The organism is Peristeroidobacter soli (genome assembly GCF_004138485.1).
In the GTDB taxonomy this organism is placed as follows: domain Bacteria; phylum Pseudomonadota; class Gammaproteobacteria; order Steroidobacterales; family Steroidobacteraceae; genus Steroidobacter; species Steroidobacter soli.
The window spans coordinates 115,344-230,393 of record NZ_RYEV01000005.1 but is presented as its reverse complement, the minus strand read 5'-3'; the positions used below and the strand labels follow the sequence as shown (position 1 = coordinate 230,393).

At 63.3% G+C, this 115,050-nt stretch carries 111 protein-coding genes and 2 pseudogenes (2 of these 113 running past the window's edge); 26 read left to right on the top strand and 87 right to left on the bottom strand.

The genetic code is table 11. From position 1 onward, the window contains the following. Positions 1–571, bottom strand: partial view of a lipoprotein-releasing ABC transporter permease subunit gene (locus EKO19_RS22565; RefSeq protein WP_129778788.1) — the 5' end (the start) only. It extends 677 nt beyond the left edge of the window; 571 of the gene's 1,248 nt are visible here — the first part of the coding sequence; the start codon lies at positions 569–571; the stop codon falls past the left edge of the window. After that, a complete protein-coding gene (locus EKO19_RS22560; protein WP_129778786.1) occupies positions 564–1,826 on the bottom strand; it encodes a lipoprotein-releasing ABC transporter permease subunit in 1,263 nt (420 codons plus the stop codon). The genes EKO19_RS22565 and EKO19_RS22560 overlap by 8 nt, the downstream gene beginning before the upstream one ends. Positions 1,827–1,999: 173 nt before the next feature. On the opposite strand from EKO19_RS22560, the gene EKO19_RS22555 reads away from it, so the two are divergent. The 3 genes from EKO19_RS22555 (at position 2,000) to EKO19_RS22545 (ending at position 6,991) form a co-directional block, all read left to right on the top strand. Next, positions 2,000–2,299, top strand: coding sequence for a hypothetical protein (locus EKO19_RS22555; protein ID WP_129778784.1), 300 nt, complete (start codon positions 2,000–2,002; stop codon positions 2,297–2,299). A gap of 120 nt (positions 2,300–2,419) precedes the next feature. After that, entirely contained in the window at positions 2,420–6,031 is a 3,612-nt protein-coding gene (mfd, locus tag EKO19_RS22550) for a transcription-repair coupling factor (protein WP_129778782.1), read from the top strand. Between the two features lie 297 nt (positions 6,032–6,328). Beyond that, positions 6,329–6,991 (top strand): CsiV family protein, encoded by a 663-nt coding sequence (locus tag EKO19_RS22545; RefSeq protein ID WP_129778780.1) that lies wholly within the window; start codon positions 6,329–6,331, stop codon positions 6,989–6,991. A 4-nt stretch (positions 6,992–6,995) separates the two neighbouring features. On the opposite strand, the gene EKO19_RS22540 is transcribed toward EKO19_RS22545, so the two are convergent. The 23 genes from EKO19_RS22540 to EKO19_RS39985 form a co-directional block, all read right to left on the bottom strand. Next, positions 6,996–7,940, bottom strand: a complete 945-nt coding sequence (locus EKO19_RS22540) for a GGDEF domain-containing protein (protein ID WP_129778778.1) — start codon at positions 7,938–7,940, stop codon at positions 6,996–6,998. A gap of 4 nt (positions 7,941–7,944) precedes the next feature. Then, on the bottom strand, positions 7,945–8,988 hold the full coding sequence (gene nagZ, locus EKO19_RS22535; RefSeq protein ID WP_129778776.1) for a beta-N-acetylhexosaminidase: 1,044 nt from the start codon (positions 8,986–8,988) through the stop codon (positions 7,945–7,947). An 88-nt stretch (positions 8,989–9,076) separates the two neighbouring features. Next, the gene (rlmD, locus tag EKO19_RS22530; protein WP_129778774.1) at positions 9,077–10,435 is read right to left on the bottom strand and encodes a 23S rRNA (uracil(1939)-C(5))-methyltransferase RlmD; all 1,359 of its coding nucleotides are present in this window, start codon (positions 10,433–10,435) and stop codon (positions 9,077–9,079) included. After that, complete coding sequence (locus EKO19_RS22525) at positions 10,432–11,235, bottom strand: 3'-5' exonuclease (protein WP_129778772.1); 804 nt, start codon at positions 11,233–11,235, stop codon at positions 10,432–10,434. Before EKO19_RS22525 ends, rlmD begins: the two co-directional genes overlap by 4 nt. Positions 11,236–11,265: 30 nt before the next feature. After that, positions 11,266–11,649, bottom strand: a complete 384-nt coding sequence (gene acpS, locus EKO19_RS22520) for a holo-ACP synthase (protein ID WP_129778770.1) — start codon at positions 11,647–11,649, stop codon at positions 11,266–11,268. Beyond that, positions 11,646–12,374 (bottom strand): pyridoxine 5'-phosphate synthase, encoded by a 729-nt coding sequence (gene pdxJ / locus EKO19_RS22515; protein WP_129778768.1) that lies wholly within the window; start codon positions 12,372–12,374, stop codon positions 11,646–11,648. The genes acpS and pdxJ overlap by 4 nt, the downstream gene beginning before the upstream one ends. A gap of 12 nt (positions 12,375–12,386) precedes the next feature. Beyond that, on the bottom strand, positions 12,387–13,118 hold the full coding sequence (gene recO / locus EKO19_RS22510) for a DNA repair protein RecO (RefSeq protein WP_129778767.1): 732 nt from the start codon (positions 13,116–13,118) through the stop codon (positions 12,387–12,389). Positions 13,119–13,124: 6 nt separating this feature from the next. Continuing rightward, the gene (era, locus tag EKO19_RS22505; RefSeq protein ID WP_129778765.1) at positions 13,125–14,093 is read right to left on the bottom strand and encodes a GTPase Era; all 969 of its coding nucleotides are present in this window, start codon (positions 14,091–14,093) and stop codon (positions 13,125–13,127) included. Positions 14,094–14,135: 42 nt separating this feature from the next. Then, complete coding sequence (gene rnc, locus EKO19_RS22500) at positions 14,136–14,828, bottom strand: ribonuclease III (RefSeq protein ID WP_129778763.1); 693 nt, start codon at positions 14,826–14,828, stop codon at positions 14,136–14,138. 6 nt (positions 14,829–14,834) lie between these two features. Then, the gene (locus EKO19_RS22495) at positions 14,835–15,215 is read right to left on the bottom strand and encodes a DUF4845 domain-containing protein (RefSeq protein ID WP_129778761.1); all 381 of its coding nucleotides are present in this window, start codon (positions 15,213–15,215) and stop codon (positions 14,835–14,837) included. A gap of 59 nt (positions 15,216–15,274) precedes the next feature. Then, the gene (lepB, locus tag EKO19_RS22490; RefSeq protein WP_129778760.1) at positions 15,275–16,075 is read right to left on the bottom strand and encodes a signal peptidase I; all 801 of its coding nucleotides are present in this window, start codon (positions 16,073–16,075) and stop codon (positions 15,275–15,277) included. Between the two features lie 11 nt (positions 16,076–16,086). Further along, positions 16,087–17,889, bottom strand: coding sequence for a translation elongation factor 4 (lepA, locus tag EKO19_RS22485; RefSeq protein WP_129778758.1), 1,803 nt, complete (start codon positions 17,887–17,889; stop codon positions 16,087–16,089). Positions 17,890–17,982: 93 nt separating this feature from the next. Then, positions 17,983–18,204, bottom strand: a complete 222-nt coding sequence (locus tag EKO19_RS22480; protein ID WP_217705526.1) for a glutaredoxin family protein — start codon at positions 18,202–18,204, stop codon at positions 17,983–17,985. Between the two features lie 11 nt (positions 18,205–18,215). Further along, the gene (locus EKO19_RS22475) at positions 18,216–19,277 is read right to left on the bottom strand and encodes a MucB/RseB C-terminal domain-containing protein (RefSeq protein WP_129778754.1); all 1,062 of its coding nucleotides are present in this window, start codon (positions 19,275–19,277) and stop codon (positions 18,216–18,218) included. Further along, on the bottom strand, positions 19,277–19,975 hold the full coding sequence (locus tag EKO19_RS22470) for a sigma-E factor negative regulatory protein (protein ID WP_129778752.1): 699 nt from the start codon (positions 19,973–19,975) through the stop codon (positions 19,277–19,279). The genes EKO19_RS22475 and EKO19_RS22470 overlap by 1 nt, the downstream gene beginning before the upstream one ends. A gap of 37 nt (positions 19,976–20,012) precedes the next feature. Further along, entirely contained in the window at positions 20,013–20,618 is a 606-nt protein-coding gene (rpoE, locus tag EKO19_RS22465; protein ID WP_129778750.1) for an RNA polymerase sigma factor RpoE, read from the bottom strand. 145 nt (positions 20,619–20,763) lie between these two features. Continuing rightward, positions 20,764–21,138: a hypothetical protein gene (locus tag EKO19_RS22460; protein WP_157995396.1), complete on the bottom strand. Its 375-nt coding sequence runs from the start codon at positions 21,136–21,138 to the stop codon at positions 20,764–20,766. 34 nt (positions 21,139–21,172) lie between these two features. Beyond that, on the bottom strand, positions 21,173–21,430 hold the full coding sequence (locus EKO19_RS22455; protein ID WP_129778747.1) for an FAD assembly factor SdhE: 258 nt from the start codon (positions 21,428–21,430) through the stop codon (positions 21,173–21,175). Further along, the gene (locus tag EKO19_RS22450) at positions 21,430–22,212 is read right to left on the bottom strand and encodes a succinate dehydrogenase iron-sulfur subunit (RefSeq protein WP_129778745.1); all 783 of its coding nucleotides are present in this window, start codon (positions 22,210–22,212) and stop codon (positions 21,430–21,432) included. The genes EKO19_RS22455 and EKO19_RS22450 overlap by 1 nt, the downstream gene beginning before the upstream one ends. Positions 22,213–22,214: 2 nt before the next feature. After that, entirely contained in the window at positions 22,215–23,999 is a 1,785-nt protein-coding gene (sdhA, locus tag EKO19_RS22445) for a succinate dehydrogenase flavoprotein subunit (RefSeq protein WP_129778743.1), read from the bottom strand. Further along, the gene (gene sdhD / locus EKO19_RS22440) at positions 23,996–24,382 is read right to left on the bottom strand and encodes a succinate dehydrogenase, hydrophobic membrane anchor protein (RefSeq protein ID WP_129778741.1); all 387 of its coding nucleotides are present in this window, start codon (positions 24,380–24,382) and stop codon (positions 23,996–23,998) included. Before sdhD ends, sdhA begins: the two co-directional genes overlap by 4 nt. After that, a complete protein-coding gene (sdhC, locus tag EKO19_RS22435; RefSeq protein ID WP_129778740.1) occupies positions 24,379–24,774 on the bottom strand; it encodes a succinate dehydrogenase, cytochrome b556 subunit in 396 nt (131 codons plus the stop codon). The genes sdhD and sdhC overlap by 4 nt, the downstream gene beginning before the upstream one ends. 36 nt (positions 24,775–24,810) lie before the next feature. Next, entirely contained in the window at positions 24,811–25,008 is a 198-nt protein-coding gene (locus EKO19_RS39985; RefSeq protein ID WP_129780214.1) for a DUF1674 domain-containing protein, read from the bottom strand. Positions 25,009–25,124: 116 nt separating this feature from the next. Here EKO19_RS39985 and ygfZ point away from each other — a divergent pair, with 116 nt between their 5' ends. Next, positions 25,125–26,024 (top strand): CAF17-like 4Fe-4S cluster assembly/insertion protein YgfZ, encoded by a 900-nt coding sequence (ygfZ, locus tag EKO19_RS22425; protein WP_129778738.1) that lies wholly within the window; start codon positions 25,125–25,127, stop codon positions 26,022–26,024. Between the two features lie 88 nt (positions 26,025–26,112). Here ygfZ and lysS read toward each other — a convergent pair whose 3' ends face one another. The 4 genes from lysS to EKO19_RS22405 form a co-directional block, all read right to left on the bottom strand. Further along, the gene (lysS, locus tag EKO19_RS22420; RefSeq protein WP_129778736.1) at positions 26,113–27,636 is read right to left on the bottom strand and encodes a lysine--tRNA ligase; all 1,524 of its coding nucleotides are present in this window, start codon (positions 27,634–27,636) and stop codon (positions 26,113–26,115) included. 3 nt (positions 27,637–27,639) lie between these two features. Then, positions 27,640–28,735 (bottom strand): peptide chain release factor 2 gene (prfB, locus tag EKO19_RS22415; RefSeq protein ID WP_129778734.1). Its coding sequence is split into 2 segments (ribosomal slippage): positions 27,640–28,671 and positions 28,673–28,735, totalling 1,095 coding nucleotides; the frame shifts between segments, so codons are not numbered across the junction. Between the two features lie 67 nt (positions 28,736–28,802). Continuing rightward, on the bottom strand, positions 28,803–30,545 hold the full coding sequence (recJ, locus tag EKO19_RS22410; RefSeq protein WP_129778732.1) for a single-stranded-DNA-specific exonuclease RecJ: 1,743 nt from the start codon (positions 30,543–30,545) through the stop codon (positions 28,803–28,805). Beyond that, on the bottom strand, positions 30,539–31,540 hold the full coding sequence (locus EKO19_RS22405) for a hypothetical protein (protein ID WP_129778730.1): 1,002 nt from the start codon (positions 31,538–31,540) through the stop codon (positions 30,539–30,541). The genes recJ and EKO19_RS22405 overlap by 7 nt, the downstream gene beginning before the upstream one ends. A 39-nt stretch (positions 31,541–31,579) precedes the next feature. Between EKO19_RS22405 and EKO19_RS22400 the strand changes: the two genes are divergently transcribed. Beyond that, positions 31,580–31,957, top strand: coding sequence for an Mth938-like domain-containing protein (locus EKO19_RS22400; protein WP_129778728.1), 378 nt, complete (start codon positions 31,580–31,582; stop codon positions 31,955–31,957). Positions 31,958–32,335: 378 nt separating this feature from the next. On the opposite strand, the gene EKO19_RS22395 is transcribed toward EKO19_RS22400, so the two are convergent. Genes EKO19_RS22395 through surE form a run of 3 tightly spaced genes read right to left on the bottom strand, consistent with a single transcriptional unit; the run spans position 32,336 to position 34,487 of the window. Continuing rightward, a complete protein-coding gene (locus EKO19_RS22395) occupies positions 32,336–33,001 on the bottom strand; it encodes a peptidoglycan DD-metalloendopeptidase family protein (RefSeq protein WP_217705523.1) in 666 nt (221 codons plus the stop codon). A 20-nt stretch (positions 33,002–33,021) separates the two neighbouring features. After that, the gene (locus EKO19_RS22390; protein ID WP_129778724.1) at positions 33,022–33,723 is read right to left on the bottom strand and encodes a protein-L-isoaspartate(D-aspartate) O-methyltransferase; all 702 of its coding nucleotides are present in this window, start codon (positions 33,721–33,723) and stop codon (positions 33,022–33,024) included. After that, positions 33,720–34,487, bottom strand: a complete 768-nt coding sequence (gene surE / locus EKO19_RS22385; protein WP_129778722.1) for a 5'/3'-nucleotidase SurE — start codon at positions 34,485–34,487, stop codon at positions 33,720–33,722. Before surE ends, EKO19_RS22390 begins: the two co-directional genes overlap by 4 nt. A gap of 86 nt (positions 34,488–34,573) precedes the next feature. Here surE and EKO19_RS22380 point away from each other — a divergent pair, with 86 nt between their 5' ends. Beyond that, positions 34,574–35,110, top strand: a complete 537-nt coding sequence (locus tag EKO19_RS22380) for a Smr/MutS family protein (RefSeq protein WP_217705522.1) — start codon at positions 34,574–34,576, stop codon at positions 35,108–35,110. Between the two features lie 16 nt (positions 35,111–35,126). On the opposite strand, the gene truD is transcribed toward EKO19_RS22380, so the two are convergent. The 9 genes from truD to EKO19_RS22335 form a co-directional block, all read right to left on the bottom strand. After that, complete coding sequence (gene truD, locus EKO19_RS22375) at positions 35,127–36,179, bottom strand: tRNA pseudouridine(13) synthase TruD (RefSeq protein WP_217705521.1); 1,053 nt, start codon at positions 36,177–36,179, stop codon at positions 35,127–35,129. Next, on the bottom strand, positions 36,176–36,667 hold the full coding sequence (ispF, locus tag EKO19_RS22370) for a 2-C-methyl-D-erythritol 2,4-cyclodiphosphate synthase (RefSeq protein WP_129778720.1): 492 nt from the start codon (positions 36,665–36,667) through the stop codon (positions 36,176–36,178). Before ispF ends, truD begins: the two co-directional genes overlap by 4 nt. Continuing rightward, complete coding sequence (ispD, locus tag EKO19_RS22365) at positions 36,664–37,365, bottom strand: 2-C-methyl-D-erythritol 4-phosphate cytidylyltransferase (RefSeq protein ID WP_129778719.1); 702 nt, start codon at positions 37,363–37,365, stop codon at positions 36,664–36,666. The genes ispF and ispD overlap by 4 nt, the downstream gene beginning before the upstream one ends. A gap of 110 nt (positions 37,366–37,475) precedes the next feature. Further along, positions 37,476–37,868 (bottom strand): cell division protein FtsB, encoded by a 393-nt coding sequence (ftsB, locus tag EKO19_RS22360; protein ID WP_129778718.1) that lies wholly within the window; start codon positions 37,866–37,868, stop codon positions 37,476–37,478. Positions 37,869–37,878: 10 nt separating this feature from the next. Beyond that, positions 37,879–39,171 carry a phosphopyruvate hydratase gene (gene eno / locus EKO19_RS22355; RefSeq protein WP_129778717.1) on the bottom strand — a complete coding sequence of 431 codons (1,293 nt, stop codon included), beginning with the start codon at positions 39,169–39,171 and terminating at the stop codon, positions 37,879–37,881. Then, complete coding sequence (gene kdsA / locus EKO19_RS22350) at positions 39,168–40,001, bottom strand: 3-deoxy-8-phosphooctulonate synthase (RefSeq protein ID WP_129778716.1); 834 nt, start codon at positions 39,999–40,001, stop codon at positions 39,168–39,170. The genes eno and kdsA overlap by 4 nt, the downstream gene beginning before the upstream one ends. Before the next feature lie 32 nt (positions 40,002–40,033). Then, positions 40,034–41,695, bottom strand: coding sequence for a CTP synthase (locus EKO19_RS22345; RefSeq protein WP_129778715.1), 1,662 nt, complete (start codon positions 41,693–41,695; stop codon positions 40,034–40,036). Positions 41,696–41,853: 158 nt separating this feature from the next. After that, positions 41,854–43,209, bottom strand: a complete 1,356-nt coding sequence (tilS, locus tag EKO19_RS22340; protein ID WP_129778714.1) for a tRNA lysidine(34) synthetase TilS — start codon at positions 43,207–43,209, stop codon at positions 41,854–41,856. A 17-nt stretch (positions 43,210–43,226) separates the two neighbouring features. After that, positions 43,227–44,189, bottom strand: coding sequence for an acetyl-CoA carboxylase carboxyltransferase subunit alpha (locus EKO19_RS22335; protein WP_129778713.1), 963 nt, complete (start codon positions 44,187–44,189; stop codon positions 43,227–43,229). Positions 44,190–44,361: 172 nt separating this feature from the next. Between EKO19_RS22335 and EKO19_RS22330 the strand changes: the two genes are divergently transcribed. Next, the gene (locus tag EKO19_RS22330; protein ID WP_129778712.1) at positions 44,362–45,147 is read left to right on the top strand and encodes a hypothetical protein; all 786 of its coding nucleotides are present in this window, start codon (positions 44,362–44,364) and stop codon (positions 45,145–45,147) included. Here EKO19_RS22330 and EKO19_RS22325 read toward each other — a convergent pair. Beyond that, entirely contained in the window at positions 45,144–46,136 is a 993-nt protein-coding gene (locus EKO19_RS22325; RefSeq protein WP_129778711.1) for a ParB N-terminal domain-containing protein, read from the bottom strand. The genes EKO19_RS22330 and EKO19_RS22325 overlap by 4 nt on opposite strands. 143 nt (positions 46,137–46,279) lie before the next feature. Between EKO19_RS22325 and EKO19_RS22320 the strand changes: the two genes are divergently transcribed. After that, on the top strand, positions 46,280–46,588 hold the full coding sequence (locus EKO19_RS22320; protein WP_129778710.1) for an ElaB/YgaM/YqjD family protein: 309 nt from the start codon (positions 46,280–46,282) through the stop codon (positions 46,586–46,588). Between the two features lie 8 nt (positions 46,589–46,596). Continuing rightward, positions 46,597–46,854: a hypothetical protein gene (locus tag EKO19_RS22315; protein ID WP_129778709.1), complete on the top strand. Its 258-nt coding sequence runs from the start codon at positions 46,597–46,599 to the stop codon at positions 46,852–46,854. A gap of 21 nt (positions 46,855–46,875) precedes the next feature. Here EKO19_RS22315 and EKO19_RS22310 read toward each other — a convergent pair whose 3' ends face one another. From EKO19_RS22310 to EKO19_RS22300, 3 genes are read right to left on the bottom strand one after another with little or no spacing between them, the layout of a single operon-like run. Then, the gene (locus tag EKO19_RS22310) at positions 46,876–47,775 is read right to left on the bottom strand and encodes a spermidine synthase (protein WP_129778708.1); all 900 of its coding nucleotides are present in this window, start codon (positions 47,773–47,775) and stop codon (positions 46,876–46,878) included. Further along, positions 47,765–48,364 carry a fused MFS/spermidine synthase gene (locus tag EKO19_RS22305; protein WP_129778707.1) on the bottom strand — a complete coding sequence of 200 codons (600 nt, stop codon included), beginning with the start codon at positions 48,362–48,364 and terminating at the stop codon, positions 47,765–47,767. Before EKO19_RS22305 ends, EKO19_RS22310 begins: the two co-directional genes overlap by 11 nt. A 22-nt stretch (positions 48,365–48,386) precedes the next feature. Next, positions 48,387–48,956 (bottom strand): hypothetical protein, encoded by a 570-nt coding sequence (locus EKO19_RS22300; RefSeq protein WP_129778706.1) that lies wholly within the window; start codon positions 48,954–48,956, stop codon positions 48,387–48,389. 78 nt (positions 48,957–49,034) lie between these two features. Between EKO19_RS22300 and EKO19_RS22295 the strand changes: the two genes are divergently transcribed. From EKO19_RS22295 to EKO19_RS22280, 4 genes are all read left to right on the top strand, one after another. Continuing rightward, entirely contained in the window at positions 49,035–49,316 is a 282-nt protein-coding gene (locus EKO19_RS22295) for a hypothetical protein (protein WP_129778705.1), read from the top strand. A 185-nt stretch (positions 49,317–49,501) separates the two neighbouring features. Next, positions 49,502–50,788 carry an MFS transporter gene (locus EKO19_RS22290; protein ID WP_129778704.1) on the top strand — a complete coding sequence of 429 codons (1,287 nt, stop codon included), beginning with the start codon at positions 49,502–49,504 and terminating at the stop codon, positions 50,786–50,788. A gap of 13 nt (positions 50,789–50,801) precedes the next feature. Beyond that, the gene (locus EKO19_RS22285; RefSeq protein ID WP_129778703.1) at positions 50,802–52,013 is read left to right on the top strand and encodes a serine hydrolase domain-containing protein; all 1,212 of its coding nucleotides are present in this window, start codon (positions 50,802–50,804) and stop codon (positions 52,011–52,013) included. Positions 52,014–52,055: 42 nt separating this feature from the next. After that, complete coding sequence (locus tag EKO19_RS22280; protein ID WP_129778702.1) at positions 52,056–53,666, top strand: amidohydrolase family protein; 1,611 nt, start codon at positions 52,056–52,058, stop codon at positions 53,664–53,666. Positions 53,667–53,672: 6 nt separating this feature from the next. Here EKO19_RS22280 and EKO19_RS22275 read toward each other — a convergent pair whose 3' ends face one another. Together EKO19_RS22275 and EKO19_RS22270 are read right to left on the bottom strand one after the other, a co-directional pair. Beyond that, positions 53,673–54,785 (bottom strand): hypothetical protein, encoded by a 1,113-nt coding sequence (locus EKO19_RS22275; RefSeq protein ID WP_129778701.1) that lies wholly within the window; start codon positions 54,783–54,785, stop codon positions 53,673–53,675. 127 nt (positions 54,786–54,912) lie between these two features. After that, positions 54,913–55,212, bottom strand: coding sequence for a putative quinol monooxygenase (locus EKO19_RS22270; protein ID WP_129778700.1), 300 nt, complete (start codon positions 55,210–55,212; stop codon positions 54,913–54,915). Between the two features lie 126 nt (positions 55,213–55,338). Here EKO19_RS22270 and EKO19_RS22265 point away from each other — a divergent pair, with 126 nt between their 5' ends. After that, positions 55,339–55,692, top strand: coding sequence for a translation initiation factor Sui1 (locus EKO19_RS22265; protein WP_129778699.1), 354 nt, complete (start codon positions 55,339–55,341; stop codon positions 55,690–55,692). Positions 55,693–55,740: 48 nt separating this feature from the next. Beyond that, entirely contained in the window at positions 55,741–56,328 is a 588-nt protein-coding gene (locus EKO19_RS22260) for a YceI family protein (protein ID WP_129778698.1), read from the top strand. Between the two features lie 54 nt (positions 56,329–56,382). Here the strand turns inward: EKO19_RS22260 and EKO19_RS22255 are convergent, their stop codons facing one another. From EKO19_RS22255 to rpsB, 20 genes and pseudogenes are all read right to left on the bottom strand, one after another. Beyond that, positions 56,383–56,946, bottom strand: coding sequence for a 2OG-Fe(II) oxygenase (locus EKO19_RS22255; RefSeq protein WP_129778697.1), 564 nt, complete (start codon positions 56,944–56,946; stop codon positions 56,383–56,385). 42 nt (positions 56,947–56,988) lie between these two features. Continuing rightward, complete coding sequence (locus EKO19_RS22250) at positions 56,989–57,474, bottom strand: hypothetical protein (RefSeq protein WP_129778696.1); 486 nt, start codon at positions 57,472–57,474, stop codon at positions 56,989–56,991. Between the two features lie 170 nt (positions 57,475–57,644). Further along, positions 57,645–57,848: pseudogene (locus EKO19_RS39980) on the bottom strand (lipocalin-like domain-containing protein); the annotation flags it as partial. Positions 57,849–58,013: 165 nt separating this feature from the next. Continuing rightward, a complete protein-coding gene (locus EKO19_RS22240; RefSeq protein ID WP_129778695.1) occupies positions 58,014–59,171 on the bottom strand; it encodes an MFS transporter in 1,158 nt (385 codons plus the stop codon). 66 nt (positions 59,172–59,237) lie between these two features. Then, positions 59,238–62,795, bottom strand: a complete 3,558-nt coding sequence (gene dnaE / locus EKO19_RS22235; RefSeq protein WP_129778694.1) for a DNA polymerase III subunit alpha — start codon at positions 62,793–62,795, stop codon at positions 59,238–59,240. Positions 62,796–62,798: 3 nt separating this feature from the next. Continuing rightward, positions 62,799–63,470: a ribonuclease HII gene (gene rnhB / locus EKO19_RS22230; protein WP_217705520.1), complete on the bottom strand. Its 672-nt coding sequence runs from the start codon at positions 63,468–63,470 to the stop codon at positions 62,799–62,801. Between the two features lie 45 nt (positions 63,471–63,515). Continuing rightward, positions 63,516–64,700 carry a lipid-A-disaccharide synthase gene (lpxB, locus tag EKO19_RS22225; protein ID WP_129778692.1) on the bottom strand — a complete coding sequence of 395 codons (1,185 nt, stop codon included), beginning with the start codon at positions 64,698–64,700 and terminating at the stop codon, positions 63,516–63,518. 158 nt (positions 64,701–64,858) lie between these two features. Next, entirely contained in the window at positions 64,859–65,647 is a 789-nt protein-coding gene (gene lpxA, locus EKO19_RS22220; RefSeq protein WP_129778691.1) for an acyl-ACP--UDP-N-acetylglucosamine O-acyltransferase, read from the bottom strand. 14 nt (positions 65,648–65,661) lie between these two features. Then, positions 65,662–66,141, bottom strand: a complete 480-nt coding sequence (gene fabZ / locus EKO19_RS22215) for a 3-hydroxyacyl-ACP dehydratase FabZ (protein ID WP_407676661.1) — start codon at positions 66,139–66,141, stop codon at positions 65,662–65,664. A gap of 11 nt (positions 66,142–66,152) precedes the next feature. Beyond that, positions 66,153–67,208 (bottom strand): UDP-3-O-(3-hydroxymyristoyl)glucosamine N-acyltransferase, encoded by a 1,056-nt coding sequence (gene lpxD / locus EKO19_RS22210; RefSeq protein ID WP_129778690.1) that lies wholly within the window; start codon positions 67,206–67,208, stop codon positions 66,153–66,155. Positions 67,209–67,261: 53 nt separating this feature from the next. Then, positions 67,262–67,852 (bottom strand): OmpH/Skp family outer membrane protein, encoded by a 591-nt coding sequence (locus EKO19_RS22205; protein ID WP_157995395.1) that lies wholly within the window; start codon positions 67,850–67,852, stop codon positions 67,262–67,264. A 61-nt stretch (positions 67,853–67,913) separates the two neighbouring features. After that, complete coding sequence (gene bamA / locus EKO19_RS22200) at positions 67,914–70,316, bottom strand: outer membrane protein assembly factor BamA (RefSeq protein WP_157995394.1); 2,403 nt, start codon at positions 70,314–70,316, stop codon at positions 67,914–67,916. Between the two features lie 156 nt (positions 70,317–70,472). Further along, a complete protein-coding gene (gene rseP, locus EKO19_RS22195; RefSeq protein WP_129778687.1) occupies positions 70,473–71,876 on the bottom strand; it encodes an RIP metalloprotease RseP in 1,404 nt (467 codons plus the stop codon). Beyond that, on the bottom strand, positions 71,873–73,081 hold the full coding sequence (gene ispC, locus EKO19_RS22190; RefSeq protein WP_129778686.1) for a 1-deoxy-D-xylulose-5-phosphate reductoisomerase: 1,209 nt from the start codon (positions 73,079–73,081) through the stop codon (positions 71,873–71,875). Before ispC ends, rseP begins: the two co-directional genes overlap by 4 nt. Beyond that, complete coding sequence (locus EKO19_RS22185) at positions 73,078–73,872, bottom strand: phosphatidate cytidylyltransferase (protein ID WP_129778685.1); 795 nt, start codon at positions 73,870–73,872, stop codon at positions 73,078–73,080. The genes ispC and EKO19_RS22185 overlap by 4 nt, the downstream gene beginning before the upstream one ends. Next, positions 73,872–74,609: a polyprenyl diphosphate synthase gene (gene uppS / locus EKO19_RS22180; protein WP_281281094.1), complete on the bottom strand. Its 738-nt coding sequence runs from the start codon at positions 74,607–74,609 to the stop codon at positions 73,872–73,874. Before uppS ends, EKO19_RS22185 begins: the two co-directional genes overlap by 1 nt. 18 nt (positions 74,610–74,627) lie before the next feature. Continuing rightward, the gene (frr, locus tag EKO19_RS22175; RefSeq protein ID WP_129778683.1) at positions 74,628–75,185 is read right to left on the bottom strand and encodes a ribosome recycling factor; all 558 of its coding nucleotides are present in this window, start codon (positions 75,183–75,185) and stop codon (positions 74,628–74,630) included. A 25-nt stretch (positions 75,186–75,210) separates the two neighbouring features. Then, positions 75,211–75,951 carry a UMP kinase gene (gene pyrH / locus EKO19_RS22170; protein ID WP_129778682.1) on the bottom strand — a complete coding sequence of 247 codons (741 nt, stop codon included), beginning with the start codon at positions 75,949–75,951 and terminating at the stop codon, positions 75,211–75,213. A 116-nt stretch (positions 75,952–76,067) separates the two neighbouring features. Continuing rightward, the gene (gene tsf, locus EKO19_RS22165; protein ID WP_129778681.1) at positions 76,068–76,967 is read right to left on the bottom strand and encodes a translation elongation factor Ts; all 900 of its coding nucleotides are present in this window, start codon (positions 76,965–76,967) and stop codon (positions 76,068–76,070) included. Positions 76,968–77,277: 310 nt separating this feature from the next. Further along, positions 77,278–78,012: pseudogene (gene rpsB, locus EKO19_RS22160) on the bottom strand (30S ribosomal protein S2); the annotation flags it as partial. A 291-nt stretch (positions 78,013–78,303) separates the two neighbouring features. Here rpsB and map point away from each other — a divergent pair. From map to dapD, 4 genes are all read left to right on the top strand, one after another. Beyond that, a complete protein-coding gene (gene map, locus EKO19_RS22155; RefSeq protein WP_129780206.1) occupies positions 78,304–79,071 on the top strand; it encodes a type I methionyl aminopeptidase in 768 nt (255 codons plus the stop codon). Positions 79,072–79,089: 18 nt separating this feature from the next. Beyond that, a complete protein-coding gene (gene glnD / locus EKO19_RS22150; RefSeq protein ID WP_129778679.1) occupies positions 79,090–81,792 on the top strand; it encodes a [protein-PII] uridylyltransferase in 2,703 nt (900 codons plus the stop codon). Beyond that, positions 81,789–82,985 carry a succinyldiaminopimelate transaminase gene (dapC, locus tag EKO19_RS22145; protein WP_129778678.1) on the top strand — a complete coding sequence of 399 codons (1,197 nt, stop codon included), beginning with the start codon at positions 81,789–81,791 and terminating at the stop codon, positions 82,983–82,985. The genes glnD and dapC overlap by 4 nt, the downstream gene beginning before the upstream one ends. Before the next feature lie 133 nt (positions 82,986–83,118). Beyond that, positions 83,119–83,937, top strand: a complete 819-nt coding sequence (gene dapD / locus EKO19_RS22140) for a 2,3,4,5-tetrahydropyridine-2,6-dicarboxylate N-succinyltransferase (RefSeq protein ID WP_129778677.1) — start codon at positions 83,119–83,121, stop codon at positions 83,935–83,937. A gap of 3 nt (positions 83,938–83,940) precedes the next feature. Here the strand turns inward: dapD and EKO19_RS22135 are convergent, their stop codons facing one another. From EKO19_RS22135 to EKO19_RS22125, 3 genes are all read right to left on the bottom strand, one after another. Beyond that, positions 83,941–85,551 carry a M20/M25/M40 family metallo-hydrolase gene (locus EKO19_RS22135; RefSeq protein WP_129778676.1) on the bottom strand — a complete coding sequence of 537 codons (1,611 nt, stop codon included), beginning with the start codon at positions 85,549–85,551 and terminating at the stop codon, positions 83,941–83,943. A gap of 230 nt (positions 85,552–85,781) precedes the next feature. Beyond that, complete coding sequence (locus EKO19_RS22130) at positions 85,782–86,525, bottom strand: siderophore-interacting protein (protein ID WP_129778675.1); 744 nt, start codon at positions 86,523–86,525, stop codon at positions 85,782–85,784. After that, positions 86,525–87,217, bottom strand: coding sequence for an O-methyltransferase (locus EKO19_RS22125; RefSeq protein WP_129778674.1), 693 nt, complete (start codon positions 87,215–87,217; stop codon positions 86,525–86,527). Before EKO19_RS22125 ends, EKO19_RS22130 begins: the two co-directional genes overlap by 1 nt. Positions 87,218–87,330: 113 nt before the next feature. On the opposite strand from EKO19_RS22125, the gene EKO19_RS22120 reads away from it, so the two are divergent. Then, complete coding sequence (locus EKO19_RS22120) at positions 87,331–88,143, top strand: AraC family transcriptional regulator (RefSeq protein ID WP_129778673.1); 813 nt, start codon at positions 87,331–87,333, stop codon at positions 88,141–88,143. A gap of 8 nt (positions 88,144–88,151) precedes the next feature. On the opposite strand, the gene EKO19_RS22115 is transcribed toward EKO19_RS22120, so the two are convergent. The 7 genes from EKO19_RS22115 to EKO19_RS22085 all read right to left on the bottom strand — a co-directional run bounded on the left by EKO19_RS22115 (position 88,152) and on the right by EKO19_RS22085 (position 93,957). Next, entirely contained in the window at positions 88,152–88,448 is a 297-nt protein-coding gene (locus EKO19_RS22115; RefSeq protein ID WP_129778672.1) for a helix-turn-helix domain-containing protein, read from the bottom strand. Continuing rightward, a complete protein-coding gene (locus EKO19_RS22110; RefSeq protein ID WP_129778671.1) occupies positions 88,445–88,855 on the bottom strand; it encodes a type II toxin-antitoxin system RelE/ParE family toxin in 411 nt (136 codons plus the stop codon). The genes EKO19_RS22115 and EKO19_RS22110 overlap by 4 nt, the downstream gene beginning before the upstream one ends. 434 nt (positions 88,856–89,289) lie before the next feature. After that, on the bottom strand, positions 89,290–90,015 hold the full coding sequence (phoU, locus tag EKO19_RS22105; RefSeq protein ID WP_157995393.1) for a phosphate signaling complex protein PhoU: 726 nt from the start codon (positions 90,013–90,015) through the stop codon (positions 89,290–89,292). A gap of 12 nt (positions 90,016–90,027) precedes the next feature. Next, positions 90,028–90,933, bottom strand: coding sequence for a phosphate ABC transporter ATP-binding protein PstB (pstB, locus tag EKO19_RS22100; RefSeq protein ID WP_129778669.1), 906 nt, complete (start codon positions 90,931–90,933; stop codon positions 90,028–90,030). A 3-nt stretch (positions 90,934–90,936) separates the two neighbouring features. Next, on the bottom strand, positions 90,937–91,884 hold the full coding sequence (pstA, locus tag EKO19_RS22095; protein ID WP_129778668.1) for a phosphate ABC transporter permease PstA: 948 nt from the start codon (positions 91,882–91,884) through the stop codon (positions 90,937–90,939). Further along, positions 91,884–92,819, bottom strand: coding sequence for a phosphate ABC transporter permease subunit PstC (gene pstC / locus EKO19_RS22090; protein WP_129778667.1), 936 nt, complete (start codon positions 92,817–92,819; stop codon positions 91,884–91,886). The genes pstA and pstC overlap by 1 nt, the downstream gene beginning before the upstream one ends. A 133-nt stretch (positions 92,820–92,952) precedes the next feature. Next, positions 92,953–93,957 (bottom strand): PstS family phosphate ABC transporter substrate-binding protein, encoded by a 1,005-nt coding sequence (locus EKO19_RS22085; RefSeq protein WP_129778666.1) that lies wholly within the window; start codon positions 93,955–93,957, stop codon positions 92,953–92,955. 264 nt (positions 93,958–94,221) lie between these two features. Between EKO19_RS22085 and dapE the strand changes: the two genes are divergently transcribed. Then, positions 94,222–95,367 (top strand): succinyl-diaminopimelate desuccinylase, encoded by a 1,146-nt coding sequence (gene dapE / locus EKO19_RS22080; RefSeq protein ID WP_129778665.1) that lies wholly within the window; start codon positions 94,222–94,224, stop codon positions 95,365–95,367. On the opposite strand, the gene EKO19_RS22075 is transcribed toward dapE, so the two are convergent. From EKO19_RS22075 to EKO19_RS22040, 8 genes are all read right to left on the bottom strand, one after another. Continuing rightward, complete coding sequence (locus tag EKO19_RS22075) at positions 95,356–95,874, bottom strand: disulfide bond formation protein B (protein WP_129778664.1); 519 nt, start codon at positions 95,872–95,874, stop codon at positions 95,356–95,358. The genes dapE and EKO19_RS22075 overlap by 12 nt on opposite strands. A gap of 3 nt (positions 95,875–95,877) precedes the next feature. After that, the gene (phoU, locus tag EKO19_RS22070) at positions 95,878–96,624 is read right to left on the bottom strand and encodes a phosphate signaling complex protein PhoU (protein ID WP_129778663.1); all 747 of its coding nucleotides are present in this window, start codon (positions 96,622–96,624) and stop codon (positions 95,878–95,880) included. Between the two features lie 102 nt (positions 96,625–96,726). Next, on the bottom strand, positions 96,727–98,082 hold the full coding sequence (locus tag EKO19_RS22065; RefSeq protein WP_175597156.1) for a putative porin: 1,356 nt from the start codon (positions 98,080–98,082) through the stop codon (positions 96,727–96,729). Positions 98,083–98,358: 276 nt separating this feature from the next. After that, positions 98,359–99,693, bottom strand: a complete 1,335-nt coding sequence (gene phoR / locus EKO19_RS22060; protein WP_129778661.1) for a phosphate regulon sensor histidine kinase PhoR — start codon at positions 99,691–99,693, stop codon at positions 98,359–98,361. A 3-nt stretch (positions 99,694–99,696) separates the two neighbouring features. Then, positions 99,697–100,392, bottom strand: coding sequence for a phosphate regulon transcriptional regulator PhoB (phoB, locus tag EKO19_RS22055; RefSeq protein WP_116811317.1), 696 nt, complete (start codon positions 100,390–100,392; stop codon positions 99,697–99,699). Between the two features lie 257 nt (positions 100,393–100,649). Beyond that, the gene (gene tsaB, locus EKO19_RS22050; protein ID WP_129778660.1) at positions 100,650–101,321 is read right to left on the bottom strand and encodes a tRNA (adenosine(37)-N6)-threonylcarbamoyltransferase complex dimerization subunit type 1 TsaB; all 672 of its coding nucleotides are present in this window, start codon (positions 101,319–101,321) and stop codon (positions 100,650–100,652) included. 15 nt (positions 101,322–101,336) lie between these two features. Further along, positions 101,337–103,334 (bottom strand): ATP-dependent DNA helicase, encoded by a 1,998-nt coding sequence (locus EKO19_RS22045; protein ID WP_129778659.1) that lies wholly within the window; start codon positions 103,332–103,334, stop codon positions 101,337–101,339. Next, positions 103,334–103,750 carry a DUF11 domain-containing protein gene (locus EKO19_RS22040; RefSeq protein ID WP_157995392.1) on the bottom strand — a complete coding sequence of 139 codons (417 nt, stop codon included), beginning with the start codon at positions 103,748–103,750 and terminating at the stop codon, positions 103,334–103,336. Before EKO19_RS22040 ends, EKO19_RS22045 begins: the two co-directional genes overlap by 1 nt. A gap of 219 nt (positions 103,751–103,969) precedes the next feature. Between EKO19_RS22040 and EKO19_RS22035 the strand changes: the two genes are divergently transcribed. Beyond that, complete coding sequence (locus EKO19_RS22035; RefSeq protein ID WP_129778657.1) at positions 103,970–105,730, top strand: phosphoenolpyruvate carboxykinase (GTP); 1,761 nt, start codon at positions 103,970–103,972, stop codon at positions 105,728–105,730. Positions 105,731–106,064: 334 nt separating this feature from the next. Here EKO19_RS22035 and EKO19_RS22030 read toward each other — a convergent pair whose 3' ends face one another. Further along, positions 106,065–106,979: an adenylate/guanylate cyclase domain-containing protein gene (locus EKO19_RS22030; protein WP_175597155.1), complete on the bottom strand. Its 915-nt coding sequence runs from the start codon at positions 106,977–106,979 to the stop codon at positions 106,065–106,067. Positions 106,980–107,151: 172 nt separating this feature from the next. Here EKO19_RS22030 and EKO19_RS22025 point away from each other — a divergent pair, with 172 nt between their 5' ends. After that, a complete protein-coding gene (locus EKO19_RS22025; protein WP_157995391.1) occupies positions 107,152–108,597 on the top strand; it encodes a M20/M25/M40 family metallo-hydrolase in 1,446 nt (481 codons plus the stop codon). Between the two features lie 127 nt (positions 108,598–108,724). On the opposite strand, the gene EKO19_RS22020 is transcribed toward EKO19_RS22025, so the two are convergent. After that, the gene (locus EKO19_RS22020) at positions 108,725–110,440 is read right to left on the bottom strand and encodes a CocE/NonD family hydrolase (RefSeq protein WP_129778654.1); all 1,716 of its coding nucleotides are present in this window, start codon (positions 110,438–110,440) and stop codon (positions 108,725–108,727) included. Between the two features lie 126 nt (positions 110,441–110,566). Between EKO19_RS22020 and EKO19_RS22015 the strand changes: the two genes are divergently transcribed. The 3 genes in view from EKO19_RS22015 to EKO19_RS22005 are tightly spaced (at most 33 nt apart) and all read left to right on the top strand, a layout consistent with a single transcriptional unit that may run on beyond the window. Beyond that, positions 110,567–111,073: an RNA polymerase sigma factor gene (locus EKO19_RS22015; RefSeq protein ID WP_129778653.1), complete on the top strand. Its 507-nt coding sequence runs from the start codon at positions 110,567–110,569 to the stop codon at positions 111,071–111,073. Between the two features lie 14 nt (positions 111,074–111,087). After that, entirely contained in the window at positions 111,088–112,173 is a 1,086-nt protein-coding gene (locus EKO19_RS22010) for a FecR family protein (RefSeq protein WP_175597154.1), read from the top strand. Between the two features lie 33 nt (positions 112,174–112,206). Then, positions 112,207–115,050: the 5' portion of a TonB-dependent receptor gene (locus EKO19_RS22005; RefSeq protein WP_129778651.1), read on the top strand. It continues 324 nt past the right edge of the window; 2,844 of the gene's 3,168 nt are visible here — the first part of the coding sequence; its start codon is at positions 112,207–112,209; its stop codon lies off the right edge, out of view.

Below are 115,050 nucleotides of genomic sequence, written 5' to 3'. Positions count from 1 at the left end.
CCACCACCTTGAACGCACGATAAACCGGCGTGACGCCCACGGGCGTGACTTTGCGTAACGGCGTGACGATCACGACCCGATCGCCCAACGACACGTTCAATGCCTTCGCCAGCTCCGTGCCGAGCACGATGCCGTAGCCTCCGCCTTTCAGCGCCTCGAACGAACCCTTCTCCATCTTCTCGGTGATGGAGGTGACTTTGCGCTCGTAGTCGGCCAGCACTCCGGTGATCATCGCGCCGCTGCTCTTCGAGCCCGCGATCAACAACGCCTGCGCTTCGATGTAAGGCGCCGAAGCCACCACGTCGGGATTCTCGCCAATCTTGGCCGCGGTTCCCTGCCAGTCGGGCAGCCCCGAGCCGAAGGCACTGATCGTGGCATGCGAGGTGAGACTGAGAATGCGACCGCGCACCTCGCGTTCGAACCCATTCATCACCGACAGCACGACGATCAGCACCGCGACGCCGATGGCGATGCCGAGCATGGAAATGGTGGAGATGAAGGACACGAACCGGTTGCCGCGATTGGATCGCAGATAGCGGCGGCCGATCAGGAACTCGTAACGCTTACTCATAGCGCAACGCTTCCGCCGGCTCGGTGGCCGCGCCGCGCAGCGACGGGTAGATCGTCGCGAGCACCGTGAGGATCAACGCCGTGAGCGTGATGCCGATGACCTGGGGCCACTGCACCTCCGAGGGCATATCCGAAATCACGAACACCGTCGGATCGAACACCTTCACACCGGCGAGACGCTCGAGGAACGGCACGATGGTGCTGACATTGAAGGCCAGCAGCAGCCCCAACACCAGCCCGAGCAGCGCGCCGAACCAGCCGATGAACACCCCCTGCGTCATGAACACGCCGACGATATCCCGCGGGGTCATGCCGACGGTGCGCAGGATCGCGATATCCGTGCGCTTCTCGTTCACGACCATGACCAGCGCCGCGACGATGTTGAACGCCGCCACCGCCACGATGAGCATGAGGATCAAGGTCATCATGGTCTTTTCGATCTTCACCGCACGGAAATAACTGGCGTTCTCGATCGACCAGTCGCTCACTTTGAATTTGCCGCCGAGCGCCTGGTTGATCTCCGGCGTGCGCACGGGCGCGGCGAAGATGTCGTCGAACTTCAAGCGCAAGCCATTGGGCATGCCATGCGTGCCGGCGAGCCCGGACGCATCCTGCAGATGAATGAGCGCGAGCACGTTGTCGTGCTCCTGCGCGCCGACTTCGAACACGCCGCTGACGATGAAGTTTTGAATGCGCGGCTTCAGATCGATGCCGCCGACCGCCCCCTCACCCGCGGCCGCCATCGCCGGCACGAGCACCGTGATCTCATCGCCAATCCGCGCATCGAGCGCATACGCCAGCCCGGCGCCGAGAATGATGTGCTGCTCGCCCGCGATCAGATCGCTGAAGCTGCCGGCCCGCATGTGAGCCCCGATGTCGGAGACTTCGGACTCCAGCTTGGGATCGACGCCGCGAATCAGCGCGGCCCGCATGTCGCCGCCCCGCCCCAGCATGCCCTGCAGATCGATATAAGGAGCGACGCCGACGACCTCCTTCTGCTTGCGGATCCGATCCGCCAGCTGCGGCCAGTCCTGCAACTGTTCAGGTTCGCCGGACAGGGTGGCGTGGGACGCCAGGCTCAGCAGCCGCCCCCGCAGCTCGCCTTCCAGCCCGTTCATGACCGAGATCACCGTGATCAGCGCCATCACCCCGAGGCAAATGCCCACCATCGAAACCCAACTGATGAAGGAGACGAAGAAGCCTTGGCGGCTGCGCACATAGCGCAGCCCGATGTACAGCGGCAGGGGGTGGAACATGTCACTCCTTTCGGGCCGGCAAGGCTAACCTGGGCGGGCGCCGATGGAAACTGCCGCTGAAATGTGAACTGCGACAACAAATTGGGGTGTCGCGCTTGGCCCTTATGTAAGCCCTGCTATACAGTCCCCGCCGGTCCTCCCCGAGAGGCTGGTTCGTTCCCAGGAGGGTGTCCATGAGCTTTCAGATTCGCCCGAAACTGCGCTCCAAGCTGCCGCAACTGCTGGCGGCCCTGATCGTTGGCACCGCCTCCACGGCCGCCTTGGCCGACGAGCTGACCACTCCGCCCGCGCCTGCCAGCCAGGCCAATGTGCCGGCTCGTGGCACCTCGATGGAAAAAGTCGAAGCCCAGTTCGGCGCCCCCACCGAGCGTCTGCCCGCCGTCGGTCAACCGCCGATTACCCGCTGGAAATACCCCGGCTTCGAGGTGTATTTCGAACATCAGCTGGTCATCCACACGGTCGTCAGCGGCTAACCCCACCCTCACCGTCAGGTTCTCTCTGGTAGAGTCATCGCCCTTCGGGGACGCCGCGAGGCGTCGGCCCGAGTGTCCGCTATTTGAACTGAACTCCGTCGACCCAATTCTGCCCGAGCGATGACCGACGCCGACCGACCGATTCTTCCCAGCCGTAACCAACTGCAGGTTCGGTGGGGCCAGCTCTATGGCTCCGCCACTGCGCTGTGGTTGGCGGAAGCTGCCCGCAAGTCTTCCCAACCGATGCTCGTCATCGCGCACGACGCGCGAGCGGCCAGCCGTACCGAAGACGAACTGCGCTTCTTCTGCGAGCCCGGCACGCCGATTGAAACTTTTGCCGGCTGGGAGACGCTGCCCTACGACCTGTTCTCGCCGCATCCCGACATCGTTTCGCAACGTCTGCGATTGCTCTCGACCCTGCCTCGACTGACCCAGGGCATCGTCATCGTCGATCTGGAAACGATGCTCCAGCGACTGCCGCCGCAGGCGTACATCGACGCGCACGCGTTCGATCTGCGCGCCGGCGAAAGATTCGATGTCGCCGCGTTTCGCGACCGGCTGGCCGGCGCCGGTTACGTCGCCAGTTCGCAAGTGATGGCACCCGGCGAGTTCGCAGTGCGCGGCTCGATCGTCGACCTGTATCCCATGGGCAGCGACACGCCCTATCGCCTCGACATGTTCGATGACGAAGTCGAGTCGATCCGCAAGTTCGATCCTGAAACTCAGCGCTCCGGCGACAAAGTACCGGCGCTTCGTTTGCTGCCCGCGCGCGAGTTCCCGCTCACCGCCGAAGGCATCCAGAACTTCAAGCGCCGCTTCCGCAATCGTTTCCCGGGCGATCTCACGCGCATGTCGATCTATCGCGACATCGCGGAAGGCGCGCCACCGCCGGGCATCGAGTACTACCTGCCGCTGTTCTTCGACGGCACCTCGACGCTGCTCGATTATCTGCCCGCCAACACGATCATCGCCGTCGAACGCGAGATCGATTCGATGGCGACGCAGGCGTTCACCGAGATCGAAAACCGTTACGAGCAACGCGGCCACGACGTCGATCGACCGATTCTGTTGCCGCGCGAAGTGTTCATGCCCGTCGCCGAGTTCATGCAACGGATGACGTCGTATCGACGCATCGAACTGTCGCGCGTCGAGCTGGATCCGCTGACGCAAACGCTGCCCTATCAGAACTTTTCCACTCGCGTGCCGCCGAGCCTGCGGGTCGATCAACGCAGTGAAGAGCCCGCGCGCGAGCTGGTGAATTTCCTGAGCACGTTCCCAGGGCGCGTGTTGCTGGCCGCCGAGTCCGCCGGCCGGCGCGAAATGCTGATCGACCTGCTGTCCAGGAGTCAGCTGAAACCGCCGCTGGTCGAGAGCTGGTCGGCATTCGAAGCCGGTGACGAGCGCCTCGCGATCACCGTCTCGCCGATCTCGACCGGCCTGCAGACCGACGATCCGCCGCTGGCGCTGATCGCCGAAGAACAATTGTTCGGCGAGCGCGCCCGACAGGAACGACGCCGTCGCCGGCCCGAGCGCGATCCGGAAAAGATCATCCGCGATCTCACCGATCTGCATCCGGGCTCGCCGGTCGTGCACGAGGAATATGGCGTCGGCCGGTTCGTCGGTCTCGCGACCCTCGATGTCGGCGGCCTCACCAGCGAATTCCTGGTGTTGGAATATGCCGAAGGCGACAAGCTGTACGTTCCGGTGCAGGCGCTGGATCTGGTCAGCCGCTACACCGGTGCGCCGGCCGAACACGCGCCGCTGCACAAGCTCGGCGGCGATGCCTGGGAGAAGGCGCGCAAGAAAGCCGCGCAGCGCATTCGCGATACCGCGGCCGAGTTGCTGGATTTGTATTCGCGTCGCGCGGCTCGCCAGGGCGAACAGTTGATTGCACCTGAAGACGATCTGCGTGCGTTCGAGGCTGCGTTCAAGTTCGAAGAAACGCCCGACCAGGCGGCAGCGATTCGCTCGGTGGTCGAGGACCTCGGCAGCGGACGTCCGATGGATCGCGTGGTCTGCGGTGACGTGGGCTTCGGCAAGACGGAGGTCGCGCTGCGTGCCGCGTTCGTCGCCGTTCAGGCGGGCAAGCAAGTCGTCGTGCTCGTGCCCACTACCCTGCTCGCCCAACAGCACTATCAAACATTTGCTGACCGTTTCGCCGACTGGCCGGTGCGCGTGGAGTCCTTGTCGCGCTTCCGAACGGCCAAGGAAGTGAATCAGGTCATGGCGACGCTGGAGTCCGGTCAGACGGATATCGTGGTCGGCACTCATCGCCTGTTGCAGACGGGCGTGAAGTTCGCGCGGCTCGGCCTGCTCATCATCGACGAAGAGCATCGCTTCGGCGTCAAGGACAAGGAAAAGATGAAGCAGTTGCGCGCGGAAGTGGACGTACTGACGCTGACCGCAACGCCGATTCCTCGTACGTTGAGCATGGCGATGGGCGGCCTGCGTGAGCTGTCGTTGATCACGACGCCGCCGGTGTCTCGACTGTCGATCAAGACGTTTGTTTCTCAGTGGGACACCGCAACGATCCGCGAGGCCTGCCTCCGCGAAATCCGCCGCGGCGGTCAGATTTATTTCCTGCACAACGCCGTCGATACGATCGAGAAGACCGCTCGCACGCTGGCGGAGCTGGTGCCGGAAGCGCGAATCGCCATCGGCCACGGTCAGATGCGTGAGCGTGAGCTCGAACAGGTCATGCTGGACTTCTATCACCAGCGTTCGAACCTGCTGGTGTGCACGACCATCGTCGAGAGCGGCATCGACGTGCCGTCCGCAAATACCATCATCATCGATCGCGCCGACAAGCTCGGTCTCGCCCAGCTGCATCAGCTGCGCGGACGCGTCGGCCGTTCGCATCACCAGGCGTACGCGTACTTGATGACGCCGCCGCGCAATCTGATGACTGCCGACGCGGTCAAACGCTTGGAGGCGATCGAGTCGTTGGAGGACTTGGGTGCGGGCTTCACACTCGCCACTCACGATCTGGAAATTCGCGGCGCCGGCGAATTGCTCGGCGAGGAACAGAGCGGCCAGATCCAGGAGATCGGTTATGCGCTCTATATGGAGATGCTGGAGCGCGCGGTCAATGCGCTGAAATCAGGCAAGGTGCCGCAGCTCGATCAACCGATGCATCAGGGGCCGGAAGTGGATCTGCATCTGCCCGCGTTGCTGCCCGATGAATATCTGCCGGACGTGCATTTGCGGCTGGTACTTTATAAGCGCATCGCGGCTGCCAAGACGAACGAGGAGCTGCGTGAGCTGCAGGTGGAAATGATCGATCGGTTCGGTCTGTTGCCCCCACCGGCGAAGAATTTGTTCCGTATCGCCGAGTTCAAACAGGCGGCACGGACGCTGGGACTGCGCAAAGTCGATGTGGGTCCGGGGGGTGGGTCGGTTACGTTTGAAAGCGATACCAAGGTCGAACCGGGGACGTTGATCCGCTACGTCCAACGCAACTCGCGCACGCATCGGCTCGAAGGCGGCAACAAGCTGAAGTTCACGATGAACCTGGAGCAGGAAGAACTTCGCTTTACTCAAGTCGAGCAGTTACTGGCTGAGCTGAGCAAGGCCACACCGACGGCCAGCGAGTTGGCTGCTGAGAAGGCGCGAGAGAAAGTGATCGCGGCTGCGGCTACGAAAGCGAACGCGCCGCCGCCCAAGGCTCCGCCGCCCAAGCCGAGCGTGAGTTACAAGCCGTCGTCTTCGTCTTCGAAGAAATTCAGACGCTGACGTCGGCGGTTCGGGCTCGTGGTCTCTTTGGCTCTTCTTCCCCGGCCAACGCCACTATCGTTTCGGCAGCGTCAGGGTGGGGGATCTCCTCCCCGGCAATTGGATCCGTCCAGGGACGGCGGTCCTATAGCAGCCACACGGATGTGCAGCAGGGCGCCCGCGACAGCGGGAGCGAAGCGTGCGCAGGCGTGTGCGCGGTGCCGGGGAGGAGATCCCCCACCCTGGCGCTGCTGACCACCGCGCTGTCTCAGCGACGCGTCATCGTGAGCCAGTCGCCAACTGCTAAACTCCCCCGCCATGAGCCATTCAGCTTTCTTATCTCGCTTCGGTGCCCGCCAGCGCAAGTTGGGCGTGGTGATATTGCTCGCGGCGTTCATGTCCGTGGGTTCGGCGGTCGCGCAGCAGACCCCGGCGCTACAGTCCTACGACGTCGAGCTGCTCATCTTCCGCAATCTCACCGGGAAGGACACACCAGAGAGTTGGGGTGTCGAGGCGGCGGCGGACTCGGCGCAGCAGATGGCGATTCCCGATGACGAAACTGAACCGGCCGTACCGCCGACGACTGCCGCGGCACCGACTGCTTCCTTCCCTTCCCTGCCTGCGTCAAAGATGAAGCTGACGGCCATCGAAGATCAGATGCGTCGCAGCCGGGGCTATCAGCCGGTGGCGCACGTCGGCTGGACGCAGCCGGGCTATGCGAGGAACGCGGCGAAATATCTATCGGTGAGCACGTTGGTGCCGGCCACCTCGGGATTGCAGGGGCAGATCGCGCTGACTCGCGGCCGTTATCTGCATCTCACATTGGACCTGGTGATGGACGGCGCGGCCACGGGTGAAGGCTCGCGCTATGTGTTGCGGCAGACGCGGCGCATGCGTAGCAACGAGCGCCATTACATCGACAGTCCGAAGTTTGGCGTGATCGCAGTCATCACGCCGAGCCCTGGCAGCGAGGCCGGCTGAAGGATCAGTCCGCCTCGCGGCTGACGACTCGATTCCGCCCCAGCTCCTTGGCGTCTTTCAGCGCCTTCAACGCCATCTCATAAACGCGCTCAGGGGCCGCATCGTGTGGCGGCACCAGCGAAACCACACCGGCGCTCGCCGTCACATAGCGAGACACCACCGACCGCGGATGATGAATGGCGAGATCGCGCACTCGCCCAAGCACGGCTTCAGCCAGCTTGGCCGCCTGCGCCAGATCCAGGCCGGTCGTCACCGCCGCGATCTGGTCCTCATCGAATCGACCGCACAGGTCGCTCGCACGGCGGAAGCAACTGCTGATGACTCGCGAAACGCGCTTGAACGACTGATCCGAGCCGTTCTTGCCGAATGTCTCTTTGTAAGCGAGATAACAATCCAGATCGAACACCAGGAAGCTCAGGCGGCGCGACTCGCGCTGGGCCAGGCCCCAATCGCGCTTCACCAGCTCGTCGAAATAGGTCCGGCGCAGCAGCCCGGTGAGCTTGTCGTCACGCAGGTACGCCATCATGGTCTGCGTGCTCAGCATCGGATCGGTCTTCTCGCGCGACTCGCTGAGCCGCAGCCGGTCGCCGCCTTCGCGATGGTAGCCCGCGAAGTGCGTCACATTGCCGTTGGCATCGCGCAGCGGCTGGATGTGCACTTCGTTCCAGAACATCGTGCCGTCCTTGCGATAGTTGCGCAGCGTGGTATGCACCGGCGTGCCCTGCCGCAAGGCGGTCCGGATCTTTTCCAGACCCTCCTGTTCATGATCGTCACCCTGCAGGAAACGCAGGTTGCGACCGCGGATGTAACTGGCGTCGTAGCCGGTGAGCTTCTCCATGGCCGCGTTCACGAAAATCACAGGGCGGTCGGCCGCCTTGGCATCGCAAATGACCACGCCCTCCGGGGAGGATTCCACCAGGCTCTGCAGCAGTGTTGCGTCGACGCTCATAGTTTTATGAATTCAATCGGAGATCGGGCCGTTCCATACAACCCTTGACCGCGCCTTCGCAGGTCTGCCAATCCATCGAAGCGTGCAGCGCGTCCCGGGTCAATCCCGGCTTGCCGTGCAGGCGGGCCATGCGAACTTGACTCAGAGGATCTTCGGTCCCTCGCAAAGAATCGATGACCTGGAGCACACCTTGGCGATCGTTACAGACCGAAAGCACGTCGCAACCGGCCGCGAGGGCCGCTTTTGCCCGGGCCGGCATGTCGCCGATCACGCTGGCACCGGCCATGGACAGGTCGTCGGTGAAGATGGCGCCGTCGAAACCGAGCCGGCCGCGCAGTTCAGTTTGCAGCCAGCGGCGTGAAAAACCGGCCGGTTTATCGTCCACGTGGCTGTACACGACATGGGCCGCCATGATGGCGGCGACGCCGTTGTCGATCAGCCGGCGATAGGGGGTGAGATCCTCCTCCATATCGACCAGCGGCCGACGGTCGACCGGCATGGCCACGTGGGAATCCGGCACCACGAAACCGTGGCCGGGATAGTGTTTGGCGCAGGCGGACATCCCCGCCTCCCGCATGCCGCCCATGAACGAGATCGCCAGCTCCGACACCACCCGCGGATCGCGATGGAAAGCGCGGTCGCCGATGACGCTGCTGGCGCCGTAGTCCAGGTCCACGCAGGGCGCGAAACTCAGATCGACGCCGACCGCGCGCAGCTCGGCGGCCATCAACCAGCCGCACTGACGCGACAGCAGTCGGCCGGCGACGGGATCCAGGTCGTATTGCCGGCCTATCATCCGCATCGACGGCAACACGGTAAAACCCTTGCGAAACCGTTGCACGCGGCCGCCTTCGTGGTCGACCGTCACCAGCAACGGCGGCGAACGAACGGCGCGAATCTCGGCGACCAGCTGCTGGAGTTGCTCGACGCTCTCGAAATTCCGTGTGAACAGGATCACGGCGCCGACCAGCGGATGGGCCAGCAGCTCGCGATCCTCCTGGGTCAGGGTCTTGCCCTGCACGTCCATCATCACCGGGCCGAGCGTCATGTTAGCGGTTGGCGGTTAGTGGTTGGTGGTTGGTTGAGAATACTCGCGATCGACGTAGCGGCCATTCTGGCCAACCGCTAACCGCTGATCACTTCACGAACAATGCGGCCGATTCCACGTGGGCTGTATGCGGGAACATATCCATCACACCGGCGGCCCGCAGCTCATAACCATGCTCGTGCACCAGAATACCCGCGTCGCGCGCGAGGCTGCCGGGATGACACGAAATATACAACACGGTGTCGGCACCAGACTTAGCGACCACCGGCAGCACTTCTTTAGCGCCGGCGCGCGGCGGATCGAGCAGCACCTTGTCGAACTTGCCGGCCCAGGCGGCTGAACCGATGCTTTCGTCGGCCAGGTTGGCGGCGAAAAACTGCGCATTTCCCAGGCCATTTCGAGCCGCGTTGTCCCGCGCCCGGGCCACCAGGCCGGCCTCGCCTTCCACCCCCACGACCTGCCCGGCCCGACGCGCCAGCGGCAAGGAGAAATTGCCCAGACCACAGAACAGATCCAGCACCCGGTCATCGGCTTTGAGCGCCAGGAGTTCCACCGCCCGGTCGATCATCTGCAGGTTCAGCGGCCCGTTCACCTGAACGAAATCGGTGGGCAGGAATTGCAGCGTCAGATCGAAGGCCGGCAGTCGATATTCCAGCGGCTCCATCGGCAGGCTCGGCGACGAAGGCTCATGTCCGAGAGAATCCCGTGCCATCGGCGCGACCGTTTCATAGCCGCCGGGCTGCAGGAACATCTGGACCGAATGCTCGCGACCAAACCGTCGCAGCAGCTCCTGATCGGCCTCGGTCAACGGCTCCAGCACGCGGACGACCAACGCGACCGCATTGTCCCCGACCGCCGCTTCGATCTGTGGGACGCGGTTACGAATGCTGAGTGCCGTCACCAGCTCGGACAGCGGAACGATGAGCCGATCGAGCGGTGCCTGCAGCACCTCGCATCGCTCGATATTCGTGATGTATGGAGTGCTTCGCTCGCGAAAGCCGACGATGGTCCGATTCTTCTTCGGCACCCAGCGCGCCGCGAGCCGAGCGCGACGGCGATAGTTCCAGCTGCCGGCCTGCAGCGGCGGCAACACCTCATCCGGGGTGACCTTGCCGATGCGGGTCAACGAATCCATCAGCTGCTTTTGTTTGAACTGCAGCTGCTGCTCGCCCGACAGGTGCTGCAACACGCAGCCACCGCACATGCCGAAGTGAGCGCAGCGTGGCTCGACTCGATCCGGCGACGGCTCGATCACCTTGAGCAGGCGGCCTTCATCGAAATTGCGGCCACGCTTGAGCCGCTGCCATTCCACCAGCTCGCCGGGCAGCGCGTCGTCGATGAAGACGGTCTTGCCGTCGACGTGCGCGACGCCGCGCCCCTCATGCGACAGATCAGTGATCTTCGCGGTCTCCGGCGCGGACTGACGTTGTCGGGCCCTCGCGTTCACGTACCGGCTCCTTGCGCGATCACATCCGGCGGCGGCCCCCAGGCCGCGAGGAATTCCTGAAAATGAGGTTTGGCTTGCGCCGCGAGCACGTCGCGCACTCGGGCGACCTCGGCGTGATACTCATCGCGCATCAACCGGCCGCGCATCAACTCGAATCGCAAATAGACCAGGAACGTATTCAAGACGTCGGTTTCACAGTAGTTGCGGATGTGCTCGAGCTGGCCGTCGAGATAGGCATCCCAGACTTTGTCGCCACTCATGCCGAGCTTGCCCGGCAGGCCCAGCAACGTCGCCGCCGCTTGCAAACTGACGCGAGCGCGTCCCTGGAAGCTCGACAGCACGTCCATCAAGTCCAGGTGCCGCGAGTGATAGCGATTGAGATAGTTGTTGAAACGGAACGACTGATCTTCCTCGCCCGACTCCCAATAGCGCGGCGCGACGATGCCGTGCCGGAGCGCGCGATAGTGCAGCACCGGCAGATCGAAGCCGCCGCCGTTCCAGGAGACCAGATCGGGCGTGAACTTGTCGATGCCATCGTAGAAGCGCTGGATGATCTCCGCTTCCGATGCACCGGGATCGCCGAGCGACCACACTTTGAACGAATCGCGCGTGCGCAGCGCGACCGAGATCGCGACCACGCGTTGCTGCTCATAGGAAAGAAACTCGGTGCCCGACTCTTCGCGACGCTTGGCCTGCATCACATAGCCGACCTGCTTGTCGCTCAGGTCGCCCAGGTCGTAGATGCGCCGGCCGAGCTCGACGTCGGGAATGGTTTCTATATCGAAAACGAAGACAGGCATGGAGTCGCGCCTCGGCTGCGCTGAGTGAATTTAAATCCGACGCATCAACACGGCGACCGCGACCACCAGGCCCGCTTCGTCGGTGAGCGTGATGTGACCCTCGCCGATGCCGAGCTGCTCACGCATCCGCTGGCCGCGCTCGGACCAGATGATGCCGGGCCGGCCGTACTCGTTGGCGGCCACGCCCACATCGCGGATCCACAGGCCGTGCCGGAAGCCGGTGCCCATGGCTTTGACGATGGCTTCCTTGGCGGCGAAACGCATGGCGAGAAAACGGTCGTGACGGCTCTGTGCGCGATACGCATCGGCTTCGGCGGGCATCAGCAGTCGTTCGACAAAGCGCTCGCCGAACTTCTCGTGCAGCCGCTCGATGCGCTGGATCTGCACGATGTCCGTGCCGATGCCGAAGATCACCGCCCGGCTCGGGCCTGCAGCATCAGGCGTTTCATCTCCGAGACCGCCGGCGCCATGCCGTGAATCACGGCGTGCGCGACGATGGCGTGTCCGATGTTCAACTCGACGATCTCGGGAATGGCGGCGATGGGATGCACGTTGTGATAGTGCAAGCCGTGCCCCGCATGCACGGTCAGCCCGAGCTTGGCGCCGTAGCGGGCAGCGACCTCGATGCGGTTGAGCTCTTTCGCCTGATGCTTCGGGTTCGCTTCCGCATAGGCACCGGTGTGCAGCTCGACGACCGGTGCGCCGACGCGCACGGCGGCTTCCAGTTGCGCGGGCTCCGGATCGATGAACAACGAAACTCGAATGCCCGCGTCGCCCAGCCGTGCGCAGACCTTCTTCAACGAATCCAGCTGGCCGAGCACGTCCAGACCGCCTTCGGTCGTGACTTCGGTGCGCTTCTCCGGCACCAGGCACACATCCGGGGGCCGCACTTCCAGGGCGATGCGGACCATCTCGTCGGTGGTCGCCATTTCCAGGTTCAGCCGCGTCTGCAGCGCGTCCTTGCACATGCGGACATCGCGGTCCTGGATATGCCGACGGTCTTCGCGCAGATGGATGGTGATGCTGTCCGCGCCGGCCTGTTCGGCGATCAACGCCGCGAACAACGGATCAGGATAGGTAGTGCCGCGCGCCTGACGCAGCGTGGCCACGTGATCGACATTTACACCGAGGTGAAGCATTTGAGAATGCTGTCATTTTCCCTTTCTCAATGCCAGCATGACTTGTCGCGTGCGCAGCTCGCGGCCATCCAGGCAGCGATCCAGAGCCGCCCGCAACAGGCGGCGGGCCTCGGCGCACACCGTCGCGTCGGACAACTCCTCGCGCGCCAGGGACAGCAGCATTGCGCCTGAATAAACCACGGCATTCTCATCGACGCCTTCGACACGCACCGGCCCCTGCTCGATCCGGTAATGATAGGTCGCCCCCGGATCCAGCTCCGAGCCGTCGTGGGCATCGCGCTCCAGAGCGAGACCGTAGCCGATGGCGTCGAGCAGGCGTTTTTCGAACAGACGCAAGGGACGGATCGCGTCCTCGCGCTTCAACTGTTCCATGGTCTGGGCATACAGAGCGAACACGTCGGGATGGCTGTCGTGACGCGCGAACAGCTTCAGCAGTAGCTCGTTCAAGTAGAAGCCGTGGACCAGCCGGTCCGCCGGCAACGGCGTCATCGCGCCATCGAACTCGGCGCCGGTGAGCTGGCCCGCCTCGCCCTTGCCGCTCCAGGAAACGAGCAGACGATTGAAAGGCTGCAAAATGGGCAGCAGCGACGCGCCGGCTTTGGTGCCGCCGCGCGCGCCACGGGCGAAGACCGAGACGCGCCCGTGATCTCTGGTGAACAACTCGAGAATCCGGCTCGTATCTCGATACGGCCGGTGATGCAGCACGTAAGCAGGTTGTAACTGGATGCGGCGAGCGTCGCTCACGGCGGCTTACATTTCGTAGCCCAGCTGCTTCAGCGCCATCTCGTTGTCCGACCAGTTCTCCTTGACCTTCACCCACAGCTCCAGGTGCACGGGCTGGCCGAACAGATTGGACATCTCGATGCGCGCCGAGCGCCCCACTTCCTTCAGCTGCGCGCCGCCCTGACCGATGACGATGGCTTTCTGGCCGGTGCGTTCGACCCAGATGACGGCGTTGACCAGCAGCCGGCCGTCTTCTTCCTTGAACTGCTCGAGCGCGACGGTCAGGCCGTACGGCAGTTCCTGCCGCAGGCGCAATGTGAGTTTCTCGCGCACGATCTCGGCGGCCTGGAATTCCGGGCTGCGATCGGTGACCTGATCCGGCGGGAAATGCGGCGGCCCGAGCGGCAAGTGCTTGGCGATGATCGACGGCAGCTCATCCAGATTGCTGCCCTTCTGCGCCGACAGCGGCACCACCTCGACGAACTCGGCGCGCCGGTTCATCTCCTGGATGAACGGCAGCATGCGCTCGCGCGGCTGCACCTTGTCGACCTTGCTGAGCACCAGAATGATGGGACGCTTCTGCTGCTTCAGCGCCTCGAGCACGCGCTGGTCCTCTTCGCTCCAGCTCAACGACTCGACCACGAACAGATTGATGTCGGCATCCGCCAGCGACGACAGCGCGGCGCGGTTCATGTGACGGTTCATGGCACGACGCGCGCCGGAATGAATGCCGGGCGTGTCGACGAAAATGATCTGGTCCTCGGCACGAGTCAGGATGCCCAGGATGCGATGACGCGTGGTCTGCGGCTTGGGGCTGACGATGCTCACCTTGCGATGGAGCATCGCGTTCAGCAGCGTCGACTTGCCGACGTTGGGCCGGCCCACGATGGCGGCAAAACCGCAGCGATAGTTCGGCGGGACGCTGGCGCCCGTCACGGCTTCGAACTCATCGTCGCCGTCGTCGCTGTCGTCGAGCTCAGGGGGATCTTCGTGCATGGCGCTTACTCATCAATCCAAAGGTCATCAGAACCGGGCTCCTCAGGAGGAGACTCCCTGGCTCTCGTTAAATGCAGCCAACAACAGTTGCGCGGCGGCCTGCTCCGCGCGGCGACGGCTGGCACCGCTCGCCGAGACTTTCAGGCCCAGCGAGCTGACCGAGCAGCGCACCTGGAAAACTTGATTGTGCGCCTCGCCGGAGATGGATTCGACTGCGTATGAAGGCAAGGGCAATCCGCGTGCCTGCAACGCCTCCTGCAGACGCGTCTTGGGATCTTTCAGCTCGGCCGCGCTCGGCAGCCGGTCCAGCCGCGGCACGAACAGCCGCTCGATCACCCCGGCCGCGGCGTCGAAGCCGCCGTCGAGATAAACGGCGCCGAACAGCGCCTCCAGGGCATCGGCCAGAATGGATTTGCGTCGGAAACCGCCGGACTTCAGCTCGCCCGAGCCCAGTCGCAATTGACTGCCGAGATCGATCTCGGCGGCGATCACGGCCAGCGCTTCGCCGCTCACCAGGCTGGCGCGGAACCGGGACAGGTCGCCTTCGTCGGCACTGGCGAATTCATGGAACACGAGCTTGGCGACCACGCAGTTGAGCACCGCGTCGCCCAGGAACTCCAGCCGTTCGTTGTGCGAACCGCCGGCGCTGCGATGAGTGAGCGCGGACTCGAGCAGAGCCGGGTCGCGGCACTCGTAGCCAAGCTTGTCACGCAGCCATTCGCGAGCGGTCTTCAATGCGGATCAGGTCCCCGGCACCGTGGCTCCAGAGCCCACGGCGACAGTTTTGTCGAAGTCGACGACCAGCGAGATGTTGGAGATAAACGGCGCCTCGGCGCGATACCAGGCCCGCATGGTAAAGCCGTTGCCCTGGCGCTTGATCTCGATGTCCTTGTAATCGATGCTGTTGATGTCTTCGACCGTCCAGCGCCGACTCAGCGAGGTGCGCAGGCTCTGCGGGTTGCCGCCCGGGTCGTCCTTGGCGGTCTGCTCCAGCGCGCGGACCACCGCCAGGTACTCCATATACAGGGGTACCAGCCTCACCACGGCATAGAGGCCGAAGCCCACGATGGCGACGATGGTCAGGATACCGAGGGCCGTAGCGCCACGCTGACGAGAACGCATGCTCCGAACTCCGCTAAACAGGCCGAATACAGGCCAGCATGGCGCGCAAGATACTCCAATCAGCGGATTGGAGCGCCGATCCGGTCCCAAATTGGCGCGTTCGGCAGGTCCCAGTTGAGCCAGATCCGGACCGCCTTGCCCACCAGGTTGCGCTCGGGCACGAAGCCGACTTCGAAAAAGCGGCTGTCCTTGCTGTTGTCCCGGTTGTCGCCCATGAAGAAGTAGTGCCCGGCCGGCACCACCTGGTCGTAGTCGCGGCCCTCGCCGTCCATCCGGCTCGGGATGTACAGCACATGGTGGTCGACGTTGCCCAGATGCTCGGTGCCCAGCGTCTCGCCACGCTCGCCCGGGCCGGTGTAGGTGCCGTTGAAGTCGACCGGCACGCGCTCGCCGTTGATATAGAGATTCTGCCCGCGCACCACGATGTGATCGCCCGGCAGGCCGACCAGCCGCTTGATGTAGTTGGTGGCCGGATCCTTCGGCAGCCGGAACACGATCACGTCGCCGCGCTGCGGATCGCCGATCGAGACGATCTTGGAATTGACCACCGGCAGTCGCAGGCCGTAGGAGAACTTGTTGACGAAGATGAAGTCGCCGTCGAGCAGCGTCGGCATCATCGAATCGGAAGGAATGCGGAACGGCTCGAACAGGAACGAGCGGATCACCAGCACGATCAGGATGACCGGGAAGAACGAGCGTGCGTACTCGACCACCAGCGGCTCGCGAATGTTGTCGGGCGCGATGCCCTTGGCGCCGGCCGCGGCCACCCGCTGCGGTTTGAAGGCCACCGAATCGATGCCCCAGATCAGGCCGGTCAGCAACGTCGCCGCGACCAGAATGAAAGAGAAGTCGAAGATCATGCTTTGTCCGTTTATTCTTTCTTGGCCTTGCCCACCTGCAGAACGGCGAGGAACGCCTCCTGCGGGATCTCGACCGAGCCCACCTGCTTCATCCGCTTCTTGCCTTCTTTCTGCTTCTCCAGCAGCTTGCGCTTGCGCGAGATGTCGCCGCCGTAGCACTTGGCCAGAACGTTCTTGCGCAGCGCCTTCACGGTCGCGCGCGCGACCACGTGACTGCCGATCGCCGCTTGCACCGCGATCTCGAACTGCTGCCGGGGAATCAGCTCCTGCATCTTATCGACCAGCTCGCGGCCGCGCTGATACGCGTTGTCCTTGTGCACGATCAAGGACAGCGCGTCGACGCGATCGCCGTTGATCAGCACGTCCAGCTTCACCAGCGGCGCGCTCTCGAAACGGTTGAATTCATAATCGAACGACGCGTAGCCGCGGCTCACCGACTTCAGGCGATCGAAGAAATCCAGCACCACTTCGGCCATCGGCATTTCGTACTGCAGTGAGACCTGATTGCCGACGTACAGCATCTTGGTCTGGCGGCCGCGCTTCTCCGTGCACAATGTGATCACCGCGCCGACGTACTCCGGCGGCAGCAGGATGTTTGCCGTGATGATGGGCTCACGCAGGTCCTCGATCTCATTGCTCGGCGGCAGCTTCGACGGATTGTCGACGTTGACCGTGGTGCCGTCGGTCTTCTGGATCTCGTACACCACCGTGGGCGCGCTGGTGATGAGGTCCAGGTTGTATTCACGTTCCAATCGCTCCTGCACGATGTCCATGTGCAACAGGCCCAGGAAGCCGATGCGGAATCCGAAGCCGAGCGCGCTCGAGACTTCCGGCTCGTAGTGCAGGGCCGAGTCATTAAGCTTGAGCTTGGCGAGCGCGTCCCTGAAGTTTTCGTAATCGTCGGACTGTACCGGGAACAGGCCCGCGAACACGCGGGGCTGCACCTGTTTGAAACCGGCCAGCGGCTCGCTGGCGGGACGATTGTCGAGCGTGATGGTGTCGCCCACCGGCGCGCCGTTGATCTCCTTGATGCCGGCGATGACGAAGCCGACTTCGCCGGTCTCGAGCGTCTCGGTCGGCTTGGATTTGGGCGTGAAGCGGCCGAGCTTGTCGACCGTGTGGGCGCGGCCCGTCGACCACATGCGGATCTTCTGCCCCATGCGCAGCGAGCCGTTCATCACGCGCACCAGCGACACCACGCCGACGTAATTGTCGAACCACGAGTCGATGATCAACGCCTGCAGCGGCCCGTCCGGATCGCCCTTCGGCGCCGGAATGCGCGCGATCAACTGCTCCAGCAGCTCGGGCACGTTCTCACCGGTCTTGGCACTGACGCGGACCGCGTCCCCGGCCTCGATACCGATGATCTCCTCGATCTCCTTGATGACCCGGTCGGGCTCGGCCGAGGGCAGGTCGATCTTGTTCAATACCGGCACCACTTCCAGGCCCTGCTCGAGGGCCGTGTAGCAGTTCGCGACACTCTGCGCCTCGACGCCCTGGGCCGCATCCACGACCAGCAGCGCGCCTTCGCAGGCGGCCAGCGAGCGGGACACTTCGTAGGAGAAGTCCACGTGGCCCGGCGTATCGATCATGTTGAGCTGATACGTCTGACCGTCGCGGGCCTTGTAGCGCAGCGACACGCTCTGCGCCTTGATGGTGATGCCGCGCTCCCGCTCCAGGTCCATGGAGTCGAGCACCTGCGCCTCCATCTCGCGCTGTTCCAGACCGCCGGTCAACTGGATGAAGCGGTCGGCGAGCGTGGACTTGCCGTGATCGATATGGGCAATGATCGAGAAGTTGCGGATCAGCTTCATCTGCAAGGGCTTGTAATTGCTGGCCGGGGACTGGCCAGCGGCGGCGGATTATAGCGGGGTTGGCGCCCGGCGTCGGGCGTATTGCGCGGCCGGCTACCCGGCGATGGCCCGGACCCGCGCCCGGTCCAGGCGGTAGTCGCAGACGAAGTCGTCGTCGGCCAGCAGAACTGGCACGCGGTGACCGTATTTACGGACCAGTTCGGGGTCGCTGTCGACGTCCACCACCTGGACGGTGGCGGCCTCTTCGGGGCTCAGCTCCCCGGCCAGCTCGGCCAGCAACTGGTCGCACAGGCTGCATTCGGCGCGGCTCAGCACCGTCCAAGTCGTCATTGCTGAGGAGGCGGCGGCCCGGCGGGATGGTGGTTGGGCTGCGAGGCTGCCGGCGGCACCGGCGTCGCGGGCGTGGGACCGCTCCGGGCAGCTTCATCCTTGGTCACGCCGGCGGCAATCGCCTCCAGTGTGGCTGGCGGTACTTCGCCTACAGCGGTGACCTGGTGGCCATCCATCGCGCGCGAGAAGGCAAAGGCGGCTCCCACTTTGGCCAGCCCGCTCAAGGGCGCAGCCTGCGGATCAGTCGGCTCGATGAAGACTGAGACCGACGCCAGCCCGTCCGAATACACCAAGTGCTGGACCGGGACCTTGGAGCCGGCGATCAATTGAATGCGCCACGCCGTCAGCCGGAAGCCCGCGGGCAGGCGAATCACGCCCCACCCTGCGACCTGACCCGCAGCCAGCTGCGGCTGCACGTCCTGTCGGATCCAGCGAAAACCTTCGCCGGAAACGGATGGCTTGAGGCTGTCGGCGGGAATGCGGTCGCGGAAGTTCAATTCCGCGAACAGGATCTGTTCGATGACGTTGCCGTCGCGATCGCACAGCTGCGACTTCAGCGGCATGGCCGTCTCGTCATCCAGCCACAGGCGATAGCCATAACGGAATTGATCGCGCGGCGTGACGTTGATCACTTGAGTGCGACGGCCCAACGCCTTCGTGAACGGCCCGCGCTCGATGTTGTAGTGAGCCTCGAGCTCCTCGTTGTACGCCGGCACCGCGGCAAGCAATGTATTGTCGTCAGTGCGCTTCTCGACCAGCACCGTGCGACGGTCCGGCAGATAACACACCACTTCGGTCTGATTGCGAATGATCTCGCGGCCGCTGCCGTCGAGTGCCACCAGGCGCTCGGTCACCTTGCCCTTGTCGACGCGGTGATAGATCCGCATCGACTCGCGGCGCGAATCGCGCATGTGGAAGAAACGGCCTTCGTAATTGCGGGTCGCGAGCGCCTCGGACATGCGCTCCAGCCATTCACGGGCTTCACGATCCCCGGCATTCGCCGCGGACGCCACGGCGAGCAGTGCGGCGATCAGACCAGTGGCGCGCAGAGAGGCCATCAACGTTCCGTGGAGCCGTCGTCGCCAACGGAAATCTTCACTTCGGCTTCGCCGGACTCGAGGGCTTCGGCCTCCGCGTCCTCGGCCAGCACTCCGCTCAGCACCGAGCGACGGCCGAGCGGCGAGGAATATTCGCTGTGCGCGACCACGTAGTTGGTCAGACGGGTCGCCGGAATGAACGCGGACTGAGTGGTCGAGGTCGGCACCACGTAGCTCGACGCTGTATCGCTGGTGACGGTCGCCTCATTGGCAGCAGGCGTATTGGCCGCGACCAGCGGCGCATTCACCGGCATGACATCCGGCTGCCCCATCGGCTGCATCGTGAGCACGGCGACGGCCGCGACACCGGCGGCGATGGCCATGCCGGCCGCGGGACGCAGGAAACGAATCGCGGCGGGAGAAATCCTGGAAGTGCGCGCAACGGCCGGTGCGGGAGCGGCAGCCGGTCGAGCGATCGGCGCCTGGGTCTGAGCCTCGGCCGGCTCGGCGGCCACCGCGGCCATCACCTTGCTGGCGAAATCGCGGGAAGCGACCGCCGGGCGTTCGGCCCGCATCGCCTCGCCGATCAGCGAGTAGCGGCCGATGGCGGCACGCAGCTCAGCTTCCCGCCCCACCCGCTTCAACAGCAGGTCGAGCTCCGCCGGCGGCAATTCGCCGTCCAGGCAGGCAGAAAGCTGTTCGTTCAGAGCATCCGTCATGCTGTCACCACGATAACTCAAATCGACTTCGAACGGCTCAGTCCACAGGTCCGTCGAGCAAGGGCTTCAGCTTCTTGTCGATGGCCTCGCGCGCCCGGAAAATCCGGGACCGCACCGTACCCACCGGACAATCCATCGCTTCGGCGATCTCCTCGTACGACAATCCTTCCAACTCGCGCAGCACGATGGCGGTGCGCAGGTCTTCGGGCAGTTGCTCCATGGCCTCCTCGACCACGGCGCGAATCTCATCCGTCAGCAGCACTCCTTCGGGAGTGTCCACTTCCTTCAATTTCGCATGCCGGTCGTACTGCTCCGGATCCTGCAGATCCAGATCGAAGTCCACCGGCCGGCGGCGTTGCGACACCAGCGCGTTCTTGGCGGTGTTGATCGCGATCCGATACAGCCATGTATAGAACGCGCTATCGCCACGAAACGATGCCAACGCCCGATACGCCTTGAGGAACGCCTCCTGGGCGACGTCCTCGGCCTCGGCCTGGTCGTTGACGAAGCGGCCCACCAGCTTCAACACCCGATGCTGGTATTTCAGCACCAGCAGGTTGAACGCCGTCTGGTCGCCCGCCTGGACCCGCCGGACCAGTTCCTGGTCGGTATCGTCCGTTGCATTGGTCGGGTCGGTCGTCAAGCGCCCGCTCCCGGCCCTGCTGGCGGAAGCGCGCTCGTCGGCAACGCTACAACTGCCCTCATAGACTGATGAGCCGCGCGAAAGTTCGCTGCGACATAAGTGTTCCTGAACACTTGCTGACCGATTGCGTGACCGGGATCAATAATCATGTCGCCGGGACCGATTCCAGTCGCAAACGCACGCTCAAACGACGGATTTCTGCGGGTAGTGCGTCCCCCGTCAGCAGCAGCATCGAGCGCTGCCCCCGACCGGTGTGCCAACGAAGCCACAGCCAGCGGCGGCCGACGCGCGTGCCGGCGGACAAGGTGGCGGGAATATTTTTCCGATTGGCGCTGCTCAGCACCCAACGGCCGTCCGACATCCAGCTGACAGCCGTCAGCCGCTCGTCACCGCCCAGCCATCCTTGCCACTGCAAGCCGACCATCACGATGGCGGACGCAGTCACGAACAAGAGCACGGCCGCCACGAGAGGCAGCGACAATAGATAAGTGGCCGCGGCCACGCCCCCGAACGCGAGCATGCCGAGCCGACGCTCGGAGCGGCGGCTCCGTACGTCAATCGTCAGCAGGGTTGGGGTTGCGAAGCTTGGCAATGACATGCGCCCAATCCGGATCGTCCGGGACCTCTCGTTGCACTACGTAGGCGAACAGCTGCGGGTCTGGCGCCTCGAGCAATGCTACGAAGGCCTGTTGTTCGGCAGCCGGGGCGGAAGGATACCGTTCCTGGAGATAGCGTTCGAGCAGCACATCCAACTCGCGCATGCCCCGGCGGCAGCGCCACCGGAGCTGTCCTACGGCTGGAGCGGTGCTCATCAGTGTCTGCGCTCGGCCATCTTCTTCTTGATTTCGGCAATCGCCTTGGCCGGATTGAGGTCCTTCGGACAGGCCTCGGTGCAGTTCATGATGGTATGGCACCGATACAGCTTGAACGGATCCTCCAGCGCGTCCAGGCGCTCACCGGTCGCCTCGTCGCGGGTATCCACGATCCAGCGATAGGCCGCCAGCAATGCCGCCGGGCCGAGATAGCGATCGCCGTTCCACCAGTAGCTCGGGCACGAGGTGGAACAGCACGCGCACAGGATGCACGCCGCCGGACGATCGATCTTCTCCTGATCTTCCTTCGACTGCAGACGCTCGCGATCCGGCGGCGCCGGCGTGCGAGTCTGCAACCACGGCTTCACCGACGCGTACTGCGCGTAGAAATTGGTGAGATCCGGCACGAGGTCCTTGATCACCGGCATGTGCGGCAGCGGGAAAATCTTCACCGTGCCCTTCACATCCTCGGTGGCGCGCGTGCAGGCCAGCGTGTTGACGCCGTCGATGTTCATCGCGCACGAACCGCAGATGCCTTCGCGGCAGGAGCGACGGAACGTCAGGGTCGGGTCGATCTCGTTTTTGATCTTGATCAGCGCGTCGAGCACCATCGGGCCGCACGTCGCCATGTCCACTTCGTACGTGTCGTAGCGCGGGTTCTGGCCCGACTCCGGATCGAAGCGGTAGATGCGGAACGACCGCACGTCCTTGGCCCCCGAGGGCGCCGGGTAGGTCTTGCCGACACCGACCACCGAGTTCTTGGGAAGACGGAATTGCGCCATGATCAGTACACCCTCGCCTTCGGCGGCACGACTTCGACGTCGTTGGTCAGTGTGTTCAAGTGCACCGGCCGGTAGTCGAGCGACACCTTGCCCTGCGGATCCACCCACGAGAGGGTGTGTTTCATCCAGTTCACGTCGTCGCGCTCCGGATAGTCTTCGTGAGCGTGCGCTCCCCGGCTTTCCTTGCGGTTCTCCGCGGAAACGATGGTCGCGACCGCCTGGCTGCGCAGGTTGTCGAGCTCCAGCGTTTCGATCAGGTCGGTGTTCCACACCATGCCGCGGTCGCTGACGTTCACTTCCTCGAACGACTTGAACACTTCCTGCATCTTGTGCACGCCCTCGATGAGCGATTCGGAGGTGCGGAACACGGCGGCGTGATTCTGCATGGTCCGCTGCATGTTCAGGCGGATGTCGGCGGTCTTCAGCGCCCCCTTGGCGTGCCGGAACTTGTCGATGCGGCTGATCGCGAGCTCGCCCGCATCCTTCGCCAGCGGCCGATGTTTGGTATTCGGCTTGACGATCTCGGCGGCGTGACGCGCGGCTTCGCGGCCGAACACCACCAGGTCGAGCAGCGAGTTGGAGCCGAGACGATTCGCGCCGTGCACGGACACGCACGCCGCCTCGCCCACCGCCATCAAGCCCGGCACCACGGAGTCGGGGTTGCCGTTCTTCATCGTCACCACTTCGCCGTGATAGTTCGCCGGGATGCCGCCCATGTTGTAGTGAACCGTCGGCAGCACCGGGATCGGCTGCTTGGTCACATCGACGCCGGCAAAGATCTTGGCGGTCTCGGCGATGCCCGGCAGACGTTCGTGAATCACTTCGGCACCGAGGTGCTCGAGGTGCAGGAAGATATGATCCTTGTGAGCCCCGACGCCGCGGCCCTCGCGAATCTCCATGGTCATCGAACGGCTGACCACGTCGCGCGATGCGAGGTCCTTGGCGTTCGGCGCATAGCGTTCCATGAAACGTTCACCCTGCGAGTTGCGCAGAATGCCACCCTCGCCGCGCACGCCTTCGGTGATCAGACAGCCGGCGCCGTAGATGCCGGTCGGATGGAACTGCACGAACTCCATGTCCTGCATCGGCAGGCCAGCGCGCAGCACCATGCCGCCGCCGTCGCCCGTGCAAGTGTGAGCGGACGTGCAAGAGAAGTACGCGCGACCATAACCGCCGGTCGCGAGAATCGTCTGGTGACCGAGGAAACGATGCACCGTGCCGTCCGACATGTTGATGGCGACGACGCCGCGGCACTCGCCGTTCTCCATGATCAGGTCGACGGCGAAATATTCGATGAAGAACTGCGCTTCGTGGCGCAGCGCCTGCTGATACAACGTATGCAGCATCGCGTGACCGGTACGATCCGCCGCCGCGCAAGTGCGCTGAGCCGTGCCCTTGCCGTAGTGCGTGGTCATGCCGCCGAACGGACGCTGATAAATGCGACCGTCGTCGGTCCGTGAGAACGGCACACCGTAGTGCTCCAGCTCGATCACGGCACCGGGCGCTTCCTTACACATGAACTCGATCGCGTCCTGGTCACCGAGCCAGTCCGAGCCTTTCACGGTGTCATACATGTGCCAGCGCCAGTCGTCCTCGCCCATGTTGCCGAGCGCGGCGCTGATGCCACCTTGCGCGGCGACCGTGTGACTGCGCGTCGGAAACACCTTGGTGATACATGCAACCGACAAACCGGAGTGCGCCAGACCGAACGTGGCGCGCAGGCCGGCGCCACCGGCGCCGACGACGACCACGTCGTAATTGTGATCGATGAATTGATAGGCGCTCATGCCGCGCTCCCGAATGCCACGCGCAGCACGGAGAAGATGCCGAGAGCGCCAAGGACGATGTGAATGAACTTCAGAGCCAGCAAGGTGACGATCTTGGCGGCGTGATCGCTGACGTAGTCTTCGACCACCACCTCGACACCCAGCTGCGAGTGATAAACCGCCGTGCCCACCAGCAGCGACAACATCACGGCGTTGAACGGAGCGTGCATCCACGCGGTGACCGTTTCATAGCTGCGATCGGGCAGAGCGATCAGCGCGAACACGAACCACAGGCCGAGCAGCACCAGCGCCACCGACGTGACTCGCTGCGTCCACCAGTGACCGACCCCCTCGCCGGCCGCTCCCAATCCCAGAACTCGTCCGACCGGACTGCGCAAACTCATACCGCACCTCCGCGGACCAGCAGGAACCAAAGCATCGCGGTGAGCACGACTGCGCCGATGGCCACCAGCCAGCCGCTGGTACGAGCGGTGGACTTCTCGAAACCATGGCCGGCGTCCCACACCAGGTGACGCACGCCGTTCAACAGGTGATAGAAGAACGCGAACGAGAAACCGACCAGCGCAACGATGGTCAGCGGATGCGCGAACACCGCTTGTGCCGAGGCATAGGCCTCCGGACCGTTGGCGGCCGACACCAGCCAATAAACAAACAACAGCAGCCCGACGCTGAGCGCGATGCCGGTGACCCGGTGCAGGATCGACAGCGTATTGGTGTACTGCCATCGATAATTCATGAACGGCGACAGCGGCCGCTCAAACTTGGGATTGCTCATGTGGGGTAGCCTGCTCCGAGGGCAATCGGATGGAATTCAAAAATCGATGCAACGGCCGGACTTTTCCCAATCGCCGAAACGCGTCGGCTCCGGCCCGTCACGGCCGCCGATTTCTTTGGGAATCGCGGAACCCGCTGGGCGCGGCCCGGTCCCTGTATCGGTGGCCGTTGCAACCACCGGCTCGGGGCTGTCAGCCTCGGGCGGTGAATCTGGCCGCGAATTTGTATCTGCCATTGAACCGGACGATGATGGCGGTGACCGTTCGAACGGCCGGTAGTGTGCCAGAAGCACCCCTGGCCCGGAACGGTGCGCTTTTCGTTTGTGACGAGGCTTGATTTCGGATTTCACGAATGTCTGCCCCCATTTCCGCCCCGGCCGTGGCTGCCGGCACCCCGATTCCGGGCATCGGCCCCCTGACAGCGCTCGCCGCGATCATGGTCAGCGGCGCCGACGCGCGCGTTTATTTGCAAGGTCAGCTGACGGCCGATCTGGACAAGCTCAACCCGAATCAGGCGCAGCTGGCCTGCTGCAATTCCCCGCAGGGGCGGGTGCAGGCGGTGTTTTGGATGCTGGAGCGCGCCGAAGGCATTGCATTGGTGTTGCCCGCTTCGCTGGTCGATGCGACGGTGGTGCGCCTACGCAAATATGTGCTGCGGGCCAAGGCAAAGATCGAAGCTGCGAAACACTTGCAGGTCGGCGTCATCCCTCGCGCTGCCCTGCCCGCGGATGTGACTTTGACGGAGACCGGCTCGCATCGTGAGATCAATGGTGTGAGCTATTTCACATTGCCCGGTCTGGACGATGTGCTGGTCCTCGGCACCGGCTCCGCTCCAGCCGATCCCGCGCGCGAGCATCGCTGGCATATGTCACAGGTGCGCGCAGGCCTGCCGCAGGTTTATCCAGAGACGCACGAAGCCTTCGTCGCGCAGATGCTGAACATCGATCTGCTCGGCGGCATCAATTTCGAGAAAGGCTGTTACACCGGCCAGGAAATCATCGCCCGCGCCCACTTCCGCGGCGCCGTCAAACGACGCATGTTTCTTTTTCACAGCGCCGGCCCGGCGCCGGCCCCTGGCACGCGCGTGTTGGCTGGTGAGCAACACGCTGGCGACATCGTTGATGCCGTCGCCACCGAGGATGGATGTGACATCCTTGCGGTCATCAGCCTGGCGCAACTCGACGCGCCGTTGCATATCGATGGCCAAACGGCGCCGCTTACACGGCAGCCTCTGCCCTACGCCGTCGGATAGGACCAGGACAGCGCTTGCCTCTTCTGGGAAGAATTAGTTTTTAAAAAAATTGGGGCACGTGTATGGGCCAGGGGGTGGGTCTTCCGGCTTAAGTTTCCGGCCGCATGTACGGGAACAGGAGCACGTCGCGAATCGAAGGTGAGTTGGTGAACAACATCACCAACCGATCGATACCGATGCCCAAGCCCGCCGTGGGCGGCAAGCCATACTCCAACGCGCGAATGTAATCGGCGTCGTACTGCATGGCCTCTTCGTCGCCCGCCGTCTTGCGCGCCAGCTGATCCTTGAAACGCTGCGCCTGATCTTCGGGATCGTTCAGCTCGGAGAAGCCGTTGGCGATCTCCCGTCCGCCGATGAAGAACTCGAAGCGGTCCGTGATGAACGGATCCGAATCGTTCCGGCGGGACAGCGGCGACACCTCGGTCGGATAGCCGTAAACAAACGTCGGCGCCAGCAGCCGGTGCTCGGCGGTCTTCTCGAAGATTTCGATCTGCAGCTTGCCCGGACCGTCGCCCTGCCCGTACGGCACGCCGATCTTGTCGCAGTGAGCGCGCAGGTAGTCCAGATCACGCAACCTGGAACGCTCGATGCCCGGATTGAAATGCACGACCAGGTCCTCGACCGTCACGCGACGGAACGGCTGACCGAAGTCGAACACCTCGCCCTGATATTCGATCTGACGCTTGCCGAGGAGGGTGTCGCACAGGCCCTGGCACATCCGCTCCACCAGATTCATCAGATCGGTGTAGTCCGCGTACGCCTGATACAACTCCAGCATGGTGAACTCGGGGTTGTGCCGGGTCGACACGCCCTCGTTGCGGAAGTTGCGATTGATCTCGTACACCCGCTCGAAACCGCCGACCACCAGACGCTTCAGATAAAGCTCCGGTGCGATGCGCAGATACAAATCGATATCGAGCTGGTTGTGATGCGTGACGAACGGCCGCGCCACCGCGCCGCCGGCGATCGCCTGCATCATCGGCGTTTCGACTTCGAGGAAGTCCATGGCGTCGAGGAAGTCGCGCAGATACTTCACCAGCCGCGTGCGCGTCCGAAACGTCTGCCGGCTCTCCGGGCTGACGATCAGATCGACGTAACGCTGCCGGTAGCGCGTCTCCTGATCCGACAGGCCGTGCCACTTGTCCGGCAGCGGCCGCAGCGACTTCACCAGCAAGCGCAGCTTCTCGACCTTGACCGACAGCTCACCGGTCTTGGTGATGAACAGCGTGCCTTCGGCGCCGACCACGTCGCCCACGTCCCAGCCCTTGAACTCCTCGTAGGCCGCGCCGATGGCGGCGCTCTGCAGGAACAACTGAATCTCACCGGTGCGATCGGCGATCTTGGCGAAGCTGGCCTTGCCCATGACGCGCTTGGTCATCATGCGGCCGCCAACCTTCACACGCACCGTGTTCTGGTCGAACCACGCCGGCTCGCGATCGCCATAGGCGGTCAGCAACTGATCGGCGAGCGCGTCACGACGAAAATCGTTGGGGAAGCCGTTGGCGCCCGGGCCGCGCAGCTTGTCGAGCTTGCCGCGCCGTTCGGCGATCAGCTTGTTCTCATCGACCGCCTCGGCGGCCGGTGCGTTCGGGGCCTTGGTATTTTCAGACATGTTTTACAGACCCTGCTTCAGGCTCGCTTCCAGGAACGGATCGAGATCGCCGTCCAGCACCTTGTCGGTGGCGCCGATTTCGACGTTGGTGCGCAGATCCTTGATGCGCGACTGATCGAGCACGTAGGAACGGATCTGATTGCCCCAGCTCACGTCGGACTTGGAGTCTTCCAGCACCTTGGCGGCGGCGTTGCGCTTGTTCACTTCCAGCTCGTACAGCTTGGCCTTCAGCATCTTCATCGCCTTGTCGCGATTCTTGTGCTGGCTGCGCTCGGCCTGACAGGCCACCACGATGCCGGTGGGCATGTGCGTGATACGCACGGCCGATTCGGTCTTGTTGACGTGCTGACCGCCGGCGCCGCTCGAGCGGTACACGTCGGTCTTCAGGTCGGCCGGGTTGATGGCGATGTTGATGTCATCGTCGATTTCCGGCGAAACGAACACGGACGCGAACGACGTGTGCCGCCGCGCGTTGGAATCGAACGGCGACTTGCGAACCAGGCGATGCACACCGGTCTCGGTGCGCAGCCAGCCGTAGGCATACTCGCCGCTGAAGTTGATGGTGCAGCTCTTGATGCCGGCGACTTCGCCGTCGCTCACCTCTTCCACCTCGGTCTTGAAACCGCGTTGATCGCCCCAGCGCAGGTACATGCGCATGAGCATCTGCGCCCAATCCTGCGCCTCGGTGCCGCCGGCGCCGGCCTGGATGTCCAGGAAGCAGCTGTGCGGATCCATCTCGCCCGGAAACATGCGCTGGAATTCCAGCTTCTTCAGGTGCGCATCGATGCCGGCGAGGTCGCGCTCCACGTCCGCCACCGTCGACGGATCGTTCTCGGCGATCGCCATCTCCAGCAGCTCTTCGGCGTCCCTCAGGCCATGGGTAGCCTTATCCAGCGTAGCCACGATCTGCTCCAGACGCGCGCGTTCCTTGCCCAGCTCCTGGGCGCGGTCCGGCGTGTTCCAGATGGCAGGATCTTCCAGCTCGCGGCTTACTTCCGTGAGTCGTTCGGCCTTGGTGTCGTAGTCAAAGAAACCTCCTGAGCGCCCCGCTGCGCTCGGTGAGGTCTTCGATGGAACGGCGGATGGGATTGGTTTCCATGTCGGGGGCGTGGCGTCAGTCGCGGGCAATTCAATTGCGGGACGGCGATCCTAACAAAAACCGGCCCTCAAAGGACCCGCAAATACTCCACGACCAGCTGCAGGCGCTCCGAGCCGTTGAATCGGTTCACGTCCAGGCGGTAGGCCAGCTCGACCCGCGACTCGGGCTCGACGTGCGGCGCATCGTCGTGATCGAAATGGCGGAAGGCGATGGCCTCGCAGCTGGTCGAGCTCTTGAGCGGGCCGTCGCCCGACACGCTGCGCACCTCCAGCTTCAAATGCCGCTCGCCGAGGATGCGCACGTTGCGCACCTCGAAACAGCCATCGAACATCGGCTCGGGAAAGTTCTGGCCCCACGGCCCGGCCTGCTGCAACAGCCGCGCGACATCGAGCGTCAACTCCTCCTGCTGCAGGCTGCCGTCGGAATGCACGATGCCGATGGTGTCGTCGATGCTCATCCAGCGACGCACCTCGGCGTCGAACTCGGCCTGGAACTTCGCCAGCGTTGCGGCCGGCAAGGTCAGCCCCGCCGCCATCGCGTGACCGCCAAACTTTTCGATCAAGCCGGGATGACGAGTCGCGACCGCATCGAGCACATCGCGAATGTGAACGCCGGAGATGGAACGCGCCGAGCCCTTCAACGTATCCGCGTCCTGGCGAGCCAGCGCGATGACCGGACGATTGACCCGCTCCTTGACGCGCGAGGCCACCAATCCCACCACGCCCTGGTGCCACGACTCATCGAACAGACACAGGCCCAACGGCAGCTGCGGATCTTCGGCCCGCATGTCCGCGATCGCCATCAGCGCTTCCTGCTGCATCTGCAGCTCGAGCTCCTTGCGATCGGTATTCAGCTGCGTCAGCCGCGCGGCCAGCATGCGGGCCATGTTCGGATCGTCGGTCAGCAAACATTGAATGCCGATCGACATGTCGTCGAGCCGCCCCGCCGCGTTCAGGCGCGGGCCGATCTGATAGCCCAGATCCGCCGCGTTCACATTGGAGGGAATGCAGTTCGCCGCTTCCAGCAGCGCACGAATGCCGGCAGCACACCGGCCGGCGCGAATGCGACGCAGCCCCTGATACACCAGCACGCGATTGTTTCTATCCAGCGGCACCAGATCCGCCACCGTGCCGAGCGCGACCAGATCGAGCAATTCAGCAACCGCCGGCGGATTCGTCGCAAGCCCGCGCTCCTGCATGGCACGCGTCAGCGCCGCCATCAGATAAAACGCGACGCCCACACCGGCCAACGCCTTGCTCGGAAACGTATCGCCGGGCGCGTTCGGGTTCACGATGGCATTCGCGTCCGGCACCGTCGCGGGCGCGAGGTGATGATCCGTGATCAATGTTTCGATGCCCAACGACGTGGCCATCGCCACGCCGGCGTGACTGGAGATGCCGTTGTCGACGGTGACGATCAGCCCGGGCTTCGATGCCGCGGCCAGCTGCACGATCTCCGGCGTCAGGCCGTAGCCATACTCAAAACGATTCGGCACCAGGAAGTCGACTTGTTTGAAGCCGAGCCGTCGCAGCTGACGCACCACCAGCGCCGTGCTGGTCGCGCCATCGGCATCGAAATCCCCGACCACCACGATGCGGGTGCCGCGACGGAAATGTTCGCAAAGCAAAGCGACGGCAGCATCGATCCCGCCCAGCCGGCCGATCGGAATCAAACGGGCCAGGCCCAGATCCAGATCTTCGGCTTCATTGATGCCGCGATTCGCATACAAACGTTTCAGCAACGGATGCAGATCGCCCGGCAGTGCCGCCAACCCACCGGCCTCGCGGCGACGAATAGTGCGATTCAACATGCGCCCCAATCCGCCGGCTGCAAATCACCGCGCCAGAACTTGAACAACGCCGCGCGATTGGCACTGACCCGCCAGGTATCGAACATCACAGTGAGATTGGAGAACGCACCGCTCATCAATGCGCGACTCAGCGGCGCGAGCCACTGCGTCTCGAGCGCTGCTGCATTCGTCACATCGATCATTGCCACCGTCGGCCCGCTGACTTGCGCCAGCAGCCCAGCTGCATCCGCAGGCCGCGTTTTCACAGGCCGGCCGTGCAGACGATAGATTCCACGCAAATAAACATCGTCGCCGCAGGCGGCCGGCAACGCCAGCGCATCGATGTGGGTGCTCGGGTCACTCAACATTCCTTCCCCATGCATCCAGATCGCATTCAACGCCGGCAAGCCTCGCCGCTGCCGTTGCGTATTGACTGGATGCTCGTGTAACAACATTTGCAGCTCGGTCATCAGGCGCCGTAATCCGCCAGCATCGCGACCGCGCGGCAGAATGTCTTCGCCTGGATTTGCCGCGGCGAACTCCGGCGTGACCGTCTGCACCTGCAACGGCGCTTCACTGCTTAGCAGCCACTCACCCTCGGCACCGGCGTGCAACTCGAATCCGGTGGACTGCAGGTGATCGACGATCGTCGGCGTCAGCGACTCGCGTTCAGCCACGCTCATGCGTGCAGGCCCTCGCAAGGGAACTGTCGTGAGTCGATCCAGGCCCGCGGCGAAGTGTATAGGCTGGGCGCGCAGCCAGAAACCGTCGGCGCGTTGACCACTGAGACCCGTGCGAATCACCGCGGCACTCGGGTACTTATCGGCAGCGTCGTGGAGTTGAAGTGCGTCGAGGACGGCCGCATGCAATGCCTCCTGACGGGGCTCGAGCGTTCGCTTGCTGACCGAGCCGCGGCCGGCGAGACGCGCGAGTTGCAGCCATTCAGCGGCACCTTGCTCGTCCCCCGCGCGTAAGGGATTCAAGTCCGAAATGATCAAAGTCAGCGTCTTCAACATCTTCTGCGCGGCGGCGACGACCTGCGCTATGGTAGCCGAATGAAACTGACCGACGAGAAAATTGCGGGCATCAACATGATCCGCTCCTACGCCCCCGGCGAGGTCCGCATCGGCGAGACCGTGCTCCAGGCGAGCTGCCTGGTGACAGCGGATCGGCTGGTCAGCGACTGGCGTCCGCAAACCGTCGCCGAGCTGTCGCTCGAGGATCTGCAGGCGGCGATCGCGATGAAGCCGGAAGTGATCATCATCGGCACGGGACCGAAACAGGAATTTCCCGCGCCCGAAGTGCTGGGCGCGGTGATGTCGCGGGGGATCGGTTGCGAGGTGATGGAGATCGGCGCGGCGTGCCGCACCTATAACATCCTGGCAAGCGAGGGACGCACCGTGGTGGCGGCGCTGTTGCTCAGAAACAGTTAGAACCAAGAAAATCTAACTAGAGGAAGAACATCTCCCGGTCACCCTGTAAACCAAGGTGACCGGGAGAAGACGCGAGGGACTGAAGATCGTTCGACCCAACTCGCCTGGCCGCTCCACTGGAGTCGTCGCCTGACGGAATATTCTTTTTCTTTTGCTTTTGTTCTTCTTCGCGCTGTTTCCTCGAATCCCCCTCCGCCCCCGCGTCTTCTCCCGGTCGCCCTGTGAGGGTGTCCGGAATTGCCGACTCACAATGGGGGCGGATTTAGACACACCATCGCGGATCGCGCAACTATTGTTCGCTTCGCGAAAGTGCGAGGGGCCGAACCGTCATCTCGACTGCAATCATCGGGCCAGACGGGTCGGGGGACGGTTTCTCCCTCAACGTTGCGGCAGCAAGCTCAACGGATTGCCGGGCGTGCCATTGATCCGGATCTCGAAATACAGCTGCGGCGAGCCCTGCGGCCCGTTGCCCATGGTCGCGATGCGCTGCCCGGCCGTGACCGCGTCGCCCTCCTGGATCAGCACCGATTGCAAATGTCCGTAGGCACTCAGGTACGTTTCATTGTGCTTAACGATGATGAGCTGGCCGTAACCCAGCAGCCCGGAGCCCGTGTACACGACGCGGCCCGGCCCGGCGGCGCGCACGTCGTCACCCGATTTTCCCGCGATCATCAGACCCTGGCCGCCGTTGGGACGCGAAGTGAGCGTCGCTGTTCCACCGCTCACCGGCCATTGCCACTTCACGGGTGGCCCGGTCGGGATCGCAGGCTGTCGAGGCGCCGGCGGCGCTTTCCTGGCGGGAGTCGTCGCCCTGGGTGTCGACGATGCGGTTCGCGCACTGCCCTTCCCCGAGGCGGACAGGCGCAACGTCTGGCCCGGATAAATCACATAATCCCGGCCGATGTTGTTCCAGCGCGCCAGATCCCTGTAATCGAGCTTGTGACGAAACGCGATGGAGTACAGGGTGTCGCCGCGCTTGACGGTGTAGGTCCCGCCCCGCTCCGGCGTGGACGCGCAACCAGCCAGCAGGGCCAGCGCGAGCAACCACGGCGCGAGCCCCCTGATCAGTTCAGACCCTTGAGCAATGGCACGAAACTGACCAACCCCAGCGTCTCCTTGTGAAATTCGTCGCCGCGACGTTCATCGACGCGGCGAGTGATACGCACCAGTTGCTGGCGCCCCTCCGGCCCCACCGGCGCGATCAGCCGACCGCCCGGCGCCAGCTGTTGAAACAATACATCCGGAATCGCGAGCGGCGCGGCCGCCATCAGAATGGCGTCGTACGGCGCATGCCCGCTCCAGCCCTGAAAGCCGTCGCCGTGACGTAAATGGACATTGGAGATATTCAGTTCCCGCAAGCGTTGCCGCGCGCGCTCCTGCAAGGCACCGATGCGTTCGATGCTGTAGATGAATCGCACCAGCGGCGACATCACCGCCGTTTGATAACCGCAGCCGGTGCCGATCTCCAGCACCTTGCCCGGCGTGCCCGCTTCGATCAGCGCTTCGGTCATGCGCGCGACCACGAACGGTTGTGAGATCGTCTGGCCGTGGCCAATCGGCAGCGCGGTATCTTCGTAGGCACGCGTGGCGAGCGCTTCATCGACGAACAGATGACGCGGCACATTGCGAATCTGATCGAGCACCGCTGCATTGACGATGCCTTGATCGCGCAGCCGCTGCACCAGACGTTCGCGGGTGCGCGCCGATGTCATGCCGATGCCGGCCCGACTGCTGGTGTTGTTCTTCGGTGGCGCGGGTGGCTTCATTCAGCGCGTCCCCGCAGCCAGTTGCTCATGTCCTCGAGCATCGAATGACGTGTGAGATCGATCTGCAACGGCGTCACCGACACATAGTTGTTCGCGACCGCATGGAAGTCGGTGCCCGGCCCCGAGTCCTGACTGCCGCCGGCGGGCCCGACCCAATACACGGGACGGCCACGCGGGTCGGCCATCTTCACGATGGGATCGGAGCGATGCCGGAAACCCAGGCGCGTCGCTTGATAGCCCCGCAACTGATCGTAGGGAACATCCGGCACGTTCACGTTCAGGATGGTCGCCTGATGCAGCGGCGAACGCTGAATGCGCATCACCATCTCGGCGGCGACGCGCGCCGCGGTCTCGAAGTGGCGGCCGGAGTCCGGCTGCATGACCAGCGACACCGCGATGGCCGGCAGACCCAGGAAGCGGCCCTCGATGGCGGCGGCGACCGTACCCGAATAGATCACGTCGTCGCCCAGGTTGGCTCCGTCATTGACCCCGGAGACCACCATGTCGAAGTCGCTCTCGCCCTCGAACAGTCCGGAGACCGCCAGGTGGACGCAATCGGTGGGCGTGCCGTTGACGACCAGGAATTTGCGTTCCTCGAACGGGTGCACGCGCAAGGGCATGTCCAGCGTCAGTGAGTTACTGGCACCGCTGCGGTTGCGGTCGGGCGCGACCACGGTAATGTCTGCGAGCGGCGCAAGCGCTTCACCCAGGGCACGCAGGCCCTCGGCGCGGTAGCCGTCGTCATTGCTGAGAAGGATCTTCATGAATTCATGAAAGCTGGCGGCGCGGAACTATACTGGAATCCGCGCTTCAACTTCATTGCGAGCCAAGTCGAGCGCTGGAGTACCGGGTGAGCGACGATCGGGACGAGGACAATCTGACCTTCCGCGAGGCGATGCGCGACGTGCGCCGCTTGCGAAATGCCGATAAGCGGCCGCCATCGGCGCCCAAACCGCCGCCGCGCGCACGCTTTACGCGTGCCGATCAGCAGGAGGTCCTGAAGGAGAGCCTGCTGCCGCCCAGTGACGAGGCGATGCTCGCGACTGGCGATGAGCTGAGCTTCCGCCGGCCGCACATCCCCGAAGGGGTTCTGCTCAAGCTGCGCCGGGGTCACTATACGGTCGACGCCGAGCTCGACCTCCACGGCATGACGGGCGCCGAGGCCAAAGCGGCCATGCGCGAATTCCTCACCGAGGCGGTGAACCGGCGCTCCAGCTGTGTCCGCATCATTCACGGCAAGGGCCGGGGCTCCGGACCGCGCGGTCCGGTGCTGAAGAACGTCGTCAATCAATGGCTGCAGCGGATCGACAACATCCAGGCCTTCGGCTCGGCCCGACATGTCGATGGCGGCAGTGGCGCCGTCTACGTGCTGCTGCGAACGAAGTAAACGTCGGTAGAGCATTCTAAACATCGGCTTCCGGCGTCTCGGCCTGGAACGCATTGCTGATCAGCTCGTGAAGCACGCCGGTGGCGAACGAGCCTCGCTGCAATCGAAACTGCAGATGCACGTCCGCCCCTTCGATGCGCCATTTCAGTTCACGTACAGGCACGCGTAGCGGACGGCGTTCAGGTTCCAATCGCGCCTTCGACAAACCCGCCGAGAGCACGGCGTATTTCTGAGCCGTCCGCAGCTCCAGCGCCGCGGTCGCGCCCTTCGATAGCAGATCATCCCCGTGCCACATCGGCCCGGTCGGATGCACGTCGAGTTGCTGGCAACGGTCACGCAACGTGTCGTCGACGGTTTCGGCGAGAAAGAAGCTGCCGCTGCCGTTCAGATTCACGACGTCACCGTCGAGCAATCGATTCCACGAGCCCGAGTTGATGCGCTCGGCAAGCACCGCATTGAAAATCACCGAGCGCGCGGCCGATAGCGCAAAGCCCCGCTCCGCGCGCTCCGGCGCCGGACCGCCCTCGAACCAGGCGAGCGCGCTGGCGATGTTGGAGCCGTTGTGACCGAAGCGCTGCGGTCCGAAATAGTTGGGCGTGCCCGCCACCGCGAGCGTTTGCAACCGCTGCTCGAGCACGGCCAGGTCGCCTGAGAATTCACGCAGCACGATGTCGAAATCATTGCCCTTCAACGCGCCCCGCTTGAGCTTGCGACGCGTACGCTCGGCACCGATGACTTCGAAGCCATCCCCAGTAATACCGAGCCAATTGGGAACCGCTGAGCGCCCGGGCACGGTGAATGCCTGCTCCGCGACCGCGTCCCGATCTTTCAAGCCCGCGAAGCCGACATCGCGCGGATGGATCTTGCCGATTCGTGCGAGCTGCTTGGCGACCCACATCGTGTTCGCGCCGCGCTTGCGCACTTTCAACAGCAGATGATCGCCCTCGCCGTCGGCCTCGAAGCCGAGCCATTCGCGCACGACGAAATCTTCAGGCGTAACACGCAAGCGCGCACTGCCGGCCGGTCCACCGTGAGCGCACGGCAGAGTCATGAAGTCGACGAAACTCATCCAGAGATATGCTCGATCAATGCAATGGCCTGACAGGCGAGACCTTCGGCGCGGCCGATGAAGCCCATTTTCTCGCTGGTCGTGGCTTTGATGTTCACACGAGTGATATTGATGCCGAGGTCGGCGGCGATATTGGCGCGCATCGCCTCGCGATATTTGCCGAGACGCGGCGTTTCGCAAATGACGGTCGTATCGACGTTCACGACCACGAAGTCGCTCACCTTCAGCAGGTCGCGAACGTGACGCACGAACGCACGACTGTCCGCACCTTTCCAACGCGCCTCGGTATCGGGAAAGTGCATGCCGATGTCGCCGAGCCCGGCCGCGCCAAGCAACGCGTCGCAGAGCGCATGTAACAACACGTCGCCATCCGAGTGGGCGAGGATGCCGTGCGTATGAGGAATCTTTACGCCACCGAGCGTGACGTGATCGCCGGCGGTGAAGGCGTGAACGTCGTACCCCTGCCCGATACGAAGTTGTGAAGTCATGGTGCGCTCCGTGATCTCAAAATGCGCTCGGCTCGCGACAGATCCTCGGGCAACGTGATCTTGATATTGTCCGCGTCGCCCGCGACCAGCTTGGGTTGCAATCCCAGCGACTCGACCGCCTGCGCCTCGTCGGTGACGGCGACCGCTTTCGCCTGCGCATTCTCCAAGGCCCGCTGCAAGACGACGTAGCGAAACATCTGCGGCGTCAGCGCCCGCCAGAGTCTATCTCTCGCCACTGTTTGCGAAACCCGCCCGCCTTCGTCGGCGCGCTTCAATGTATCGACGACGGGCGCGGCCAGCAGCCCACCCGCCGCGTCGCCGTCCAGCTCAGTCAGCAAACGATCGAGATCGATTGCAGACAGGCATGGCCGAGCGGCATCGTGCACCAGCACCCAATCATCGGGCGCTGCGCGCCCCTGCAACGCGCGCAAACCGGCGAGCACCGAGTCCATGCGCTCCGAGCCACCAATGGTGGTAGCGATCTTCGCATCGCCTGCGAGCGTGGTTTGCGACCAGCGCTGATCGTCCGCCGACAACGCCACGACGATGCCAGCCGTACGCGCGTGCGCCAGGAACGGCGCCAGCGACCATTCGATCACCGTGCGGCCGGCCAGCGGCAGATATTGTTTGGGCACAGCGGCCCCCATACGGCGGGCACTGCCGGCCGCGGGCACGACGACCCAGAATCTCCTATCCAAACGAGAACCTCAGAAACGTGCTCATCAAAACTCGGGATCGGGCATGCTGCCGCGACCCTCGGGCGAGTTGCCAAAGGCGGCGCGGTTACATTCTGTACCCGAGTTTGTCGCTAGTCTTTATTCGGCGAGCGGGCCTGAATGACGCTGGCCGGACTGTTGCCGCGCGAGCTGCCGCCACCGCTCTCTTCTTCCGGCTCACTCGGCGGCGCCGGCGCGGGCTGGACGACCGGTTTGGCTTCGACCACCTGATAGAAGGTCTCGCCGCGACCGACCATACCGAGATCGGTGCGCGCCCGCTCCTCGATGGCGACAGTTCCCTTCTTCAGGTCCTGCACTTCCGCGGCCAGCGTTCGATTGCGCTCCTTCAGCTCGCGGTTCTGTTCTTTCTGAACCTCGATGTCGGCGCGCAACCGATGGACCTCGCCCATACCGCCGTCGCCCAGCCACAACCGGTACTGCAACAGCACCAGGATGAGGACCAGGCCGGCGGCAAGGAATTTCATGGGTCGTTACTTAGCACGACATGCCAGGCAGCGGCACCGGCAGCGCTTCGATGCCGGCGTATTTCGCCTCGGCGCCCAGCTCCTCCTCGATGCGCAGCAGCTGGTTGTACTTGGCGATGCGATCCGAACGCGACATCGAGCCCGTCTTGATCTGCGTGGCGCGGGTCGCGACGGCGATATCGGCGATGGTCGCGTCTTCAGTCTCACCCGAGCGATGCGACACGACCGCCGCGTAGCCCGCGTCCACCGCCATGTCGATGGCGGCGATGGTCTCGGTCAACGTGCCGATCTGGTTCACCTTGATCAGGATGGCGTTGGCGATGTGCTTCTCGATGCCCTGCTTCAGGAACCTGGTGTTGGTGACGAACAGATCGTCGCCGACCAGTTGCACCCTCTTGCCGAGCCGATCGGTCAGCAACTTCCAGCCGTCCCAGTCGTCCTCGCTCATGCCGTCTTCGATGGTGACGATGGGATAGCGACCCACCAGGCCTTCGAGGTAGTCGGCGAACTGCGAGGAATTGAATTGACGATTCTCGGACTCGAGGTGATAGACGCCGTCCTTGAAGAACTCCGTGCTGGCCACGTCCAGGCCGAGGAAGATCTGCTTGCCGGCCTTGTAGCCGGCGCGATCGATGGCTTCGAGAATGGTTTCCAGCGCCGCTTCGTTCGACGGCAGGTCCGGCGCGAAGCCGCCCTCGTCGCCGACCGACGTGGCGAGCTTGCGCTCGTGCAGAACTTTCTTGAGGGTGTGGAAGATCTCGGCGCCATAGCGCAACGCTTCCGACAGCGACGGCGCGCCGACCGGGAGAATCATGAACTCCTGAATGTCGACGCTGTTGTCGGCGTGCGCGCCGCCGTTGATGATGTTCATCATCGGCACCGGCAGCGTCTTGGAGCTGCCGAGGCGCCGGAACAACGATTGTTTGGTTTCCTTGGCCATGGCGTGCGCGTTGGCCATCGAGACGGCGAGCAGCGCATTCGCGCCGAGCCGTGACTTGGTCTCGGTGCCGTCGAGCTGGATCATGGCCTGGTCGATCGCGGCCTGGTCGCCGGCGTCGCGGCCCACCAGCAGCTTCTTGATCTCGCCATTGACGTTGCCGACCGCCTTGAGCACGCCCTTGCCGAGGTAACGCGACTTATCGCCATCGCGCAGTTCGATGGCTTCACGCGCACCGGTCGAAGCACCGGACGGGACCGCGGCACGACCCATGGCGCCGGAATCCAGATAAACATCGGCCTCCACGGTCGGATTGCCGCGCGAATCGATGATCTCGCGGCCGCGGATGTCGACGATCTTGCTCATAACAAACTTTCCTCGTAAGGCCGCGACTTCACGGCTTGGTCTAATTCTTTCAGGGTGGTCAGCAACGCTTCCATGCGTGCCAGCGGCCAGGCATTCGGGCCATCGGACAACGCTTTGGCGGGATCCGGATGCGTTTCCATGAACAACCCGGAGACGCCCGCCGCCACCGCGGCACGCGCCAGCACCGGCACGAACTCGCGCTGACCACCGGACGAGGTGCCTTTGCCACCGGGCAGCTGCACCGAATGAGTCGCATCGAACACCACCGGCGCGCCGAACTCGCGCATCACCGCCAGCGAGCGCATGTCGGAAACCAGATTGTTGTAACCGAACGTAAAACCGCGCTCGCACACCATGATCTGTTCATTGCCCGTGGAGCGGGCTTTCTCGACCACGTTGCCCATTTCCCAGGGCGACAGGAACTGACCCTTCTTGATGTTCACGGGTCGATTGTGCGAACAGACGTTGACGATGAAATTGGTCTGGCGGGCCAGGAACGCCGGCGTCTGCATCACATCGACCACCGAGGCCACTTCCGCGAACGGCGTGTCCTCGTGAACGTCGGTGAGCACGGGCACGCCGAGCTGTTTCTTCACTTCCGACAGAATCCGCAGGCCCTCTTCCATGCCCGGGCCACGGAAGCTCTTCACGGACGAACGATTCGCCTTGTCGAAGGACGATTTGAAAATGAACGGCACGTTCAAACGCGCCGTCAGCTCCTTGAGCTTGCCGGCGACGTCGATGTTCAAGCCTTCGCTCTCGATGACGCAGGGGCCGGCAATGAGAAAGAACGGCTGGTCCGGCCCGACCTCGAAATTCAGCAATCGCATCGTCTTCCCGGCTCTAAATAAAAGGGGTCGCTTCAGGCGCCGCCGACGGCGACGCGCTTCTCTTCGGGCTGCTGGCTCTGGTGATACGCGCGCGCGGCCTTCACGAACCCGGAGAACAACGGATGACCGTCACGCGGCGTGGAGCGGAATTCCGGATGGAACTGGCTCGCCACGAAGAACGGATGCGACGGCAGCTCGACCATTTCCACCAGGCCGTCGCGCGAGAAGCCGGAGAAGCGCAGGCCCGCGTTCATCAGCTTCTGCAGATAACGATTGTTGAACTCGTAACGATGGCGATGACGCTCCATCACCGTGTCCGAGCCATAGATCTGATGCGCCTTCGAGCCGTGCGACAGACGCGCTTCCTGAGCGCCCAGGCGCATGGTGCCGCCCATGTCCGACTTCTCGGAGCGCTGCTCGGTGTTGCCCTTCTCGTCCTGCCACTCGGTGATGAGCGCGACCACCGGATGCGGCGAGGCGCGATTGAATTCCGTCGAATGCGCGCCCTGCAGACCGGCGATGTTGCGCGCGAATTCGATGATGGCCAGCTGCATGCCGAGGCAGATGCCCAGGTACGGGATCTGACGCTCGCGGGCGAACTTGATCGCCTGCATCTTGCCTTCGACGCCGCGCTCACCGAAGCCGCCCGGCACCAGGATGGCGTCGACGCCTTCGAGGCAACCGGTGCCGTGCTTCTCCACGTCGGTCGCTTCCACGAACTGGATGTTGACGCGCGTGCGAGTGCGCACGCCGGCATGCGTGAGGGCTTCGGACAACGAGATGTAGGAGTCACGCAGGTTGACGTACTTGCCGACCATCGCGATCGTGACCTTCGCCTCGGGGTTGGCCTTGGCGTTCACCACCTGCTTCCACTCGCTCAGATCGGCCGGCGGCACGTCCAGGCGCAGCTTGTCGACCACGATGTCGTCCAGACCCTGTTCGTGCAACAGCTGCGGAATCTTGTACAGATCGTCGGCGTCCACCGCCGTGATGACGGCGCGCTCTTCCACGTTGGTGAACAACGCGATCTTGCGACGATGCTCGGCCGGCACCACGTTCTGCGAACGGCACACCAGGATGTCGGGCTGGATGCCGATGGAGCGCAGCTCCTTCACCGAGTGCTGGGTCGGCTTGGTCTTGATCTCGCCCGAGCTCGGGATGTACGGGATCAGGGTCAGGTGCATGTAGAGCACGTTGTTCCGGCCCAGCTCCACGCCCATCTGACGAATCGCCTCGAGGAACGGCAGCGATTCGATGTCGCCGACCGTGCCGCCGATCTCCACCATGCAGATGTCGGCATCGCCGGCACCCATGCGGATGCAATGCTTGATCTCGTCGGTGATGTGCGGAATGACCTGCACCGTGGCGCCCAGGTAGTCGCCCCGACGCTCCTTCGCGATCACGCGCTCGTAGATGCGCCCGGTCGTGAAGTTCGAATTACGTGAAGTCGTGGTGCGCACGAAGCGCTCGTAGTGACCGAGGTCGAGATCGCTCTCGTAGCCATCGGTGGTCACGAACACCTCGCCGTGCTGGAACGGGCTCATGGTGCCCGGATCGACGTTGATGTACGGATCCAGCTTCACCATGCTGACCTTGAGGCCGCGCGATTCCAGGATGGCGCCCAGGGAAGCCGCGGCAATGCCTTTGCCCAGCGAGGAAACAACACCGCCGGTTACACAGATAAAACGCGTCATCGTAAAGCACCGTCGCAAACAAGAAGGAAGGGGATCTGGATCGTGACGCGCTCTCATCTCATAAAGAGGGCGAGAGTGGGCGCATCAATGAATCACGACGGGAGCGCAGTCTAACTCAATACGTTGCGTACGGATAGACGAGAAAGGATAGAAATCGTCTATACGTTGGGGTGGCGGCCAACGATGGCGGGGCGCTGGTCCCACGAGATGCCGAGCGGGGGCTCGCCGTCTCGCGCAGCGAACTCGTCGGCAATCCACAAATCGCCGACAGCGACGAGCCGCTTGCCCGCGTATACCAGCGGCAGGCGCTCGCGCCACCATGGCAGGATCGCCGACGCTTGCAGCAGCTTCTTCAACTTGTGGTGAATCGCGTGACCGGCGGGCTGTAACGTCTCCCCGCCCGCGCGAAACCGCACCGACAGCACCGCGGGGAGCTTAGCAGCGCTCAGGCCGCCTGGCGCTCCAGGAGAGATACGTAACGTGCCGAGGTTTGCCGGCAATTGCAGCGATGTGTGGGTGGGCCAGACCAGAGTCAACTCCGTGTCGAGGGGCGGCAATTGCTGCTCGCAGTACAGCCAGCCTCGATGCCGACGCATCTCCCAGCCATCCCAGCCGACACAGGGAACGCGATCCAGGCTGGCGGCGAGCATGTCGTGCTCGATGCCCGCCAGCTTGCGCGTCGACGGAGGCCGAGCGCCGCGCCGGCGGATCCAATAGCGCAACAGATTCCGCCGTCGTTCCGGACTGAGCGCCTCCAACGCCGCGACGCTGAGACATTCGCCGTCGATAGCCTGCTCGGCATCGATCGCGGCCAGCTGCTCCAGCGTCCGCCAGGCCTCTTGCAAGTGTTGCGAGGAACGCAGCGCTGTCTGTGCCGCCGCCGGCCATCGCTCGCGGAGCGCCGGCACGACCCGATGGCGGATGAAATTGCGATCGAGCTGGTGATTGTCGTTGGAGGGGTCGCTGAGCCAGTGCAATCCTTCTGCCCTCGCCCACGCCTCCAGTTCGGCCCGAGTAAAGTCCCACAGCGGCCGGAGCAGCGCGCCGCGCGCGAACGGTTCGAATACCTGCATGCCGCTCAGCCCGAGCACACCCGCGCCTCGCATCAACGCGAGCAACAGGGTTTCCAATTGATCGTCGGCGTGCTGGCCGAGCAGTAGATATTCGCCGGGACGCAGCTCTTTCGAGAATGCGTCGTATCGAGCCTCGCGAGCCGCGGCTTCCAAACCGATCTCGTCGCTGCCAGTGACAGCGACACGCACCGAAGTGAATTCAACCTGCAACGCTCGGGCCTGCTGCTCGCAGTGGTCCCGCCACCGCATCGAGTCGGCGTGCAGTCCGTGATCGATATGAACGGCGCGCACTCGATAGCCGAGCCGCGCAAAGGAATGTAACAACACCGTGGAATCGAGACCGCCGCTGAAAGCGACACAAACGGCGGCGTCCGGCGGCAGTAACGCTCCGCCTCCGCTCTTGCCTCGAAGCCGATCTTGCAGCTCACGTGGAGAAAACATGAGCCACGATAATACCGTCAGCTGACGCTATAAACTCCGTAGCCGCGCAGGCGCTGTTCGCGCGCCTTCATCAACTGGTCCACCGGCTTGGCCTGCAACTCGTTGAGATTGCGCAGCAGCGCGTCTTTCAACGTATCGGCCATGGCTTGCGGATCGCGATGCGCGCCGCCCAGCGGCTCCTTGAGCACTTCATCGACGATGCCGCCCAGCTTGGCGATGCGCTCGGCGCTCACGCCCATGGCTTCGGCCGCCAGATCTTTCTTATCGCCGCTACGCCACAGGATGCCGGCGCAGCCCTCCGGGGAGATCACCGAATAGATGCTGTACTGGAGCATCAGCAAACGATCGCACACGCCGATGGCGAGCGCGCCACCCGAACCACCCTCGCCGATCACGACGCTGATGATGGGTACCTGCAGGGTCGACATCTCGAACAGATTGCGGGCGATGGCCTCGCTCTGGCCGCGCTCTTCGGCGCCGACGCCGGGATAGGCGCCCGACGTGTCGATGAACGTAATCAGGGGCAACTGGAACCGCTCGGCCATGTGCATCAGGCGCAGCGCCTTGCGATAGCCCTCGGGCTTGGGCATGCCGTAGTTACGACGCACGCGCTCCTTGGTGTCGCGGCCCTTCTGCTGGCCGATCAGCAGCACCGGCCGGCCGTCCAGCCGAGCCACGCCGCCGACGATGGCGTGATCGTCCGCATACATGCGATCGCCGTGCAGTTCCTGGAAATCGGTGAACACCGTGCTGATGTAATCCAGCGTGTACGGCCGCTGCGGATGACGCGCCAGCTGCGCGATCTGCCACTGGCTGAGGTTGGAGAAGATGCTGGTCGTCAGCGCCCGGCTCTTGGCGCGCAGACGTGCGATCTCCTCACCGATATTCACCTCGGCATCGCTGGAGACGAACTTGAGCTCGTCGATCTTCGCCTCCAATTCGGCGATCGGCTGCTCGAAGTCCAGGAAATTCATTGCCATGCAAACAGTTGCCTCATCCTTCGGAGGCGCGAACATAGCGGGGGTCGGGACGAAGGGCAAGCGCGGCGCCCGGCCCCGCAGGCGCCCGGCCGCCTGAACGGCTCGAACTCCTTGACCCCGTTGCCCGGGCCGGCCCGTTTACAGCCATCAGCCACCCCACAGCGGAGCTGATATGCGCCGGTTCGTGCCGCCCCTGCTCATGGTCCTCGCCCTGTCCCTGCCCGCCGTGGCGCTCGCCGGTCGGGAGGTCGCGCCCTGGTATATCCAGCAGCTGGCCCGCGTCGAAGTCTTCAACCGGACCGCCGGCTACACCCTGCCCGTGCACGTTCACGAGAACCGTCTCTATGTGGTCGGCGAGCCCGGACATCAATATGAAGTGCGGCTCGCCAACCGGACCGGCGAGCGGCTGCTGGCCGTGACCAGCGTCGATGGCGTGAACGTGATCAATGGCAAGACCGCCGATGAGCGACAGTCCGGCTATGTGCTCGACGCCGGGGACCGCGTGAACATCGAGGGTTGGCGCAAGAGCCTGGATGAGGTCGCGACGTTTTATTTCACGAAACCCTCGAAGTCCTACGCGGCCCGGACTGGCCGACCCGAGAACGTGGGCGTGATTGGCGTGGCGGTGTTTCGGGAGCGCCGCCCCTGCTGCCGCGCCGTTCCCTTCGAGGAGCGCGACCGCATCAGCCCGCAAAGCTCGGCCGAGCCTGCCGATGAATCCTTGGCGCGCCGTCGGCAGGACCTAGGCACGGGACACGGTCATCGCGAAGCATCGCGTGCCGAGTACGTCGACTTTCAACGCGCGTCGCACGTCCCCGACGAGACCATCGTGATCCATTACGACTCCCGAAAAAATCTGCTCGCGCGCGGCGTGATCCAAGACTCGCGGCGCTATGCCGAGCGAGACCATCCCAATCCGTTTCCGGCAGGAATGTTTGTTCCCGATCCCGACCTTTAGGACTCAGTGTCCGGCGCGCCGCCCGCCTTGGCCAGATCCTGCTGGTTCACCTTGTCCACGTTGAATTTGGCGAGCCGCTCCTTCATGGTCTTGAGCACCTCGGGCAACGGCGGCGGCTCGTCCTTGATCCAGCGCAACGGATTGATCCGAGCGACCACGAACGCGCGCAGGTACGGGCTGACCAGGCCGCGCTGCTTCAGCTTCTCGATGACGTTCATCACTTTCTCGTCCAGCTCGAACAGCTGGTCGGCATACTTCTGGTGAACTTTCAGCGACGCCTGCAAGGTCTCGTCGGAGAACTCTTCGAGCCGGCGCAGGATCGGATGATAGGCGCCGCCCGCGAAGTTGCCTTTGCGCTCGTAGCACAGGCCCAAGGTCACCAGCGAGGCCTCTTCCAGATAGAACGCGAAGTCCTTTTCCGGCCGGCGCGCATCTTCCTCGATGAGCCCCTTGTAGATACGAATCACCTCGAGGGCCCGCTCGCGCAGGTTGTGAGCCTTCTCGGTGTTGAGCGCCAGGATCTGCCAGGCAATCTCACGCTTGGGCACGACCAGCGCGATGATGGTTTTGGCACCGAGCCGGCGCATCGCTTCGAGCCGGTGCCGGCCGTTCGGGGTCCAGAAGCCTTCTTTGGGCGCGGTGATGGCGATCACCGGATCCAGAAACAGGCCGGTGCGATCGATGACGCCCGAGAGCTTCTTGTAATGCGCATCGGACAGATCGCGCTGAAACGGCGTGGGCTCAACCTGGTCGATGGGCAGCGCCGCGAGCATCAACGGAGTGCGCCCCAGCGGCTCGGCATAGCTGCCAATGACATAGCCGCCCTCCTGCTCGATGCGATCAGCGACCGCCTTGGCGTCGGGTGGCAACTCCTCCAGACGACATTCGGCGGGCAGAACGCCACGCGTACGCGGAGCTGCCTTTTTCGGCGTCTTACGCCTGGCGGGCGCTCGCTTACGCTTCGCCGTCGTTTTGCTTTTGGTAGCCATGAACCACTCCGTGCAAAGGTTGCATACGGATACTGATACGCAGTCAAATCCTACGTGGAACCCGCCTGCAATTCATCGCGTTGTTTTTGCGGACGGCGGACCAGTCCACACCGTACCAGTTGAGTCCCGAGGAGGTTCCCCCAATGAGAAACGGCGCTTTTGACTCCCCTATCCGACATCTGCGCAAGGATCTGCAGAGTGTGGCCCGCGACGCCGAAGAGTTACTGCGCGCCACGGCCGACGTTACCAACGATCGCGTCCAGGAAGCGCGTGCCCGCACCCAGAAAACCGTGCGGCAGGCCTTCGACAATCTGTACGACCGCCGGATGCAGCGTCGCGTCCGCAAATACGCCCGCTATACCGACGCGTATGTGCGAGATCACACCTGGAGCATCATTGGCGCCGTCGCCGGCGTTGCTCTGCTCGTCGGCATTCTCACGCGTCGCGACTGAGGACAGTTATGAGTCAGCCCCACGAAAGCAAGGTGTGCGACGCCATCAGCGATCCCACGCGTGAGTATCGCAAGCCCATGGACGTAGTTCGGGACACGGAACTCGCCGCGGACGAGAAGCTACGCATCCTGGAATCGTGGAAAAAGGACGCGGAGTTACTGTCGACGGCACAGGACGAGAACATGGCCGGCGGCGAACGCCCGCAGCTGCAGGACGTGATGCTCGCCATTCAGGAATTGGAACGCACGCGCGGCTCGATCAACTGAGCCGCGGGACTTGCGACCTGCTCAGTTCTTGCCGAGATTGAGCAGGTTCGCCGGCGAGTATTGATCGGTCAGGATTCGCGCGCCGCGTTCCCAATCCTGTTTGGTCGAGAACAGCGGCAACAGATTGCCCGTGCTCATGCCGAAAGCGCCGAACGCCCCCTCGAAGCGCTTGCTGTTCGCCTGCAACTGCGCCGCATCCGGCAACGGCCCGTTGGCCGCGATGATCACGCGGTTCTCTTTTTTCAGATTGAAGAATTCCGGAAATACCGACGCGTACGTGGTCGACTCGTGATCGTAGAGCCGGCTCGAGGAGAACGTATTGGCCGCGAGCACGCCGCCCGGCGCGAGCAGCGCCTTCACTTCCTTCAGGAATTCCTGAGTCAGCAAGTGCTCGGGAATGTACTCATGATCGAAGGCGTCGAGCATGATGAGGTCGTAGCTCTTCTGCTCGCGCAGCGCCCGCTTCACCTGCACGCGACCATCGGCCTCGATCACATTCATGTCGCTGTTGTCGCCGAGATCGAAATAGCTCCGTGCCACCTTGACGACCGCCGGATCGATCTCGACCACATCGATGCGCGCCTGCGGCACCAACTCGTGCAGCGCGCGCGGAATCGTCCCGCCGCCGAGCCCGATGATCAGCACCGACTTCGGCTCGGGCTTCACGAACAGCGAGCCCAGCATCATCTGCGGATAGTTCATGACGATGCGATCGGGATGCTTCACATCCTGGCAGGTCTGCCGGCCGATGCGGCAAAAGCGCGTGAAGCAGATACAGCGCACGTCGCCCGTCTGGTAGACGAGCACTTCACGATACAGAGAACGTTCTGAGTGCAATAACTTCATATTGTCGGCGGCCGCCCCACCGGCGGCGAGCAACCCAGCAGCCAACAATAGCAAGGCTCGCCAACTACTGCGCATTCGATTCTCCGCGAGTCAGACAGGCGACCGCGCCGATCAGGCCCGAAATGGTCATCAGCGCGATCAGGATGGTGTTCACCTCCGCGATCAGCACCAGATAGAACGAAGTCAGCAGCGTGCCGGCGGCACTGCCAAAAGTCGACACGAAATACAGCTGACCGGCGTGGCGGCCCGAGCTCGAGCGGTCCGGCACGATCAGGCGCACTGCATAGGGCGAAATCATCCCGGAGAACACGGTGGGAATGAAGAACAGCACCGTCGCGCCGACCAGCGAGCCGAAGCGCGGATCTGGAATGGCATTGGCGACCGCATCGAGCAGCGGCACGGCGAATAGCAACAACGGCAACACGGTGAGCGCGGCGACGATCAGGATCAGCCCGAGCTTGCGCACCGACGGCGCATTCATCGACAGGCGCCCGCCGGCCAGATAGCCGATGGACAACGCCAGCATGAACACCGTGATGATGGCGCCCCAGACATAGATGCTGCTGCCGAAAGTCGGCGCCAGCAGGCGCCCGCCCAGCAGCTCCACCGCCATCACAAAGAACCCGGACCAGCCGGCAATCAAGTAGCTCAATGTCAGCTGCATACCGCTCGTCTTCGCTTGGAGATCATTGATCCGCTGTGCTTGCGGGCGGCGGAATCTCACCCGATGCGGCCACGACTTCGAAGGAGTCCTTGACCGTGCCCCGCACGCCCGGGGCGGTGCCTCGCATCCACACGGAGCTGGAAAAATCGCGCCCATCGCCCGGCGGAATGGCAATCGAAATCCAATGCTTGTCCTGCCACAGCACGATGCAGCCGCTCGGATCCAGCGCGCCCTCGTAGCAGTCCCGTCGCGTGACCAGCAGCGTAACGGACTTCAGCAACGCGTCCGATTTGTTCTCGATCCGGCCTCGCAGCTCGAACGGCGCGCCGCCGCCCGACATCTTCACATGGTCGACCTGCACTCGATCCGGCGCAATGATCTGCAACGCCGCCGCCGGCGAGGTCGGCCGGCCCCGCTGCTGCACCTGAGGCTGATCGTCATCCGGTGGCGCGCGTAAGCGCTGAATGACACCCCATGTCAGCATCGCACCGAGCAGCACGCAGCCAACGATTCCCACCGGCCGGTAACGGGGTACGGCCAGTGCGATGACGATGAAAATTGTAGCGAGTATCCAGTACACGCTGATAAGCATACCAGCCGTGCGCGGAACCTCGATGACCGGCGGACGTTTTACTTCGCAGTTGGGTTGATGCACTGGAGGACCGCACTCATGGGAACACAGCGAAACGAAGGCGAAGGCAATAAAACCGCCGATCGCAACTATCGCAAGGCCACCACGGAGTTCGTGGAGTCCGAGCGCGGTCAGCGCGAGATCGAGAAGGCCGGCAACGTCTCGCCGAGCGAAGAGAAGGACATTCGCCGCGCCGAGGAGCAGGCCAAGCAACGCGCCAAGGATCATGACCCCGCCGAGCTTACCGGTCCCAGCGATGCGACCACTCGCGAAGGCACCAGTCGGGAAGATTCGTCTCGGAATTCACGCCCCAAACACTAGTCGACGGCTGGGTATGACTCCGTCGACATAGCAGGTCGTGAATTTCGAAGCGGTGTGATGGCCCAGCCGTCAGGTTCGGTCCATCCACCGCTTCCTTTTGTGCGCCCTTAGGTGTCTTCACTGTGCTTTTCTTTATGGGGCGCTTCGTTCACCATCGCCCGCGGGTCCACTAATAACGATACCAAGTGAACGACAGCGCGGGGATCGAGACCACCACCAGACAACGGTTACGAGCCATCTTCGGCGGCTCAGTCGGCAATCTGATCGAGTGGTATGACTGGTACACGTACGCCGCTTTTGCGATCTATTTCGCGCCGAGCTTTTTTCCGGCCAGCAACAGCACTCTGCAATTACTGAACACCGCGGCCATCTTCGCCGTGGGTTTCCTGATGCGCCCGATCGGCGGCTGGGTGATGGGCCGCTATGCAGACCGTCACGGACGCAAGGCTGCACTGACGCTGTCGGTCATGCTGATGTGCCTGGGCTCACTGATCATCGCAGTCACACCGACCTACCAGACCATCGGCATCGCCGCGCCTGCCCTGCTCCTGATCGCGCGCCTGATTCAAGGCTTCAGCGTCGGCGGCGAATACGGCACCAGCGCCACTTACATGAGCGAGATCGCGACCGCCGGCAACCGCGGTTTCTATTCAGGCATCCTGTACGTCACGCTGATCATGGGCCAGCTGCTGGCCCTCGCCGTGCTGATGGTGCTGCAGTTCTTCGTGCTGGAATCGCACGAGCTGGAAGCCTGGGGCTGGCGCATTCCTTTCGTCATCGGCGCCCTGGCCGCCGTCGCCGCGCTGTATTTGCGCCGGAATCTGGTCGAGACTGAAGCCTTCAAGAACAAGGCCGCCGCACCCGAGGCAGGTCAGTTGAGCCTGCTGCTCAAACACCCGCGCGAAGTGCTGATCGTGGTCGGGCTGACCATGGGCGGGACGCTGTTCTTCTACACGTTCACCACTTACATGCAGAAATTCCTGGTGAACACCGTCGGCCTGAGCAAGGGCGAATCGACGCTGGTGTCGACCGCGAACCTGTTCATCTTCATGCTGCTGCAGCCGTTGATGGGGGCGCTGTCCGATCGCTATGGCCGGCGCCCCATGCTGATCGTGTTCGGCGTGCTGGCGCTGTTCGGCACGGTGCCGCTGCTGTCGGCCTTGTCACAGGCGCACGACGCCTGGACCGCCTTCTTCCTGATATTCATCGCCCTGGCGATTTCCTCGCTGTACAGTTCCATCAGCGCGGTGGTGAAGGCCGAGTTGTTTCCGGTGGAGATTCGCGCGCTCGGCGTGGGGCTGCCGTATGCGATCACGGTCTCGTTGTTCGGCGGCACGGCCGAGATGATCGCGCTGGCGTTCAAGAACATCGGCCACGAAGAGCTGTTCTACTGGTATGTGACCGGCTGCGTGTTCATCTCGCTGCTGGTGTACATTTTCATGCGAGACTCGCAACGGGAGTCGCGCATCTAGCCAGGAATCTCGCATGTCACCTGAAGCCGTCGGTCTGTCCAGCAGTCGCCTGCAATATCTCGACCGGTACGTGCAAACGCGCTACGTGGACATGGGCCGCCTGCCCTGCGCCCTCACGCTCGTCGCGCGTCGTGGCGAGCTCGCTCATTGCAGCGTGCAAGGCCAGCTGGACCTGGAGCGCAGCCGTCCGCTGCAACAGGACACGATCTTCCGCATCTATTCCATGACCAAGCCCATCACCAGCGTGGCGCTGATGATGCTGGTCGAGGAAGGACTGATCGCGCTGGACGATCCGGTGCATCGCTACATTCCTCAGTGGCGCAACCTGGGCGTGTATGAAGCCGGCTTCATGGAAACCTTCCGCACGCGGCCGACCAAGGCGCCGATGCGCATCATCGATCTGCTTCGCCACACCTCGGGCCTGACCTATGGCTTGCAACAGCGGACCAACGTCGATGCCGCCTATCGCCGCTTCGCGTTCGGCGATCCCGCCGGCACGGGCACGCTCGAGGCCATGATCGAGGGCCTGGCGAAGATTCCACTCGAAGCGTCGCCCGGCGATGTCTGGAATTATTCGGTCTCCACCGACGTGCTCGGCTACCTGGTGGGCAAGATCTCGGGCATTGCGTTCGAAGACTTCCTGCGTCAGCGCATCCTCGCGCCGCTCGGCATGGTCGACACGGATTTCTTCGTGCCCGCAGCGAAGGCGTCGCGCCTCGCGTCGTGTTACATGCTCGCGCCGGATGGCCGCATGAAACTGCAGGACGATGCGCAGACCAGTCGTTTCCTGCAGCCGCCGGCATTCATCTCCGGCGGCGGCGGCCTGGTGTCGACAGCCGCCGATTATCTGCGCTTCTGTCGCATGCTGTTGAACGGCGGCTCGCTCGACGGCGCCCGCCTGCTCAGCCCGAAGACCATCGAGCTGATGACCGCCAATCATCTGCCCGGCGGCAAGGAGCTGCCCGATCTGTCGGTGTCGTTGTTCAGCGAAGCGAGTTACTCGGGCGTCGGATTCGGGCTCGGCTTCGCGGTCACCACCGACCCGGCCCGCACGCTCATTCCCGGCAGCAGGGGTGATTTTTCCTGGGGTGGGATGGCCAGCACCTACTTCTGGATCGATCCGCGCGAGCAGTTGATCGTGATATTCATGACTCAGCTGATCCCCTCGACCCTCTACAACCTGCGCCGGGAGCTGCGCACGCTGGTCTATTCGGCGTTCACATGAGCTAGTAGCATGCGCGCTCCGTGGCATGGAGACGAGCGACGCATGCATCCCCGAGCGCTTCTTCGTACGCTGGCCTGGACGACGGTTGTTTCCAGCCTGTTCCTGCACTCCGCCGCGCCCCTCGCGGCCGACGATGAATACCAAGTGCCGCCGGCGCCGGCCCGCAAAGAAGGTGACGGCCCCTACTCGCAACTCATCCTGCGTAGCGCGATCGTGATCAACGGTACCGGCGCACCCGCGTTCGGACCGACGGACATCGTCATCGAAGGCAATCGCATCGTGAATGTGTTTCCGGTGGGCGCGCCCGGCGGCACCAAGGAACCGCCGAATCGGCCGAAGCTGAAACCCGGCGGCCGTGAAATCGATCTGCGCGACCACTACGTGCTGCCCGGCCTCGTTGACATGCACGGTCACATCGGCGGCAGCGAACAACGCGTGCCCTCGGAGTATGTATACAAACTGTGGATGGGCCACGGCATCACGACCATCCGCGATCCCGGTTGCGGTAACGGCGTCGAGTGGTGCGCGAGCGAAACCCGTCGCAGCGAGCGTAACGAGATCACCGCGCCGCGCATCTTCCCCTATGCCTTCCTGACTCCCGACAAGCCACTGACCACGCCCGAAGAAGGCCGCAAATGGGTCCGGGACATCAAAGCCAAGGGCGCGGTAGGCATGAAATGTTTCGGCTACCGGCCCGATGTTCTGCAGGCGATCTTCGATGAGCTGAAGAAACAAGGCATGCGCAGCGCGTGCCATCACGCGCAGATGGAGGTGAGCCGCGTGAACGCACTGACGACGGCTCGTTGGGGCCTGACCACCATGGAACATTGGTATGGTCTGCCGGAAGCGCTGTTCGACGATCGCACCGTGCAAAATTATCCGCCGGCCTACAACTACTTCAACGAACAGGATCGCTTCGGCCAGGCCGGCCGGTTGTGGCGCCAGGCTGCCAGGCGCGGCAGCGAGAAATACGAGGCGGTGATCAAGGAATTGCTGGCGCTCGACTTCACCATCGATCCAACCTTCACGATCTATCTCGCCTCACGCGATCTGATGCGCGCCCGCCGTGCCGATTGGCACGAGCAATACACGCTGCCGCAGCTGTGGGACTTCTACACCCCGAATCGCGACAATCACGGCAGTTTCTTCTTCGACTGGGGCACCGAAGATGAGGTCGCCTGGCGCGACAACTACCGCCCGTGGATGGAGTTCGTGAACGATTACAAGAATCGCGGCGGTCGCGTGACCGTGGGCTCGGACTCCGGCTTCATCTATCAACTGTATGGCTTCGGCACCATCCAGGAGCTCGAACTATTGCGTGAAGCCGGCTTCCATCCCCTGGAAGTACTGCGCTCCGCGACGCTCAACGGCGCGCAGGCACTCGGCGCGGCGGATCGCATCGGCTCGGTCGAGCCAGGCAAACTCGCCGACCTCGCGGTGCTCGATGAAAACCCGGTGGCCAATTTCAAAGTGATGTACGGCACCGGTCACGTACGCCTCGGCGACGACGGGCACCCCCGCCGCGTCGGCGGTGTGAAATACACGATCAAGGACGGCATCATCTACGACGCCCGCGGTTTGTTGAGCGACGTGCGCGATATGGTCGCCGAGGAGAAGCGCAAGCGCGGCATCACGCAGCTTGCGCAACCGTAAGTCGTATTAGCCCAATCCCAACCAGCGGCGCAGTCCCCCTGCGCCGCCAAACCCACGCGGCGACGCTCGCGCCAGCGAAATCGATTGCAGCGCTGAATGTTTATTCGCATTCGCCGGCCCGCGATGTACGGCGCGCAGCTTGTTCATCACCACGCTGAAGCTGCCGGCAATGGACGCACTCGCCAGCTCACCCCGATAACCGATCTCCTGCTTGAGCACCCGCTCCGCAACTTCGTCATGAATGCGGTCGATGTCGATGGGCAGCGCATCGGTGGCATGCAACGGCAGCGAACAATCGCTGAAATCCGGCACGAGCTCGACCCGCTCCTGGAACGCCGAGCTGATCGACTGACGATAGCTGGGTGAGCGACTGAGCAGATCCATGTCGATCACCAGATCCGCGTGCAGCAACGCGTGCATGTACGACAGCAGATACACCGCGATGAAGGCTCGATACGACAGCTCGTCATCGAGCGTTTTGAAATGCCGGCGCAACGAACGATATTGATGCCGGTACGAATCTCCAGCGAGTGTTGGCAACCGCAACCAGCGCGCGATTGCTCCCGCCGGCGACCCGGGCCGCGCCAGCGCCAGTATCATCAGCGGCTGCAGCTCGAAGTACGACGGTTGATTCTGTTCACGATACGAACGACTCGACAGCCACTGTTGCACCGGATCGCGTACCAGCACCACGTGACAGCCATCGAGCACGCGCTTCATCGCACCGACGCGCCCGAGCGAGCGTGAAAAGCCGAAGACTGCACGCTTGTTCTCGTTGCGAGCGAATTCGAGCAGCAGCCCGAGATAATCTTCTTCGAGCAACTTCTGGTGAGCGGCGATGAAGTAACGCTGCGTGGCGAAACGATCGTCGTAGAAACAAACGCCGCCGCTGCCGATCAACGGCAGATACTCGCTGAAATAAGGTGCGGCAAGCTCAGGATGACGCGACTCCCAGGTCTGCTCGGTATTCTTGAGAATGCTCTCGGTGGTGCAGCTGGCGAGCTGTTCGCTGAAGGGTTCGTAGTAGCTCAGCGTTTCGCTCAAGGTGCGAAAGCGGCTCCACACGTAAGTGCTGCCGCAGCGCCAGCCTCCGTGCAAGTAAACATTCGGTCGTGACATCTCGCTGATCCCGTCGTCGCCAAAACGGGATCAGTGTGACAAAGCGGTCACCGCGGGGTCGTTTCAGAATGCAACGAATTGTTGCAGAAGCAGGTGGCGTCGGCGCGTGCCGACGGTACCTGAATAATTATTCATCTTGCAGACCGACGCCGCCGACAGGTTCGGTCGCCACGTAGTCGCCAAAGCCCGCGATCAACGGCTTGCCCTTCGCGATGGCCGCCCGCACCGACGGCAACTGCAACGACGCCGCGTGACTGTCCTTGCTGTCCCAGACTTCGGTGACCCAGATCGCGTGCTCATCCGTCACGTCGCGCGCCACCACATAGCTCAGGCAGCCCGGCATGCCTGCTATGCCATCGAGCAGGATGGCGATCAAGGCCTCGCGCTGACCCGGGGCGGCGATCATCTTCCCGATCAGACCGAACATGGTTCATTCCTCCGTGGCATAAGACTTATCCCATCTTACATGGCCCCGGCGTGCGACCTGCAGTTGCGCCGGCTCGTGAAAGCCGCAACACTTTCGCGCCATGCAAACCGTGCCTCTTTCCGCCCCATGACCTCCAGCCGCATCGTGTACTCCACCGACGTCGGCGAGCGCTGTCCCAACTGCCAGCGCCCGGTGCGTGACTGCGTTTGCAAGAAAGGCACGCCCGGCAAGACCGCCAGCGACGGCGTGGTTCGCGTCAGCCGCGAGACCGCGGGACGTAAAGGCAAAGGGGTCACTGTGATCGCCGGGCTCGGTCTGCCACCCGATCAACTCGCGGCACTCGCCACCGAGCTCAAGAAGAAGTGCGGCTCGGGGGGCGCGGTCGACAACGGTCGCATCGAAATCCAGGGCGACCATCGCGACAAACTGGTTCAAGAGCTGACGACGCGCGGCTTCAAAGCCAAGCGCGCCGGCGGCTGACGCTTCGACTCAACCGCTGCCGGTGCGGCAGCCCCAATGGAGACCTGCATGAAATCATCGTCCCTGCTCGCCCTGGCAGTCGCAGCCGCCGCGCTGACTGCGGGCACCGTGAGCGCCGCTCCGGTCAAGTACAACATCGATCCCAACCACACCTTCCCGAGCTTCACCGCCGACCACTTTGGCGGACTCTCGAACTGGCGCGGCAAGATCAACAGCAGCTCCGGCACCGTCACGCTCGACACCGCCGCCGCCACCGGCACCGTCGATGTGAAGATGGACATGTCGGCCATCGACTTCGGCCACGACAAGTTGAACGAGCACGCCAAGGGCGCCGAGATCTTCAACGTCGCGCAGTTTCCGAATGCGACCTACACCGGCAAGCTGACCAACTTCAAGAACGGCGCCCCGACCGAAGTCGACGGCAGCCTCACCCTGCACGGCGTGACCAAGCCGGTCAAGCTCAAGATCAACAGCTTCCTGTGCAAGCCGAACCCGATGACCAAGAAAGAAACCTGCGGCGCCGATGCCAGCGCGAAGATCAACCGCGACGAGTTCGGCGTGGACTATGGCAAGGGCTATGGCTTCAAGCAGAACGTCGATCTGCAGATTCAGATCGAGGCTGTGAAGGCCGACTGAGTTTGTGTGATTGCGCGCGCGCGGCGGCTCACCTCGCCGCGCGCGACACCCGCCTCATTTCAGGCGGACCGCATTCAGCGGGCCATACATCACATCGGATCGCAGCACATATTTGACGCCCGCGGTCACCCTGCCGCCCTGATGAAGCAGCTCGTGCTCGAACAGCAGTGCCATGCCCTGCTTGCCCGCTACCTCCAGCGATTCGAATTGAGTGCTGCCGCCTTCATATCCCTCGTTGAGATAAATCATGAAGGTCAGCAGACTCTGCTCGCCGTTGTCGCGCTGGAATGCTCCGTCGTAGTGCCAGGTGAATTGTTGTCCGGGCGTGTAACGGTAGTAGCGCAAGCGCTCGTTCAACCCCCGCACCTGCCGGCCATGCCTCCGGCGCGGAATCAACTTGCCGACACGCGTCCAGAGACGCTGCGCCAGCTCGACATCATCCACGATGACCCGATCGTTGTTACGAATCTTGGTATTCAGCAGCGGTCCATCCTGTGCGGTGATGGTGGCAACCTCGAAACCCCGCCGATCCGCCAACGCGACCTGTTCGCGACACTCCTCCGCGGTCAGGACGTCACTGATGGTGAAAATGCCTGAAGTGAGATCCCGTCGTTCCATGACCGCGATCTGCCTCTCGCCCTGACACCCGATCAGTAAACGTCATCCCGCCGCTTCGGGCGAGCGATATTTCGGCGACAGCTTCTTCAAATACTCCGCTTCGAGCTCGCGGCGCCGTTCCTGAAAACGATCGGGGCAGGTGTCCTTGGCGAAGTTGGCCTTGCCGAGCTCGTTGAAGCTGACCACCAGGTCGTCGCCGACCTCCACCGGCTGGCGGCAATCGGCGAAGGCGATCGATGAGGCGACGATGGCATCGCCGGCCTGGTAGTCGCCCTTCCACGACTCGATCACGGCGAATTCGAACGAGTATTCCTTGTCGCTCACGCGCCGGAGCGCACGCACTCTCAATACGTTGGTCCGGTTGGTCAGCAGCCACTCGACCGATTTCTTGACCTTTGCCGGATCAACCTTCGGCGCCGGTTGACAAGCACACGCGTTGGCGGTTTGCGGAAAAACAAACATGGCAGCGACGATCAACCAATACCGCGACGCCCGCTCCGGATTTGCTCCGGAAGATGGAAAGAACATGCCGGCTCCCTATCGACACCCGAAAACGCTCAGAACAGCTCCGTGCCGCTCGATGGCCATCATTCATTGTCATAATTCGGCCGCCATCGACGCCCGATCGCTGATTGTGCGTATTTCGCAGAGCGCTTGATAGCTGGATGTTCGTGCCACCGGTGTCAGTTATTTTTTATTCATCGCGCACGGCGCCAGATCGCCGTGAACACCAGTTCCTTGCCTCGATGAGTCCATTTCCCCGAGAGTTTGAGTGTGTCTGCGTCCAGAACGTAACGTCGCACCAGCCGGCGTCCTGCATCAGCGGGATCCAGACTGACCGCAAGCACGTGAGTCACCGTGCCAGTTGCCGCATCGACTTCATACCGCCCTGCATAACCCGTGGAAGCCTTCGCCGACCGTTAGTCGTAGCTCACTCAACGTTGCGCTGTCGACGCGCCACGCCCTGCCCTTGGGCATGAGATTCACGGCAACGTAACCATCCGCGGTGTAAATCAACAACACGACGCATGCGAGGAACGCCCAAAGCCACGCAGACAATCTGCTGCTCATCCCATAGCTTCCCGCTGCGCGGCGCGCTCGCCCATCACCGAGCATGCCAGGGCGCCGATGACGAAGACAAACCCAACCCACGACATGAAACGCGCCGGCACCACGGTCCACGCGGTCGAGCCGATGCTTGCCCCGATCGCCATGCCGAAATAAGTCACGGAAGAATTGAGCGCGATGGTGGCGGCGGCAAGCATGGGAGCAACTGCGGCCAGTCGCGCCTGTTGTACGGCTGGAAAGCCGGAGCTGCCGAAGCTCCATAGAAATTGCGCGACATAGATGGTCACGAACCAGAGCGAGAACAGCGGCCACAACAACAGCATGGTCGCGGAAGAAATGTTACAGCGGTAGGCGACGAGGGTTGCACCGAACCGACGCACCATACGAACGCTGAGCAGATTGCCGAGCAATGCCCCGCCGCCGGCAGTAAACAACAGCAGCGCCAGCGCGGGACCGGAGATCCCCTGCACTTCTTTGACGATGGGCGCGATGTAACTCATCATGATGGCGCTGCCAACATTGGTGAGTCCGGTGGCCGCCGTCAGCCAGCGCAGCGCGGGCGAGCGTAGGACCTGAAACCAGCGAACCCAGTTGAGCGGCGGCACCATCACGTTGGCCGGCAGCGAGCGCCAGATGAAAATCGCAATCACGGCGCTGGCCACGCCGATGAATGCAAACGACATGCGCCACGACGACAGCGACGCGATCAACACGGAAATGGGATTGCCGAGCACGGCACCGACCGACCAGCCGACCATCAGCTTGGCAAGCACCGTCGCCCGCTCCCCGGCCGGCGTGAGCATGGTCAGCGTCGCAGCCACCTGCGGCGTGTAAACGGCGGAAGTCACGGCCGCGAGCACGCGCGCCCACATCAAGTGATCGTAGGTCTGGCTGAGCGCTGCCAGAAAATTCGCGAGCGCGCCGACCGCCATCGAGCCGGTGAGCAACTTGCGTCGGTCGATGTGGGAACCCAGCGTGGCCAGTGTCGGCGCGCAGATGGCAGCCGCCAGGGCAAAGGCGGCGATCAGCAGGCCGGCCTGATGAACGGGAATCTGCAACGACGCGGAAATATCGTTGAGCAGGCCGCCGACGCTCAGGAAGCTGGTGGCGACGAAGAAGTTGCCGGCGATGAGAACGAAGAGTCGCTGGGGTGGCACGGAACGGTCGGCGGCTGTGAGTTGGAGACATCATCTCCGACCTCACCGTAAACCGCCAACGACTAACTACTCACCACCCCGACCATTGCCGCCACCAGCCGGCCCGTAAATCAGCTTGAAGCCGTCGTGCCCGCACAGCTGCGACAGCCGTTCCGTCACCTCGCGCGTCGGTTTGACCTGCCACTCTTGAGAGAGCACGAGCTCGGCTCGCGCAGCGGAACCGGTGTAGTAAACCGCGACCGCACAGCGGCCGCCGCGGAACGGGCGCAGCGTCTGTTCGAGTTGTTTGAGGAAGCCGCGTTGACCGGCCGCATCCAGCCCCGGCGGCCAGCGGATCGCCAGGCGCTTGGCATACAGCTCACGGGCCTGATCGATATCGATGACTTTCTTGGCGTTCAAGCGCCAGCCTTCGATGTATTCGTCGAACCGCAGCTGGCCTTCGACGATCACGATGGCGCTCTTGGCGATCACCGTGCGGTACTGCTGCCATTGATCTTCGAACATCGACGCTTCCATGCGAGCGCTGCGATCGTCGAGCGTGAAAATCACGCGCTGGCCGCGCTTGCCGACGTCGAACACCATGCCGCCCACCGTCACCGGCTTGCCCTTGAACTGCTGGAAGCTGCCTTCCTGGGCCGGCGCCGGCCGGTCGCTGGTCAAGTCGACGATACGACCGCTGGTGATGGGCTTGACCTCCGCTTCGAACTCTTCGAATGGATGGCCGGTGAGATACAGACCGAGGGTGTCGCGCTCGCCGTCCAGGCGCACGCGGCGGCTCCAGTCCGGCAGCACCTCGGTAACGACCTGCGGCGCCGCCGTCGGACTCGTGTCCATCAAGCCGAACATGTCGTTCTGACCGACCGCGCGCGCACGAATGGTTTGATCGGCGAGCTGCATCGCCGAGGGCAGCGAATGCATCAGCGTCGCACGATTGGCGCCGAGCGAATCGGTCGCGCCGGAGCGAATCAACGCTTCCAGCACGCGTCGATTCATTCGATTCGCGTCGCTGCGCCGGCACATATCCGCCAGGTCGCGATACGGCTCCTTGCTTCGGCTCTCGACCAACTCGTCGACCACGTTCTGGCCGACGCCTTTGATCGCGCCCAGGCCGTAGCGAATGGTGCGTTCGCCCGACACGGTGAACATGAACTGCGAGAAATTCACATCCGGCGGCTCGACCTTCAGCTTCATGCGCCGCGCTTCGTCGATGAGCGTCACCACCTTGTCGGTCTTGTCCATATCGGAGGACAGCACCGCCGCCATGAAGGCCGCCGGATAGTGCGCCTTCAACCACGCCGTCTGATACGTCAGCAACGCGTACGCGGCCGAGTGCGATTTGTTGAAGCCGTAACCGGCGAATTTCTCCATCAGGTCGAAGATGTGTTCGGCCTGTGCCTGATCGACACCGCGCCCGGTGGCGCCCGTGACGAAAATGGTCCGTTGCTTGGCCATTTCCTCGGGCTTCTTCTTACCCATCGCGCGACGAAGCAGGTCGGCGCCGCCGAGCGAGTAGCCGGCGAGCACCTGCGCGATCTGCATCACCTGCTCTTGATACAGGATGACGCCGTAGGTCGGCGCGAGCACCGGCTTCAGATCCGGATGCAGATAATCGATCGGCCCCGTCGTGGTGCCGCGCTTGCGTGCGATGAAGTCGTCCACCATGCCCGACTCGAGCGGGCCGGGACGGAACAGCGCCACCAGCGCGACGATGTCTTCGAAGCAGTCCGGTTGCAGACGGCGGATCAGATCCTTCATGCCGCGCGATTCCAGCTGGAACACCGCGGTGGTCTCGTAGCGCTTCAGCAGATCGAACGTCGCGACGTCATCCATCGGCAGCGCGTTGATGTCCAGCGGCGGCTCGCCCTGCTGCGCGCGTTGGGCGTTGATGACCTTCAACGCCCAATCGATGATGGTGAGCGTGCGCAACCCCAGGAAGTCGAACTTCACCAGGCCGGCCTGCTCGACGTCGTCCTTGTCGAATTGGGTCACCACGCTCTGGCCGTTCTCGTCGCAGAACAACGGCGAGAAGTCGGTGAGCACGGACGGCGAGATGACCACGCCACCGGCGTGCATGCCGGCGTTGCGCACCAGGCCTTCGAGCGACATCGCCATGTCCAGGATGGCGCGGGTCTCTTCTTCGTTCTGATAGCGGCGCCGCAGCTCTTCTTCCTTGGCGAGCGCGTCTTTGAGCGTGATGCCCAGCTCGAACGGAATCAGCTTGGCGATGGAGTCGGCGAAGCCATAGCTCTGGCCGAACACACGCGCCACGTCGCGCACCACGGCCTTCGCCGCCATGGTGCCGTAAGTGATGATCTGCGAGACGCGCTCGCGCCCGTAGTGACGCGCGACGTAATCGATGACGCGGTCGCGACCGTCCATGCAGAAGTCGACGTCGAAGTCGGGCATGGAGACGCGTTCGGGATTCAGGAAGCGCTCGAACAGCAAGTCGTAGCGCAGCGGATCGATATCGGTGATGCCCAGACAGAACGCCACCAGCGAGCCCGCGCCGGAGCCGCGGCCCGGTCCGACCGGCACGCCGTTCTCCTTCGCCCACTTGATGAAGTCCGCGACGATCAGGAAGTAGCCGGGGAAGCCCATCTGGATGATGACGCCCAGCTCGATCTCCAGACGTTCCGTGTATTCCTCGTCGGTAATCACGCGCCCCTGGACCGGCGTCGTCTTCAGCTGCACCAGGCGTCGAGCCAGACCGTTGCGCGACTGCTCGCGCAGGAAGTCGTCGACCGGCATGTCGCCCGGCGTGGGGAATTTCGGCAGCACGCTCTTGCCGAGCTTCAGCTCCAGGCTGCAGCGGCGCGCGATTTCGACCGTGTTCTCGAGCGCCTCGGGCACGTCCTTGAACAGCTCGGCCATTTCCTTCGGCGACTTGAGATATTGCTGCTCGGAGTAACGACGGCGACGCTTCGGATCGGCCAGCAACGCGCCGTCGTGAATACACACTCGCGCTTCGTGAGATTCGAAATCCTCGCGGCGGATGAAGCGCACGTCGTTGGTCGCGACCACAGGGACGCCGCGCTCGATGGCGAGGTCCAGCGCCCCCTGCACCTGACGCTCATCGCCTTCGCGGCCGGTGCGTTGCAGTTCCAGATAGAAACGATCGCCGAACACGCTCAGCCAGAAATCCAGCGCGCTATTGGCCTCGTCGTTGCGGCCGTTGAGGATGGCGCGACCGATATCGCCTTCGCGCGCACCGGACAGCGCGATCAGACCTTTCAAGTCTTCGGGCGTGAGCCAGCTGCGATCGACCATCGCCACGCCCTTCTTCTGGCCTTCCAGATAGGACCTGCTGACCAGCTTGGAAAGATTGTTGTAACCGAGCGCGCTCTGACACAGCAGCACCAGCGACGACGGCTCGGTGCGCTCGCCGGTTTCGTGGACGCGCAGATCGACACCGATGATGGGCTTCACACCGGCGGACTGCGCCGCCTTGTAGAACTTCACCATCGCGAACAGATTGCTCTGATCGGTGAGCGCGACCGCCGGCATCTTCGCCGCCGCGGCTGCATCCATCAGGCCGGGGATGCCCTCGCCTTCGCTGGTGATGCGCACCACGCTGTCGACCAGCGAGTACTCGGTGTGCAGATGAAGATGGACGAACGCAGACACCGCTTACAGCCCGACCGCCAGCGGAGTCTCGGACACGTCGGCCACCATCTCGCCCATGTCGGCGAGCGACAGGCGCCGCTCGGCGGCGAGCCGCACCGGCTCGAAGCTGCGACGATGAATGGGCGTCGGGCCATGACGCTTCAGCGCCCTGTAGTGTTGCGGCGTGCTGTAGCCCTTGTGGGACGCGAATCCATAGTCGGGATAGAGCGCATCCAGCTCGACCATCATCCGATCGCGCGTGGTCTTCGCGAGAATGGACGCGGCACCGATACAGGTCTTGAGCGCGTCGCCATCGATGATCGCTTCGTAGCTGCACTTCATCGGCAGCCCGAGGAACGAGCAGCACAGATTGCCATCGATCTGCACGTGGCCCGGCTGGATGTGCAGGCCGATCAATGCACGGCGCATCGCCAGGTGCGTGGCTTGCAGGATGTTGTGGCAATCGATTTCTTCGACGTCGGCCCAGGCGACCGACCAGGACAGCGCAGCAGCGCGGATCTTGATCGCAAGTGCTTCGCGCTCTTCAGCTTCGAGCTGCTTGGAGTCCTTGATGCCGCGAATACGGCGGCGCGGATCGAGGATGACCGCGGCGGCGACCACCGGTCCCGCCAGTGGCCCGCGCCCTGCCTCATCGACGCCGGCGACCAAGCCGGGCGCCTGCAACGGCAAGGCCATCGTCCGTTGAGATGTTGCCCGTTGAGATGCTGCCATCGCAGTTATTTACACCGACAAGCGACGCTTCACCAACAAATCCACGATCGCGTCCGCCGCGCGCGCGCTGGCGTCGCGCCGGAGGGTCTCGTGAATGGAGGTGAAAGTTTGCACGAGCTGGTCGCGATCGGCACGTTCCAATTGCTGAAGCACCGCGGGCCCGAGCACCTCGGCGCGCACCTCGGCGTTGAAGAACTCCGGCACCAGCTCCCGACCCGCCAACAGATTGGGCTGGGCGAAGAACGGCGCCTTGAAGAGTTTCAAATGCTTGAGCAGAAAACTTGTCAGCATCCCCAAGCGATAAGCCACCACCATCGGGCGCTTCACCAAGGTCGCTTCCAGGGTGGCGGTGCCCGAGGCGAGCAGCACGACGTCGCTGGCGGCCATCACCGTCTGCGCATGGCCGTTGATCAGCGTCACCCGGTCGAGCAGCGCCGGGTTGCCGAGGGCAGCACGTTCGAGGGCCTCCTCGAAAATTCTGCGGGCCGGCTCATTGGCCAGCGCCGCGATGAAGCGCAGCTGCGGCCGTTCATGAAGCAGCCACGCCATGGTCTGCGCGAAGTCCGGACTGAGGCGCGACACCTCGCCCTGTCGACTGCCGGGCAGCACCGCGACGTACTGACCTCTCTCGGGCAAGGCCAGCTGATAGCGCGCGGTCTCGGCGCTCAGCTCCATCGGCACCACGTCCGCGAGCGGGTGGCCGACGAATTCCGCGTGCACCGAATGCGTGTCGTAAAACGGTTTCTCGAACGGCAGCAGACACAGCACCAGGTCGACCGCTCTGCCGATCGTATTCACGCGCCCCTGCCGCCAGGCCCAGACCTGGGGGCTGACGTATTGAACCGTGGGAATGCCCGCCTCTTTGAAGCGTGGCGCGATGCGCAGATTGAATTCCTTCGCGTCGACACCGACGTACACGGCGGGCCGTTCGGCCAGCACGCGATCGATCAGTTGTCGCCGGATTTTCAGCAGGCGCGGCAGATGGGGAATGATTTCGAACAGCCCCATCACCGACAGGTTTTCCATGCGCTCCCAGGCCTCGCAGCCCGCGGCAACCATGCGCGAGCCGGCGATCCCCGCGAAGCGTGCCTGCGGAATGCGCTGGCGCAGCGCTATGATCAGTTGGGCACCGAGATTGTCGCCTGATGCCTCGCCGGCGACCAGAACGATGAGTGGAGCGTCGGAAGAAGTCACTACCGATCCAGGCACGGCAACGGTTGGATTAGCCACGGATGTGGCTGTAATTACGCCGGAGGTGCGGCCGTTCAAAAAGACACCGCACTGTAACCAACAAATCGACTGCAATCGCAGTCACGAACGTCGCTGTGATCACGCCGAAGGCACCTTCTCTGCTATCTGACGATGCCCACTCGCTCGCGACGCGGCGTGGAGTCGTTGAGGAAATCGATCAGTGGCTGCAGCTCGGGTTGAGTCTTGGCGCGCGCTTCGATCTGTTCGGTGGCTTCGATCAGCTTCAGCTGCGAGCGATACAGGATGCGATAGGCATCGCGGATGTTCCTGATCTGCTCGGGCGAGTAGCCGCGACGCTTCAGCCCTTCCGAATTCACACTGTGCGGCTCGGCGGGACGCCCCACCGCCATCACGAACGGCGGCACGTCGCGCGTCACCGCGGTGTTGTTCGCGATGAACGCATGCGCGCCGACCTGACAGAACTGATGAATGCCAGCGAAGCCGCCCATGTGCACCCAGTCGCCGATGATCACGTGACCGCCGAGCGTGCCGTAGTTCGCCAGCACACAGTGCGAGCCGATCACGCAGTCGTGACCGACGTGCGAGCCCGTCATGAACAGATTGTCGCTGCCGATGCGCGTGACCAGCTGATCCTTGGTGGTGCCGCGATTGATGGTGGTGTTCTCGCGGAACGTGTTCCGGTCGCCGATCTCGAGCCGCGTCGGCTCATTGTTGTATTTGAGATCCTGGGGCGCCGCGCCGATCGAGGCGAATTGAAAAATCTTGTTGTCGCAACCGATGGTGGTCGGACCGTCGACCACCACGTGCGGCCCGATCCAGGTGCCCGCGCCGATCACGACGCCGGGGCCGATGACAGTGTATGCGCCAACTTGCACATCCGGCGCGAGCTGCGCGCTGGGATCGATCAGCGCTGTGGAATGAATAGCCATCGTGGCAACTCTGATTACTTACGCGTTTCGCCGGGGGCAACCATCATCTCGGCGCTGCACGCCTCCTGGCCATCGACCTCGGCGATCGTGGAGAACTTCCAGATGCCGCGGATCGAGCGCTCCAGCGTCGCCTTCAGGATCAATTGGTCGCCCGGCTCGACCGGCTTGCGAAAGCGCGCCTTGTCGATGCCGACGAAGTACAGCTGACGGTGCTCGTCCGGATACACGCCGGCGGTCACGAACGCCAGGATGCCGGCGGTCTGGGCCAGCGCTTCGAGAATGATCACGCCTGGAAACACCGGCCGGTGCGGAAAGTGGCCGGGAAAGAACGGCTCGTTGACGGTGACGTTCTTGAGCGCCCGGATGTGCTTGCCGGAAACGCATTCGAGCACTCGATCCACCAGCAGGAAGGGATAGCGATGCGGCAGCCGGCGCATCACCTCGTGGATGTCCATGGTCAACACGTCGCTGGCGGTCTGGGTGCTTTCGGTCATCTGAAGCCTTGTTATTCCTCGGGTTCGTCTGGGGCCGCGGGCTGGTCGGCGGCGCCCCGCTCCCGGCGCACCTCGCGGACGAAGTCGTCCAGGTGGTGGAAGCGGGCGGCATTCTTGCGGAAACGGGCCGTTTCGTCGACCGGTATGGCGCTGGAGTAGTAGCCGGGCTTACGGATACTGCTGTTCACGAACGCTTTACCGGTGAGCACCACGTCGTCGCAGATGGTCAGGTGGCCTGCGATGCCGGCCATGCCGCCGATCATGCACCGTTTGCCGATCACGGCGCTGCCGGAGATACCGGCACAGCCGGCGATGGCGGTGTGGTCGCCGATGCGCACGTTGTGGCCGATCTGGATCTGATTATCCATTTTCACGCCGTTGCCGATCACGGTGTCCTCGATGGCACCGCGGTCGATGGTGGTACAGGCACCGATCTCGACGTCGTTGCCGATGCGCACCGTGCCCACCTGCGGGACCTTCAACCATTCACCCTGATCCGGCGCGAGACCGAAGCCGTCGCCGCCGATCACTACGCCCGGCTGAAACAGACAACGATCGCCGATGAACACGCCGATACACAAAGTCACATTCGCGGCGAGCCGCGTGTCGCTGCCGATCGTCACATCGTCCATGACGATGCAACCCGGTCCGATCACTGTGCGCGCACCGATCTTCACTCTCGCGCCGATGACTGCGTGCGCACCGATCGACGCACTCGCATCGATCTGCGCGGAGTCGTCGACCACGGCAGTGGCATGTCGTCCCGGTGGTGCCGCCGGCGGCGGATATAACAAAGCCGCGATGCGCGCATACGTCGCATACGGATTCTTCGCGAGCAGCGCGTTCACCGGACACTCGTCGGCCAGCTTCGGATCGAGCACGACCACGCCCGCCTTGGTCTGCTGCAAGAAGCGGCGATAGCGTGGATTGGCTAGAAACGTAACCGACGAGGCGTCCGCGCTCTCCAGCGCTGCGACCCGCGACACGCGCAGGTCTGGATCACCTTTGAGGATGCAGCCAAAGCGGACGGCGAGCTCGCCCAGGCTGAGGCCGGGCTGTGCGGACATCGCCGTCGCCCGGCTCAGCGGCGCAACCCGGAATGGATATGCGCGCTCATCAGTTACTGCTTGGCCGGCGGAGTCGCGGGCTTGGCGGGCGGCGTCGCCGGCTTCACACCGGCACCGGTCTTGGCGCGAGCCTGCAACGCGGTCAGCACCTGCGGGGTGATGTCGAGCGATTCATTGACGAACAGCACGCCATCGCCGACCACCAGGTCATAACCCGAAGCGCGCGCGAAGGTCTGCACTTCCTGCAGCAACGCCTTCTGCAGCTTGCCCAGCTCTTCGTTACGGCGCACGTTCAGGTCTTCGACGTATTCGTTCTGCTTGCGAGCCAGGTCGCGCTGCCCCTCGCGCAGCTCCTTCTCGGAGTTGCGACGCTCGTTCTCGGCCATGACCGCGCCATCGCGCGACAGCTTCTCTTCCTTGGCCTTCAGGTCTTTCTGCTGAGCCGCCATCTCGCGCTGACGCGGCGAGAACTCGTCCTGCAGGGCCTGCATGGCGCCTTTCGCCTGCGGGGCCTCCTCCAGCAGCCGCGGCACGTTGACCACGGCGATCTTCAACTGCGTCTGGGCGCCGGCCACGGGCGCAAACAACGCAACCGACAGCGCCAGCGGGGCCAGCAGAAAAGCAGGAATGCTCAAACGTGCCATATCCAACCTCGGAAAAATTGTCCCAATTATCGTAATAGGATCTAGGAATCGAACCGCGCCGTCAGAATGCCTGACCGATCGAGAACTGGAAGCCTTCCGTCTCGTCGCCATAGCGCTCGTTCGTGTCGCCGCTGACCTTCTTGAGCGGCACCGCGTAGCTGAAGCGGAACACACCCAGCGGGGCCAACCACTGCACGGCCAGACCGGCGGACGCGCGGAGCTCATCATAACTGAACCCGTAGTCCACTACAGTCGTCTGGTCGGGACCGTAGAACTTGACCTTCTGGTTCGAGAATATGTTACCGATGTCGTAGAACAGGCTGAAGCGGGCGCTGTTACGCCACTTTTCCGGCATCGGCAGCAGCAATTCGGTCTGGGCGATGGTCTTGATATTACCGCCGTAGGGGCGGCCGAAGTTGTCTTTCGGTCCCAGGCGGCTCTCGCGGAAGCCGCGCACCGAGTCCGGGCCGCCGCCGAAATACTGCCGGTACGGCGGCAGCGCGGTGGTATCGCCCAGCGCCTCGCCATAGGCCAGCTCGACGTTGAACATCAGCGTCAGGCTGCGCCAGATCGGGATGAATTGCAGGTAATCGTAGGACGCGGTCCAGAACTCCACGTCGCTGCCCGGCACCGTGTAGCCGACATTGAAACGATGGCGTGCGCCGCGGTCCGCGAAGATGGCGCGGTTACGCGAGTCATAGCGCCAGCCGAGGTTCAGCTCGAGCGTGTCGAAGTCGCTGCTGTAGAGGTAGTAGTCGCCCAGGCTGACGCCCGGCGCGCAGACCCCGTCGCCGTAGACATCCACGCAGCGGGTGCGCGAATTGCCGTTCGAACGCACCCAGTCGGTCGCCTGCTCGGCGCTGCCGCCCTGGCTGGTCACCAGCTCGGCACGCTGCGCCGACAGACCCACGCCGAGGTACTGATACTCGGTGATCGGCCAGTCGTAGTTGATGCCGAGCGTGATGGTCGTGGTATCGAAGTCCGAGGTCGCCGACGTGAACTGAGTGACGTCGCGATAGCCCGCCGAAATCGTTCGCTGCACTTCGTCGATGGTGGTGTAGCGATCGGTGTGCGAGAAGCTGAACGCCTTCGCGTAGCGGCCCGAGTTGATCTCCATGGCGATACGGTTGCCCGTGCCCATGAAGTTGGAGTGCACGAAGTTGCCGTTCAGGATGATGGACTGCGACTCGGAGTAGCCGATGCCGCCGCCGAACTGACCGGGCAAGCCCTCCTCGATCTGGAAGTCCACGTCCACCAGGTCGGCCGCGCCCGGCACCTGATTGGTTTCCACCTCGACCTTCTGAATGAACGGCAGACGCTGGATACGCTGCTTGGAGCGCTCCACCGCCGCGTTCGACAGATACGCGCCTTCGAACTGGCGCATTTCGCGACGGAACACTTCGTCGTTCACGCCCGAGGTGCCGTTGAAATTCACCCGGCGCACATACACGCGATTCTTCGGATCGACCACGAAGGTCAGCGAGATCTCCTTGGTCTCGTTGTTCGGCGTCGGCACCGGATCGACGGTCGCGAACGCGTAGCCGTCGATGCCCAGGCGCAGTTTCATCGCCTCCTGGGTCGCGGTGATCTGCCGCAGCGAATAAGTGTCGCCGGGCTTCAGGAAGATCAGACGGCGCAATTCCGACTCCGGCACCACCATGTTGCCGGCCATCTTGATCTCGGAAATCTTGAAGACATCGCCTTCATCGACGTTGACCGTCACGAAGATATCGTCCTTCTCGGGCGCGATCGCGACCTGCGTCGAGGTGACATGGAAGTTCGCGTAGCCGCGGTCCATGTAGTACGAGCGCAGCTTTTCCAGGTCGCCCGACAGCGACTCGCGCGAGTAACGATCGTCCTGCTTGTACCAGGACAGCCAGTTCGGCGTGTTCAGCTCGAACTCCTCGCGCAGATCCTCGTCGCTGAACGCGTTGTTGCCGGCGATGTTGATCTGGCGGATGCGGGCGCGCTTGCCTTCGTTCACGTCGATGGTCAGCTTGACCTTGTTGCCCGGCACTTCCTCGACCTTGGCGTCGACCCGCACCGCGTACTTGCCGCGAGAGAAATATTGATCGGTGAGGTACTGCTTGACCTCATCCAGCACCGACTGGTCGAAGGTCTTGCCGGTGGCCAGACCGACGTTGCGCAACGACTTCTGCAGGTCCTCGGTCTTGATGTCCTTGTTGCCCTTGATCTCGAAGCTCTCGATCGAGGGACGCTCCAGCACCGCGATCACCAGCGTGCCGCCGTCGCGGCGGATCTCCACATCCTTGAAGAAGCCGGTGTTGTACATCGCACGCAATGCTTCCTGAACGCGGCGCTCGTCGATCTGGTCGCCGATGTTCACCGGCAGATAGTTATAGACCGTGCCTTCGGAAATGCGCTGCAGGCCTTCGATACGAATATCGCCGACCGCGAAGCTGGACTGCGACGCGGCGGCGCCCGGGCCCGCAATTTGGGCCACGGCCTCGTTTTGCCAGATTCCTGGCAACGCGCCTGCCGCTGCGACCGCAAGCGTCGCGTGGATGATGGACTTCAACCGCATCAGCCCTATGCCCCTATATTCTTGGAATGCGCCGCCACAGCGCCCTGATCTTGCATCTTTCGCATCTGGGCGGATTTAATTCAGATGCCGCACGATGTCGTTGTAGAAGGCCAGCGTCATCATCAGGATCAACATCGCGATGCCAATGCTCTGCCCGAGCTGCTGTGCTCGTTCTGAGACCGGCCGGCCCTTCACCAGTTCCGCGAGCTGATACACGATCTGGCCGCCGTCCAGGATCGGGATCGGCAGCAGGTTCAAGACGCCCAGGCTGATGCTGATCAGCGCCAGGGTGCTCAGGAAGAAGCGCCAGCCCTGCCGGATCGCGAACCCGGTGGTCTCGGCGATGCTGATCGGTCCGGAAATCGCCTTCAGCGACACATTGCCGGTGACGATGCGGCCCACGATGCGCAACGTGAACACCGAGGTGTCCCAGGTCTTCGCAGCCGCGTGGCCGATGGAGCCGATCACGCCGTACTTCTGCAGCGCCACCATGTCTTCCACGGTGCGGCCGCTCTTGAGGGGCTTGTTTTCCGGCCCGATGCCGATCAGGCCAATGCGCTTGCCGCCGGCTGCCTCGCTTTCGCCGATGGTGAGCGGCACCGAGATGATCTGGCCGTCGCGGCGGATCTGCAGCGTGACAGCGCGGCCCGGATTGGGCCGGACCTGCGCGACCAGCTGATTGAAATCGGCGATCTCGTGATCGTCGATCTTCAGGATCTCATCGCCCTTCTTGAGGCCGGCGCGGGAAGCGGCGGTGTCATCCTGCACGACCGCGACCACGGCCGCCACGCGAGGCTGCCAGATATCGAAACCCAGGCCCGGCAGCAGCGCATCCGGCTGCGTCAGCTCGCGGCTGCGATTGCCGGTGACCAGCTCGAGATCCCGCTCGCTGCCGTCGACACCACGCACGCGCATGTGAATCGTGCCGTCGTCGGTGAGGTCTTCGATGATGCCGAGCGTGGCGTCTTCCCAGGTATCGGTGGGCTTGCCGCCCACCTGGATGATGTGATCTTCGTAGCGCATGCCGGCGTTCGCGGCGATCGAATTCGGCGTGATCTCGCCGACGATGGAGCGCGGCGCCGGCACGCCCGCGGTGAACAGCACCCAATACAGAAACACCGCGAAAATCAGGTTGAACACCGGGCCGGCGAGCAGCACGGCGATGCGCTTCCATACCGGCTGGCGAGTGAACGCCCGCGGCAGCTCGTGCGCCGGGACATCGCCTTCGCGCTCATCCAGCAGCTTCACGTAGCCGCCCAGCGGAATGGCCGCGATCACGTATTCGACCCGGTCCGCGTCCTTGCCGGTCCGCTGCCACAGCGGCTTGCCGAAACCGATCGAGAATCGCAGCACCTTGATGCCGAGCCGGCGCGCCACCCAGTAGTGGCCGAACTCGTGCACCGAGACCAGGATGCCGATGGCAATGACGAACCCGATGGCCGAGATCAGCCATTCCAGGGGATTGGTCGGTGAAATCATGCACACACTCCCGCGGCCGCCGTCAGCGCCGCTTGCGCCTCACGGCGTGCCCAGTCATCCGCGCTCAATACGTCATCGAGCGAGCTCGCGGGCAGCGTCGGGTGACGCGCCAGCACGCGCTCGATCACTTCCGGAATCTCCAGGAACGACAATCGGCGCTGTAAGAAAGCTTCGACAGCAACTTCGTTCGCTGCGTTCAATACCGCCGGAGCAGTACCCCCCGCCTCCGCCGCCGCGCGCGCCAGCCGCAGGCACGGAAACCGGGTCGCGTCGGGCGCTTCGAAATCGAGCCGCGCGGCCCGCAAAATATCCAGCGATTCTACACCGGAGGCGATGCGCTCCGGCCAGCCGAGCGCATGGGCGATCGGGGTGCGCATGTCGGGATTGCCCAACTGCGCCAGCATCGAGCCGTCGATGTACTCGACCAGCGAGTGCACGATGCTCTGAGGATGCACCACCACTTCGACCTGCGCCGGCGGCAAGGCGAACAGCAGACAGGCCTCGATCAGCTCCAGTCCCTTGTTCATCAGCGTGGCCGAATCCACGGAAATCTTGCGCCCCATCACCCAGCGCGGATGCTTGCACGCTTGTTCCGGCGTGACCGCCACCAATGCGCTCGCCGGGGTGCGCAGAAACGGACCGCCCGAGGCGGTCAGCAGCACTCGTCTCACATCGGAACGGGTCACTCCGGCTTGAGTCGCACCGGGCCCGCTCATGCACTGGAATACCGCATTGTGCTCGCTATCCACGGGCAACAGCGTCGCCCCACCCTCGCGAACCGCTTGCATGAACAAGGGGCCGGACATCACCAGCGCTTCCTTGTTGGCGAGCATGATCCGCTTGCCGGCGCGCGCGGCGGCGAGGCTGGAGCGCAGGCCGGCGGCACCCACGATCGCGGCCATCACCGCGCCAACCTGCTCATGGGCGGCAACTTCACTCAGCGCGGCCTCGCCGACCAATACGCGGGTCGCGCAGCCTGCAGCCTGCAATTCAGAGCTGAATTTCGCAGCCGCGACGGGATCCACCACCACCGCAAATTGCGGACGATGGGCAAGGCATTGCTCACGCAGCCGCGCGATGTTGCTGTGGGCGGTGAGCGCGAAAACTTCGAACCGGTCCGGATGACGCGCCAGCACGTCGAGCGTGCTCAAGCCGATGCTGCCGGTCGAACCCAGCACGGCGACCTTCAGGCGAGCGGTGCTCATCGCAGCAGCCCCAGCCGTTCCAGGCCGATCAGGAACACCGGCGCGGCGGCGGTCACGCTGTCGACGCGGTCGAGCACGCCGCCATGGCCGGGCAGCAGACTGCCGCTGTCTTTCAGACCCGCGTGACGTTTGAACATGCTTTCGGTCAGGTCGCCGACCACCGAGGCGATCGCGACCACGATGCACAACGCCATGAAGGGCACCGTGTCCATGTTGAACCACCAGACGCCGCACGCGGCCATCAATGCCGCCGCCGCCAGGCCACCGCCCACCCCTTCCCAGGTCTTGCCCGGGCTGACCCGGGGCGCCAGCTTGTGGGTGCCGAAGGCGCGACCGGCGAAATATGCGCCTATATCGGCGGCTACCACCAGCAGCAGAAGGAACAACATCAGTTGCGGGCCCTGGGCATGCAACCGGACCAGTGCCAGCCAGACCGGCACCAGCGCGAACAGGCCGGCGACTGCGGCGGTCCCGCGGTTCACGCTGGCGGGCGCAAACGCAATCCAGAGCAAGGCCAGCACCCACCAGACGAGCGAGGCATACAACAGCAGGCTCGATCCGGCGCTATCGACGCCGGCATACCAGGCCACGCCGAGACAGGCCGCGATGAAAGCCACATAGGCGAGGCGGGTCGAGGTATGGGTAAAACCGGGGAACGCCGACCATTCCCACGCGCCCGCGGCCACCAGCAGGGCCAGCACGGCGGTCGTGATCGGATGCGGCACCCAGAGAATGACGAAGATGACGCAGGGAGCCAGGATCAGCGCCGTGATCACCCGCTGCCGAAGCATCAGCGCGCCCCCGCCTGGCTGGGCGTCAGGCCGAAACGGCGCTGCCGGCGCGAGAAATGCTCGATCGCCGCGTCCAGCTCCCTGGGCCCGAAATCCGGCCAGAGCGTGTCGCAGAAGTACAGCTCGGTGTAGGCCAGATTCCACAGCAGGAAGTTGCTGATGCGTTGTTCTCCCCCGGTGCGGATGAGCAGATCGGGATCGGGCAACCCGGCCAACGCCAGATGCGCGTCCAGCGCTGCCTCGTCGATGGCATCGCTCCCTATTTCTCCGGCAGCACAGCGGCGGGCAAGTTCCCGGGCGGCGTTGGCGATGTCCCAGCGGCCGCCATAAGCGACCGCGACCACCAGCGCCATCCCCTTGTTGCCGGCCGTCAGACGCATGGCCGCTTCCATCCGCTCACGCAGCGCCGTGGACAGCTGCGACAGATTGCCGATGAAGCGCACGCGCAGCCCGTTCTTGTGCAGGCCCTCGATTTCCTGGTCGAGCGCCTCCAGGAACTTGTTCATCAGCACCGACACTTCTTCGCGCGGCCGCTGCCAGTTCTCGCTGGAGAACGCGAACAGGGTGAGCGCTTCGATGCCGCGCTGGGCACAGGCCTCGACGATCTGTTTGACCGTGCGCACGCCCATGCCGTGACCGGCAGTTCGCGGTAACGCACGGGCGGCGGCCCAGCGACCGTTGCCATCCATGATCACCGCGATGTGCCGCGGAGCGCCGCCGGAGCGGGAATTCTTCACGAGCGAGTTCAATGCAGCTCAGATCTGCATCAGCTCTTTTTCTTTTTCCTGCAGGACCTGCTCGATCTCGGCAACGTACTTGTCGGTGAGCTTCTGCACTTCCTCGCCGGCGCGCCGCTCGTCGTCCTGCGACAGCAGCTTCTCCTTGAGCATGTCCTTGATCTCGGTGTTCACGTCGCGACGCACGTTGCGAACCGCGACGCGCGCGTTCTCCGCTTCGTGGCGCACGACCTTGGTGAGATCGCGACGACGCTCTTCGGTGAGCGGCGGCATCGGCACGCGGATCACCGTGCCCGCGGTGTTCGGATTCAAGCCGAGATCGGACTTCATGATGGCCTTCTCGATCACCTGCACCATGGTCTTCTCCCACGGCGTCACGGTGATGGTGCGCGCATCTTCCAACGCGACGTTGGCCACTTGATTCAGCGGCACTTCGTTACCGTAGTACTCGACACGAATGTGATCGAGCAGGCTCGGATGCGCGCGACCGGTGCGCAGCCGCTTCAGTTCGTTGCGAAACGCGAGAACGCATTTCTGCATGCGCTCGATGGCGTCTTTTTTTACATCGTCCAGCATGGTCGTTCTCCAGTTGAGCGGTGGCTCAGCCGTTGGTTACGAGCGTCCCCACGTCCTCGCCGCGCACGATACGCAGCAGCTCGCCGGGAGTGTTCAAGTCGAATACGCGCAGCGGCACGTTGTTGTCGCGGCACATGACGATGGCGGTGGCGTCCATCACGTTCAAACGATCCGTCAGCACCTTGTCGAAGGTGAGCCGCGTATAGCGCGTGGCATTCGGATTCTTCATCGGATCGTCGTTGTAGATGCCGTTGACCTTGGTGGCCTTGAGCAGCAGGTCCGCTTCGATCTCGATGGCGCGCAGCGAGGCGGCCGTGTCGGTCGTGAAGAACGGATTGCCGGTGCCGGCGGCGAGAATGGTCACGCGCCCCTTTTCCAGATGGCGGACCGCACGGCGACGGATGTATTCCTCGCAGACTTCGTTGATGCGGATCGCCGACATCACGCGGGCGTGCATGCCCAGCGACTCGACCGCATCCTGCATGGCGAGCGAGTTCATCACCGTCGCCAGCATGCCCATGTGATCGCCGGTGACGCGGTCCATGCCCGAGCGCGCCAGACCCGCGCCCCGGAAAATGTTGCCGCCGCCGATCACCACCGCCACCTGCATCCCGAGGCCCATCACCTCGCGGATCTCCATCGCCACGCGCTTCAGAAACTTCGGATCGATGCCGTAGTCCTCCTCGCCCATCAGCGCTTCGCCGGAGAGCTTCAGGAGGATGCGGCGTAGGCCGTTGGGAGCGGAGCTGGCTGGAGTGGCTGCCATGAAAACCTACGGAGTTCAGAAAAAACGCTGATCAAACCCAGGGGCCATTATAAAGAACCCCGCCGGAGCGGGGTTCAAATCGTAATGTCAGTGTAATCTGTGTCGGGGCCGGTGGGTCACGCCTTCTTGGCGCTCTCCACCTGCTTGCGCACTTCCTCGGCGAAATCCTCCTGCTTCTTCTCGATGCCGGCGCCGACTTCGTAACGCACGATGGACAGCACTTCGCCGCCCGCCTTCTTCAGATACTGCTCCACCGTCTGCTTGTCGTCCTTGACGAACGGCTGGCCCAGCAGCGTGATCTCGTTCAGCCACTTGCGGACCTTGCCCTCGACGATCTTCTCGAGCAATTCACGCGGCTTGTTGGCGTTCTTCGGATCCTGCGCGGCCTGCTCGACGTACACGCCCTTTTCCTTGGCGATTTCCTCGGCGGGCACTTCATCGGCCGTGACACGGGCCGGGTTGATCGCGGCGACGTGCATCGCGATGTCCTTGGCGACCGCATCGTCACCGGACTTCATCACGACCAGGGCGCCGATGCGCGTACCGTGCAGATAGGCACCGACCACGGCCGGGGCATCCACCACCTGGAAGCGACGCACGGTGATGTTCTCACCGATCTTCGCGATCAAGGCACGGCGGGTCTCCTCGACCGACTGGCCGCCGGCAATCGCCTGCGAACCCAGCGCTTCGACGCTGGCCGGCTTGTGCTCGAGCACGACCTTGGCGACCGAGCTTGCGAAGTTCTGGAAGTCCTTCTCACGCGCGACGAAGTCCGTCTCGCAGTTCACTTCGACGATCGCGGCACGCTTGCCGTCGGCCGAGCGCTCCAGAGCGATCACGCCTTCGGCGGCGACGCGCGAGGCCTTCTTGTCGGCCTTGGCCAGACCGGCCTTGCGCATCGCTTCCGCGGCGGCGTCCAGGTCGCCGTTGGATTCGACCAGCGCCTTCTTACACTCCATCATTCCTGCGCCGGTTCTTTCGCGCAGGATCTTGACTGCTTCAGCTGTAACGGCCATGGATCAATTACTCCGTCGGCTTGGCGGCGCCATCGGCGGCCGGGGCGGCAGCGGCCGGGTCGGCAGCAGCAGGAGCACCGGTCGTCGGCTTGCGCTTGGCCAGCGCCGCCTGACGGCGCGCCATGAACTCTTCAGGGGACACGTCGCCTTCGACGTCATCCACCTCGGCAGCCACGACTTCCTCGACCTGACCCTCAGCCATCTTCTCCGGAGCGCGACGACGCGTCGGGGCCTTCTTCTTGACCGAAGCGGCCGGACGGCGGTCACGGCGCGGCGCCGGAGCACCACCTGCGGCCTTCGGCTTGGGCTTGCCCTCTTCGTCCAGCTCCACGAACTCATCTTCGCCCGCCGGCACTTCCGGCTGCGCCGAACGGCCGTCGAGCACGGCATCGGCCACGCCTTCGGCGTACAGCGAGATGGCGCGCATGGCGTCGTCGTTACCCGGCACGACGTAATCCACGTCATCCGGCGTGCAATTGGTGTCGACGATGGCGACCACCGGGATGCCCAGCTTCTTGGCCTCGTGAATCGCGATCTTTTCGTGACCCACGTCGATCACGAACAGCACGTCCGGCAGCGACTCCATCGCCTTGATGCCGCCCAGGCTGCGTTCCAGCTTCTCGCGCTCGCGACGCAGGCCCTGGGCCTCGCGCTTGCTGTGCTGTTCGAGCGTGCCGTTGGTGGCCATTTCATCGAGCGTCGTCAGACGCTTGATGGAACCGCGCACGGTCTTGAAATTGGTGAGCATGCCACCCAACCAACGGTGGCTGACGAACGGCATGCCGGCGCGTTCCGCCGCTGTTTTCACCGCCTCGCGAGCCGAACGCTTGGTGCCGACGAACAGCACGCGGCCGCCGTCCGCCACGACCTGGCGGATGAAGCCCGCCGCGTCGTTGTACATCGGCAGGGTCTTTTCGAGGTTGATGATGTGGATTCGGTTACGCTCGCCGAAGATGTAAGGAGCCATCTTCGGGTTCCAGAAGCGGGTTTGGTGTCCGAAATGAACGCCCGCTTCCAGCATCTGTCGCATGGACACGCTGGTCATCGCAAAACTCCTAAGGGGTTGAGCCTCCATCTGCCCCAGCTGACGACCCGTAAATCTGTTACAGGCACCCCGTCAACTGTGTCGGTCAGATGTGAGAATTCAGGTTGAAGAGAGAGATTCGTTGCCAAAAAAGCGCGCGCTTTATACCATAAACTCCATGATCGTTCACAACTTTTTCCAGCCGGCGCTATCCCCATGATGCGTGGGCTATTGCAGTCGCTGCACCGTAAAGCCACCGCCGGCGAAGGTGAGCCTGGTTCCGCGGCGTCCCTGACTTCCGTTCCACAAGCCATGAAGGTGACGATCAAAACTCCCGCCGAGCAGGAACAGATGCGCGTCGCAGGACGTCTGGCCGCCGACGTGCTGGACATGATCGGCCCGTACGTCGTTCCTGGGGTGACCACCGAGGAACTCAATGCCCGCTGCCACGACTTCATCGTCAACGTGCAGAAGGCCGTGCCGGCGCCCCTGAACTACCGGGGCTTCCCCAAGTCGATCTGCACCTCGGTCAATCATGTGGTCTGCCACGGCATCCCGAGCCCCGACAAGCGCCTCAAGCAGGGCGACATCATCAATATCGACATCACCGTGATCAAGGACGGCTGGCACGGCGATACCAGCCGCATGTTCGCGGTCGGCAAGATTGCCCCCGCCGCCCAGCGGCTGATCGACATCACCCACGAAGCCATGTGGACCGGCATCCGCCAGATCCGCCCCGGCACCCGGCTGGGCGATCTTGGTGCAGCCATTCAGCAGTTCGTGGAGCCCCAGCATCTGTCGATCGTGCGCGAGTATTGCGGCCACGGCATCGGCAGGATCTTCCACGAGGATCCGCAGGTACTGCATTATGGCGAGCGCGGTCGCGGCGTGGAGCTGGTTGCGGGCATGACGTTCACGGTCGAGCCCATGGTGAACGCCGGCAAACGCCACGTGCGGCTGCTGCCCGACGGCTGGACCGTCATCACCAAGGACCACTCCTTGAGCGCCCAATGGGAACATACCGTCCTGGTGACTGACACCGGTTACGAAGTGCTGACACTCGGCGCCGCCCAGCGCTGAGTATCAGGTCTTCGCCCCATGCCCGTCGTCACTCCAGATGATCTGGAAGAGCTTGCCTCGCCCACGCAGGCGAGCGATCCGCCGTGGGACTATCTGGCGGCCATGCAGCCGCAGCTGGCCGCGAATCCGCAGGACATCGCCACCTTTCGCACCGCCCTGACCGAGGGCGACAACCGCCTCAAACAACGCTTTCTCGACGACGAGCCGGTCGAACGCTTGGTGCGCGACCGTGCGCGCTTGGTCGACGCTTTGTTGAAAACCGCGTGGTCGATGCATATCGCCGAACACGTGCGCGAGGTTGCATTGATCGCCGTCGGCGGCTACGGCCGCGGCGAGCTCAACCTCTGCTCCGACATCGACATCATGATCCTGCTGCCGAAGAGCGAATCGGCGCCGTGGCAGGGTGCGCTGGAACGATTCCTCACCTTCATGTGGGACATCGGTCTGGAAGTGGGCCACAGCGTGCGGACCATCGACGACTGCCAGCGCGAGAGCGCCGCCGACGTGAGCGTCGCGACGACCATGATCGAAGCGCGCCTGCTCCAGGGCCCCGAGCTGTTGTTCGAAGCCATGCGCCGCGCGCTGGCGCCCGAACGCGTGTGGCCGACGCGAGATTTCTTCGAAGCGAAAGTCGCCGAGCAAACCGCGCGTCATCATCGCTACTACGACACCGCGTACAACCTCGAGCCGAATGTGAAATCGAGCCCGGGCGGCCTGCGCGATATCCAGACCATCGGCTGGGTCGCCAAGCGTCACTTCGGCGCCGAGTCGCTCGATGAGCTGGTCGATCACGGCTTCCTGACCCGCAGCGAGCTGCGCAAGCTGAAAACGGCGCAGGCGTTCCTGTGGAAAGTGCGCTTCGCCTTGCACGTGCTGACGTCACGCCGCGAAGACCGCCTGCTGTTCGATCATCAGATCCGGCTGGCGAAGATGTTCGGCTACGAAGACGCGACCTACACGCTCGCGGTCGAACAGTTCATGCAGCGTTACTACCGCACGGCCATGGACGTGAGCCTGCTGAACGAAATGCTGTTGCAGCTGTTCCGCGAGGCCATTCTCACCGATCCGAATGTGCCGCCGGTGCCGGTGAACGCCCGCTTCCAGATCCGGAACGACTTCCTCGAAGTCACCGGCGAAGACGTGTTCGATCGCTATCCGTCGGCGATGCTGGAGCTGTTCGTCATCATCGAACAGAACTCCGAGAAGATTCGCGGCGTGCGCGCCTCGACGATCCGTCAGCTCACGCGGCACCTGTGGCTGATCGACGAAGAGTTCCGTCAGCATCCGCGCAATCATCGACTGTTCTTCGAGATCCTGAGCGCGCCGGTCGGCGTGACGCACGAGCTGCGCCGCATGAACCTGTACGGCGTGCTGGGCCGCTACATTCCCGCGTTCGGCCGCATCGTCGGCCGCATGCAATACGATCTGTTTCATGCGTACACCGTCGACGCGCACACGCTGTTCGTCGTCAGCAATCTACGTCGCTTCGCGATGCCGAAGTACGATCATGAGTTCCCCAAGCTGTCGCGCATCATGCAGTCGCTGCCGAAGCCGGAGCTGGCGTATCTGGCCGCGATCTTTCACGACATCGCCAAGGGGCGCGGCGGCGATCATTCCGAGCTGGGCTCGGTCGATGCCGAAGCGTTCTGTCTGGAGCAAGGCCTGTCGCGTTACGACGCACGCCTGGTCGCGTGGCTGGTGCGCAATCACCTGGTGCTGTCGGTCACGGCGCAGAAGAAAGACATTTCCGATCCCAAGGTCATCAACGAATTCGCCCAGCACGTCGGCGACCAGACGCACCTGGATTACCTGTATGTGCTGACCGTGGCGGACGTGCGCGGCACCAATCCGAAACTCTGGAACAACTGGAAACAATCGTTGTTCGCCGAGTTCTTCGAGCGCACCCGTCAGGCCTTGCGCCGTGGCCACGAAAGCCCGCTCGACAAAGATGAGCTGATCGCCGAGACCCAGTCGCGAGCCAAGGAGCTGACGACGCGCGCCGGTGTCGGCGAGATCCTGCGTCAATCGGTGTGGCAGCGATTCACCATCGATTACTTCCTGCGGCACACCCCCGAAGAAATCGCCTGGCACACGAAAATGCTGGCGGACCGGGATAGCGACGAGCGTGCCTCGCTCGTGTCCGTGCAGCAGCTCTCCGGGCGAGGCGGCACGGGCATCTCGACCTACACGCCGCAGACTCAGCACAGCTTCGCCCGCACCACCGCCCTGCTCGACCAGCTCGGCCTGAACATTGTCGACGCGCGCATCACACCGATCGACGACGGTTTCAGCCTCGATGTGTATCACGTGCTGGAAGATACCGGCGCCGAGATCACCGATCCGGCGCGCATCCGTGACATCGAACAACAGCTGTCGCACGCGCTGTCGAAACCCGACAACGTCGCCGTGACCGTAACCCGTCGCGCGCCGAGACAGGTGCGCATGTTCACCACCGCGACCCAGGTGACATTCAGCGAAGAGCCGGTGAACGGCCGGACCATCGTCGAAATCATCGCCGGCGACCGGCCCGGCCTGCTGTCGCAAGTCGCCAAGGTGTTCATGACGGCGGAAGTGAAGATCTACACCTCGAAGATCATGACCGTCGGCGAGCGCGCCGAAGACGTGTTCTACATCACCGACGCCGCCGGCGGCCCGCTCAGTGCCGAGGCCAAGCAGCAGCTGTCGCAACGAATAACCGAAACCCTCGACCGTCGCGTATGAATCCCGCTCTGAACAAGCTGCAGCCGTATCCTTTCGAACGGCTGCGAACGCTGCTGGCCGGCGCTCAACCGCCCGCCGATCTCTCCTGGATCGCCATGTATATCGGCGAGCCCAGGCATCCGGCGCCGCCGTTCGTGATCGAAGCGCTCAAGAACAACATGGAAGGGTTGGGAAGTTATCCGCTCACCGCGGGCATTCTTCCGCTACGGGAAGCTATCGCGAACTGGCTGACCCGGCGTTTCAAACTGCCCGCGGGGTCGGTGTCGCCAGAGACAATGGTGCTGCCGGTGAACGGCACGCGCGAGGCGCTGTTCGCATTCGTGCAGGCGATGACGGATCCGAGCCAGCGGCCGCTGCTGGTGATGCCGAATCCGTTCTATCAAATCTATGAGGGTGCGGCGTTGCTCGCGGGCGCCGAGCCCTACTTCATGCCGAACGACACCGCGCACTCGGCTTTGCCCGACCTGGACAGCGTGCCTCCGGACGTGTGGAAGCGTTGCCAGATTCTGTTCCTGTGCTCGCCGAGCAATCCGACCGGCGCCGTCGCCAGCATCGAATATCTTCAGCACGCGCTGAAGCTGGCGGAGCAGTACGACTTCATCGTGGCCTCCGACGAGTGCTACAGCGAGATTTATTTCGATGAAACCAGGCCGCCCGCCGGACTGCTGCAAGCCGCGGCCGCCGCTGGTAACACCTCGTATGAACGCTGCGTCGTGTTTCACAGCCTGTCGAAGCGCTCCAGCGTGCCGGGCCTGCGCTCGGGCTTCGTCGCCGGCGACGCGAAGCTGATCAAGCCGTTCCTGCTCTATCGCACGTATCACGGCTCGGCCATGCCGCCGCCGGCGCAGATCGCCAGCATCGCGGCGTGGAACGACGAGACGCACGTGCTCGAAAACCGCAACCTGTACCGGCAGAAGTTCGCGGCCGTCGTGCCCATCCTCCGCGAAGTAATGCCTGTCGACATGCCCGAAGCCGCGTTCTATCTGTGGCCCGAGGTCGATAACGACGAGCGTTTCACGCGCGAGCTGTTCGAACGGCAACACATCACCGTGTTGCCGGGCAGCTACATCGCTCGCCCCATGCCCGACGGCTCCAATCCCGGCCGCGGCCGCGTACGCATTTCGCTGGTGGCCAAGGTGCCCGAGTGCATCGAAGCCGCGTCGCGCATTCGCGAGTTCGTCAAAACCAGGTAGCCCCGCCATATGGCTCTGACAGCTCCGTTCCGAGCCGTACGGCGATTGAGGGCCTCTTAAACTCTGGTCGTGGACTCAAACGCACCCCTGACTTTAGTCAGTGGTGGAACTTCAATTCGGCTACAATTCGGCCATGACAGAGCTAGCCAATATCATCAACGACGCTTTCGAGCGTCGCTCCGAATTCAATCCCAAGAACGCCCCCACCGACGTCCGCGGCGCCGTCGAACAAGCCTTGAGCCTGCTCGATGCCGGCAAGGTCCGGGTCGCCGAGAAACGCGATGGCAAGTGGGTGGTGAATCAGTGGCTGAAAAAAGCCGTACTGTTGTCGTTCCGGCTTTATGACAATCGCCCGATGGAAGCCGGCTTCACCCAGTTCTTCGACAAGGTGCCGCTGAAGTATTCCGATTACGACGAAGCGCGCTTCCGCGCCGAAGGCGTCCGCGTCGTGCCGCATGCCATCGTGCGCCGTGGCGCGTTCGTGGCGCCGAATTCCATTCTGATGCCCTCCTACGTGAACGTCGGCGCTTACGTCGGCGAAGGCACGATGGTGGACACCTGGGCGACGGTCGGTTCGTGCGCACAGGTCGGCAAGAACGTGCACCTGTCCGGCGGCGCCGGCATCGGCGGCGTGCTCGAACCGCTGCAGGCCAACCCGACCATCATCGAAGACAACTGCTTCATCGGCGCCCGCTCCGAAATCGTCGAGGGCGTGATCGTCGAGGAAGGCGCGGTGATCTCGATGGGCGTGTTCATCGGCGCCAGCACCAAGATTTACGATCGCGAGCGCGACGAAGTGACCTACGGCCGAGTGCCCGCGGGCGCCGTCGTCGTCGCCGGCTCGCTGCCTTCCGCCAGCGGCAAGTGCAGCCTCTACTGCGCCGTGATCGTGAAGCGCGTCGATGCGCAGACGCGCTCCAAAGTCAGCTTGAACGAGCTGCTGCGCGACTGACCATCAACGTTGGTACTTCGTCACCAGCAGGCTGTAGACAGTCTCGGCGCCGGTGACGAAGTTGCCCATGCGCATGTTCTCGTCGAACGTATGCTGATTGTTGTCGGCATTCACGGTCGGCACCAGCAGGAACGGCAGTCCGAGGGCATCGACCAGTACGTCGGTCGGCACCGTTCCTCCCATCATCCTGATTCTCACCGGCTCCACCTTCGGCGTCGGTGCGGTCGATGATTTCAATGCAGTCATCGCCCATCGCCCCACCGGCGCATCCATCGGCACGCGTGCCGCAGCCTCGACACTGCCGAGCTTGAACATCGCCAGCTTGTCGTAACTCGCGCGCTCTTCTTTGGTCGGGGCAGCGTCGACCAGGTGATAGCCCTGCTTTTCGACGTGACGCTTCAACAGCTCGAACAACCGACGACCCTCGGTTTCTGGCGTCGTGCGGATGTCTATTTCCGCGATCGCCTCACTGGGCACGATGTTCGCCGCCTTCGCGCCCACCGAGGCCGACGCCATGCCCCGCACGTTGAGTGAGGGATACTGAAGCGCTTCCTGATACGTCGCGCCGACGCGCTCCGGCTTCGCGATGCCGGCTCGCTTCAGCAAGGCCGTTTCGTCGTCGCCCGTGGCTTTGAGCACCTGCTTGTCGGCATCGGTCAAATTGATGCCATCGTAGTAACCTTCCACGAGGACGCGACCGTCATCATCCTTCATCGAGGCGAGCAACGTCGCCAGCCTCATGGCCGGATTCGGCACATAGTTTCCAAAGTGCCCGCTGTGTAGCGGCGCTGCCGGGCCGAATACAGTCAACGTCGCTTGCGTGATGCCGCGATTGCCGAAGACCAGCGTCGGCTTGCCGGTGCCGTGCACCGGACCGTCCAGCACGATCAGCGCGTCCGCGTTGAACAGCTCGCGATTGGCTTTGACGGTTTCGCCCAGGCTCGGCGAGCCAATCTCCTCTTCCGAATCGAGCAGCACTTTCACGTTGACCGCCGGTGCCTTCCTCTGCGCCTGCAACACGTCGATCGCCGTCAACAACATGACGATGGGCGCCTTGTCGTCGGATGCCGATCTTGCGAACACTCGCAGTTCAGGATCGAGTGGCTTGGCAAGCAATCGGTCGCGCGGAACTTCCTTCCATGCGCCCTGCTCGTCTCGCTGCTTCACGACCGGCTCGAACGGATCTTTCTGCGCCCACTGCTCTTTCACGATGGGCTGACCGTCGAAGTGGGCGTAGAACAGGATCGTCGGCGCGTTGGCCTTCGCGCCGTTCAACTCGGCCAGCAGCATCGGACGCCTGGCGGAGTTTTCGAGCCGATGCGTCTTGAAGTTGCGCTTCTGGAAACTCTTCTCGAGGAACTCGACATTCCGCACGATGTCGCCAGGCTCGGCCGCTACGTTGGGCAGGCTGAGCAGATCGAAATATTCGGTGAAGTTCTGCTGCGCGGCGGTTGTAATCGCAGTCGACTGCGAGCCTGCGAGTGCAGCGCCGGCCTGTAAGATCAGCGCACCGGCGGCCACTGCAATGGCCAGCACCCGCCTCGATCGCGCGGTGCCACCGGCTTGAATGATCGAACCACCGGCGGTTGCCGTGACTGCTGTTGCGTTAACCATCAATGCGACCCCGCTTGCCATTCCACTGCACATACATCAAGCATTCTTCGCTCTCGCAGCTGTCGACGTGCGGCAGATCGACGCATCATACGATGTAACGCGCCAGAGGAACCATCGAGAATCGATGATGGTTGCCACGCGACAGGGCGTGAAAAATGACTGCGTAGCGCGTGCGTCGCGCAGTTATTTCACAACACGCCGATGCTTCTGGCATTTCATTGGCAAGTTCGTCAGTCCATGCCGGTCTTGCCGGGCGCCCAATGAACCTTGGTCGCGATCAGATTCGACGCCACGCCCAGCCGCTTCAAGTCTCGATGCAATTGCTGGACGGTCGCAGCCTTGCCCGTCAGCACGAACGACATGCCCGCGCGGACGAGCTCGGGTAGCACGCCTGCCATTTGCGCAAGGTGGGAACCGTCCTCGTGCCGCTCAAACACGGTTGCATTCGATACATCGAGCGCACGATTCATTCGTTCCACGGTGGCTGCATCGTTCACCTCGTAAAAACAGGAGGTCGATCCCGTGCGATTTTGCCGTGCGAACGCCAGCCCCAGCCCGATCGAGGTCTCGTCGCCGAACATGGCAATGTTTCCGGTCAGCCGACGCGTATCCAGCGACGTGCGCGGCCCGAACAGATCGCAGTCATCGCCGATGTTGATATCGCGCAGCCACACGCTTCCCGGCCCTTCGCCGTGCCCATAGCCGAGGATGCGGGTGCGCCCGACCGTCGCATCCCAATCGATCGGCGTGAACGTTCTCGCCACGAACGCCGATCCCATTGCAATCTGAATCTTCTGTCCCGGCGCCCAAGCGACCCCTCGTAGCGCGGCTCCCTCCAGCGTGACGAGGCGAAAACCATCGGCGACGTCATCGATCGCCGTGACGACCGCACGCTTCATGAAGACGCTCAGCAGTGCCTTGCTCAAACGACTCGGCGCCTTCGCCATGCCGGCACTTGAATTCGCAGCGCTCATTACAGAACCCTGACCGCGAACTCGTTGCCGCGTCCGTCGTTGATTGGCAGTGCCTGCGCGATATAGCCGTTCGCCGGATCGCGGACATAGCCGAGATAGTCGGCGGCAAAGGCATTCTCGGCCAGGATCACGGCGCCCGGCCTCAAGTGCGGCTCGAGCAGCTTCAACACCGGCAGGTACAGCGACCAGGCGCCATCGATCAGCGCGAGATCGACCTCGCCGCCGACGGCCTGCAACGTCTGAAGCGCGTCGCCTTCGCGGATGTCCACCAAATCGCTCAAGCCGGCGGCCTCCAGGTGCGAACGAGCTCGCGCCGCCTTGGATGGCTCCAGCTCCGAGCCGATGAGCTGCCCGCCGCCGTTGTCGCGGATCGCGGCGGCGAGATAGAGCGTCGATATTCCCATGGACGTGCCGAACTCGACGATCCGCGTCGCCTTGGACGCTCGCGCGACCGCATAGAGAAACCGGCCATAGTCGGGACTGACCGAGAGGAAGTGTTCGGCGTAGCCCCGATAGACCCGTCGATAGTCGGCCCGCTCCTCGGCAATCACCTCCGCCATCTGCTCGGTCGCGCCGTCCGACGCTTCCAGCCGCGTCAGCATCTCTTGGATCAACGGACCATCGGTGACCTCCGCGTCTCGGTGGAGCCGCTTCAATAGCTGGCCGACGCACTCGGTGTTCAGTGTGTTCATGCTTTCCCTTCGGTTGGGTCGATGGGAAAAAGCATATCGTGGCGCGCCGCTGGCGCCATTACGAAGGCCGGTCAGGTTATTATCCATTTCAGCCAATCATCCGATGATCGACCATGCCGCTGTTGACCGACCAGTCCGCCGAGACCGATTGGGTCGAACCGGACGATGTGCCGCGTTTGGTCGTAACCTATGGCTTCGCGTCCGAGACGTTCGGCGAGTTCGAGCTCGAGCCCCATCACCATAAGAAAAGCCAGATCCTGCTCGTCCAGCGGGGCGCGCTGAGTTGCGAAGTGGAAGGCGGACTTTGGGTCGTGCCCCCGCGCAGCGCCTTATGGATCCCCGGCGGGATGCAACACGCGATCAAGATGACCGGCGCGCTCGAAGGCTATGGCGCCTTCGTCGCGCCGGAGGCCGATCCCCGCCTGCCCACCACCTGTCGCGCCATCTCGGTCACACCCTTGCTACGTGAGATCTTATTTAGAACCGCCGCCCTGCCGCTCCTCTATGAAGAAGACGGCCCCAACTCGCGCATGCTCGCGGTGTTGCTCGACGAGCTCGCCGCAGCCACTGTGGAAGACCTGCATTTGCCGATGCCGTCTGATCCTCGCCTGCGACGAATCGTCGACCTCATGATGCAGTCTCCTGCCAATCGCGGAACCCTCGATACCTGGGCCCGCAAAGCCGGCATGAGCACGCGGACTTTGGGAAGAACGATCAGCCATGAGACCGGCATGAGCTTCGGTCGTTGGCGTCAACAACTCGCCGTTGTACTCGCTGTCAGGTTGCTCGCCGGCGGCGCTTCAATCCAGCAAGTTGCCTCGGACCTCGGTTACGAGAGCGTGCCCAGCTTCGTGACCATGTTTCGGAAGGCGCTTGGTGTGTCACCGGGGCGATATATGGCAGAGCGGTACGGAAGTAACGATTGATCTTCCGCTCAAGCGACTCGCAACGCCCTTACTACTGCTTTGGGCTCGCGCTCGATGATTTTTAGTAACGTCCTCGCCGCGCCGGTAGGAACACGCTGCCCCTGCTCCCATTTGCGCAGCGTCGAGGCACTGACGCCAAAAGCATCTGCAAACTGATCCTGCGAAAGTCCGAGTACCTTGCGAGCCTTCTGAATCTCCTCGGGGCGAATCCCGCCCTTGGTCACCCGGCTACGAGTGCGCTTGCCCTGAGCATGTGCCAGCGCCTGCGCCATGGACTGAACCAGTTCATCACCCAGCTTGCTCATTTATGTTTTCTCGCACTCTTGATTGCCGCGGCGAATGACGCAACCGACTTTCGCTGATCGGGCGTCAAGTCAGCCCGCTCGTTCTTGCCATAAATCAGTAACGCGTAGATCGGCATCTCACGATCATAGAAGTAATAGATCACGCGAACACCGCCGGACTTACCTTTCCCCTTCGCCGCGAATCTGACTTTCCGGACCCCGCCGGTGCCCACGATTTCATCACCGGCCAATGGCTGCGTGGCCAACTCAGTGATTAATAGATCGTGCTCCTCCTGACTCAGGAGTTTCTCGGCACGACGAATGAACAGCGGCGTCTCAACAACCGTTTGCGGCGACAAACCATAACCCAATGGGTTATAGTCGTCAACCGAGCCACCGCCACCCCTCGATAAAGCACTTTTTCCCATGCGCTCATCGTGGCAGCCGATTCTCGCCGTCTAACATCAATTAACTGGGCCATCGGCTAGAAATTCAGCGAACACGCACAGGGTTGTGTGGTGGGCTTGCGTGGGTGCTCAGGGACGACCTACCCAGACGCTGGATGACTCATCCAACTCGGCCGAGAAGATGGTGCTGCGATCGTGCAGCAGGTATGCGTGTCGCTCCTCATATCCCATCGCCCCTCGGAGGTGCTGCCTCGTCCGCTGCGCCGTCGGGTGCGACGTCACATTTAAGGTGGATCAGTTGATCAGGAAGGTGTAGCTGGAACCCACGCCACAATCCGTTGCAGCGTCAAGCAGGTAGAGAGATCGATTGGAATGGGCCCATCCCCGCGCATGCCAGCGAGGAGCACATCAAGCGGACTGACACGGACAGTCCCGGAATCACGATGGGGGCGAGCCTACTTCTCCGGCGTCCCAGCTTCCACCGTTTTCTTCTTATGCCGCACGTCCTCGCCGCTGGAGACGAACAGCACCTGCTCGGCGATGTTCTTGGCGTGATCGCCGATGCGTTCCAATCCCTTGAGCGCGAACACGGTATCGATGGTAGCACCGAGGAAGCGTGCGTCCTGCATGGCCAGCGTCATGATCTGGCGAAGCGCGGCGGCGAATTCGTCGTCGAGCTCGGAATCGCGAGCGCGTACTGCGCGCGCCATCTCCTCATTCGATTCGTCCAGCGAGCGAACCGCGTCGCGGAGCATGCTGGTGGTGAGCTCCGCCATGTGCCGCAGAAAACGGGCGACGGCGAGCACCGGACCTTGCGGTTCACCGGTGGCCACGCGGGCCGCGAACTTCGCGATCTTTTTGGCTTCATCGCCGGCGCGCTCCAGCTCGACGATGATGCGTGAAGCGGCCTTGACCATGCGCAGATCGCCAGCCACGGGCTGATGAAGCGCGATCAGGCGAAATGCCTCGCGATCGACGGAGCGCTCCATTTCGTTGATGCGCGCCTCCCGGGACCGCACCAGCTCCGCGAGGCCAGCGTCGCCATCGAGCAGCGCGCGTACCGCGGAGGACACCTGATCGATGACCAGCCCGCCCATGCTCACGATCTGCAGGCGCAGGTCGGAGAGCGCGGCATCGAATGCCTTGGCGGTATGGCCTTCCACCGGATCGGACCCGCCCATGTTCATCGTCGGTCAGCCATAACGGCCGGTGATGTAGTCTTCGGTCGCCTTCTTGCTCGGGTTCGTGAAGATCTTGGCGGCCTCGTCGAACTCGATCAGCTCACCCAGATACATGAAGGCGGTGTAATCGGAGACGCGCGCGGCCTGTTGCATGTTGTGAGTCACGATCAGCACCGTGACCTGGTCGCGCAGCGTCGAGATCAGCTCTTCGATCTTCGCCGTGGCGATCGGATCGAGCGCCGAAGTCGGCTCGTCGAACAACAGAATTTCCGGCGTGGTCGCCAATGCGCGGGCGATACACAAACGCTGCATCTGACCGCCGGACAATGCCAGCGCCGAGTCCTGCAAACGATCCTTCACTTCATCCCACAACGCCGCGCCGCGCAGCGCCTTCTCCACTTCCTCGGCAAGCGTGGCGCGATTGCGCACGCCGCGCAGGCGCAAGCCATAGGCGACGTTTTCGAAAATGGTCTTGGGGAACGGGTTCGGCTTCTGGAACACCATGCCGATGCGCATGCGCACTTCGATCGGGTCGATGCCCGGACCGATCAGGTTGATGTTGTCCGGATGCAGCGTGATGCTGCCTTCGTAACGCGTGTCCGGCTGCAGGTCGTGCATGCGGTTGAAACAACGCAGGAACGTGCTCTTGCCGCAGCCCGACGGACCGATCAACGCCGTGACCTGCTTGTCCGCGATCGGGATCGACAGGTTCTTCAGCGCACGGTTCTGGCCGTAGTAGAAGTTCACATTGTCCACCTGCGCCTTGACGCTGGTGATCGCTTTCGTCTGACGAGTATCGTCCACGGCGATGTTCAATCGAGGCGCGGCAGCTCCCGCCGGCGGCTGCCCCGGGCGTGCAGATTCTTCGTTACGCAAAATGCTCTCCGGGGTGCCCCGTGTGCTCGTGGTCTCGATCATAGGTCACCAATTGATCTTTTTACGGAAGCGATAGCGAATCCAGATCGCCACCGCGTTCATGAGCAAGGTCATGCCGAGCAGGATGGCGCCGGCCGCCGCCGCGTTCGCCTGGAACGCCTGGTCGGGACGCGACACCCAGTTGAACATCTGGATAGGCATCGCGGTGAATGGATCGTTCAACCACTTGAATGAGATGAACGGAAATTCGCTGGTGATCGGCGAGGACGGCAGGAACGCGATGAAGCTCAGCGCGCCGATGGTGATGATGGGCGCCGTCTCGCCGATGGCGCGCGACAGGCCGAGGATCATGCCGGTCAGAATGCCGCCCGTGGAATACGGCAGCACGTGATCCTTCGTCACTTCCCAGCGCGTGGCGCCCAGACCGTACGCCGCTTCGCGAATCGACTTGGGCACGGCGCGGATCGACTCACGCGTGGCGACGATGACGATGGGCAGAATCAGCAGCGCGAGTGTCAAGCCGGCGGCGGCGATGCTCTGCCCCAGGCCGAACTGATACACGAACAAGCCCAGTGCCAGCAGGCCGTAGACGATGGACGGCACGCCGGCCAGGTTTGTGACATTGATTTCGATGACCGCCGTGAACCAGTTCTTCGGCGCGTATTCTTCGAGGTAGATCGCCGCGGCCACACCGACCGGCACCGCGCAGAACGCGGTTACCAGCATGATCAGCGAGGTGCCGACCCAGGCCCCGAGAATGCCCGCCCGTTCGGCGCGACGTGACGGGAAGTTGGTGAAGAAGTCCCAACCGAAACGCTCCGAACCGTCCAGCACCAGGTTCATGAACAGGATGGCCAGGATGCCCAGACAGGCGAACATCAGCACCAGGCCGACGATCACGAACACCTGATCGAGCAGCTTTCGCCGCGTCAGACCGGTGCGGATCGAGTCCGGGTTCAGATAGTCCGGAACGGCATTGGGAAGAGTGGCCATTAGTACGCCTCGCGGAACTTACGAGTCAGCGAGAAGCCGATCACGTTGAAGATCAGCGTGATCAGCATCAGCACCAAGCCGGCAGCGAAAATACTTTGATATCCGATACTGCCGTGAGGCAGATCGCCCAAGCTGACTTGCACGATGTACGCGGTGATGGTCGCCGCCTGTTCGCGCGGATCGAAAGTGAAGTTCGGCTGCATACCGGCGGCGATCGCGACCACCATCGTCTCACCGACGGCGCGCGAGATACCGAGGATGAAAGCGGCCGCGAGACCGGAGAACGCACCCGGCACCACGACGCGCAGCGCCGTCTGCAGGCGCGTCGCGCCCATCGCATACGAGCCTTCGCGCATGTAACGCGGCACCGAACGCATCGCGTCTTCGCTGACCGACGCGACATAAGGCACGATCATCAGACCGATCACCAGACCGGCGCTCAGCATGTTGAAGCCGGGCAGCTCGGGGAAGATGAGTTGTAACAACGGCGTGACCGCCGTCAGCGCGAAGTAGCCGTACACCACGGTCGGCACCGCGCCCAGCAATTCGAGAATGGGTTTGACAGTTTCGCGCAGCCGGTGCGACGCGAACTCGCTCAGATAAATCGCAATGATGGTGCCCACCGGCACCGCCACGATCAGCGCCACCATGGTGGTGGTCAGCGTGCCCGCGACCAGCGGCAGAATGCCGTAGTGCGCGTCCGCGAACAGCGGCGTCCACATGGTGTCGGTGAGGAAGTCCTTCAGCGAGACGTGTTCGAAGAACGCCGAGGATTCCGTCAACAGGATCACGACGATGGCAATGGTCGTGAACACCGCGACCAGACCGGCCGCGAGCAGGAACGTTTCGATGATGCGGTCCCGGATCTTGCGATAGCGCAATCCGCTGCGCAAAACCAGATCGCTGGACTTTGTGGTCGCTGCCGTGGAAGCCATAAATACCCGCTACTTCGCGACCCTGTCGCGAAAGGGCGTCCATTGTAGTGTCATGGACGCCGCGATCCCAGATGTTGTGTCAGTCGGGGCGGGACTCCCGGTTGAGGGGGAGTCCCGCCCGCCGAGCTGCTTATTAGAGCTTGCCTTCGCGGGCCAGCAGCGCGTCGATGGTCACGCCGACTTCCGGCACGCCGCCAAACACGGTGCCCAGCTTCTTATCGGCGAAGTGCTTCAAGGTCAGCTGGTAGGCGCTGGCCGGCAGCGGCACATAGCCCACTTCCTGAGCCAGCTTGGCGCCATCGGTCAGGTAGAACTTGATGAACTCCTGCACTTCGGCGCGGGCAGCGGCCGTGTCACGCACGTAGATGAAGAGCGGACGCGACAGCGGGTTGTAGCTGCCGTCGATCACGGCCTCGACGCTCGGACCCACTTCCTTGCCCTTCGGGTTCACGATCGGCACCGCGCGCATCTTGTCCTTGTGCGCGATGTAGTACGCATAACCGAAGTAGCCGATGGCGTTCTTGTTGTTCTCGACGCCCTGCACGAGCACGTTGTCGTCTTCGCTCGCGGTGTAGTCGCCGCGGCTGGCCTTCGCCTTGCCGTTCACGGCCTCGGTGAAGTAGTCGAACGTGCCGGAATCGGCGCCAGGGCCGAACAGCATCAGCGGCTGAGCCGGCCAGTCGGAACGCACTTGATTCCACTTGGTCACGCGACCCTGCGCGCTCGGCTCCCACATCTTCTTCAGGTCGGCCGGCGTGAGCGTCTTGACCCAGGTGTTCTGCGGATTGACCACGACGGTCAGCGCGTCGAACGCCACGGGCAGTTCCATGTACTTGATGCCGGCAGCCGCGCAGACTTCCATCTCTTCCTTCAGGATGGGGCGCGAGGCGTTGGAGATGTCGGTCTCGCCACGGCAGAAGCGCTTGAAGCCGCCACCCGTGCCGGCGATGCCGACGGTGACGCGGACCTTGCCCTTCTTGCTGATCTGGAATTCTTCGGCGACCGCCTCGGCGATCGGGAACACGGTGCTGGAGCCGTCGATCTTGATGACGCTCTGCGCGTGTGCGAACTGCGGCGCGGCCACGGCCGCGAAGCTCGTCAGGAGCACCGACGCGCCCAACTTGTGCCACAACTTCATTGACTTGAACCTCGTTATTGGAGTGAGGATTGCAGGGACTGGTTAGCTAGCTGGCGGCGAGTGTGACGGCGTTCGATGACAGTCGTATTACAGGTTCCGAGCTTCGTGGGAGCCCTCGTCATGAAGGCGTAACACGCGCCTGCGCCGGGCAATTATTCGCTGCTGGCGTAACAACTTAGCGACACCCCTTGCGAGCCGGGGCAACCCTGGATATAAGTCCGCGCCCAGCTGTCCCATTGGTTCCCTGCCGAGGAGTTCACGCCCTTGCCGACGCACGCCGACGACCCTTCCCTGCTTCTGACCCAGGACCTCATCCGTCGTCCCTCGGTCAGCCCCGAGGATCAGGGTTGCCTGCAGCTGATCGGGCAGCGGCTGGAGGCCATCGGCTTCCGGGTCGAGCGCATGCCGTTCGGGCCGGTCGAGAACATCTGGGCACTGCACGGCACCGAGCGGCCGGTGCTCTGCTTCGCCGGACACACCGACGTCGTTCCGACGGGCCCCCGCGAGGAATGGCACACCGACCCGTTCGAGCCGGTCGTCCGCGACGGCATCCTCTACGGCCGCGGCGCCGCCGACATGAAGAGCGGGCTCGCCGCCATGGTGGTCGCGACCGAGCGCTTCATTGCCAAGCACCCCAACCACAAGGGCACCCTCGCCTACCTGCTGACCAGCGACGAGGAAGGCCCCTCGGTCGACGGCACCCGCCGGGTCATGGAAGTGCTCGAGGCGCGCAATGAAAAGATCGACTACTGCGTGGTCGGCGAGCCGAGCAGCACCGAGAAGCTCGGCGACATGATCAAGATCGGCCGGCGCGGCTCGCTGTCCGGCAAGCTGACCGTGCACGGCGTGCAGGGCCACGTCGCCTATCCGCACCTCGCGGACAACCCGGTGCACGCCGTCGCCCCCGCCCTGGCCGAGCTCGCCGCCCGCGTCTGGGACAAGGGCAATGAATTCTTCCAGCCGACGACCTTCCAGATCTCGAATATCAGCGCCGGCACCGGCGCACCGAACGTGATCCCGGGCGAGTTCCGGGGCCGCTTCAACATCCGTTTCTCCACCGAGCAGACGGTCGAGAAGCTGCAGTCGACCATCACCGAGATCCTGAACCGCCACAAAGTGAACTACACGCTGGAATGGTTCGTGTCCGGCCTGCCCTTCTTCACCGCGCCGGGCGCATTGTCGAAGGCAGCGGTGCAGGCGATTCAGGAAACGGTGAATCGCACGCCGGAGCTGTCGACCACGGGCGGCACTTCAGATGGCCGCTTCATCGCACCGACCGGCGCGCAGGTCGTCGAGCTCGGCGTGCCCAACGCCACCATTCACAAGGTGAACGAGAACGTGCGGGTGGACGACATCGTCACGCTCACCGCGATGTATGAGCGTGTGATGGAGCTGATGCTAGCGAAATAGTCTGGGTTGTCTGGGCCGTGCGACGATATTGACCAGCACGGCCCACGCCCCGAGCCCGAGCAGCGAGATCAATACCCACCAGGGCATCGACAGGCCGAGCAGGGTCCAATCGATCTTGCCGCACTCGCCGGAGCCGAACAGGACTTTGTTGATCACGTCCGTGACCGGCATGATCTCCAGCAGATAGTTCAGATCCGCGCCGCACGCGGCCACCGTGCCCGGCGGCTGGGCCTGAATCCAGATGTGACGCGCGGCAATGCCGATGCCCACCAGCGTCGCCAGGTCGATCAATATTCCGTACGCGAACGCGCCCTTCCGGCCCGACGGATTGTGAAGCGCGGCGATCAGAAACAGGATGCCGACCGAAATCACCGCGACGCGCTGAAAAATACATAGCGGACACGGCTCCAGACCGAGCACGTGCTGGGCGTACAGCGCGTACCCCATCAGAGCCGCACAAGCGATGAAACCCAGCGCGTTACCGACGCGACGATTGATCGTGAGCATGAATTAGCGGGGCAGCGGGTCCTGCGGCCGCTGCGCGCGCGACTGCAGATGCTTTTCGACGTCTTCCATGGAGAGGTGGCGAATGTCCTTGCCGTGAACCATGTAGACCACGTATTCGCAAACGTTCTTGGCGTGGTCGCCGATGCGCTCGAGCGCGCGCGCCACCCACAGCACGTCCAGCGCCCGGCGAATGGTGCGCGGGTCTTCCATCATGAACGTGATGCACTGGCGCTGGATGGCGTCGAACTCCTCATCCACCAGGCGATCCTTTTTCGCGATGGCCACGGCGCCTTCCGGATCCAGGCGCGCGAACGCGTCGAGCGCTTCATGCACCATGTCGGCGACCAGACGGCCGAGGTGCTTGATTTCGCGATACCGGTCCGCCGGCCGCTCCACCGCCGCCAGGCGCGAGCCGATGTAGCCGATTTTTTCAGCTTCGTCGCCGATGCGCTCCAGGTCGGTGATGGTCTTGATGACCGCGACGATCAGGCGCAGGTCGGACGCCGCGGGGGCGCGGGTTGCGAGAATGCGGCTGCAATCGTCGTCGATGGCCACTTCCATGGCGTTCACTTTCTGATCGCCGCGCGCCACCTGCTCGCCCAGGCGGCTGTCGCCCTGGACCAGCGCCGTGACCGCCTGCTTGAGCTGCTCCTCGACGAAGCCGCCCATCTGCAGCACGTTGGTACGCACACGCTCCAGATCGTCGTTGTAGCGACTCAGGATGTGATGAGAGAGATCGGACTTTTCCATGACATCACCTTTGAGATCGTTGGCTGTATAACCCGCAGACTACAAAAAGGAAAGGGCGGAGAGCGACGCACGCCCCCCGCCCCGTTTCAGGCAGCTGTCAAATCAGAACTTGACGTTGAAATCGAGCTGCAGACGATCGTAATCGACGTCCGTCTGAAGGGCGCCGTTGGCCACCTCGGCGTTACGCTTGTTCAAGAAGTAGGTCGCGTTGAGCGTCCAGTTCTTGACCGGCGTATAGGCGCCGCGGAACACGAAGCCTTCGTTGTCGGAGAAGCCGCCGGCGAAGTCCGAGTCGATCAGCTGCGCGAACAGCGCATCCTTCTCGACCTTCTGGTAGGCGACGCCCGCTTCCCAAGTCTTGTTGTTCGACGCCTTGCCGAACAGGAAGCCGGCGCCCCAGGCGCGATTCTCGTCCGACGGGTCCTGGTTCTCAGCGGCTTCCGCCCACACCGTGAACGGCAGCGCGCCGAACATGGTGCTGAACTCGGCACCGAGACTGATGACTTCGTAGTCATACACCAGCACGCCCGGCGCAGCACCGGTGACGGTGTTGTTGTTCGCGCTGTTGTTATAGAACGGCGCACGACCCACAGCCGCGCTCAGATCATAATAATGAGCTTCGAGCATCAGGCTGCTCGCGCCCATCGGCATGCGCACACCGAACTGCGCACCGTGCAGCATCGTGTCCGCGGTGCGCGTGTTCTCGGCGCCCGAAATTTCGGTGAGCCAGTAGTTGTACGCGGTACCGAAGAACATGCCGCTCTGGAAACCCAGCGCCAGGCCTTCCGGCGTGATGTCGTTGTCCCAGAACAGGCTCTGGCCGGGCTTGACGAACGGCTGCTTCATCTTGCCGCCGATCAGATTGCCCCAGCGGGCGAACTTCCAATCGAAGTACGCCAGATCCAGATCGAACGCCTTCTTGCTGAACACGCCGGTCAGGCTCTGGTTGCCCGAGCGCGGATCGCTGTTCTCGGTGGTCGTCATGCCGATGCCGACGGTGAGGTTGTCGGTCGCCTTCGCGGTGACGGCCAGACGGGCGCGAATGCGGTCGCGATAACGATCGGCGGTCGGTACACCGGTGGGCGAGCTCAAGGTATCGTCGCTGATGTACTCGTAGCGGTAACGCATGTCGCCAGTGACCGTGACCTTGCCGGCCCAATCGGTGCCCTTGGTCTTGGCCACTTCGACCGCCTGCTGCGCGCTTTCCTTACGCAGGCCACGCGCTTCGCTCTTCAAGTACTCGTCGTTCGCCTGCAGCTTCTCATCCGAGGCCTTGAGACTTTCGTTTTCCTGCTTGAGCTCGGTGTTCTCCTGCTCGAGCTTGTCGACGCGTTTCATGAGCCCTTCGAGCTGCTCACGAATCTGCGCGACGTCGTTATTCGGGCTCGCGGCGAAAGCGCCCATCGGCACCGAGGACAGTGCAGTCGCGACGGCGGCTGCGAGGACGATGTTCTTCACGGGGGGTGTCTCCGTTTGTTTCATAACCTGACCAGACAATCTGCTCAAAACTTCCCGCGCTGCTGCGCGTGTCGGACAGGCGTTATACGGCGGAGTTATTACAACAATGTTTCAATGCTCGGATCGTTTGACGTTGATTGAACGTTGTGCAAATGCTGCAGCCACGATTCCGTACGGGCAGCACCGCAGGAAATAGATGTTGCGCGCGTGTTTGTGACATGCGAGTGACGGGTCACCCGCATGACAGGGATGTGACAAACTGCGCGAGCGGATGAATCAGGCGGTGGCGAGAACGCCGGTGCTGCGTGGAATCACGCGAGCGCGAGGGAAGTGACACGTGAAGGTGCTGCCGACGCCTTCCTTGCTTTGGATCTGCAGCGTCCCCTCGTGCCGCTGCAAAGCATGTTTGACGATGGCCAGACCCAGCCCCGAGCCGCCCATGCTGCGGGCCCGCCCCGGATCGACTCGATAGAAACGTTCAGTCAGCCGCGGAATATGTTCTTCGGCGATGCCGACGCCGGTATCGCGCACCGCCAGATGCGCCCCCGTGTCGTCGACCCACCAACGCAGCTCGATCTCGCCTTCCGCGGGCGTGTACTTGACCGCGTTGGTGATCAGATTCGAAGCGATCGAATGCAACTCGGACTCGACGCCCTTCAACAGCGCGTCGCTGTCCAGTTGCAGACGCACGTTGCGTGGACGCTCGTCGAGCGCCATCACTTCCTTGCGCAACAGCGCCAGCATGCCGGCCATGTCGACCGGTTGCTCTTCCTGCGTATGCTCGCCGGACTCGAGCTTCGAGAGCTCCAGCAGATCCTTGATGATGGTCCGCATGCGCTCGGCCTGGCGGCGCATCTCCAGCACCGGGCTGCTCCAGGCCGGATCCAGATTGTCGTCGTCGGCGAGCGCGTCGAGATAGCCGCTGATGACGGTGAGCGGCGAGCGCAGCTCGTGCGAGGCGTTGGCGACGAAGTCTTTGCGCATCGACTGCAGCTGCTGTTCCTGACTCACGTCGCGAACCATCAGTAGCTGCCGCTCGGCGGTGCCGGTGCGCACGATGTTGAAGGCCAGCCAGCGATCGGTCTCCAGATCCTGCACGATCGCGCCTTCGCTGGGATGACCGGTCTTCAGGTAATCGATGAAGGTCGGATGGCGCACCAGGTTCTCGATGCGAATGCCGACATCGCGCTTGCGCCGCAGCTGCAGCCAATCACCGGCGCGACCGTTGAACCACAGAATTTCGTGATCGGGGCCGAGCAGCACCGCACCCTCGGGCATCGCGCTGGTGAGACGACGGAACTCACGCAGCAGGCCCGTGACGCGGGCCCGATGAAACTGCTTGCGCCGGTAAATGCGACTGACGATGGTCACCAGCTCTCCCCAAACGCCACTCATGTCGGGCGGCGTTTCGACCCGGCGGTGACGCAGCCAGTACTCCACGCGCAGGGCATTTCTGACCTGCGAGATCGAATAGATTCCCAGGGTGATCGCCAGCGCCAGCGCCACCCGGCCGGCGATGAGGCCGATCACCACGGCGAGCGCCAGCGCGAGACCGAGCCGGGACACGGATTGCCAGCCGGACGGCGAAAAGGCGCTGAGGATTTTCTTCAACGGCTACTCCGCGCGCGTTGAGAAACGATATCCCGAGCCTCGCACGGTCTGAATGAAACGATCGTAGTTGAAGGCTTCGAGCGCCTTGCGCAAGCGACGGATGTGCACATCGACCGTTCGTTCTTCCACATAAACGTTGCCTCCCCAGACGCGATCGAGGAGTTGAGCGCGACTGTACACCCGCTCCGCATGCGTCATGAAGAAGGACAGCAACCTATACTCGGTGGGTCCGAGCTGCACGGTGCGATCGCCTACGGTAACGCGATGACCGGCCGCGTCCAGCACCAGTCCTTCGGCTTCGATCAGCTCCTCGCCACTGCCGTTGGTCGACCTGCGCAAAACGGCATTGATACGAGCCAGCAGCTCGCGAGGCGAAAAGGGTTTGGTGACGTAGTCGTCGGCGCCGCTGTCCAGGCCCATGACTTTGTCCTGCTCCTCGGCGCGGGCGGTCAGCATGATCACCGGCACTTCCTGGGTTTCCTTGTCGCGCTTCAGAGCGCGGGTCAACTCCAGGCCGCTCATGTCCGGCAACATCCAGTCGATCAGCACCAGATCGGGACGCTGGTCGGCAATGCTGGCCCGGGCGGCGCTCACATCCGCCGCTTCCCTGACTTCGAAACCGCTACGTCGCAATCCGAAGGCAATCATCTCGCGGATGGGCCGCTCATCCTCGACGATCAGAATCTGCTTGGTAGCCATGAGGTAAGCGATGTGGCCTTAATTCAATGACATGGGTGACGCCACACATTACAGCAACGAAGTATGACAGTCGCATGACGAGCCCCGGGGAAATTGCTCCCAAGATGACAAAGTCGCGACGCGGGCAGGAATTACGCGGGAAAACCCACCCGTTGCCCGCTCCCGTGCGCGGGAGGGGAGCGTTATTTTCATTCTTCTGGTGCGGAGAGCTCGGAGCACAGGCTTTGTTACAGCTTCTTTACAGCCGGCGCTGTTGCTCAGGCACTTTTGACGTGGGCGACCTGATCGCGGACGTAGACGGGCTCGGCCTCGCTCGCGGGCTTGGCCCGCCCGGCGCGAAACTCCGCTTCGGCCAGCAGTGCGATGTCGCTGGCCTTGGGCAACGCCTCTTCGTGAACGACACGAGTGCCGCTTGCCAATCTTGCGCGCAGCGAGGCGTACGCTTTGAAGCCCGTACCGGCCAGGACCGTGAAATCCCCGTCGGTGACTGCATCCGGTGCATCGACGCGCTCCGGCGCGAGCGCTGTAACCAGCTCCGCTCCTGAATCGCGAGCGAAGCTCGACCAGTACACCTGGTTCATGCGGGCATCCATGCACACCAGAATTCGATCTCCCGGCCCCGCGACTTGCTGAGCAACGGCCGCGAGATTCGAGATACCGACGGTCTGCAGCCCGGCGCCGAACGCCAGCCCCTGAACGACGCCGACGCCGATGCGGACTCCGGTGAACGCGCCCGGCCCCCGGCCGTAAGCGATGCCGTCGAGGTCCGCCAATCGTACGCCCGCCTCCTTCAACACCGCCTCGACCATGGGCAGCACCAGATCCGCGGCCCCACGCGGCTGCTCACTGACGCGCTCGATCACCTGGCCGTCGAGGCGCAAGGCGACGGAGCAACGTTCAGTGGCGGTGTCGACGGCAAGCAGGCGCATGGTCCTCTCCAATTATCATGGCCAGTCAATCGCGGTGGAGGGATTCATCGCCTCGGGATCCGGAGCGAGCCCGATGGCGCTCAACCTCTCATATAAGAACTGCTGAACATCGACCAGATTCTGGGTGCGAGGCATGGTCGGCAGGCTGTCCAGGAAAATGCGCCCATAACCCTTGGTCCGCAGGCGCTCGTCACACAGCATGATGACGCCGAAGTCGTTCGGATCGCGCATCAGCCGGCCGACGCCCTGCTTCAAGGTGATCACAGCCTGCGGGATTTGCTCTTCGAAGAACGCATTGCCGCCGCGACGCTCGATGGCGTCGAGGCGAGCCTTGAGCACCGGATCGTCGGGCGCGGCGAATGGCAGCTTGTCGATGATCACCACCGACAACGCCGCACCCTTCACGTCGACGCCCTCCCAGAAACTGCTCGTTCCGAGCAGCACCGCGTTGCCCCGCTCACGGAACCGCGTCAACAACACTTCGCGAGGCGCATCGCCTTGGACCAGCACGGGGAACGGCAACGCCGGCCCCAAGCGCGCCAACAACAAGTCGGCGGCTTCGCGAAGCGCCCGATGACTCGTGAACAGCATGAACGCGCGACCGCCACTCGCTCGCAGTACCGGCAACGCTGCGTCGACCACACTCACCGTATGGCGCGGCGACGAGGGCGGCGGCAATGACTTCGGCAGATACAACAGAGTCTGCGACTCGTAATCGAACGGACTGCCATAACGCGCGGTCCGCGCATCACGCATTCCAATTCGTTGCATGAAGTGATCGAAGCTTTCACCGATCGCGAGCGTCGCCGACGTGCACACCCACGCGGCCGCGTTTGCCTGCACGAGGTCACCGAGTTGCTCGGCCACGTCGAGCGGCACCAAATGAAATGACACGCCCTGCCCCGAGCTCTGCGCCCAGCGCACGCTCGGCACCGCGGCCTTGCCTTCCTCTTCAATCAACTCGCCCAGCCGACTCGACACTTCCGAAGCGCGCCGACGCAGGTTCGCGAGCCCGGTGTTGTCTTTCGAAGCTTCGGTCAGCGACTGAATCAGATCGTCCAGCGAGCTGCGCAGGTTGGCGAGCGCTTCGATGGTAAGTGCCGGCCAATCCTTGTATTCACAACGCTCGCGCTGACTGCGCAGCGAATCCTGCAGATCGACGAGTTGCCGATCGATGGTTTGCGAGAATGCCGCCGACACCGCCTGCTGAGGCCCGGCGAGCAGCAACTCACTGGCGAGATCGCGTGCCAGCGCTTGCATCTGACGGCTCGACACGGTGAAGCCCAGGAAGTTCGCGGCCACCTCCGGCAACTGATGCGCCTCATCGATGACGATGGCGTCCGCGCCGGGCAGCAGATCGCCGAAGCCCTCTTCCTTGAGCACCAGATCCGCCATCAGCAAGTGATGATTCACGACGACGATGTCCGCGCCCTGCGCGTTACGTCTCGCGTTGACCACGTGGCAACGATCGAACGACGGACAATCCGGGCCGAGACAGTTGTCGCGAGTGGATGTGACCCACGGCCACACCGGATCCGATTCGCTCAATTGCGCGAGCTCGGAGATATCGCCCTCTTTGGTGACGTTCGACCAGGCCCGCACTTTGGATAGCGCGACGGCAACTTCACGCCGCAGACCACGCGACACAGCCTGCTGCTCGGCCATCTCGAGCCGATGCTGACAAAGATAGTTCGCGCGACCCTTCAATAGAGCGACACGCGATGGCCGGCCGATCGCGGCCGACACCGTCGGCAAGTCGCGATGAAACAGCTGATCCTGCAGATTGCGTGTGCCGGTGGAAACGATCACACGCCGGCCCGAGAGCAAAGCCGGCACCAGATACGCGAACGTCTTGCCCGTGCCGGTGCCCGCCTCGACGATCAGCCGCCCCTTGGAGCGCAGCGCCTGCCACACCTGCTCGGCCATCGCGATCTGCTCATCGCGCGTGGCAAAGCCCGGAATCGCCTCCGCCAGCGGTCCCTCGGCGCCAAAGATTTCCTCGAAGTCTTGCATCAGCGAAAGGTAGCTCTAAAGCGGGCCAGCGCGGTGGCTCCGGGGGCCAGCGGGTTGCGCAGGCTCCATCGAATATGAGTGTAGCGCTCGGGTGGCGCGCGGGTGCCGTCGGACTGCTTCAAGGTTTCGGGACGCGAGAAGGTCTGACCGCCATCGATCGAGAACTCGATGTCCGCGCCCGGCCCGGCCGCCGAGCCCGGGACATAGGACGTGTTGGCGGGAATCAACTGACTGACCTGGACCTTATTGGCGAACACCGGCGTTGGGTTGGTAATTCGAACTGTGTAGTAGACAACCTGGCCCTGCGACAGCTGGGTCGCTGGCACCATGCGAAAGGTCGGGCGCTCCGCGGCCGCGACGCTTTCCCGCACCTCCGCGACCAGCTCCGTGCGCAACTCAACCGGCTCTGTCGCCATGGCAAGACTGACGAACGTTGTCAGCCACACAATTACTAAAACTAGGGATTTCATCAAGATACGTTGGATTCTGGCATCGATTCCGCAGCTCGGGACGTCGTTATGCAGCAACGCCGCGTCAAGGAACTCGACAAGCCATGCAGCGCGAAAGGCGCTGGGTATAATCACCACCACTAATACATCTATGAGTTTTCATGAAACCGCGAGGTTGTCGCCCTAATGTCCACGTCTAATGCATCGCTCAAACGCTGGGTGGAGGAAGTCGCCCGCCTGACCCAGCCAGCATCGATCCACTGGTGTAACGGCTCCGACGCCGAGAACGCCGCACTGATCGAAGCGATGCTCGAGAGCGGCGATCTTATCAAGCTCAATCAGGACACCCATCCCAATTGTTATCTGCACCGCTCGAACCCTTCGGACGTGGCGCGGGTCGAGCACCTGACGTTCGTCTGCACGCGTAACAAGGAAGACGCCGGCCCGAACAATCACTGGATGGAGCCCGCCGAGGCCCATCGCAAGATCGACGATCTGTTCGCCGGCGCGATGAAGGGCCGGACCATGTACGTGGTCCCGTACTGCATGGGTCCCATCGACTCGCCGTTCGCCCGTTGCGGCGTCGAGATCACCGATAGCCCGTATGTCGTCGTCAACATGCGACTGATGACCCGCATGGGCGACGCGGCGCTCAAGCGCATCGAGCGCGAAGACACGTATGTGAAGGGCCTGCACTCGATCGGCGATCTGAATCCCGACCGCCGTTTCATCATGCACTTCCCCGAAGAGCTCACCATCAAGAGCGTCGGCTCGGGTTACGGCGGCAACGCCCTGCTCGGCAAGAAGTGTCACGCGCTGCGCATCGCCAGCTACCAGGCTCGCGAAGAAGGCTGGCTGGCCGAGCACATGCTCCTCATGGGCCTGCAGAGCCCCGAAGGCAAGACGCATTACATCGCCGCGGCCTTCCCGTCCGCGTGCGGCAAGACTAATCTCGCCATGCTGGTTCCGCCCGCTTCCATGCCGGGCTGGAAGATCTGGACGCTGGGCGACGACATCAGCTGGCTGCACGTCGATGCCGAGGGTCAGTTGCGCGCGATCAATCCTGAATCGGGTTACTTCGGTGTCGTGCCGGGCACGAACCGCAAGACCAACCGTAACGCCTTCGACATGATCCAGCGCGACACCATCTTCACCAATGTCGCGGTGACCGAAGACAACCAGCCCTGGTGGGAAGGTCTCGAGACCGGCAAGCCGGCGCTGGATTGGCAGGGCAAGCCGTACACCGGCAACGGCCCGGCCGCTCACCCGAACTCACGTTTCACCGTGTCGGCGAAACAGAATCCGATCTACTCCACGCTCGCGGATGCGCCGGAAGGCGTGCCGATTTCCGCGATCCTGTTCGGCGGCCGTCGTCGCGAAGTCGCGCCGCTGGTTTATGAAGCGCGCGACTGGGCGCATGGCGTGCTGGTCGGCGCGGGCATGGCGTCCGAAACGACCGCCGCGGCCGTGGGCCAGATGGGCGTCGTACGCCGTGACTCGATGGCGATGAAGCCGTTCGCCGGCTACAACTTCGCTGACTATTGGAGCCACTGGCTGAAACTGGGCAACGCCAAGAACGCCAGCAAGCTGCCGAAGGTGTTCCACGTCAACTGGTTCCGTCAGGACCGCAACGGCAAGTTCATGTGGCCGGGCTTCGGCGAGAACCTGCGCGTGCTGCGTTGGATCGCCGATCGTTGCGAAGGCAAGGCCGAGGCGCTCGAGACCCCGATCGGTTTCGTGCCGCGCAAGCAGGACCTCGATGTCAGCGGCCTGGGCATGGACGCGTCCACGCTCGAGACCCTGCTGTCCATCGACCCCGCCGCGTGGCGCCAGGAAGTCGATGCGATCGGTAAGTACCTCGATGAATATGGCAGCCGCGTGCCGAGTCAGCTGCGCGAAGAACTGAAGGGCGTGGCCAAGCGCCTCGAAGCCGCCAACGCGGCCTGATACCCGCCAAATAAAAGCGGCGGTGCCTAACGGTACCGCCGCTTTTTTATGCCACCTGCGCGCCGCTCCGCCGCGACGCTTGAACTACCTGAGCGTCACTCCATACCGGCGCGACACTTGAACGACCTGAGCATCACTCCGTACCGGCGCGAGACTTGAACGACCTGAGCGTCACTCCGTACCGGCGCGACGCTTGAACGACCTGAGCATCACTCCGTACCGGCGCGAGACTTGAACGACCTGAGCGTCACTCCGTACGGCGCGACACTTGAACGACCTGAGCACCACTCCGTACCGGCGCGACGCTTGAAAAAGAAAGACGGCGGCGGCGTTATTAGTCTTCGCAGACGTAGCGAACAGTCAGCGACGAATTGTTCTCCGGCACCCGGCCGAAGCCAATCAATCCCTCGCCCTTCAGCTGCATCGAATCCCGGCGCACGAAGGCCTCTTCTCCTTCTCTCGTAGTCACGAACGTACCATTGGTACTCTGATCGACCAGCTGAAATTTATTGCGGACCAGCTCGATCTTCGCGTGCAGGCGTGAGATCAGATTGCCCTTGACCACGATGTCGTTCTCTTCCGCGCGACCGATCGCGATGTTTGCACGGTTCTCGTCGACGACGATTTCCTGCCCCTGGAACCGCAACCGCAAGCGCCGCGCCCGTTGCTTGTCGCGGCTCGACGCCGTGGCGCCGAGCGCGATCGCCGGCAGCATGCTGGTGGCATCTTCCTTCTGCCACAGCACCTCGAACAATTCGTCTTCGCTGGTCTTGCCCTTGAGCGTGGCCACGTCGATCTGACGCACGGCCGACTGCCACTCGGGCGCGAGGCGCTCGACCATGGCGCTGGTGACCATGATCTGCCCGGCCTTGGCCTGGCTGGTCATGCGATTCGCGGTATGCACGGCGGCGCCGAAGATGTCGCGGTTCTCGAGCACCACCGGGCCGAAGTGACCGCCGATGCGGATCGCGATGGGCTGGCCTTCGACCTTCAGCTCGGCATGGATGCGGATATCGTGCTGCATGCGGCTGCCGGCGTTGATGGCGTCGTTCGCAGTGGGGAACGTGGCCATGATCTCGTCGCCGATGGTCTTGATGACGGTGCCGTGGTTCTGCTCGGTGGCGGCCCGCATGATTTCCACGCAGGTTAAAACCATGTCACGCGCGCGCAGGTCGCCCATGACTTCGTAGATTCGCGTGCTGCCGACCACATCGGCAAACAGGATGGCTAGTTCGATGTCCTTTCCCATGACCCCTTGGCGCTCATCGTCAACTCCCGCCTCGTTGCCGCCCCATTGGTATCCTTGCTGTTCCGCTTGAGGTTCCCGGCCTGTACCCGAACGGCCGGGCACGGGCGGCAGTATATACGACAACGCTACATAACCCTGCTGGATCCACAATTTAGGAGTTTGGATGCTCGACATGGCTCCCCGACCCGCCAGGATTCTGGCGCTCTTCGCGGTCCTGGCCGTTCAGCTGGCGGCACTCCCCGTGCGGGCCCAGAACGTACCGGTGACCGACTGGACCGATGCTGACCTGGCAACGGCCGCGGCCCTGCGCGACCGGGCCCTCAAAGGAACCTCGGCTTACGACCACGTCAGCTCGCTGGTCACCGAAGTCGGTCCGCGCCTCGCCGGCTCCCCCGGCGACGAAGCGGCTGTGCGCTGGGCGATGAACCGGCTCGGCAAATTGGGCTTCACCGGCGTGCGCACCCAGGACGTGCTCGTGCCCCGCTGGGTCCGGGGTACCACGGAAGTCACGATGCTCGGACCGGCGGCACAGACATTGGTCGCCGCCACCTTGGGCGGCAGCATCGGCACTGGGGAAGAAGGCATCGAAGCGCAGGTCGTCGAAGTCGGCTCGCTGGAGGCACTCAACGCGATGCAAGCCGGCGACATCAAGAACAAGATCGTCTTCATCAACCAGCGCATGGAACGAACCAAAGACGGTTCCTCCTATGGCACAACCGTGAAGAATCGGGTGCTGGGCGCGAGCGCGGCCGGCAATCTCGGCGCCGTCGCGTTGGTGATTCGATCGATCGGCACCTCCGATGAACGGTTCGCTCACACCGGTCGCATGGTGTACGACATGAGCGCCCCTCGCATCCCGGCCTTCTCGTTGTCGAATCCGGATGCCGACGCCTTGTCGCGTCAGTTGAAAACAAACAAACAGACGCGGCTGCGAGTGAAGTCCACGGCGCGCGAAATGCCGCCCGCCTGGTCGGCCAACGTGATCGGCGAGATTCCCGGCACCGATCGCGCCGGTGAGATCGTGCTGCTGGCCGCGCATCTGGACTCGTGGGATCTGGGCCAAGGCGCATTGGACGATGGCGCGGGCGTCGCCATCGTCGTCGAAGCAGCGCGTTTGATCTCACGCCTGGACCGCAAACCGTCGCGCACGATTCGCGTGGTGTTGTTTGCCAACGAGGAGTTCGGGCTGTCAGGCGCGAGGGAATATGCGCGCTTGATTGGCGATGAGCAGGCGAAGCACGTGCTGGCGATGGAAGCCGACACCGGCATCGGCCCGGTGATTCGGCTCGAGACTCAAGTCGCGCCCGAATCGCTCGGCGCCGTCGAAAAGATGCGTGCAGTGATGCAACCATTGCCCGTGCCTGTCGAAGGCGGCATCAACACCGCATCGGGTGGCGCCGACATTGGCCCGCTCCGCGCGCTCGGCGTGCCCGTGCTGGATCCGGTGCTCGATGCCAGCCTGTACTTCGACGTGCACCACACGATGAACGACACGCTCGCCAAGGTCGACGCCAAGATGCTCGACCAAAGCGTCGCGGCTTACGCGGTCGCCGCCTACCTGGCGGCAAGCAAACAAGGAGACTTCGGCCGGCTCGCGCCGGTGCCGTTCGATCGTTGATTCCCTGCGGAGCGGTGGGCCAGTCAGCCGGCCCACCGCTCCACGCTCGTTCCTAACCGATTGCATTTCGAGCGCCCACATTCGAGGCGCATGTTCCACCGATTGAATCGTCGCGAAGGTGGGGGCGTTACTCCACCCACAGCTCCACATTCGAGGGCCGCTTGCGATCGTGATAGATCGTCTGCTTCGCTGGCCGCGACTCAGTGTCGGTCGCCACGGGGTTGCCCGTGTTCGAGTTCGGATAGATGTAAGGCACCGCGCCACTGAGCACCTCGATACGAATCCGATGACCGGGCACGAACGTGTGCGCGATGTCGAACAGCTCGATGCGATATTCCTGCGGCGCTGACGACTCCAGCAACTGCTCGCGCTCATACCCCTTGCGATAGCGAGCCCGCAACACACCCGCCGGCGTCGCGCCCACTTTGACCGCCCGGCCATCGGGCCACACATCGATCAGTCGCGCCACGAAATCGGTATCGCGAGCATCGGTGGCCGCGAACAAATTCATGAACACCGGCCCGGTCGCGGTCACCGGCCTGGTCAGCACTTCGCTGGAATACGTCAGCACGTCGGGCCGCTTCTCGATGTGCTGATAGTCGATCGCGTAGTGATAACCATCGACGAACGCAGGCGTCGGATTCAGCGGATCGAACACGTAACTGTCCGGCGTCTCATTGCCGGGCTTGTGCCATTGCAGAGTGCGACCGCTCAGATACAGCCGCTGCAACTTGCTCTTGGAATGCGGGATGCCATCGAGATCGCGCCACTGATTGGTGCCCGTGTCGTAGATCCGCGTGCGTGGGAAATTGAACGTCGGCGCGGTGCCCTTCAGACAATGATCGAAGAACTTCAGATGCAGCTCGCGAAAGTCGACGATGGATGACTCCGGGAAATTCAACTCGCCCACCTTTCTCACCCCACCCGTCGTGGTGTGACGATGGGTCCACGGCCCCGCGATCAGATACTGACGATCCTTCGCGGGCGAATGCTCCGCCATGCCGCGCCAATAAAACATGCTGCCGGGAATCGCCGAGTCGAACCAACCCGTGATGTGCAGCACCGGCAGATCGATGCGCGCGAAATCCGCCGGCGTGAGATAGATCCGTTTCCAGTAATCGTCCATGGTGGAGTGCTGCATGAAGTCGCGATACATGGGCATGTGCCGGCCATAGGCATCGTCCATCGTCAGCAGCGGCCGATGCGCATCGATGCGATCCATGTCGAGCTTGGCGGCATCGCTGTCGAACTGCGCCACCTTCGCCGCGGTCCGATTCAGCCAATGCAAGGCCCAGTCCATGCGGAACGCTCCGCCAACATACGGCAGCTCATCGAATGGCCGGCCCACGGCCGACGTCGACACCATGCACTTGAGCTGCGGAGGGCGTCTGGCCGCCGTCAGCCACTGAACCGCGCCGAGATACGACGGCCCCATGGTCGCCACCTTGCCGTTCGACCAGGGCTGACGGGCCAGCCAGGCGATGCTGTCGTAGCCGTCGTCGCCTTCCACGAACAGATACCCGAACTTGCCGTCGGAATCGCCACGGCCGCGCGTGTCCTGAACCGCCAGCACATAGCCATGCTTGCTGAAGAGCTCGCCGAGCTCGGGCGCCATCAGCCATTCCGTCTCGGTCTTCAAATACGGGGTTCGCATCAGGATCACCGGGTACTTTCCCTGCTTGGCCGGCATCCACAAGTCGGTCGACAATTCCACCCCGTCACGCATCGGAATGCGCACGTCGAACTGAGGACGCATCCAATCGGCGGCCGCATGTACCTGCGCGGACAGGCCCAACAGCGCACATCCGGCCAGCACCACAGTCAGCATGCATCGTCGAATCATCGCGTCCCCCGGCAGCGAAAAAAGCGCGCGCAGGCTTTCACGGCGTGGCGGCCCGCGTAAACAAATTTATTTGGGGACCGAAATCGCGCCTGCCCCCGTCATGGTTCACGGGGGGCTGGGGCTTACATGACATCTTCAGAGTGGTCCAGGCAGATCGCCGCCTGGGCCGACGAATGGCATGGCGACCTGATCAAGTTTCTGGCGCGGCGGATGGCGACACCGGCCGACGCGCAGGATCTTGCACAAGAGGTCTACTTGCGGCTGGCACGCGTCGATCGACTCGATCTGGTGCGCCGGCCGCGCAGCTATTTGCTACGCATCGCCGCCAACCTGCTGCATGAGTGGCGCTTCAAGGCGCGGCAGGTCCGTCCGCATCACTCCGAGGAAGTCGACAAGCTGACCTCGTCGGACGATCCCGAGCGGCACGTGCTTGCATCGATGCGCTCGCAACGGATCGGCGTCGAGCTGGCGCGTCTGCCCGCCCCGGTCCGTGCGGCACTGGTGCTGCAAATTCGCGATGGGCTGAGCTACGAAGAGATCGCGAAGGAAATGGCCGTGACACCGAGGATGGTGAAACGTTATCTGCTCACGGCCTACGCCACCCTGCGCGCAACGCTGCCGCAGGACATGTGACAGGAGCATTGCCGGTGAGATTCAAGCGAAAGGACGGATCCCAGGATACGGGCGTCGCGGAGGCCGCCGCCGAGTGGTTTGTCGACCTGCAGGCGAGCCATGTGTCGCCCGAGCGCCAGGCCGAATTCGCCGACTGGCTGCGCCGTTCGCCGGTGCACGTCGAGGAGTTCTTGCGCCTCGCCGGTCTGTACGGCGACTTGAAACGTTCCCCCGAGTTCAACGCGGTGGATGTGGCAGCGTTGATCGAAGAAGCCGCGAGCGCCACGCAGTCACCGAATGTCGTGCCGCTGTACGGTCAGTCGGTCGATGCGATCGAAACGATTGAAGAGCCGCGCACGAGCCGGCGACCGTGGTTGATCGCGGCGGCGGCCTCGGCGGCGCTCGCCATCATCGCCTACCCTATCGTTTCCAAACTTTCCGGCTCGCAACGCTATCGAACCGAAACGGGCGAACAACGCTCGTTGGTACTCAAGGACGGTTCACACATCCAGCTCAACGTGCGCTCCGAGCTGTCGACTCGCATCGACGACAAGCTGCGTGAAATCCAGCTGGACGATGGCGAAGCGCTGTTTGAAGTCGCGAAGGACACGTCGCGAGTGTTCCGTGTGCGGACTCCGCAAGCCGTCATCGAAGCGCTCGGCACGCAGTTCAACGTCCGTGTGAAGAATGGCGAAACAACTGTCGCGCTGCTCGAAGGCAGTGTCGCCGTCCATCGCTCCAACGATTCCGCACCTGTCATGCTGACGCCCGGACAGGCGCTGACGCTGTCAGCGGCAACGAAAGTTGCAACGCGGCCCCACGAGGCGAACCTCGACACCGTGACCGCCTGGACCAAACGTCGCCTGGTTTTCGAAGACACGCCGTTGACCGACGTCGTCGCCGAGTTCAACCGTTACAGCCCGCAGCCGATCCTGATCGCCGATCCGCAGCTGGCGCACGTCTGCATCACAGCGACCTTCGATTCCGACAGCATCCGCACTTTCACCGATTCGTTGTCCGCCGCCGGCAATCTGCAAACGATCCGTCAGTCCGACGGCTCGCTACTGATCCAGTTGACCGAAGGCCGCGGGGACCAAATCAGCAGCTCGACCTGTCATTAGCCCCCGGAACGATTTCAAAAACGGGGAGACGGAATGAGAACACGAGCTTCGAGCTTCGCCGCAATGTCCGCACGCGCCGCGGTCGCGATCGTGATCGCACAGAGCGCGCACGCGGAGGACGCGGCACGACACGCCATCAACATCGATTCACAACCGGTCGGCGCAGCGCTTCAGCAACTGGCGGCGCAGACCAATCTGCAGATTCTGGTTTTCTCACAGGACGCACAGAACAAACAGGCGCCGGCCGTGCACGGCACGCTGACGGCGGATGAAGCGCTCGTTCAACTGCTGCGCGATACCGGCCTCACCTATGAAAAGGTCGATGCGAAAACCATCGCGGTCAAACCTGTTTCCAACGCGACCACTCAGCCGGGCGTCACCGGTCGTGACTCGTTGCAAGCCGACCAAGCCGAAGTCGCCGAGATCGTAGTGACCGGCTCGCGCATTCGGCACGCCGGCAGCGAGGCGATCAGTCCGGTGGTCGGCATCTCCGCCGATGAAATTCAGCTGCAAGGCGCGACGCGCATCGAAGATGTGCTGAACTCCCTGCCCGCCATCAGCCCGAGCCAGAACGGCCACGTCAACGGTCTGGGCAACGGCACCGCGACCGTGGACCTGCGACAGCTCGGCCCGTCACGCACCCTGGTGCTGATCGACGGCAAGCGTCTGCTGCCCGGCGATCCGGTGACCCCGGCGCCCGATTTGAACAACGTTCCCACCGCACTGGTCGAGCGCATCGATGTGCTGACCGGCGGCGCGTCCGCGGTCTATGGTTCCGACGCCGTGGCCGGTGTCGTCAACTTCATCCTGAAGCGCGATTTCGAAGGCATCGCCTTCGACACCTCGATCGGCGTCTACAATCACAAGAACGACAGCTCCATCCAGAATCTGGTGCGCGCTCGTGGCGACTCGCCCGCCACCGGCAGCGCTTATGACGGCTGGACCAAGGACTTCAACATCACCTTCGGCGCCAACACCGCCGACGGTCGCGGCAACGTCACGGCGTATCTCGGCTATAGAAATATCGATGGCGTGAGCTGGGACAAGCGCGACTTCAGCTCCTGCGTCGTGCAATCCAATGCCGCCGGTCACTACTGCGGTGGCTCGGCAGGCACGGCGCCGGCACTGTTGATTCCCGTCGATGGACGGTTCCTGACCATCGACTCCGGCAGCGGGCTGCTCCGTCCGTATACCGACGGCGATTCCTATAACTTCGCCGATTCGAACGTCCTGCAGCGTGAGGACTCGCGCTACGTGGCCGGCGCACTCATGCACTACCAGTTGCACCCGAGCGTCGATCTGTATTCCGATATCACTTACATGCGGAATCAGTCGTTGCGCCAGCAGGCACCCGACGGCGTCTACGGAACCTACGACATCAGCTGCGACAGCCCTCTGTTGAGCGCCGATCAGGTCAACGTGCTGTGTACTCAGCAGGGATTCGGAGCTAACGACGCTGCCCCGGTCACCGTGTATCGTCGCAACGTCGAGGGCGGCTTGCGTCCGTTCGACATTCAGCATGAATCGTTCCGCGCCGTCATCGGTGCGCGAGGCGAGTTCGCGACCGCTTGGAACTACGATGTGTACGCTCAATACGGTCGCACGAAGTACGACCTGGAACTGGGCAACATGCTGGCGCAGTCACGCATCGCCCGCGCCATCGACAGCGTTCCCGATCCGCTCACAGGTGAAGCTGTCTGCGCCTCGACGCTCAGCGGCGCCGACCCGAGTTGCGTCGTTTACAACCCGTTCGCCATCGGTGGCGTGACGCCAGAAGCGCTCGAATACATGTCGTTGACCGCGCTGCAGACGGGCTCGACCACCGAGCGCATCATCGCAGCGTCCATCTCAGGCAATCTCGGCGAGTACGGCGTGCAATTGCCCTGGACCGATCAAGGCGTGTCCATCGCGTTCGGCCCCGAATATCGTCGTGAAGCACTGGTGCACAGCCCGGACGATGCCTTCCGCCGCGGCGAAATCGAAGGCACTGTCGTCAGTGGCACTTCGGGCTCCATCGACATCAAGGAATATTTCGGCGAGCTGCGCATCCCGCTGGTGTCCGATCATTTCCTGATGCATTCGGTCGCACTGGAAACCGGCTATCGCAAGTCGGACTACAGCACCGCCGGTGAAGCCGAAGCCTATAAATTTGCTGGCGAGTGGGCACCGACGCGCACGCTGCGTTTCCGTGGCGGTTACAACCGCGCAGTGAGAGCGCCCACGCTGGTCGAACTGTTCACAGCGCAGACGCGCACGTTGACACCGACGCAAGATCCCTGCGCTGGTGCCACACCGACTGCGTCGCTTGCCAACTGCGCCTACTCGGGCGTGACGGCGGCACAGTACGGCACGATCGCTCCCAATCCGAGCGGCCAGTACAGCTTCGTCTCCGGCGGCAATCCCAACCTGCGGCCCGAGATCGCGGACACGACGACCGTCGGCTTGGTGTTCACACCGAACGAATGGCTCGAGGGTCTCAACATCACGCTCGATTATTTCGACATCGAAGTGGAAGGCTATGTGAGCTCGGTGCCCGGCGCGTTGTCGCTCAGCCAGTGCGTGGCCACCGGCAATCCCGTGTACTGCAATCTGGTGCAGCGTGATCCGACATCCGGCTCGCTGTGGATCGGCAACCGAGGCGTGATCGACGGCCGTCTGACCAACGCCGGCTCGCTGCGCACGTCCGGCCTGGACGTGAACGTGGGTTACACGCGTCCCATCGCGATGGGCAGCATCGGACTCGCGTTATCCGGCACCAAGCTGGACAAGCGCGAGATCGAAGCCCTGCCCGATGTTCGCAGCTACGACTGCGCCGAAACCTTCGGCACCACATGCGGCCAGCCCTCGCCGAACTGGCGACACAAGCTGCGCGCGACC

Coding starts and splice junctions, on each gene's coding strand:
- kdsA (WP_129778716.1), bottom strand. CDS start 40,001: ATGCGATTGCTGAATTTCGAGGTCGGGCCGGACCAGCCGTTCTTTCTC.
- EKO19_RS22460 (WP_157995396.1), bottom strand. CDS start 21,138: ATGCTCGCGTTCGGGGGCGTGGCCGCGGCCACTTATCTATTGTCGCTG.
- mfd (WP_129778782.1), top strand. CDS start 2,420: ATGACCGACGCCGACCGACCGATTCTTCCCAGCCGTAACCAACTGCAG.
- EKO19_RS22545 (WP_129778780.1), top strand. CDS start 6,329: ATGAGCCATTCAGCTTTCTTATCTCGCTTCGGTGCCCGCCAGCGCAAG.
- rnhB (WP_217705520.1), bottom strand. CDS start 63,470: ATGGCCTTGCCGTTGCAGGCGCCCGGCTTGGTCGCCGGCGTCGATGAG.
- rseP (WP_129778687.1), bottom strand. CDS start 71,876: ATGATTTCACCGACCAATCCCCTGGAATGGCTGATCTCGGCCATCGGG.
- EKO19_RS22330 (WP_129778712.1), top strand. CDS start 44,362: ATGCGCCGGTTCGTGCCGCCCCTGCTCATGGTCCTCGCCCTGTCCCTG.
- EKO19_RS22455 (WP_129778747.1), bottom strand. CDS start 21,430: ATGAGCACCGCTCCAGCCGTAGGACAGCTCCGGTGGCGCTGCCGCCGG.
- EKO19_RS22015 (WP_129778653.1), top strand. CDS start 110,567: ATGACATCTTCAGAGTGGTCCAGGCAGATCGCCGCCTGGGCCGACGAA.
- EKO19_RS22295 (WP_129778705.1), top strand. CDS start 49,035: ATGGGAACACAGCGAAACGAAGGCGAAGGCAATAAAACCGCCGATCGC.
- lpxD (WP_129778690.1), bottom strand. CDS start 67,208: ATGTCCGCACAGCCCGGCCTCAGCCTGGGCGAGCTCGCCGTCCGCTTT.
- ygfZ (WP_129778738.1), top strand. CDS start 25,125: ATGTCTGCCCCCATTTCCGCCCCGGCCGTGGCTGCCGGCACCCCGATT.
- pstB (WP_129778669.1), bottom strand. CDS start 90,933: ATGATCGAGACCACGAGCACACGGGGCACCCCGGAGAGCATTTTGCGT.
- dapC (WP_129778678.1), top strand. CDS start 81,789: ATGAATCCCGCTCTGAACAAGCTGCAGCCGTATCCTTTCGAACGGCTG.
- phoU (WP_129778663.1), bottom strand. CDS start 96,624: ATGGAAAAGTCCGATCTCTCTCATCACATCCTGAGTCGCTACAACGAC.
- surE (WP_129778722.1), bottom strand. CDS start 34,487: ATGAAGATCCTTCTCAGCAATGACGACGGCTACCGCGCCGAGGGCCTG.
- map (WP_129780206.1), top strand. CDS start 78,304: ATGAAGGTGACGATCAAAACTCCCGCCGAGCAGGAACAGATGCGCGTC.
- EKO19_RS22475 (WP_129778754.1), bottom strand. CDS start 19,277: ATGGCCTCTCTGCGCGCCACTGGTCTGATCGCCGCACTGCTCGCCGTG.
- EKO19_RS22075 (WP_129778664.1), bottom strand. CDS start 95,874: ATGCTCACGATCAATCGTCGCGTCGGTAACGCGCTGGGTTTCATCGCT.
- EKO19_RS22525 (WP_129778772.1), bottom strand. CDS start 11,235: ATGCCTGTCTTCGTTTTCGATATAGAAACCATTCCCGACGTCGAGCTC.
- EKO19_RS22020 (WP_129778654.1), bottom strand. CDS start 110,440: ATGATTCGACGATGCATGCTGACTGTGGTGCTGGCCGGATGTGCGCTG.
- EKO19_RS22315 (WP_129778709.1), top strand. CDS start 46,597: ATGAGTCAGCCCCACGAAAGCAAGGTGTGCGACGCCATCAGCGATCCC.
- glnD (WP_129778679.1), top strand. CDS start 79,090: ATGCCCGTCGTCACTCCAGATGATCTGGAAGAGCTTGCCTCGCCCACG.
- EKO19_RS22085 (WP_129778666.1), bottom strand. CDS start 93,957: ATGAAGTTGTGGCACAAGTTGGGCGCGTCGGTGCTCCTGACGAGCTTC.
- EKO19_RS39985 (WP_129780214.1), bottom strand. CDS start 25,008: ATGGCAGATACAAATTCGCGGCCAGATTCACCGCCCGAGGCTGACAGC.
- eno (WP_129778717.1), bottom strand. CDS start 39,171: ATGAGCAAGATCGTCGACATCCGCGGCCGCGAGATCATCGATTCGCGC.
- EKO19_RS22325 (WP_129778711.1), bottom strand. CDS start 46,136: ATGGCTACCAAAAGCAAAACGACGGCGAAGCGTAAGCGAGCGCCCGCC.
- EKO19_RS22310 (WP_129778708.1), bottom strand. CDS start 47,775: ATGCGCAGTAGTTGGCGAGCCTTGCTATTGTTGGCTGCTGGGTTGCTC.
- pstC (WP_129778667.1), bottom strand. CDS start 92,819: ATGGCTTCCACGGCAGCGACCACAAAGTCCAGCGATCTGGTTTTGCGC.
- EKO19_RS22125 (WP_129778674.1), bottom strand. CDS start 87,217: ATGAACACACTGAACACCGAGTGCGTCGGCCAGCTATTGAAGCGGCTC.
- EKO19_RS22470 (WP_129778752.1), bottom strand. CDS start 19,975: ATGACGGATGCTCTGAACGAACAGCTTTCTGCCTGCCTGGACGGCGAA.
- fabZ (WP_407676661.1), bottom strand. CDS start 66,141: ATGACCGAAAGCACCCAGACCGCCAGCGACGTGTTGACCATGGACATC.
- EKO19_RS22040 (WP_157995392.1), bottom strand. CDS start 103,750: ATGGCGACAGAGCCGGTTGAGTTGCGCACGGAGCTGGTCGCGGAGGTG.
- tilS (WP_129778714.1), bottom strand. CDS start 43,209: ATGTTTTCTCCACGTGAGCTGCAAGATCGGCTTCGAGGCAAGAGCGGA.
- EKO19_RS22450 (WP_129778745.1), bottom strand. CDS start 22,212: ATGGCGCAATTCCGTCTTCCCAAGAACTCGGTGGTCGGTGTCGGCAAG.
- EKO19_RS22405 (WP_129778730.1), bottom strand. CDS start 31,540: ATGTTGAAGACGCTGACTTTGATCATTTCGGACTTGAATCCCTTACGC.
- EKO19_RS22120 (WP_129778673.1), top strand. CDS start 87,331: ATGCCGCTGTTGACCGACCAGTCCGCCGAGACCGATTGGGTCGAACCG.
- phoB (WP_116811317.1), bottom strand. CDS start 100,392: ATGGCTACCAAGCAGATTCTGATCGTCGAGGATGAGCGGCCCATCCGC.
- phoU (WP_157995393.1), bottom strand. CDS start 90,015: ATGGGCGGGTCCGATCCGGTGGAAGGCCATACCGCCAAGGCATTCGAT.
- tsf (WP_129778681.1), bottom strand. CDS start 76,967: ATGGCCGTTACAGCTGAAGCAGTCAAGATCCTGCGCGAAAGAACCGGC.
- EKO19_RS22045 (WP_129778659.1), bottom strand. CDS start 103,334: ATGCAAGACTTCGAGGAAATCTTTGGCGCCGAGGGACCGCTGGCGGAG.
- pdxJ (WP_129778768.1), bottom strand. CDS start 12,374: ATGCTTCACCTCGGTGTAAATGTCGATCACGTGGCCACGCTGCGTCAG.
- nagZ (WP_129778776.1), bottom strand. CDS start 8,988: ATGACGCTCGGCCCGGTGATGATGGACGTGCAGGGCAAGACCCTGACC.
- tsaB (WP_129778660.1), bottom strand. CDS start 101,321: ATGCGCCTGCTTGCCGTCGACACCGCCACTGAACGTTGCTCCGTCGCC.
- EKO19_RS22285 (WP_129778703.1), top strand. CDS start 50,802: ATGTCACCTGAAGCCGTCGGTCTGTCCAGCAGTCGCCTGCAATATCTC.
- EKO19_RS22555 (WP_129778784.1), top strand. CDS start 2,000: ATGAGCTTTCAGATTCGCCCGAAACTGCGCTCCAAGCTGCCGCAACTG.
- pyrH (WP_129778682.1), bottom strand. CDS start 75,951: ATGGCAGCCACTCCAGCCAGCTCCGCTCCCAACGGCCTACGCCGCATC.
- frr (WP_129778683.1), bottom strand. CDS start 75,185: ATGCTGGACGATGTAAAAAAAGACGCCATCGAGCGCATGCAGAAATGC.
- EKO19_RS22110 (WP_129778671.1), bottom strand. CDS start 88,855: ATGGGAAAAAGTGCTTTATCGAGGGGTGGCGGTGGCTCGGTTGACGAC.
- pstA (WP_129778668.1), bottom strand. CDS start 91,884: ATGGCCACTCTTCCCAATGCCGTTCCGGACTATCTGAACCCGGACTCG.
- EKO19_RS22495 (WP_129778761.1), bottom strand. CDS start 15,215: ATGCGTTCTCGTCAGCGTGGCGCTACGGCCCTCGGTATCCTGACCATC.
- ftsB (WP_129778718.1), bottom strand. CDS start 37,868: ATGAAATTCCTTGCCGCCGGCCTGGTCCTCATCCTGGTGCTGTTGCAG.
- EKO19_RS22320 (WP_129778710.1), top strand. CDS start 46,280: ATGAGAAACGGCGCTTTTGACTCCCCTATCCGACATCTGCGCAAGGAT.
- EKO19_RS22265 (WP_129778699.1), top strand. CDS start 55,339: ATGACCTCCAGCCGCATCGTGTACTCCACCGACGTCGGCGAGCGCTGT.
- ispC (WP_129778686.1), bottom strand. CDS start 73,081: ATGAGCACCGCTCGCCTGAAGGTCGCCGTGCTGGGTTCGACCGGCAGC.
- sdhA (WP_129778743.1), bottom strand. CDS start 23,999: ATGAGCGCCTATCAATTCATCGATCACAATTACGACGTGGTCGTCGTC.
- EKO19_RS22560 (WP_129778786.1), bottom strand. CDS start 1,826: ATGTTCCACCCCCTGCCGCTGTACATCGGGCTGCGCTATGTGCGCAGC.
- EKO19_RS22300 (WP_129778706.1), bottom strand. CDS start 48,956: ATGCTTATCAGCGTGTACTGGATACTCGCTACAATTTTCATCGTCATC.
- EKO19_RS22255 (WP_129778697.1), bottom strand. CDS start 56,946: ATGGAACGACGGGATCTCACTTCAGGCATTTTCACCATCAGTGACGTC.
- recJ (WP_129778732.1), bottom strand. CDS start 30,545: ATGTTGAATCGCACTATTCGTCGCCGCGAGGCCGGTGGGTTGGCGGCA.
- lepA (WP_129778758.1), bottom strand. CDS start 17,889: ATGAAGCTGATCCGCAACTTCTCGATCATTGCCCATATCGATCACGGC.
- truD (WP_217705521.1), bottom strand. CDS start 36,179: ATGAGTTTCGTCGACTTCATGACTCTGCCGTGCGCTCACGGTGGACCG.
- EKO19_RS22030 (WP_175597155.1), bottom strand. CDS start 106,979: ATGGGAAAGGACATCGAACTAGCCATCCTGTTTGCCGATGTGGTCGGC.
- EKO19_RS22130 (WP_129778675.1), bottom strand. CDS start 86,525: ATGAGCGCTGCGAATTCAAGTGCCGGCATGGCGAAGGCGCCGAGTCGT.
- EKO19_RS22025 (WP_157995391.1), top strand. CDS start 107,152: ATGGCTCCCCGACCCGCCAGGATTCTGGCGCTCTTCGCGGTCCTGGCC.
- EKO19_RS22035 (WP_129778657.1), top strand. CDS start 103,970: ATGTCCACGTCTAATGCATCGCTCAAACGCTGGGTGGAGGAAGTCGCC.
- era (WP_129778765.1), bottom strand. CDS start 14,093: ATGCACGAAGATCCCCCTGAGCTCGACGACAGCGACGACGGCGACGAT.
- lpxA (WP_129778691.1), bottom strand. CDS start 65,647: ATGGCTATTCATTCCACAGCGCTGATCGATCCCAGCGCGCAGCTCGCG.
- EKO19_RS22345 (WP_129778715.1), bottom strand. CDS start 41,695: ATGACGCGTTTTATCTGTGTAACCGGCGGTGTTGTTTCCTCGCTGGGC.
- EKO19_RS22305 (WP_129778707.1), bottom strand. CDS start 48,364: ATGCAGCTGACATTGAGCTACTTGATTGCCGGCTGGTCCGGGTTCTTT.
- EKO19_RS22260 (WP_129778698.1), top strand. CDS start 55,741: ATGAAATCATCGTCCCTGCTCGCCCTGGCAGTCGCAGCCGCCGCGCTG.
- sdhD (WP_129778741.1), bottom strand. CDS start 24,382: ATGAGTTTGCGCAGTCCGGTCGGACGAGTTCTGGGATTGGGAGCGGCC.
- dapD (WP_129778677.1), top strand. CDS start 83,119: ATGACAGAGCTAGCCAATATCATCAACGACGCTTTCGAGCGTCGCTCC.
- EKO19_RS22115 (WP_129778672.1), bottom strand. CDS start 88,448: ATGAGCAAGCTGGGTGATGAACTGGTTCAGTCCATGGCGCAGGCGCTG.
- EKO19_RS22135 (WP_129778676.1), bottom strand. CDS start 85,551: ATGGTTAACGCAACAGCAGTCACGGCAACCGCCGGTGGTTCGATCATT.
- EKO19_RS22270 (WP_129778700.1), bottom strand. CDS start 55,212: ATGTTCGGTCTGATCGGGAAGATGATCGCCGCCCCGGGTCAGCGCGAG.
- EKO19_RS22540 (WP_129778778.1), bottom strand. CDS start 7,940: ATGAGCGTCGACGCAACACTGCTGCAGAGCCTGGTGGAATCCTCCCCG.
- EKO19_RS22275 (WP_129778701.1), bottom strand. CDS start 54,785: ATGTCACGACCGAATGTTTACTTGCACGGAGGCTGGCGCTGCGGCAGC.
- EKO19_RS22185 (WP_129778685.1), bottom strand. CDS start 73,872: ATGCTTCGGCAGCGGGTGATCACGGCGCTGATCCTGGCTCCCTGCGTC.
- EKO19_RS22400 (WP_129778728.1), top strand. CDS start 31,580: ATGAAACTGACCGACGAGAAAATTGCGGGCATCAACATGATCCGCTCC.
- sdhC (WP_129778740.1), bottom strand. CDS start 24,774: ATGAGCAATCCCAAGTTTGAGCGGCCGCTGTCGCCGTTCATGAATTAT.
- lepB (WP_129778760.1), bottom strand. CDS start 16,075: ATGATCTTCGACTTCTCTTTCATTCTGGTCGCGGCGACGTTGCTGACC.
- EKO19_RS22205 (WP_157995395.1), bottom strand. CDS start 67,852: ATGGCACGTTTGAGCATTCCTGCTTTTCTGCTGGCCCCGCTGGCGCTG.
- EKO19_RS22250 (WP_129778696.1), bottom strand. CDS start 57,474: ATGTTCTTTCCATCTTCCGGAGCAAATCCGGAGCGGGCGTCGCGGTAT.
- lysS (WP_129778736.1), bottom strand. CDS start 27,636: ATGTCTGAAAATACCAAGGCCCCGAACGCACCGGCCGCCGAGGCGGTC.
- ispF (WP_129778720.1), bottom strand. CDS start 36,667: ATGACTTCACAACTTCGTATCGGGCAGGGGTACGACGTTCACGCCTTC.
- EKO19_RS22280 (WP_129778702.1), top strand. CDS start 52,056: ATGCATCCCCGAGCGCTTCTTCGTACGCTGGCCTGGACGACGGTTGTT.
- EKO19_RS22390 (WP_129778724.1), bottom strand. CDS start 33,723: ATGAAGCCACCCGCGCCACCGAAGAACAACACCAGCAGTCGGGCCGGC.
- EKO19_RS22335 (WP_129778713.1), bottom strand. CDS start 44,189: ATGGCAATGAATTTCCTGGACTTCGAGCAGCCGATCGCCGAATTGGAG.